We start from the raw sequence: 115,343 nt of genomic DNA on the forward strand, positions 1-115,343 counted from the left end.
AAGGAAATTGTAGAAGAATTGCATCAACGCATTAAATTACGCGTAGGAGGGAGTCCAACAGCTCAAGTTAGAGACAGTATGGATTTAGGGTTGTTTTCGTTGAATGAAAAGACAAGAGAGGTGCGTTTTGTGGGAACACATACGAGTGTTTGTCTGGTCAGAAACTCCAAGTTAACGAAATACAAAGGTTCCAAAGCAGATATTGGTTATAAGCCCAATATAGCAATAGAAGAACAAGTTTTTCAAGTAGCGATCAATGATATGTTGTATATGCATAGTGACGGTTACCCTGATCAGAAAGGAGGACCAAAAGGGAAGAAATTTTACTATCAACCCATTCGTAAAAAGTTTGAAGAAATCAGTTTGTTAAACATAATGGAGCAAGAGCAAATTATGAGTCAGACTTTTGAAGATTGGAAAGGAGCATTAGACCAGTTTGATGATGTTTGTATGGTTGGAGTAAGAATTAAATAGTGTTTTTTGTAACCTTATTCTGTTTTTATAGTTATTATGTTTAACTTAATTTATGATACGTTAGTTGATTAAAATATTAGGTTTGTCATAAAAAACATCTTTTGATAGAATTAAAAAACATAAAGAAGACCTATAGAACAGGTAAGATTGAATATACAGCGTTAAAGAATATTAACTTAACTGTTCATCAAAATGATTATTTGGCTTTAATGGGGACATCTGGTTCTGGAAAATCAACGCTAATGAATATCTTAGGAGCGTTAGATACTCCTACTTCTGGATCGTATACACTTAAGGGAAAATCTGTTGATCAATTAGACGATCAAGCATTATCGAAATATAGAAATAAAGAAATAGGTTTTGTTTTTCAAACATTTAATCTATTGCCGAAATTAAACGCGATAGAAAATGTTGCATTACCATTGTTGTATGCAGATGTATCCAAAAAAGAACGAGAAGAGCGGGCTAAAAAAATGTTAGGAAAAGTAGGATTATCTGAACATATGTACAATAAGCCTAATGAAATGAGTGGAGGGCAACGTCAGCGAGTTGCAATAGCTAGAGCCTTAATCAATGAGCCATCTATCATCTTGGCGGATGAACCTACAGGAAATTTGGATACTAAAACTTCAATAGAAGTTATGGAGTTTTTTAAAACGTTACATAAAGCTGGAAATACAATAATACTAGTTACCCATGAACTAGATATCGCTGAATATGCTGAGAAAACAATTGTATTGAAGGATGGAGAAATAATTGAAAAATGAAAAAAACAGGAATTATAATTGGAGGAGTAATTTTAGCTGCAATAGCTTATTTCTTTTTATTTAATGAGTCAGAACAAGAAGAATTGGATCCAATTAAAGCAACAGTACAAAGCGGTGAGTTTATTGTTTCTGTAGTAACAACAGGAGAATTAGAAGCTAAAAACTCAGTAGATATTTATGCTCCAGCTAGTTTGAGAAAAATGGGGGTTAATCAGATTAAAGTGTCAACAATGGTTGACGAGGGAACTATTTTAAAAGAAGGCGACTTTGTAGCTACACTAGATCCTTCTGAAATAGGAACGGAGATCAGGAAATTATATTCAGAATTATCCCAAAAAGAATCCGATTTAAAAGCCGCAAAATTAGATACGAGTTTAACGATGCGAAGTGAAAGAGAAACATTGTTAAATTTAAAGGTAGAATTAGAACAAAACCAGCTAGAGTTAGAGCAATCAAAATTCGAACCACCTGCTACTCAACGAAAAATAGAAATACAATTAGAAAAAACAGCCCGAAACTATAAACAAGCAAAAAGTAATATCGTTCTTAAAGAACAACAAGCAGTAGCAAAAGTTTTTAAAGTACAATCAGATGTCATGTTAATTCAAGATAAAATATCGAGAATGCAAGAGGTGATGGATGGCTTAACAATTAAAGCTCCTCAAAATGGGATGTTAGTTTATTATGAAAATTGGAATGGAAAAGTTAAGGCTGGAACAACCATTAATACATGGAATCCAGTTGTGGCTAGTATTCCTGATCTATCGGAAATGATTTCTAAAACTTATGTCAATGAGATAGACATTAGTAAAGTGTCAAAAAATCAGAAAGTAAAAATCAATATTGATGCATTCCCAGATCTCCCACTTGAAGGAGAAGTAATACAGGTCGCTAATATTGGTCAGCAAGAAAAAGATGGAGACGCAAAAGTATTTGAGGTAAAAGTTAGACTGACCAAAATGGATAGTGTATTAAAGCCTGCAATGACAACTACCAATGAAATCATGATTGAAAAATTTGAAGATGTTTTGTCTATTCCAATTGAGGGCGTGTATGCTACAGACAGTTTACTCTATGTATATAAAGCTATTAATGGAAAGGTTGAAAAACAGGAAATTAGAACAGGAGTATCCAATTCAACATCAATTATTATAGAAAATGGGGTAGAAGCTGGGGATGAAATTTATTTGATTCCGCCTAAAGATGCCGAAAATACATCTATTACTAGATTAACCAAATAATTACTCTATGCAACGTAATGTTCTGATAGCAATAGATTCTATAATGGCTAATAAATTAAGAGCTGTTTTAACCACATTAGGAATTATCTTTGGGGTTGCAGCTGTAATAGCGATGTTGGCAATAGGAAATGGAGCTCAACAAAAAATATTAGAACAGCTAAAAATTGTTGGAGCTAATAATGTTTTTATTAAGGCTAATTTTTCTTCAGATTTAACAGAGAGTGGGGAGGAAGAAAAGAAAACGTTTTCTCCTGGATTAACAATGAGCGATTTTAAGAACATTAAGGGGGTAGTACCATCAATTAAGCTGGCTACTCCTCAAGTGGCTTTTGATTGTTATGCCAATAGCTCTTCAAAAAGAGAAAAAACAAAATTGGTTGGGGTAAATGCAGACTACTTTCAATTATTTTCTTTAGAGCTTCAAAATGGAGCCTATTTTAGTGAATCACACAATTTGTTTTACAAAAAAGTATGTGTGTTGGGTGGTAAAATAAGTAAAAAGTTATTTCCAAATACTTCACCAATAGGGAAAGTTATACGAGTTAAAAACTTAAACTTAACGGTAATAGGAGTGTTACAAAACTTATCGGGAGTAAGTGATAATTTACAAGATATGGGAATTAACGATTACAATGCGGAAATCTATATCCCCATTCAAACCATGTTATTAAGGTATAAAGATAGAAGTTCAATTCAAGTAGTAGATCCCATGGAATGGGTGGATGAGGATGCTCCAAAAGTAATTAGAAATCCCAATCAATTGGATAAAATAACTATTCAGTTTTCAGACGCTAAAGAATTACAAAGTGGAGTATTGTTACTAGAACGGTTGTTGAATAGGCGTCATAATAATGCTACAGATTATAGTTTAGTTATTCCCGAGCAATTGTTGAAGCAACAAAAAGAAACCGATGATTTATTTAATTTGTTGTTGGGAGCCATAGCCAGTATTTCTTTATTAGTTGGAGGAATAGGAATTATGAATATTATGTTGGCTTCCGTCATGGAACGAATCAAAGAAATTGGATTAAGGATGGCTATAGGGGCAACCAAGAGAGATATTAAAGCACAATTTGTTTTTGAAGCCTTGTTTATTAGTTTAAGTGGTGGGATAGCAGGAATTTTATTAGGGGTGTTATTAAGTTATTTGATAGAGACCTTACTCTTGATGCCTGTCATGATTTCTAATTTTTCCATATTCATTTCATTTTTTATTTCAGTATTGGTCGGTATTATTTTTGGATATCTTCCTGCTAAAAAAGCTGCTGAACAAAATCCTGTTACATCATTAAGGTATGAATAAAATTAATTTTTTTTTAGTAGTAATATTTGGGGTAAATGGTTTAATAGCTCAGGATACTTATACATTGTCAGATATCATTAGGTTGGCTCATGGGCAATCAATAGCCATTAAACGAGTAGAGAATTCACTGGAAAACAAGTATTGGAGGTTCAACTCTTTTAAAAAGTCGTTTTTACCAAAAATTGAATTTGATGGAAGTTTACCGAATTTCAATATAGGGTTAACAGAGGTTATTCAACCAGATGGAACAGTTACATTTGAGCGAACAAGCCAAGTAAATACTAGAGCCAATGTGTCGATTAGTCAACCTTTGAGGTGGACAGGAGGAGATGTCTTTATTTCTTCCAACCTTTTGCGTTTGGATTGGTTAGGAGACTCTCCCTATACTTCATACCGTGCCAACCCTTTGTATATAGGGCTTTCACAACCTTTGTTAAAACATAATAGCTATAAATGGTCATCAAAGATAGAACCTTTGGTATACGAAGAAGCAAAACGATTGAGTGTAGAAGAGTCTGAAGATGTATCAAGAGAAGCAGCTCGTTTATTTTTTGATGTTTTAAGTAAGAAAGCACAATACGAAGTTGCTAAGCTAAACAAGAAAAATGGAGATACTTTGTATCAAATATCGAAAGGAAGATATAGTTTAGGTAAAATTGCTGAAAATGAATTGTTACAGATAGAGTTAACCTCATTAAATGCTGAAAAATCTCTAGCTCAATCCATGCTGGATGTACAGGTGAGCGAACAAGCTCTTAAAGCGTTTTTAAAGCTAGATAATAGCACTCAAATGCGTCTAGAAATAGATACTGTTTTGCCTTTAAGGAAAATAGACGTTAATCAAGCGGTAGCATTAGCAAAAGAGCATCGCTCAGAATATATTGCTTATGAAAGAAGAATAATGGAAAGTCAGCGTGATTTGGATAAAGCAAAGAAAGATAATTCGTTTAATGCTGATTTATTTCTAGCTTATGGAATTACCCAAACGGCTGCTTCTTTTGATGAAAGTTACCAAAATCCGTTGGATCAAGAACAAGTAAGTTTAGGTGTTAGAGTTCCGATATATAATTGGGGGCTTTCAAAATCAAACATTAAACAGCAACAAGCCAATTCTGAGTTGATAGAAAATCAAGTAGAGCAGGATCGAAAAAACTTCGAGCAAAATACCTTTATTATTGCCTCTCAGTTTAATATCATGTCACAACAAGTAGATATTTCGCAAAAGGCGATGGTAGTTGCCAAAAAAAGGTATGAAGTGGCCAAGCAACGTTATTTAATTGGTAAAAGTGATATTTTGACCTTTAATAATTCACTCCAAGAAAGAAACCAAGCAATAGATGCCTATTATCAAACCATTGCAATGTATTGGAACTCCTATTATAATATCAGAAAAATCACACATTACGACTTTGTCAATCAAAAAGTAATTGAAGCTAATGACTTTGATCCTAAGGGGTAGGAGATGATGGTTTTGTATAAAATTATTAGAGGGAAAGGAGGTCAGTTATTTTCAGTTGTAACCGAAAGGTCTATTAATAAGATTGAATTTCCTCTCGGCAATTTAACGGCAATTAATTATACACGTTGGTAACTACTGTTATTTATTCTTTTCTTTAATTCATTTATTGTTAGTGTGTTTATTTCTCGATGTAGCATTCTGTGACAATTAGAGCAAACCAATGCTAAATCTTTAAGAGAGGTAGTGGATTCTCCTTGTAGTTCTGATAAAGGAATTCTATGATGACATTCAATATAACCTTTTCCTAACTCTCCATAAGTTTTATAAAAATCAAATCCACAAACTTCACAATCAAGTTTTCCGTTTTCTTTGAAATATTTGTGCTTCTTTTTTTTATTAATTTTATAATCTCTTTCTATGTGTTTATGTAATTTATAAATGACTTTTCCTTCTTGAACTTTTATTTCTTCATTAAGATCTTCATCAATTTTATACAGTTTAATATTTAAGCTAGAGTTCTTAATAGTTTCTTTTATCTGATTTGCAGTCTTCTTTAATTCAGCTTGGTTATTATGATATTCATCAAAAACTGATTTGTCAAGCTTACTATATGATTGCATTCCTTTTCCCTCATAATTTGGGTCAATCGCCAAGAAATTACTCAACTTTAAACCAACTCCATTTGAATTTCTAAATTTATTTTTATCTGGAATATTCTCGTGAATTGGTAATTTATTTAAAACCTCAGAAAGTTCGATGATTTTAGGGTTTCTAGAATGAATTTGACCAGGTTCTAAATCAAAATATAAATCTAATGCTAAAATAATTTCATCTTTCTGCCATTTTGGGTTTTTCATAGTTTTTTTCTTTATAACATAAAAAATACCTTACAAACGTAATTTATTAAAAAACAAGGAACAATCTTTTTAATGTGGTTATTTACAGCAAAAAAAACTTAGATAGTTTATTATGGTAATTATCGACTGATAAACTATTACTCTATACAAAAACAATATCCAGTACAACCACTTTCCCCAAGTCTTCATTAATCATTTTAATGATTTTAGATTTACCCATAGAAAGTTCCTCTCTAATGACAGATGAGGTCAATTTGATATACATTCTTTTATTTTTTAAACGAATCTCTTGTGTATACTTAACAATAGGAGCTCCCATTATCTTTTTAAAAGAATTTACGGCTTCGTATTCATCATAGTTTTTAGTCAAACCGTAAGCCTTTAGGAGTTTGTTAACAACATCATCAATACGCTCTTCTTCAGAGTTTCTGTTGTTGGGTTTACGATTTTTATAATAAGCCATAAGTTATGAATACAGGATTAAATTTTTTCAACAGTACCGTTGGTTACTTTAAATACGTGGTGGTCAACATTTAAATTTTCTAATATCTCAGGAGTTTTCGTTAAGCTAGTATCAGTAATAAAGGTCTGTCCTAGCTGTTGGTTCGCAATCATTTGTAAGATATAATTCACTCTATTTTCATCCAATTTATCAAAGATATCATCCAGCAATAAAATAGGAGAGAAGCCTTTCTTTTCTTTGATGTATTCAAATTGTGCTAGTTTTAAAGCGATTAAAAAGGACTTTTGTTGACCTTGAGAAGCAAACTTCTTCAACGCATAATCTCCCATTATTCTAAAATCTAAATCATCCTTGTGAATTCCTTTAGAAGTATAAGTCAGTGCTCTATCTTTATTGATGTTTAATTTTAGAATGTCTTCAAAACGGTCGTTGTTTAAAGCAGAATTGTAGATTAAGTTGACCTCTTCATTACCTTTCGAAATATCAGCGTAGTAACGGTTAAAGACAGGGATGAATTCCGTTAAAAATTGCGTTCTATCCGCATGAATTTTATTCCCTTTTTCAACCAATTGCATATCAATAACATCAATGAGGTCTTGGTTAAACTGTTGCTGTTCAGCCATCTGTTTTAAAGTCGCATTACGTTGGGCTAACAATTTATTATAAGCGATTAAATACTCTAAGTAGGGTTTATTGAATTGAGAAATTAAACTGTCTAAAAACTTTCGCCTAGTCTCACTCCCCTCAAGTATTAAGTTACTATCGTATGGCGTGATCATAACCAATGGAAACTTTCCAATATGTTCGGCCAGTTTAGTATAATTCTTTTTATTAAACTTAAATTGCTTTTTTACTCCTTTTTTTACTCCACAATAGATGTTAGCAGGCTCATCATTTACATGATATTCACCTTGTATTACAAAAAAAGGTTCACCAAATTTTATGTTGTGGCTATCTATGGCATTAAAATAACTTTTCGTATAGGAGAGATAATAAATCGCATCCAACAGATTCGTCTTTCCTTCTCCATTATTACCCAAAAAACAATTCACAGAAGCATTTAATTCTATAGAAGCCTCAGTGCTATTTTTAAAATTGATAAGAGAAAGGTGGGTTAAAAACATTCCACGAAAATAAGGATTTAAAATAAAAGAACGTAACTAGAATAGCATGATTTTTTAGCGATGTTTATAAAAAAAATAGAGAATAGGATTGCTCTTTTCATAAAAAGATTATTTTTGCGTTTTGAAATTAAAAAAGAACAATGTCAGAACAAGAAATAGAATTTGAAGAAATTGAAGCGACGAGTGGAATTGACGGAGATATTATTACTCAAGGTCAAGACTTTTTAAAAGGACCTGGTAAGTTTGTGTTAATCGCAATAGCTGGTATTGCTGTTCTAATTGGAGGGTATTTCGCTTACAATAAATTTGTTGTAGCTCCTAAAGATGTTAAATCTGTAGAAGCAATGTATATGGCTGAGCATTACCTTTTAGATAAAGAAGATTATGCAACAGCAATTAATGGAGATGCCAACGGAGCTAAAGGATTAGAAGCTTTAGCGAAGTCGAGTTATGCAGGAGGTGAGATTGCGAAATATGATTTAGGTATTGCTTACTTAAATAATGGACAGTATCAAGAAGCGATTAAAGTATTGAAAGATGTTAATTTTAAAGATGATGTTCTGGGAACTGAAGCTTTAGGAATGATAGGAGATGCTTATTTAGAGTTAGATGATTTATCGAGTGCATTAGATTTTTATACTAAAGCTTATAAAAATAGAGAAAACATTTTAACAACACCAATGTATATGATGAAAGCAGCTCAGTGTATGGAATTGTTAAACAATTATACAGATGCAGCTGAAATCTACGAAAAACTAATCGCAGATTATCCATTTGCAAAGGAAAAAAATAATGCCGAGAAGTATTTGGCAATGGTCAAACAAGGAAAGTCAATTTATTCGATTACAAAGTAATAATTAGATGGCAACAGCAATAAAGAATTTATCACATTACGATATAAATTCAATCCCGAATGCAGCAAACATGCGATTCGGGATTGTTGTTTCGGAATGGAACGAAAAGATAACTAACGGGTTATTGGCGGGAGCATTAGCAGCATTAAAAGAAAATGGAGCTAAGGAAGAAAATATAATCGTACAATTTGTTCCTGGTTCATTTGAGTTACCTTTAGGGGCTCAGCACCTATTTGAAGCTAAAGATGTAGATGGCGTGGTTTGCTTAGGAAGTGTCGTACAAGGAGAAACTAAGCATTTTGATTTCGTTTGTCATGGAACTACTCAAGGTATAATGGACGTGAGTTTAAAATACGATCGACCAGTTATATTTGGGTTGTTAACAGATAATACAATGCAACAAGCTATTGATCGTTCTGGTGGTAAATATGGAAACAAAGGAATTGATTGCGCCATAGCATGTATTAAAATGATTGATGCTAAAAAGCAGTTAATCAAGTAATATTGTTGATTTTTTAGTTCGGTATTCTAATGAAAAAAGCTATTCTAATAGTAGACTGTGGGAGTGATAAAGTAAAAGCAATAGAAAACTGCTTAACAGAGTTAAATTACAATTTTGAAACGATCCCATTTACATTATTAAATGATATAGAGGTAGAGACCTATTTGGGAATTATTATTAGTGGTTCCCCGATATTGATTGCTGATGAAAACCCATTTTTAGATGACTTTAGTTTCTTAAAAGCATATCATAACCCTGTTTTGGGAATTTGTTTTGGTCATCAAATAATTGGAGCTGTATTTGGAGCTAAGGTTAATACTCAACAAGAAGTTAGAGTGGAGACAGAGATTGAAATAGTAAATTCGTCTGGATTGTTCAATTTTATTGAACAACCAATGGTAATGGCAGAAGATCATACTGAAGCTGTTGGAGTTCCCGAAAAATTTAATCTTTTAGCAAAATCTGAAAATTGCCAAAATGAAGCTATGCAACATAAAATGTTGCCTATTTTTGGCGTTCAATTTCACCCTGAAGTAAGTGGAAAACAAGGGATTCAATTATTGAATAATTTTTGTAAATTGACCAGAAATTAAAAATGGTACTCAATTATATTTGGATTTCGTTCTTTATCATTGCATTTATTGTTGCAGTTTATAAGACAATAAAGGGAGATGTAGAGATCTTTTCAACAATAATGAACAGTACGTTCGATCTTGCAGAAACATCCTTCGAAATATCAATTGGCTTAACAGGTGTATTGTGCCTTTGGTTAGGGATCATGAGTATTGGAGAAAAAGGTGGGGCTGTTCAGCTTTTAAGTAAACTAGTAGGTCCCTTTTTTAATCGCTTATTTCCTGAAGTTCCTCAAGATCATCCAGCTCGTGGAGCAATGTTGATGAATTTTTCGGCCAATATGTTAGGGTTAGATAATGCTGCAACTCCAATGGGGTTAAAAGCCATGACAGAGTTGCAAAAACTAAACCCTCAAAAAGAAACAGCTTCTAATGCTCAAATAATGTTTTTGGTGTTGAATACATCAGGTTTAACGTTGATTCCAATAACTGTAATGAATTACAGAGCTCAATTTGGAGCAGAAAATCCCGCTGATGTTTTTATTCCAATTCTAATAGCAACATTTTTTGCTTCTCTAGTAGGTTTAATTACTGTAGCGATTTATCAAAAAATCAATTTATTGGATAAGGTTATTTTGGCCTACCTAGGGGGGATGACTGCTTTTGTAGTAGGGATGATTTGGTATTTTTCAGGGTTATCTCCTGAACAGTTAAAAGTCCAATCATCATTAATCAGCAGTATTGTACTCTTCGTTATTATTATCAGTTTTATATTGATGGCATTACAAAAGAAAGTAAATGTCTATGATGCGTTTATTGAAGGGGCTAAAGAAGGTTTTGGAATTGCGATAAAGATAATTCCTTTTTTGGTAGCAATTTTAGTGTCAATAGGAGTGTTTAGAGCTTCAGGAGCTATGGATCTTTTTAATGATGGTGTAAAGTGGTTGTTTGCTCTTTTAATAGAAGATGTAAGGTTTGTTGATGCTTTACCAACCGCTTATATGAAACCGTTAAGCGGATCTGGAGCAAGAGGGATGATGCTAGAAGTGTTTAATAACCCTGCTTATGGAGTGGATAGTTTTGTAGGGAAATTAAGCTCTACATTCCAAGGGGCTACTGATACTACTTTTTATATTGTTGCGGTTTACTTTGGTTCAGTTAATATTAAAAATACCAGGTATGCTATTAAAGCTGGTTTATTAGCTGATTTTGCTGGGATTATAGCAGCCATCTATATCGGTTACCTTTTCTTTGGAAATTAAACTGTAAAAGTTTTCTAAAATAAAAAAGCAACATTGGAAACAATGTTGCTTTTTTATTAGTGATTCAGCTGGGGTTCGAACCCAGGACCCCATCCTTAAAAGGGATGTGCTCTACCAGCTGAGCTACTGAATCAATATTTTCCTATTTGAGTGCCCAAAGAGGGAGTCGAACCCTCACGTCCATAAGGACACATGACCCTCAATCATGCCTGTCTACCAATTCCAGCATTTGGGCGTCTTGGTAAACAAAAAAAAACTTCACATTTTTTCAGTGAAGCTTATGTGATTCAGCTGGGGTTCGAACCCAGGACCCCATCCTTAAAAGGGATGTGCTCTACCAGCTGAGCTACTGAATCTTGCTATCAATTTGTGATTGCGGTTGCAAATATAAAGACTTTTTTAAACTTGACAATGCTATTTTTATTTTTTTTATATTCTTTTTTATAAGTGGTTGAATATTAGTCTTTTGATGTTTGAAAAAAAAAGTAAAGAAATAAAGCAACCGAAAATAGGATACTTCGTCTGAAAGTTAACTGTGTGTTATGAACGTTTTATAAATATGTTAATAAAAATAAACATATTATTAGAATTAAAACACGCATATTATTATATTTGAGACAATTAACACACTAACTCCCAAAAATAAAACACTTATTCTCCCAAAATGAAACACTTATTTAAACTATATATTATAGGGATAATTTTATTAATGAATCAATCTCTATTTGCTTCACACGTTCCTGGAGGAAACCTAACTTATGAATGTTTAGGTAATAATCAGTTTAGAGTTACTTTGACTTTGTATGAAGATTGTGGTACAGCCTTTGCCTCATCTTCAGATGAAACGATTGACGTTACAAGTGATTGTGGACACAATTTAACAATGACGTTAACCAATACTGTATACCAACAAGAAATATCTCAATTATGCCCATCAAGTATGGGACAATCTGAGTGTAATGGAGGAAACTTACCTGGGATATATATGCACCAATGGTCTGGTATCATAACACTACCAGCACAATGTGACAATTGGAGGTTTGAGTTTGATGATTGCTGCCGAAATAGTTCTTCAAATTTGGTAGGAAGTAGTAGTGACTATTATTTTTATGCCGATTTAAATAATTTAGATTCACCCTGTAATTCTTCACCAACAATTACAGCACCTCCAATTCCATACTATTGTGTTAACCAACCAGTATGTTATAATTTGGGTATTGTAGAGGTGGATGGAGACTCATTAGTCTATTCTTTAGTAGAAGCATTGGATAATGCAACCACTCCTGTTCAATACCAAGGAGGATTTTCAGGAGCTCAACCTATTCAAGGAATTACAATTGATCCCAATACGGGGTTGATTAATTTTGTGCCTACAGCACAAGGAAACTACGTTGTTGTTATTCAAGTGGATGAGTATTTGAATGGTGTATTAGTTGGAACAATTATACAGGACTTTACCTTTGAAATCGCTAACTGCTCTAATCAAATCATTAGTTGTAATAATTCTAGTATCTCAAATGTAGTAGGGAGTGTGACGCAAACCGATCCAACTACTTTGGAAATGTGTGAAGGTGTTCCTTTTTCTTTTGATTTAACTTTTACAGATCCAGATATTAATGATTCGCTGTATATTGTTAGTAATATTAATTTGGTATTGCCAGGAGCAATTGTAAATTATTCATACCCTAACTCTCCCAATGCAAGTGTTATGAGTATGAACGTATCATGGACACCGCCACCTGGAAGTTCAAACTCGAATAATTCATTTACTGTTACGGTGAGAGATAATGCTTGCCCGGTTTCTGGACAGCAAACATTGGTTTATAATATTGATGTTATTGGTAGTACTTATGCCGGCCAAGATTTAACAATTTGTCAAGGAGATACTATTGGAATAACAGCATCCAATGGTTCTGTTTTTAATTGGTATGGTATCAGTGGAGAACCAATTAATGTTGGAACGAACTTTAGTTGTGATAACTGTGCCTCAACTTTAGTTAATCCTAGTATTACTTCTACTTATGAAGTTGTTAGTGACTTATCTGGGAATTGTGTCAATAGAGATACAATAACAGTCAATGTAGCTCCAAATTTTACTTATTCGATTAACCAAAGTTCAAATTCAAGTTGTTTAGGAGCTGAAATACAGTTGGAAGTTATTCCAGATGTTCCTAATAATTATACTTATGTATGGTCTCCTGATACTGACCTCGATAATCCGAATATCGCCAATCCACTTTTAACCCCATCTACTCCTGGTACTTTTCAATATGCCGTAGAAGTTGCTAGCCCTCTTGGATGTATAAAATATGATACTGTAGAAGTTAATGTTGTGTCAGAATATGCTCCAGACCTATCAGCTTCAACTTTAAATATGCCAGTTCTAGGATGTACAGATTCAGCTGTTTTTGAAATTGATTTAGGAGGGGGAATTCCTGCTATGTGTGGACCAAGTGCAAACGCCAATTGTTCAGGAGGTTCAATACAAACATTAGGCACAGCAACTGGGCAAAATACTTCAACAGGTTGGCCTGCTCCTTTTGGTAATTATTATAGAAATTCAAAACACCAGTTTTTATATACAGCAGCAGAGTTACAAGCTATGGGCTTTACAGGAGGGAAAATTAATAGAATTAGTTTTCTTGTTGATGATATGAATAATAGTACCTCTAATTATAATAGTTATTCTGTTAGAATGGGCTGTGTAGGAACAACATCTTTAACGACATGGGAAACCGGATTGACGCAAGTGTTTGGGCCTCAAAATATAACGATTTCGACTGGTTGGAATGATTTAGCTTTTTCTACCGCTTATGAATGGGATGGAATTTCGAATTTAGTGATAGAAGTTTGTTACAATAACTTAGCAACATCTTATACACAAAATGCAACAAGTCCTTATCAAACAACATCATTTAACTCTTGTATTTATTATAGAAGTGATGGTACTGCAGCTTGTCCATATACTGGTAACCCAACAACAAGCACCAGAAGACCATTGACTAAGTTTTCATATTGCCCAACTACCCCAGACCCTTCAGCATTTACATTTGATTGGTCGGTAAATGGAACGCCACAAAACATTAATCAATACAATACTCCATTGAGATTTTATGATCTTCCAACAACAGCTACAGATTATCAATTAATCGTAACTAATATTGCGGGAGGCTGTTCAGATACTGCTGAGTTTCATGTGGATTTCGAATGTTTATTGCCTTTACCATCAGTAGAAGTACCAACTTGTAATGGCTATAATGATGGAACAATCACAGTAGGAGCTTTTGGTAATGATGGACCTCCTTGGACCATTGAGTTATTAGATAACCTTGGTAACGTTATTTCAGCAGTTCCTAATGTAATGAATACAACTGTATTTAATAACATTACAGCTGGAGATTATATCGTAAGAGTAACCGATACCGTTGGACTGCAAGCCGATACCATTGTAAGAGTTGAAGAACCAACACCTGTTACATTGTCTGTAGCTAATGATACGATTATTTGTGAAGGAGGTACTGTTAATTTATATGGTGCTGTGACTGGAGGAAATGGAACCAATTCCTATGTTTATCATTGGAATGGAGGAGTAACGGGAACAACTGCTAATGAGACAGCTATGCCGCTTGTTAATACCACTTATGATGTTTATGTACTAGATTCGTTAAGTTGCTCTTCAGATACACTTTCTATCAATGTTAGTTTGTTCCCTCCAATTATTACGAATACAGAAGGAACAGATACGGTTTGTCCAGGTGATGTCGCTAATATTGAAGCTTCAGCAAACGGAGGACATGGAGGAGTTTATTTTTACGATTGGTATGATGTTAATGGAACACTGATTGGAAGTGGAGATAATATAGATGTTACACCAACAGATTCTGTGACCACTTATTACGTACAAGTTACAGATGATTGTGAAACACCAATGGAGTTAGATAGTGTCATTGTTTATTGGTACCCACTACCTAATGTTGATTTTGACGCTGATAAATATAATGGATGTTACCCAATATTAGTTAACTTTGATAATTTGACTCCAACTAATGAAGTAAGTACACTTGAATGGAGCTTTGGAGATGGAGCAACAGCTGCTAATAATACCAATCCTGTTCATGTATATACACTTCCTGGAGTTTTTGATGTAAACCTAACAGTAGTTAGCCCTGACGGATGTGTTAATGATACTACAAAAGTTGCCTTTATTGAAACATTTGATTATCCTGAAGCTCAGTTTAGTGCTTTCCCTAATCCTGCTAATATTTTTGAATCGACAGTAGAGTTTACCAATGAATCATCGAGTGATGCTGTAATGTTTGAATGGTTCTTTAGAGATACAACATTGCTAGATACCTCAATGCAAGAAAATCCTAGTTATCAATTTTCAACACAAGTACCAAATGTATATCCTGTTGAGTTAGTCGTGACGAATGAAAATGGATGTACAGATTCGACAGTATTAGAAATCATTGTTAATGGAGTTTATAGCTTTTATGTTCCTACAGCATTCTCGCCAAACGGAGATCAAATTAATGATCTTTTTCAACCACTAGGAGAGGGAGTAGAGCAAGCAGATTATACTATTCAGATATTTGATAGAGATGGACACATTATTTTTTCTGAAGCAGATATGAACGTTCCCTGGGATGGAAAGCACTTAGGTGAAGTTGTCAAAGAGGATGTTTATATCTGGAGAATTAATACTAAAGATAGGTTTACAGGAGAAGAACATGAATACTTTGGTTATGTAGCTCTCATTAAATAAAGTTAATTACAGTTAAATATATAACTATTTCAACCCTTATATCATTTGTTGGTATAAGGGTTGTTTTTTTTGAAATTGATAAAAAAAATATTGGATTGGTTGAATTGGCAACCAGTAGTAAAATATTCCGTCTAAATACTGATTGGGTGTTGTGTCGTAGTGCTATGGATTTTTAATTATAATACAAAATCTATCATGTATAAAACACTGATTACCCCTTGTCTTACTAAAGTTTATTTTTTTAGATTATTTCTTTTAGGTATATGCTTATTAAGCATACTAAATATGTTGGCCTCACATGTCCCTGGAGGTAACTTAACTTACCAATGTTTAGGAAACAATCAATTTAGTGTCACTTTAACGTTATATGAGGATTGTGGAGATGCCTTTGAACCCCTTCTAGGGACGGCTATTAACGTAAACAGTAGTTGTGGACATAATTTTACAATGTTGTTAAATAACACCGTTTACCAACAAGAAATCTCTCAACTATGTCCATCAAGTATAGGGCAGTCTGAGTGCAATGGCGGTGGTTTACCAGGAATATTTATGCATCAGTGGTCGGGGGTAATTACACTGCCAGCACAATGCAATAATTGGAGGTTTGAGTATGATAATTGCTGTAGAGATAACTCCTCAAATTTGGTAGGAAGTAGTAGTAATTATTATTTTTATGCAGACCTAAATAACTTGGATGCTCCATGTAATTCATCACCTACGATTACTGCACCTCCTATACCATATTATTGTGTTAACCAGCCAGTATGTTACAATTTGGGGATTGTAGAAACAGATGGAGATTCGTTGGTGTATTCACTAGTTGCGGCATTGGATAATGCTACTACACCATTACAATATCAAGGAGGCTTTTCAGGTAGCCAACCAATACAGGGCATAACAATTGACCCCAATTCAGGGTTAATTAATTTTGTACCAACAGTACAAGGGAATTATGTGGTCGTTATTCAAGTGGATGAATACCTAAATGGAGTATTAGTCGGAACAATCATACAGGACTTTACGTTTGAAATAGCGGCTTGTTCTAATCAAATTGTTAGTTGCAATAATGCAAATATTTCCAATGTTGTAGGAAGTGTAACTCAAATTAACTCCACTACATTGGAGATGTGCGAAGGGATCCCTTTTTCTTTTGATTTAACTTTTTCAGATCCTGATATCAATGATTCTGTATTTATTTCAACAAATATAGATTTGGTATTAAATGGAGCGGTAGTTACCTATTCCTACCCCAATGCTCCTGCTACCAATGTGATGAATATGAATGTCTCTTGGACACCTCCTGCTGGAAGTTCTAATTCTAATAATTCCTTTACTGTTACTGTTAGAGATAACGCCTGTCCTGTTTCAGGTCAACAAACATTGGTTTATAATATAAAAGTCATAGGAGGTACTTATGTTGGGCCAGATTTAACGATTTGTGAAGGAGACTCAGTTGAATTAATGGCTGTAAATGGTTCTGTTTTTAATTGGTATATGGTAAGCGGAGAACCCATCAGTGTTGGAACAAACTTTAGTTGTGATAATTGTGCTTCTCCGATCGTAAATATTGGTGCCACCTCTACCTATGAAGTTGTAAGCGATTTATCGGGAAATTGTGTTAATAGAGATACGATAACTATAAATGTAGCACCTAACTTTACCTATTCAATTCATCAAAGTTCAAGTTCAGGATGTCTTGGAACTGAAATACAATTGGAGGTAATTCCAGATACTCCCAATAATTACACCTATTTATGGTCTCCTGTTGTCAATTTAGATAACTCGAATATTGCTAATCCTATTTTTAGTCCGTCCGTCCCTGGAACTTTTCAGTATGGAGTTGAAATATCGAGTCCACAAGGTTGTGTCAAATATGATTCTATTGGAATTGTTATTGATGAGGAATGTTTAACACCATTAATATTAAATATACAGAGTCCTACTTGCAATGGGGGGAGCAATGGAGCATTGACCATTGGTGCTTTTGGAAATGATGGACCTCCTTGGACAATTGAGTTGCTAAATAACTTAAGTAATGTAATTTCAACAGTTCCTAATGTGATGGATTCAATTGTGTTTAATAACCTTTTAGCAGGTAACTATACGGTAAGAATTACAGATACAACAGGCTTTCAAGTTGATACCATTGTAAGCGTTACAGAACCAACTGTCGTATCATTGTCTCTAGCCAATGATACGACAATATGTGAGGGAGGTACAGTATATTTAAACGGAGACGCAACAGGAGGAAATGGTACCAATTCATACGTTTATCATTGGAGTGGAGTGACAGGTACATCAGCCAACGAAACAGCAATGCCGCTAGTTAATACTACTTACGATGTTTATGTACTAGATTCGTTAAATTGCTCTTCAGATACACTTTCAATTAATGTCAGCTTGTTCCCTCCAATTATTACGAGTACAGAAGGAACAGATACTGTTTGTCCAGGTGATGCCGCTAATATTGAAGCTTCAGCAAGTGGAGGACATGGAGGAGTTTATTTTTACGATTGGTATGCTATTAATGGTACACTGATAGGAAGTGGAGCTAATATAGCTGTTACACCTACAGATTCTGTGACTACTTATTACGTACAAGTTACAGATGATTGCGAAACACCAATGGAGTTAGATAGTGTCATTGTTTATTGGTACCCATTACCTAATGTTGATTTTGAAGCTGATAACAGGAATGGATGTTATCCAATATCAGTCAACTTTAGTAGTTTAACACCAGTCAATGAAGTCAGTACATTAGAGTGGAGCTTTGGAAATGGAATTACAGTAATAGGAGATAATAATCCTGCTAATACATATACATTTCCTGGAATTTATGATGTGAAACTAACAGTAGTTAGTCCCGATGGATGTGTCAATGATACAACTAAAGTAGCCTTTATTGAAGCGTTTGATTATCCAATCGCTGAGTTTCAAGCGTTTCCTAATCCTACCAATATTTTTGAGTCGACTGTAGCATTTACAAATGAATCTTCCAGCGATGCAGTAGAATTTGAATGGTTCTTTAGAGATACAACACTACTAGATACTTCAAGACAAGAAAATCCTAGTTATCAATTTTCGTCTGAAATACCAAATGTGTATCCAGTAGAGTTAGTAGTCACCAATGAAAATGGTTGTACAGATACAACGCTTTTAGAAGTTATTGTTAATGGCGTTTATAATTTTTATGCTCCTACAGCGTTTTCTCCTAATGGAGACCATACTAATGATGTTTTTCAGCCATTTGGAGAGGGAGTGGAACATGCAGATTATTCTATTCAAATATTTGATCGAGATGGACATCTTATTTTTTCTTCAAAAGAAATGAATATGCCTTGGGATGGAAAGTATTTAGGAAAAGTGGTAAAAGAAGATGTCTATGTTTGGAAGATTGTGACTAAAGATCGATATACAGGAAAAATGTATGAATATTATGGCCATGTAACATTGATTAAGTAAAAAAGTTAATAAAAGGTTAAAAAAAAGGAGGTTGCTATCATTAAGCCTCCTTTTTTCATTTTTGGAATGAATTATGGTATAACTGAGTTGAAAGTAAAACAGAATTAACCTTTTAGGTAGTGATGGCTATAATAGGTAAAAAAAAAATGCTATTTTTGGTCAGATACATAGAAGTATAAAACAAATTGTTATGGTGAAGAATATATTTACAATAGGACTATTTAGTAGTCTAGCTATCTTTGGAATAGCGCAAGAGGATGATAATAACTTGGTTGATAATCCAAGTTTTGAAGTTGCAGATAAGGTAAAGAAATTAAATAAGTTAAAGAAAATTGAAGTTGCTAATGGATGGAGTTCTCCAACTGCAATGAAAGCCGATTTATATTCAACACAAGCAAAAGAGGTGGCTACAATTCCTAATAATGGCCAAGGTAGAGAATTTCCAATGGGGGCTGAAGAAGGCAACTACGCTGGAATAGTAGCCTATAGTTATAATAATAAAGAACCAAGAACATATTTACAAACAGAATTGATAGGGCCTTTAAAGAAAGACGTTGAATATTGTGTTAAATATCATGTTAGTCTTTCCGATTTATCAAAATACGGGGTTAATAACTTAGGTATGTACATTGCTAAAGATCCTATTGAAATTGAAACAAAAGAAGATATCATTTTTCAAAAGGAAAAAGAGTTAGCAAGAGTTGTTATACCTCAAAATAATGAAGTAAAAATGGCTCGTTATGGTTTCGAACCGATCTGTGGGGTTTATAAGGCTTCAGGGAAAGAAAGATTTATTATTATAGGAAATTTTAAAAATAATAAAGATACCAAATATGAAAAGCTGAAAAAGAAAGCTGATATTAAAGGATCTCAGTTCCCAAAAGCTTATTATTATGTAGATCAAGTAGAAGTATTTGTATTAGAAAACCCTGAAGATTGTGATTGCTCTCAAAAGCAAAAAACAAATAATGGAGAGTCTGTGATTTATCATAAACAGTTTACAAGTGAAGATGCTTTTACTATTGAGCAGCAAATTAAATTTTCAACGATTTATTTCGATAACTTGAAAGCTGAAATAGATCCTATTATGATTACAGATCTAGATAATTTAGTAAAAGTTTTAAAAGAAAATTCAGCAGTTAAAATAGAGATTAATGCTCATGCTGATAAAACTGAAGTAGTTGCAGCATCTAAGGAGCCAGATAATGAAAAGTGGCAAAAGTTAGATGAAAAGAGAGCAGAAAAAATAAAAGCTTATTTAGTTGAAAAAGGGGTAGATGCAGGAAGATTAACCGTAAAAAATCATGGTTCTTTACGAGCAGCATCCGAAGGTGCAGGTGAAATAGATAAAGCAAAAAATAGAAGAGTAGAGTTTGTTATAATCAAATAAACGATATTCGATGAATTGAATACCAAAGCCAGATAATTTTATTGTCTGGCTTTTTTTATATTTGTAAAAGAATAAAATAACCCGAAATATATGTTTACAATAGATACTTCTATTACTAAAAACCCTCAATTACATCATTATTTATTGGGGGCTGTAGGACCTCGTCCAATTTGTTTTGCCAGTACAATAGATAAAAATGGAGTCGCAAACCTTGCGCCATTTAGCTTCTTTAATGTATTTAGCTCTAATCCGCCAATAGCTGTTTTTTCTCCGGCTAGAAGTGGTAGGACAGGGAAACAAAAAGATACATTTAATAATATCAAAGAAGTACCTGAAGTTGTGATTAACATCGTTAACCACGCTATCGTTCATCAAATGTCATTAGCAAGTTCACCCTATGCTCCTCATGAAGATGAGTTTGTAAAAAGTGGGCTAACTCCACTAAGGTCTGATTTGGTAAAACCTCTTCGAATTCAAGAATCTCCAGTTCAAATGGAATGTAAAGTCATTGAAGTAAAAGAGTTAGGAGAACAAGGAGGTGCTGGAAACCTTATTATTTGTGAAATTCTTAAAATTCATATTGATGAGGCTGTATTAGATGATAACAACATGATTGATCAACTAAAAATTGATTTAGTAGCAAGAATGGGAGGGAATTGGTATTGTAGAGCAGACAAAAATTCAATGTTTGAAATAGAAAAACCTATTATATCTAAAGGTATTGGTTTTGATCATATACCTGAGGATATTTTAAATAGTAAAATCTTAACAGGGAATGATTTAGGTATGTTAGGGGGAATTGAAATGCTTCCTAATGAAACAGAAGTTAATGACTATAAATTAATGGAATTAAGCGACTTATTCATGGAGTATGAAGATAACGCAACTCAATTAGAAGAAGAACTTCATAAAAAAGCGAAAGTACTTTTAGAGCAGCAAAATATCGAAGATGCTTGGAAAACGTTATTAACATTCAATAACTAGATATTCACAGTATGTCTTTATTCAGAATAAAAGGCTTACTTTTAGGGTTCGAAAAAAAATAAAAAGTTAAGATAAAAAATGGCAGAATTAAAGATTAACGGGAAAGTAAAAGTATTAATGGATGCTCAAACTTTTGACAGTGGGTTTACAAAGAGAGAGTTTGTGATCACAACTCAAGAGCAATATCCACAAGATGTAAAGTTAGAGTGTACACAGCAAAGAGTAAGTTTATTAGATAACTTAAAAGAGGGAGATAATGTTGATGTTTCTTTTAACATTAGAGGAAATGAGTATAACGGAAGATATTTTGTAAATCTTCAAGCTTGGAAAGTTGAAGCTGCTGGAAGTGCTCCAATTCCTGCACCACAACCTGTTACTCCTGATACAGCATTAGATGCTGCTGAAGATGATGGTGATTTACCATTTTAATTAAAAACATTTTCTAAAAAAGGCAAGATTTTAATCTTGCCTTTTTTTTTGTTTCGCTATTTATTGGTACAAAAAAATCCCATTGGAATTTCCAATGGGATTTTTTTAATCTAAAGATTTATTAATCTTTTAAACTGAAGCCTTAACAACTGGAGCTGCCGCCATGATTTCTTCATTAGCGTTATCTGCAAACTGCTCAAAGTTTTTGATAAATTGTTCAGCTAAATTATTCGCTTTAACATCGTAAGCATCTTTATCTTCCCATGTGTTTTTAGGACTTAAAACTTCATCTGGTACATTTGGACATGTTGTAGGCATTGCCAAACCAAATATTTCGTGGTTGGTGTAAGCAACATGGTCTAATTCACCTTCAAGAGCAGCTGTAATCATAGCTCTAGTGTATTTTAAACTCATACGTTTTCCTGTACCATAAGCACCACCTGTCCAACCAGTGTTAATTAGCCAAATGTTAACATTGTTTTCAGTCATTTTTTGACCTAACATTTCTGCATATTTAGTTGGGTGTAAAGGTAAGAAAGGAGCTCCAAAACAAGCAGAGAATGCCGTTACTGGTTCAGTAATTCCAGCTTCAGTTCCCGCAACTTTTGCAGTGTACCCCGAAATAAAGTGATACATTGCTTGCCCTTTTGTTAACTTAGAGATTGGAGGTAATACTCCAAAAGCATCAGCAGTTAAGAAGAAAATATTTTTAGGTGTAGTTCCTATGCTACCTTCTTGTATATTATCAATATGGTGAATTGGGTAGCTGACACGTGTATTTTCTGTTTTTGATTTATCGTGAAAATCAACAGTAGAAGTGTTTTCTAAAAAGTTGATATTCTCTAAAATAGCACCAAATTTAATGGCATCCCATATTTGAGGTTCTTTTTCAGCACTTAAATCAATACATTTAGCATAACACCCTCCTTCGAAGTTAAACACAGTACCATCTGCCCATCCGTGCTCATCATCTCCAATTAATTTACGGTTTGGATCAGCCGATAACGTTGTTTTTCCAGTACCTGATAACCCAAAGAATACAGCAGTATCACCGTCTTTACCTACGTTAGAAGAACAGTGCATTGACAATACATTTCTTTCGTGAGGTAAAATAAAGTTTAATACAGAGAAAATTCCTTTCTTAATCTCTCCAGTATATCCAGTACCTCCAATAACAATCATCTTTTTGGTAAAGTTAATGGCAGCAAAGTTGTGCTGGCGAGTTCCATCTGTTTCTGGGTTGGCATAAAAACCAGGGGCATTAATGATCGTCCATTCTGGATTGAAATCGTTTAACTCCTCTTGAGTTGGTCTTAAAAACATGTTTGAAGCAAACTGATTAGACCAAGGATATTCATTAATAACTCTGATGTTTAATTGGTGATTTTTATCAGCACAAGCATAAGCATCTCTAACAAAAATATCTCTATTTTGTAAATATGCAGTAGCTTTCGCCAATAGGTTGTCAAAGTGTTCAGGAGTCATTTTAATGTTGATATCTCCCCACCATACCGCATCTTCAGTTTTGCTGTCAGCAACAATAAAACGATCTTTAGGAGATCTTCCTGTGAATTCACCTGTGTCAATTGCTAAAGCTCCAGAGTCAGCTAAGGCTCCATGACCTCTTAAAATAGATTCTTCAACAAGTTCAGCAGGAGTTAAATTCCAAAATGCATTGGCTACATTACCCAACCCTAGCTCTGGTAAATTAGCTGTTGTTGGTTTTATTCCAAATTCATTCATTATAATTTTTTTTAGTTTTTAGAACACAAAAATACAATATCTCAACTTTTAAGTCATATTGTTTTGAAATACTTTTACACTTTTGTTGTGAATTATTAAAAATTAAGGATAAAAACTTCTTTTATAAAGCTTTAATAAGGCTTATTGGGTATTTGAGAATAAAGAATTTTATTGGAAAGGCTATAAAAACAAAAAACTTCAACATCTCAATGCTGAAGTTTTTTTGATGAATGGTTTGCTTAATTTCTCAATTTATAGTTTACAGGAATTGTATATTTTACTTTAACCGTTTTTCCTCTTTGTTTACCAGGTTTCCATTTTGGCATTTTCTTTATCACTCGAATAGCTTCTTTATCCAAATGTTTATTTTTTCCTTTTTCTAATTCTACATTAGTAACATTTCCATCTTCGTCAATGATAAAACTGATAAAGACTCTTCCTTGAACACCATTATCTCTACAAATGGATGGGTAGTGAACATTTTTTGAAATAAATTTCATCATGGCTTGAGGTCCTCCAATAAACTCTGGCTTTTCCTCAACAGCAGCAAAAGGAAGTGTTGGGTCTACAAGTACAATATCCTTATCATCACCTTCAAAGTCAGGTAATTCATTATCAATATCAAAACCAGTTTTTGGATTTGGGTTAGGGTTGGGGTCTGGCGTAGGATTAGGTTTGGGAGTAATAGGAGGGGTAGGTTCTGGTGTAACAACAACAGGTCCTTTTTTAGCCATGCGCTGACGGTTTGCAGATGAGCTACTTTTAGGTGCTGGTTTCACAACCATTACTTCATTAATAGGCTCAAATAAGTCCTCATCTCCTAAAGCACTAATAGGTTGTATTCGAACATCACTTTTTAACCATTCAAAAGATTCTAGTGTAATTCCAAAGGCGAAAATAAGCCCAACTAATAGTAACGTTGGACGTTTAGATTCCAAGTTTGCTGTTTTACTTTTTTTTAATTCCATAGCATTAATTTTTATTGATTTTTAATGCTTGAAATAGTGCAAGAATTAGCCCAAACCTTAACAGATTTTTAACAAGTGAATAAACGGTTAGTTTTGTTATTTAACGGTTTTTAACAAAAAATAACGGTAGGTTTTAGAAATAAAAGAGGAGTAAAAACAACGAATAATAGTTGTAAATCTTACGATAAATCTTTCTTGATGATGTCTGGACGCCTTTCTTTTGTCCTTTTTTCAGCTTGTTCCATTCGCCAGTTTTCCACTTTGTTAGGATCTCCACTCAATAAAATCTCAGGAACTTTATGTCCCTCATAATCTGCTGGACGAGTGTAGACAGGAGGGGCTAATAAATCGTCTTGGAAAGAATCCGTTAAGGCAGAAGTTTCATCATTTAAAACTCCAGGGATTAATCGAATAATACTATCAGCTAAAACCGCAGCAGCCAACTCTCCACCAGATAATACATAGTCGCCAATAGTTATTTCTTTAGTTATAAATAAGTCTCTAACACGTTGATCCACGCCCTTATAATGTCCGCAGAGAATAATAATGTTTTCTAAGGATGACATTTGATTACTAATGGTTTGAGTTAGTCGTTCTCCATCAGGAGTCATGTATATCACTTCATCATAAGTTCTTTCCGATTGCAGTTGTTTGATACAATCTGCTATCGGTTGAATAGTCATCACCATTCCAGCCCCACCTCCAAAGGCATAATCATCAATCTTACGATGTTTATTGGTGGTATAGTCCCTTAAATCATGAATTTTAACCGTAACCAATCCTTTGGTTTGAGCACGTTGTAAAATAGAATCCGCAAAAGGACTTTCTAAAAGCGATGGTACAGCAGAAATAATGTCTATTCTCATAATTGGCAAAGATAAACAACTTCTAATTATAAAATCATATCTGAATACTTAAGAATCGTTGAGTAGCCTCTTTCTTTAAAATAACTAATTGATGTATCATTTCCAGTAACAAGGATAAAATCACCTCCCCAAGCTCCTAATGATTTGATAACTCCATCTTTATAATCACTAAAAAGCTGCTCTGTAATAGTGGGAACTCCTAAAACTTTTGATAAAATTACTTCATGTTGTGTAATGAGCTCTTCAAACTCGGCAAGTGTTGGAGTAGTAATAATTTGATGGGTTATTAAGCTGATGTCTTTTACTGCCTTATTGATCGTTTTCGGATCTTTATTTTGAAGGTACTTTTTTATTTCGTTATAACTACTTTGCTTTTGATTAAGGTGAATAAAGTAAAGCTGTTCTTTATAGGGTGGTATAAAGTTAACAGTTGTAACTCGTGGATTTTGATTGTTAATCAAATAGGTTACTGGTAAATTGTTTTGAGCAGATGCAATATCATAACCGCTGCCATTAAAAACACTAAAGTGGAGTGTAAAAGGATTAATTGAAAACCATTGAGCAATGTTGTTAATTAATGTGGAACTACTTCCTAATCCCCAATTTTGAGGAAATTCTAATGTTGTTTTAACAATGTAATCAAAGTCAATTGATAGTTGAGTTGGATGAAGTTGTAATGCTGCATTTAGAATCCGGTTAAGATTTTGAGCTATAGCATTATCAGAATGAGTTGTTAGCTTTCCTTCACTGAGTTGAAATGTGCCTTTGAACCAAACTTCTTGTTCATTAGAATAGCTGGTCCATTCTATACCTCCATTACCTTTTTGGGTTTGAACAGAAAGAGATTGCCCAAATTGAGTAGGTAACGTCAGAACCAATGCATTATCGAGCGCTAAATATTCGCCCGTAAGCATTAATTTTCCATTGCTTCTATACGATTTTACTTCCACTCTTTTGATGTGCGATATACAGAACCTCTAAAGAAAGCTACTTTTTCATTGTTCTGATTCGTAATGGTTATACTATAAATACCTATTCTGTTGGTTAAGCTCAGTTCTTCAGCTTCAGCAATTAATGTGTCTCCCACATTGGTAGATTTAGTATGAGAGATCGAAGTTTCAACGGATAACGATTGCCTTCCATAAGAATTTGAGGCCAAAGCTAAACAAGTATCTCCTAGAGAATAGGTAATTCCTCCATGAGTAATTCCAAAGCCATTGAGCATTTCTTTTCGTACTTCCATTTGAATTTTACAATACCCTTCTCTAATCGCTAGTACTTCAATTCCTAACCAATCACTAAACCAATCTTCTTTTAAAAGGTTGTTGATAACGATTTCAGGTTTAGTAGCTTCTTTTTCCATGTTATAATGATAAATTAATGATTGACAGCAGCGCTTACAAAACTCAAAAATAAAGGATGGGGATTAATTACAGTACTTTTATATTCTGGGTGGAATTGAACGCCAACAAACCAAGGATGATTAGTGATTTCAACTATTTCAACTAAGTTGTTTTCAGGGTTAATCCCACTAGCTTTCATCCCATTTGACTCAAAGTCTTTTAGGTATTTATTGTTAAACTCAAAACGGTGACGATGTCTTTCTGATATTTCTGTTGTCTGGTAAACGTTAAAAGCCGTTGTATGTTCTTTAATTGTACAAGGGTAAGCTCCCAAGCGCATGGTACCTCCCATATCACTGATGTTCTTTTGTTCTTCCATCATCGCTATTACAGGATTTAATGCCGATTTTTTTATCTCAACGGTGTGGGCATCTTCCAGCTTAAGAACATTTCGAGCAAATTCTATCACAGCGCATTGCATTCCTAGACAAATACCTAAGAAAGGAATCTTATGCTCTCTAGCATATTTAACCGCTTGTATTTTCCCCTCAATACCTCTTGTTCCAAAACCAGGTGCTACAAGTATACCAGATAACCCTTTTAATTCATCTTCTATATTTTCAGCAGTTAAATCATCAGATGCAATCCATTTCAAATTAACTTTACATTCTTTAGCTGCTCCAGCATGAATAAAAGCTTCAGAAATTGATTTGTAAGAATCTTTTAACTCTACATACTTACCAACAAGTCCAATCTCAATTTCTTGTTTAGGGTTTTTATGGTGATGTAAAAACTCTTTCCATTTACTCAAGTCAGTTGTTGAATTAGGTGGCATTTTTAAATGCTTTAAAACAACCTCGTCTAATTTCTCTTCTTGCATTAAGAGTGGAACATCATAAATTGTATCAGCATCAATAGATTCTATTACAGAAGATAATTCAACGTTACAAAAACGAGCAATTTTGGTTCTAATATCTTTATTTAGTGCGTGTTCTGTTCTACAAACTAAAATGTCTGGTTGCACACCATATTCTAACAATGTTTTAACAGAGTGCTGAGTAGGTTTTGTTTTTAGCTCTTCAGAAGCTGCTAAATAAGGAATAAGCGTTAAATGGATAAATAAAACTTCTTCATGTTGTTCCCATTTTAATTGTCGAATAGCTTCTATAAATGGTAAAGATTCAATATCTCCAACAGTACCTCCAATTTCAGTGATGACAAAATCATAAGCCCCCTCGTTTCCAAGAATTTGGATATGTTCCTTTATCTCATTGGTAATGTGTGGGATCACCTGAACCGTTTTTCCTAAATATTCACCTTTACGCTCTTTAGAAATTACTGATTGATAGATACGACCAGTAGTAACATTGTTAGCTTGAGATGTAGGAACATTTAAAAAACGCTCGTAATGTCCTAAATCTAAATCAGTTTCTGCACCATCTTCAGTGACATAGCATTCACCATGCTCATAAGGGTTTAGAGTACCTGGATCAATATTTAAGTAAGGATCTAATTTTTGAATGGTAACAGAATAGCCTCTCGCTTGTAGAAGCTTAGCTAATGAAGCCGATATAATTCCTTTACCTAATGAAGATGCAACCCCTCCGGTTACAAAAATATACTTCGCTGATTTTGACATGCCCGTATTTTAAAAAGATATAATATATGTGTAATTCTAATACGGGTCGTAAAGTTAATCATAATAATTGGTTTTAAAGGAGGAAACACTTAAAAAGACTTATTAACAATTCAGAAAAAACTAAAGTATCTTTTTGAATCTCAAATCATTTCAATTATTTTTGTACTGTTGAGATGATTATATTTTTTAGAATATTACTGGTGTATGCAGGTATGGTAACTTTTTTACATGCTATTATTCCTCATAGCCATCATATTGATGAGCTTGCATCAGCTCATGAGCATGGTCATCATCATCATCATGAAAAAAGTTTATTCGATATTTTAGAGTTAGCCTTTCATAATAGCCAAAGTTTTGGCGCTACAGATTCATTCATTATCGATGAAAATTTTAATCAAGATCATTATACAATTCAAGAGCCATTGTTATTAAAATGGTTAAGAGAACAAGAGCTATTTGTTTATTATACAATAACTTATCTAGAAGTAGTTGGAAGTTCTTCTTATTCTGGGTTTATTGAAGAACTCCGGGGACCTCCAAATCATATTGTATAATTACTCCATTTTTTATAAGAGCATCAACTAGCTTATTAGTTGTGTAATTATACATACCATCACGTGTTATTTCTAGCGTTATATTCTATTTAGGGTGTTCTTTATAGGGATATAATGCCATTTTCTAGGATGAATATTTATTCAAATATTCCATCACTTATTTTATAGTTATTATGATAGATAAACTAATCGCTTTTTCCATAAGGAATAAGTTAATTATAGGAGTATTTATCTTGGGGTTAATAGGCTGGGGAAGTTATTCTTTAAAGCAAATACCCTTAGACGCTATTCCTGATATTACCAATAACCAAGTTATGGTAATTACACAAGCTCCCTCTTTAGCGACACAAGAGGTAGAGCAATTGATAACATCACCAATTGAAATTTCGTTTTCAAATTTGCCAGATGTTGTCGAAATAAGATCCGTCTCTCGTTTTGGTATTTCTGTGATTACAGTAGTATTTGAAGAGGATGTTGATACATATTTAGCAAGGCAACAAATAACAGAACAGCTAAAACTCATTGAAGAGACTATTCCCCAGCACTTTGGAACTCCTGAGTTGGCTCCTGTAACTACTGGGCTAGGAGAGGTATTCCAGTATATATTACACACCGAACCTTCTTATGATACCCTATACAATGCGATGGATTTGCGTACAATGAACGATTGGATTGTCAAAAGACAATTAGCAGGGACAAAAGGAGTGATTGAAGTAAATGGTTGGGGAGGCCAATTAAAGCAATATGAAGTGGCTGTATCTACAGCTAAATTGAAGAGTTTTGATTTGAGTATTCAAGACATTTATACAGCACTCAATCAAAATAATGAAAGCTCTGGTGGAGGATATATTGAAAAACAATACCATACCTATTTTATTCGAGCCAATGGAAGAGTTCAAACATTGGATGATATAGCTTCTATTGTCGTGGGATATAGAGAAAATGTTCCTATTCTAGTTAAAGATATTGGAGAAGTCAAGTATGGAAGTGCCCCAAGATTTGGAGCAATTTCATGGAATGGGAAAGGAGAAGTTGTGTCTGGACAAGCATTAATGTTAAAAGGCGAGAATTCTTATGCCGTAGTTAATGCAATAAAAGAGAAATTAGAGACCATACAAAATTCACTGCCTGAGGGAGTTGTTTTAGAGCCATTTATGGATCGTTCTGGATTGATAGAAAGAGCTATTGGAACAGTAACCAAGAATTTAATAGAAGGCGGCTTAATCGTGGTGTTTATTTTGGTGTTATTATTGGGGAATTTTAGAGGCGGATTAATTGTAGCCTCTGTGATTCCTTTAGCTCTATTGTTTGCTTTGGGCATGATGAATTTATTTGGTGTTTCTGCTAATTTAATGTCTTTGGGGGCAATTGATTTTGGATTAATTGTAGATGGAGCAGTTATTATTGTGGAAAGTATTGTTCATCGTTTAAATCAACGAGCAGAGAAAGAAGTATTTACCCAAGAGGAAATGAATGAGGAAGTAAGAAGTTCGGCAGTTAAAATAAGAACCTCAGCAGCTTTTGGTGAAGTCATTATTTTAATTGTATACATTCCTATCATGGCCTTGGTTGGAATTGAGGGAAAAACATTTATACCCATGGCGCAAACGGTAAGCTTTGCAATTTTAGGAGCATTAATATTGTCTTTGACTTATGTGCCGATGATGTGTGCATTGTTTTTAAGTAAAAGAAAATCGAAAAGGATCTCAGTAGCTGATCGAATCATTGCTGTTTTACAAAAGTTATATGAGCCTGTATTGAAAGTAGTGTTAAAGATTAAACTGATAGTTATAGCAGGGATTTTAGTCTTGTTTTTTGCAAGCGTGTATACATTTAATCACCTTGGAGGAGAATTTATTCCAACTTTAGAAGAGGGAGATTTTGCATTGCATCAAATTTTACCTCCTGGGAGTTCTCTATCTCAAAGTGTGGCTATATCAACAAAAATACAACGACAATTATTAAGCGATTTTCCGGAGATAGAGCATGTTGTAACGAAAATAGGAAGTGCAGAAGTGCCAACAGATCCCATGCCAATGGAAGTGGGAGATGTGATGGTGAAAATGAAACCTAAACAAGAATGGCAGTATCAAACGAAAGAAGAAATGTTTGAGGCTATGCGAAAATCGCTTGCTGTGATTCCAGGCGTTCAGTATGAATTTACACAACCTATTCAGATGCGATTTAATGAGTTGATTTCTGGGGCTAGAGAAGATATTGCAGTGAAGATATATGGTGAAGATTTAATAGAGCTTTCTGAAAAAGGCAAAAAAGCAGAAGAGCTAATTAAAAAAGTGTCTGGAGTTGCAGATGTAAAAGTTGAACAAGTAACAGGCCTTCCTCAGATATCTGTAGATTATAATCGGTCTAAAATAGCTCAATATGGAATAACCATTAATCAAGTGAATCAAATCATTGAAACAGCTTTTGCAGGTGGGATAGCAGGAGTTGTTTTTGAAGGAGAAAGAAGGTTTAATCTAGTGGTTCGTTTACAAGAAAAGGAGCGTAATAGTATTAATGATGTTCGAAATTTATTAATTCCAATTTCTGAAAAAGCCCAAATTCCTCTAAAGGAAATCGCAACAGTTGAATTTAAAAAGGCTCCAATGCAAATATCAAGAGAAAACTCTAAAAGAAGAATCACTGTTGGTGTAAATGCTAAAGTTCCAGATATTGAGGGAGTTGTAACAGCCATTGATGAGGTGTTGCAAGCAGAGTTAAAGTTAAAACCTGGTTATTATATAGAGTATGGCGGACAGTTTGAAAACTTACAAAAAGCATCAAGCCGATTAATGATTGCTGTTCCTATCGCTTTATTATTGATTTTTATTTTATTGTACTTTACATTTAGGTCAATAATCCAAGGGTTGTTAATCTTTACAGCTATACCACTTTCGGCCATAGGAGGAGTTTATGCTTTGTACATAAGAGAACTGCCTTTTAGTATTTCAGCTGGGATAGGTTTTATTGCTCTTTTTGGTGTAGCTGTTCTTAATGGAATAGTGTTAATAGGTTATTTTAATCAACTAAAATCAGAGGGGGTTGATGATGTTACCGAACGTATAATTGAAGGAACTAAAGTGAGGTTACGACCTGTATTGATGACTGCATTGGTTGCGGCGTTAGGGTTTTTACCAATGGCTGTATCGGTTAGTGCTGGTGCTGAGGTACAAAAACCTTTAGCAACAGTTGTAATTGGAGGGCTACTTAGTGCAACAGTATTGACGCTGTTTATCTTACCAATTCTGTATAGTTGGACAGAAAAACCTAGACCAAGTGTGTTTAATTATAAAAACATTACAGGAATATTAATATTATTGGTTGGTACAACGTACAGTCAAGAAAATGTTGTTGAGTTAGATCTCAATAAAGCAGTTAAGATAGCGAAAGAATATCATCCCATTTTAAAAGCTGAACAACTAAAAATAGAACAGCAAAAAGCTGTTAACCGAGCTAATTTTCAATTTGAAAAAACCTCAGTTGATTTTAATTATGGACAAATCAATAGTTCGTTAATGGATTATCAAATTGCTATAGCTCAAAGTTTTAAATTCCCATCTTTTTATCAACAAATTGGAGCATATAATAACGCAAGTTTAACAGTTGCTGAACAAAAGAAAGGATTAGTAGCAATTGACTTAGAATATAGAATAAGAAAATTATATATGGAGTTACTTGCTACAAAGGAGGGGATAAAAAATACTGAACAGTTGTTGACTTATTATGATGAATATTTGACCATCGCTCAAAAAAGATTGGAAGCAGGAGAAGGGACAGCGATAGAGCATTCCAGTGTAGCAATGGAAAAATTCAAGATGCAGGCTGCATTAAAAAACTTAAGAAAAAGTTACGATGGATTATTAAATCAGTTAAAATTAGATTTAGGGATTACTGCTACCATAGAATTAACTGAAAATAAGTTAGAGCAAATTAGACTGGATGCGCTTGATACTTTGGTTAAGAGTTTACCAGTAGTTCAGCTAGCAGAGCAAGAGGTGATGTTAAATAAGTTAGGAGTAAAAGTTGAACGCTCAGCTGCTCTTCCTGAACTTTCTTTAGGCTACTTTAATCAACAAATTGATGGAGTAGTCGGTTTAGAAGGGATTAGTGTAGGTTTAAAGATTCCGCTCATCTATCAAACAGGAAAAGGGAAAATTCAAGCAGCAAAACTTAGAGAGGAAATTTCTTTTCAAGAATTAAAAAATAAAGCGTTGTCATTAAATAAACTACTAACAAAAGAGTTCGCCATAGCAGAACAACAGTCCACTCTAATCAGTTTTTATGAAGAAGAAGGAATGCCAATAATAGTCAATTTGGTGAAAGCTAATAGAAAATTGCTCCAAGAAGGAGAAACGAATTATATCACTTACTTAAATGCTTTAAGGGAGCTTAATACTATTCAACAAGAACAGTTGAATTTAATAAAAACCTATAATGAGAGCATTTTAAATATACAGGTACTAACAGGTACTTTTTAAATCAAACGAGAAATGAAATATATACAGCTATTAATCACAACTGGAGTTTTACTTTCCAGTTGTTTAGAGAACAATACTTCCCCAAAAAATGACCATAATCATAACCATGAAAACCATGGACATCACGAAGAAAATAGCCTTGTAGAATTGACAGAAGAACAGTTGAAACTCATGCAAATTGAAGTTGGAGTTCCAGAGGAACGGTACATTTCAACTTCAATAAAATCAACTGGAGTATTGGAATTACCACCTCAAAATAAGGCCAGTTTAAGTGCAATAGCTGAGGGGAGAGTAAAATCAATACATGTTACAGAAGGTGTAGCTGTTAGAAAAGGAGAAGTCTTAGCTTTAGTCGAAAATACTACTTTTATAGTGTTACAACAAGAGTATTTAACACTCAAACAAAAAGGAGAAGTACTGAGGCAAGATGTAGAACGAAAGACTCAGTTACAAAAAGATAGCATTGTTGCCCTCAAAGTTTTACAAGAGGTTATTGGAGCGTATGAAAATAATCAAATAAAAATAAAAGCATTAATTGCGCAAATGGACTTATTAGGAATCAATAGAGAGAAGGTGGATGAAGGGAAAATAGTTAGTCATATTCCAATTAAAGCTCCAATCAATGGCTATGTTCGAGTTATTAAAATCAACATGAATGCATACGTTCATCCAGGAGATGTGTTGTTTGAAATAGTTGATAATGAGCATTTGCATATAGATTTAATGGTTTTTGAAAAGGATATACCTTTTATTAGAAAAGGACAGCGTGTTACATTTTCAATGGCTCAATTTCCTAATAAAATATATGAAGCATCTGTTTTTGCTGTGGGAAAAGCGCTGGAAGAAGAACAAAGGGCGATGCGAGTTCATGCAGAATTAATCGAAGAATATCATTCTTTATTACCAGGAATGTATGTAGATGCTACAATTCATTTTGGTAGCAAAAAGGAGTTAGCTATACCTACAGATGCTTTTGTAGAAGAGAATGGAATGTTCTATGTTTTTATCAAAAAGGGGAATCATCAAAAAGGGGTTTATACCTTTAATAAAGTAGCAATCTCCAAGGGGAAAACGTATGGAGGATATAGTGCTGTTAAGTTATCTGAAAAATTGAAAGTAGACTCAGAAATAGTCACCAAAGGAGCGTTTTATCTTCTTGCTGAACAGAATAAAGAAGCATTTGAACATTCTCATTAAACAAGTAAAATCAAGAATAATGCAACTAATTTTATATATTTGGCGTCAATCTACGAGAAAAGAATAAATAATTATGAAAAAGCTACTACTACTACTGCTACTTATACCTTTTAGTTTTATTACAAGTTGGGCCTCACATATTGTAGGAGGAGATATAAGTGTACAATGGCAATCCCAAAATAACTATACCATTACAGTTAGAGTGTATAGAGATTGTGAAAATGCTTTAGTTTCTATGCCTAGTGACGTTGAGGTTGGGATATATGAAATCGGAACGAATAATCAAATAGCTACCTATACAATCAATAGGACAACACTAAACAATAACTTAAGTTTTGGAGATGCTTGTTATACACCTACAGATATCTGTGTAGATGAGGGTATTTTTGTTTCAAATACTATAACAATTCCAGATTTTGCTGCAGGTTATTACCTTTCTACTCAACTCTATGCAAGAAATAGTATTATCGATAATATTGATAGTCCAGGTTCTACAGGAATGACATTTTTTGCCGAAATTCCAGACCCAGCCTTTGGGCAAAATTCTTCTCCAGATTTTGGAGCGTACCCTTCTGATGCTTATTTATGTGTAACTGGAGTCAAAGAGTTTTCATTTAACCTAACTGATGCAGATGGCGATTCATTAGTGTATTCATTGGTAGATCCTTTAGCTTCAATTGGGACATCTGATGGAACAAACGCAGGAAGTGGAGCTTATCCTTATTACTCATCTATTACTTGGGATACAGGATTCAGTTTAGCGAATATTTGCGGAGGTTCTCCAGCAATGTCAATTAATAGTCAAACAGGCGTGATTACTGCTGCACCAAATGTAATAGGTGTATATGTATTTGCGGTGAGAGTTGAAGAATATCGAAATGGCGTAAAAATTGGAGAGGTAAGAAGAGATGTTCAGTATGCTTCATTGGCATGTACATTAGATACGCCTCCTACAATAGATTTAGAAGATACAGTAGATGTATATGTCGCTTCTTCTATTTGTATAGATGTAATGTCTTCAGATTCTGATGGAACAGACACCATTTATTCGCAAGTTTTTTCTGATGATTTTGATGTAAATGGTACCTATGTAGCTCCAGATACATTGAATAACAATCTTTATTATTTAAATTATGGAGGGAATGATACCTTATGGATTAATCATTTAGATACCGTAAATAATGTATATGAGGGAATAGGAGAAATTCCTTTAAGATACTGTTGGACAGCATCCTGTTTGGATGTCGATTCTATTTATCACTTGAATATCTTGTCTTATTCTTTAGGTTGTTCAGGGTCTGATACTACAGAAAAAGATGTAGCAGTAAGAGTTGTATATAATCCGTTGCCTTTTGAACTGAATGTACCTAGTAACCTTTTTGTTTCCTATTCAAATGAATTATGTTTTGATGTGTTAACGCAAGATACTGCTGGGACAGGAGAAATACTTTCGCTTAAACCACTTTCTTCTAACTTTGATCACCTTGGTTCTTATGTTGCGCCTAGTCAATTAAACGGTCAAAGTTATTATGCTCCATTTATGGGACAAGATACCATGTGGATTAATAACCATAGTTACGATGGGAATGGAACGGTTTCGGCTATAGGAAATGTTCCAATTAAGTATTGTTGGACACCAAATTGTGATGATGTATTTCAAACGGAATTTGATATAGAATACCAAGCTTCAATTACACTGTGTGAAATACATAGTCAAAACAAAACAATGCATGTAACAGTAGAACCGCCTCAGGGAGAAGTAAAACCTGTAGCTAATGTGTTTACCCCAAATGGAGCAGATGGTAATGATTATTTTAAATTAGATGGAACGAGTGATCCTTGTTATGATGTGATGGATATTGAAATTTTTAATAGATGGGGTAAAAAAGTCTTTGAAAGTACTGATCCGCATTTTAAGTGGGATGGAAAGCATCATAAAACTGGATTAGATTGTGCTGAAGGGGTTTATTATGTGATTATTGATGGAACTTATGGAAGTCAATACGATTTACAAGGTAACAGAATTCCAAATGTTGTAAGAGATCAGTTTACAGTCTATTTAATGAGGTAAAATTAGATAAAAGAGAAAAGTGTATCTATATATAACTTTAGGATTATTCTTAGCTCTTTTAGCATTATTTTGCTATGCCATATTTAGAATTTTTTATGCTTATGCATTAAACTATTATATCAAGTGGAAATGTTCTAAATATAAAGTAAATACGTACGCTCCAATAAAAAACGAGAAATCAAATGTAAAGTTTTGGTTCAACAAGTCTTTTTATGATTATCAATACGTCTATTACCTTTCACCTTTTAAGCAAAACTTATGGGGTGTTTCAATACTAAAAAACAAGTCCTTTAATAGGTATCTTTCTATTGATCAATTTAATGTAATAGTGGTATTGGCTTCGTTTCATTTGGTTACTATAGACCAAAAGTTTACTGTTAAGGAATTGAAACATATCGATAACTTCTTTAGTACGTTTTTGAATAAGAATAAAAAGGATGACTTAATATGGTTATTAGGTTTGTACAAAAAGAATAATATTAACTTATCACGTGAAAAACGAGATAATTCAACTTTAAAAGCCTTGGTTAAAGGAGCGAATATTTATTTTACAACACAACATAAATATACTTTGCTTTATTATTTGTTTGAGCTTGCAGAAGCTGATAAAGCCATTGAGAATAAAGAATTGAAATTTATTTTTAGTTTAGGACAAAATATAGGGCTTTCAAAGCAAGACCTTAACTCGATTACTTCATTATACTTTAGTTCATATATACCGTTTCCCGAAGCTAAGAGCTCAACTCAAACAGAGAAAGAAAAAACAACTTATTCTAGTCATAAAACAGTATCCAATTATATTGCTCAATCAAAATTGCAAAATGCCTTGTCAATATTTAACTTAGAAGAGTCAGCTACTTTTGAGGAGATTAAAGCCAAATATAGAAAGATGGTTAAAAAACATCATCCAGATCGCGTAGCTCATTTAGGTGAAGAGCATGTTAAAAAAGCAACAGCGCTATTTAAACAAATCACTGTAGCATACCAATATCTTGAACAAGTGAAAGGTTAAAATTAAAGTATGATAGTATTATTATTGATCTTTTTACTAGGAGTAGGTTTTAGTCTTTATTTCAATACCGTTGAAGAATATATTAGGACAGAGTCAATCAAGAATAAAATCAATACTTATTCTCGACAAAGTTCAATAAAAGATACAAACGTTCAGTTTTGGTATAAGAAATCATTTACAAAAGAGTTTCATAAATACATTTATGATCTTTCTCCTTTTGAGAGTAGTCTTTGGCTAGTTTATATGACTAATCGTAAAGCATTCAATAGGTATTTATCTATAGACCAGTTTAATGTAGTTGTTGTTCTTTCATCATTACATTTAGTCATGTTGGATGGTGTTTTTGCTAAAAAAGAGTTGCACCATATTCATAAATTTTATAAAAGTTTTTTAGATCAAGAAAAACATAGTGATTTAATATGGCTGCTAGGACTGTATAAAAGAAATAAAATTAGTGTTGTTACCAGAGTAAAAGAGAATTGGGTAATTGAAACTTTAATAGAAGGAATTAATCGTTATTTTTTAACTCAACATAAATATACTTTAATTTATTATTTGTTTGAGTTAGCTGAGGCTGATAGTCAAATTTCTAAAAAAGAATTAGCATTTATATTTCGTTTGGCAAATGGTATAGGACTATCAAAACAAGAATTAAATACCATTACCTCTCTATATTATAGTAATTATATTCCTTATCCTGAAGCTGGTTTTGCTCAACAAAAAAGCGAAAAGAAACAAGCGAATAATCGCCAAAAATCAAAAGGTAAAACACAGCGTATTGTAAAACAAACAAAATTAGAGAATGCTCTGTCAATCTTTAATTTAGATGATTCTGCTACTTTAGATGAGATAAAAGTAGCGTACAGGAAAATGGTCAAAAAACATCATCCAGATCGAGTGGCTCATTTAGGAGAGGAGCATGTCATAAAAGCAACTGCTTTTTTTAAACGGATTACCGTTGCTTATGAGTATTTAGAACGTGCAAAAGGGTAGCGGGTAATACTAGTTAATACCATTGTCGTACCAGTTACGTCTTCTTTGTAGTTTTAAATCTTGTAACATGGCTGATTTAACATTAATCTGTATACTGTAGCTTTGTAAATTACCAAAAGGAACCCAATGAAAAGCCATTTCCCAACAGTGTAAATCTCGTCGAATATCAATAGATGAAAAGCTAAACTGTTTATTGGTTATATCATAATTAGTAAGGTAATCAATCATCCAGTTTTCAGTAATCTTTAATTGTCCATTTACTCCAATCGTTTGGATTAATTGGAAAGGATCTTCATCATTAAACAGTTTACGGTAATTAATCTTATAGTCTAGACTGATTATCCAAGGAATATTAAAGTCTAAATATTGCTCTTTATTGTTGTTTATTTGGTCTAATTCGGCTTGAGAACCAGCTGAACTTCGATAATCTCCTTTCTTAGAAGTTTTGCTTTTAAAAGATAAATTCAAGGCGAAATCAGCATTAGTGAAAGTCCCCAGATCTCCATTGATATTGGTTTGGAAGACCTTTGTTCGGTTGCCTTCAGCATCATAAGCATAAGGATCTAAAATAGCACTAAATCTTGTGTTTAAGTTCTTGTATAGTTTAGTTCTTCCAGTAAAACGAATGACATCTAAGTTCATAGAATCTTTTAAGAAGTCATAGCCAGAAGTAAGCGTGAGGTTATCCAGTATACTTGTCTTTTTATATGGAGTTTTGGTAGAATCGTCTTCTAAATCTTTTTGTTTTAATTCAAGGGCATTAATTAAACTAAATCCAATTCTTCCCGATTCTCCACTAACTGGAGTACCGTATATTCCAGTTTGATATAAGTTCGCTGAGTTGAGCGTTCCGTTACTGTCCGATTGGTATTGATATTCGTATGAACTGTTAGGTCGATAGGAAGCATTGATACTTGGGGTAATACTGTGTCGAACAACACTTTCTTTTTTTCCTCTAATAAAATCAGCAAATTTATAGAAACCATAAATTTTGGTAGTTAGACCAGCTGAGAAACTTTGTGTAAAAGGCATTCCAAAAGTCTCGATAGTATCTGTAATGATCGAGTCGTTAATAGCATCATATCGTTTTTGGGTTTGCTCAAAATAATTATATAGATTGAAGTTATAATTAGGAGTTAAACTTACTTTTTTATTAAACATTCGAATAGAAGTAGCCGCTTTAATGTTGTGTTTAGCTCCATATTCGATATTATTAATTAGATCAGTAGTAGAGAAATTCCCATTTTCATCCATACTAGCATAAGTTCTGTTTTTGAAATTGACACTATAGGTCGTTCCTATTTGTTCGTACCAATAATCACTTCCTGTATGTGTTTTGGTAAATAGTTTCCCGATAAAGAAACGATTCATGTTATAACTGGCCTCCGGAAGCCTAAAGTTGATGGTGTTATTGAGACTGTTTTGGTCATGACTTAAATTGAGGTTTAAATTACTGTTTATTTTTCCCTTAAAACTTCTTCCCCAAGCGATGTTGGAGTTAAAAGTATTGGTCAAGGCATTTTGAGCAGTAATGTTGTTGTAATCATTGATGAGCTGACGTTGAGAACCTATATTTACAGTCCCATTAAAAGTAGAGTTTGGAATAGATTTTGGGTCTTGGTAATGTGTCCATCTTACAAATAATTGGTTGGATTTACTAAATGAGTCAAAGCCTTTCTCTCCATTAACAACTTGTAGGAATCTAATATTTAAGTTTCCATTATACTTATACTTGTTCTTATACTCAGCATTAAAACTTGTTCCCCAACTTCCTTTGGAGTAAATGTCTCCAGTTAGCATCAAAGCTAATTTGTCAGCAAGAGGTGAGAATTTCCCATTTTTCTTTTTTTGGAATTTATAATAATATCCTCCACCAGTTAAATAGAAACCTCTATCAGGTGAATTTCCATAGGTTGGTATAATGATACCATTAGTCCCGTATTTTTGATTAGGGAAATAGGCAAATGGAAGTCCCAAAGGGGTTGGAATATCAGCAATAAATAAGTTGACAGGACCAGATATAATTTTATCGTCAGGTTTAATAATGGCCTTTCTCAGTTTAAAATAATAATGTGGATGATCTAAGTCGCATGTTGTGTATAGTGCGGTGTCGATATGAATATCTCCACTAGATTGTCTTTTGACCTTATTACCATGAATATACCCTTCTCCCTCTTGCATTTTTACCTGATAGGTAATTCCACGTTTAGTTTCAAAATTAAACCCCAAACTATCTGCTTTAGTTTTTACATCTCCATCTGTTAATTCTGGAACACCAATTTTCTTTCCTAAAGAGTCTCTACAAAGTCTAGCTGTAACCTGTTGGGTTTTAAAATCAAACGCTATAAAGCAAGCTTTCAACTCAAAAGAACCATATTTAATGTGCGCTTGATTATAGAGGTACGCTTTTTGATTAACCATGTCTAAGTCAATGGAGTCCTCTGCATCATAAAATAAAGGACTTTCAAGTTCACTTTGAACAGTGTCTGGACTCGTTTGACTGTAGGATAAATTAGAATAGCTTATTAACAATGATACGAGTATAACAATGTATTTAAACACCAGTTTTGGGCAAGTATTTCTGTTAAATTTGTTATTTACTATGTTAATGTAAGCGTTCAAGTGATATTAAAATATTTAGTTATGGTAACGAACACAATCAAATATTATGCGAAGAAACGGATTTTTTCTATTTTTTTAGCATTTGTGGCGCTTCTGTTTTCAAATATTCTTTCTGCTCAAACAGGGATGGGGATCAAAACGGTAGTTATAGACCCAGGTCATGGAGGTAAAGATCCTGGAGCAATAGGAACCAATAAAGTAAAAGAAAAAGATGTTGTTTTAGCTGTTTCTTTAAAGTTAGGAGCTTTAATTAAGAAAAATTACCCTGATGTTAAAGTCATCTATACCCGTTCTACAGATGATTTTATTGGGTTAGCTGAAAGGGCAACTGTAGCTAATAAAGCTAAAGCAGATTTGTTTATTTCTATCCATTCTAATGTTGCAGGAAATTCGTCAGCAAGAGGCTTCGAAGCTTGGGTGTTGGGATTACATAAATCTGAAGCGGCTTTAAATGTTGCTAAATTAGAAAATTCATCCATTTTGATGGAGGATGGACATAGTAGTAAATATGAAGCGTTTGATCCATCAGACCCAGATGCTTATATTGGTTTGTCGATGAGACAAAATGTGTTTTTAGATCAAAGTTTAATGTTTGCTGATCAGATTGTTAAAGATGCTGTAAATACCATTCACGTGAAGAGTAGAGGAGTTAAACAGGCTGGGTTTGTGGTGTTGTATCGTACAACAATGCCTGCAGTATTAATTGAGTTAGGTTTTTTGTCTAATGCAGAAGAAGAAAAGTTTTTAGGAAACAAAGAGGGGCAAACAAAATTGGCAACAACAATATTTAATTCGTTTTCAAAATACAAAGCAAGAAGAGATAAAGTTGACGGGATTATTAGTACCCCTAAAATTATAGAGGCACCTAAAGAAAAAGAAACAACTGAAGCAGAAACCAAGACTTCAGTGGGAGAAAACTCGATAAAATTTCGAGTGCAAATAGCTACTTCCCAAAATAAAGTTGAAACAAAGTCGTATAATTTTAAGGGGATGAATGATGTAGATATGTATATTAGCGGAAAGTTTTATAAATACATTGTTGGAAACTATGAAACTGTTGAAGAGGCAAAGACGCGTCTAAGCAGTGTAAAAGAAAAAGGGTATACTTCGGCATTTATTATTGCTTTTGAAAATGGAAAGCGTATAAGTGTAAAAGAAGCAATAGCAAAGACAAAATAAAAATGAAATTTAAAAAAGAAATAATAGTAGGAATTGTTGCTTCAGTTGGAGTTACAGCTTTAATAGTTGGTTTTTTCTTCCTAAAAGGTCAAAATTTATGGGAAAAGAATCAACGTTTCTATGCTGTTTATGAACGAGCGGAGGGGTTAGTAACAGGAAATTCAGTGGTGAAAAACGGGGTCCCAATTGGGGTGCTAACAAGTGTAGGGTTATATCCTAATGACCCATCAAGAGTATTAGTAGAATTTGATGTAACTAACGAATGGATTAAAATTCCTAGAGGTTCAATAGCACAATTAGAGCCAGGAATGCTAGGTAGCCCTCAAATCAATATTTTATTTTCTGAGGAGACAACTAATTTCCATGAAAGTGGAGATACTATTTTTGCCAAAGCTAAACCAGGAGTTTTTGAAGAAATAAAAGTCCAAGTATTAGAACGAATCGATCCTTCATTATCTAAAATTAATAATGTAATTGCAACAGCAGATTCTTCTTTAGAAGTTATGTCGGCAGTGTTAACTAGAAATACAGGAAACTTAGATCAAAGTTTTGAGGGGATCAAAAATGCGATAATCAATTTTGAGAAAGTGTCGAAGAATTTAGATACGCTGATAGCAGGTTTCTCGGGGGCAAGAAACCAAATTTTTGCGACTTTAGAAAATGTACGTTCTATAACAGGGAACTTAAAAGAAAGTAATGAGGAAATAACTAAGACGTTGGCAAATGTTAGTGTTATTACAGATAGTATTGCTGCTTTAGATTTAGCAGGTACCTTAAATAAAGCTCAGGAATCGTTGGACAATGTCAATGCGATTTTGTATGAGTTAGAAAATGGAGAAGGAAGTTTAACGATGTTGCTTAAAGATTCTACCTTATACAATAATGTCAATGTTATGGTAGAAGAAGCAGGTCGTTTAGTTGAAAATATACAAGAACATCCAAATAGATACTTGCAATTTGCTGTCTTTGGTTCAAAAGACAAAGGAGTTAATTTAAGTTCTAGAGATGAAAAACTATTACGTAAATATGTAAAAGATAGTCTAAGGGAATTGTATAAGAATTAATTAATTCTAATCAGGTTATAAAAAACAAAAAGCCGAAAAGAATATTCTTTTCGGCTTTTTTGTTGGAAGCTGTATTAGATTTAAAACCTTCCAGCACTTTCAATTAAAGATTGAATAATTTCTAAAGAATGCATTAAAGCGTTTTGTTCAGATTCAACAAGATTTAATTGACCTGTAGAAGTAAATAAGTTGCCTTTGTTTTTAACACCACTTACAATAAATGATTGGTAAGTGTTAGCTGCAACTTCAAGTGGTTGAAGCTCCGATTGGAATTCTTGAGGAATTTTGTCATACGTAGCTTTTGGTGTCCAATACGCAAACATATTATTCGTTTTCATTAATTTTAGGGCTTCTCCGTTTAATTGTTGTGATTTCGGTAAACCATTACCGTCATTGTCGATTAGTAATTGTTCGTCATTCGTAACAATCAGTAAATCGCCTTTTAGCATATAAAAGACATTTAAAGGTTTAGCAGCTCTATCCGAGTACCTTGATTTAGGTTCTTGTAGCTCATAGTAGTTTCCTTTCTTACGGATAACGTCAGTTTGGTTCATTAACTTAATAATTTTGTCTCTTAATGCTTTATTTCCAATAGTCGCAAGACTAACAAATTCCGGTAATGTTTCTTTTTTGGTTTTTGTAGTTTCCACTCTATTGTAGTTTTCATCATAATCGTATGAAGTGTATTCTACTTCAAATTCTTTAATGTCAGTCAATGCAAATACAAAATCCCCCTGAATTAAATCAAATAGTTCTTCCTCATCGAAAAAAGTAAAACCTATTTCAGCAGCAGTACCTATCCATTCTTCTCCCAAATCCATGTTAGAAAGAATATTAATGTAGGTGTCTTTGTATATTTCATAAGCAGGCTCAGGATTTGCAGCAAAACCAGCTATCCCAATTAAGTTTTTCCCATCAATATACTTGTACATGGCTTTATTGAACTTCTTCTTATTCATTTCCTTTATTTGGTTTAAATAATGAGCTCCAACATGTTGTGTAGAGGTAATTTCGATGTCGTTAGTGTTAAAGTTCAATGCACCATAAGTGAAATTGTCTTTAAATAAGCTTAAGAAATTATCTGTTTTTTCAGTTTTATATGCTTTGAAATAAAAGTCAGTGTTTCCCCCCATAGCATTAATAAAATAGGAGATGTCACCTTTTTCAATAAGTGATTTTTTGTAATTAGTATTGTACTTTAAAGAATGTTGCGGATTAGTATTAAAAATACTATTTAAAACACTTTCTATTTTGGCTTTTTTCTCAGCTTCTTTCTTTTTAGCTTCAGCTTCTAAACGGTCTTGGTAGGATTCGTAATAGTTATCTTCAGTTGTTGTTTCTTCATTATAAGAATAAGAACGGTATCGATAAGGTATTTTGTAATCAATAAAGGTAACGATATCATTGTTCCATGCTAACAAAATGTCTTCATCTTTATAATAATGATAATTATTATTTAGAGTAATGAGTTGCTCTTTTTGATCAGTAGGAATAATGTTATTAATCAGTTGATCAAACTTAGCTTGATCACTTTTTGAAAAAATAAGGGCAGAATGATTAATGCTATCATTCATTCCAAATGTAAAAAAGTAATCTTTATTAGTACTTAAACCATAAGCATGACCATTACTAACCAAGGCACCAAAAATATTCTCAATCGTTAATCGAGGAGTAGGTTTGTAATTGTATTCGTAGTTATAATCATAGCTATCGTATGCTTTTTCAGCAGATTCCACTTCTTCAGTGGCTACTTCTACTTCCTCTTCAATAATTTCAGCTTTTATTTGAGGTTCTGGTTGAGGAGGTGGTGGTGGAATGACCATATCATCAACTTCTTCACGTAGAATTTCAACTTCAGCATCAGAAACACTGGTGTTTTCATCAATTAGAGCTTGTTTATAGTCAGCGATTAATCGATCAAATTGGTTAGTGATCGAGTCATACATTGCTAGTTTACTTAAATCACTGCTCTTAGCCGTAATTGAAGCTCCATCAAAAGTCACTACTGCAAATTCGTTAGTAGGAATATGTTCCAATAAATTGGATTGAGCATTGGTTATAATTGACCCAGTTGCTAAAATTGAAGTCAAAAAAAATGAAGTCTTTTTCATTCGAGATAATTAGTTTGTTTATAGACCAAAAGTAACAGTTCTTTGATAAAATATTGAATTTCTATGAGTTAATTTATTAGCTAGCGAAAAACTTTAACAATTGTTAATAAAAATAGCACGGATAAGCTTAGTGATTTCAAATCGTAATTTTATATTTGTGAATCTTAATTAAGATAATGGCAGAAGATCAATTCATAGTATCAGCAAGGAAATATAGACCATCGACATGGGAAAGTGTTGTAGGGCAGTCGAATATTACGGATACACTTCAACATGCAATTGATACTGGTCATTTAGCTTCGGCTTATTTATTTTGTGGTCCTAGAGGAGTAGGAAAGACGACTTGCGCTAGAATCTTTGCAAAAACAATCAATCAACAAGAGGGAGGAGATTTAGAAGAAGACTTTTCATTTAATGTCTTTGAATTGGATGCGGCTTCAAATAACTCTGTTGATGATATTCGATCAATTACAGATCAGGTTAGAATACCACCGCAAACAGGTAAATACAAAGTCTATATCATTGATGAGGTTCACATGTTATCTCAAGCAGCTTTTAATGCTTTCTTAAAAACATTAGAAGAGCCGCCTCCACATGCGATATTTATTTTAGCTACTACAGAGAAGCATAAAATTATTCCTACGATATTATCACGTTGCCAAGTTTATGACTTTAATCGTATTACGATCAAAGACATTGCCAATCATTTGAGTTGGATTGCTGAGCAAGAAAATATCAAGGCAGAACCAGATGCACTGCATGTCATTGCTGAAAAGGCTGATGGGGCACTAAGAGATGCTCTTTCTATTTTTGATCAAATTGTAAGTTATTGTGACGACAATATAACCTATGATGCAGTAATTAAAAATTTGAATATTCTAGATTATGAATATTACTTTAAATTAACTGATGCTTTATTAGGTAATAAGATTCATGAAGCTTTATTAGTTTTCGATGAAATTCTAGACAATGGTTTTGATGGCCATAATTTTATTGTAGGTTTAGGTGGACATTTTAGAAATTTATTAGTTTGTAAAGATGCCATTACACTCAGACTATTAGAAGTTGGGGATAATATCAAGTTAAAGTATAAAGAACAGTCAGCAAGTGCATCAGCGCACTTTTTGGTGGATGCCTTAAAAATAACAGGAGATGCTGATGTTCATTTTAAAGCAGCTAAAAACAAACGACTTCATGTTGAATTGGCTATCATGAAATTAAGCTCTCTAACTGCCATAGAGGGTCAAAAAAAAAAGTAACCCACTAGACTTTGAAATTATTGCTCCTGATTTCTTAGGGATAGATACTCCAAAAGCACCTAACCCTCAAACAGTTCAACCCACACAAACTGGACAACCAGTGGCCAAAAAGGAAGTTGTGGTAGAACCTCCTAAGGAAGAAAAGAAGAACATTAAAGTTGCAGCATTTCAACAGTTTAAACGAAAGTCGAGCCTTTCAATTGGCGGTGCTATTAAGAAGAAGACTGAGGTTAAAGAAGAGCAGAAACAACAAGAAGATTTATCCAATAAACCAAGAAAAAGCTTTACAGTTGAGCAACTACACGCCAAGTGGAAATCGTATGCATATCGCGTTCAAAAAGAGCGAAGAGTTAGTATGTATGCTACGTTATCAAAACGACAACCTGAATTAAAAGAAAATTTTGAAGTTGTATTTACGATAGATAGTGCTGTACAGCAAATTGATTTGGATAATGAACGTCCAGATTTATTGGCTTTTTTAAGAAAAGAGTTGAATAATTACGGAGTTAGTCTAACCATCGAAATGACCGAAAAGGAAGCAACTTCTATGAAGTACTTATCTGGAAGAGATCGTTTCTTACAAATGGCTGAAAAAAATGATGCGCTCCATCAATTAAGGGAGAAATTAGGATTGGATATTGAATACTAATAGTCGTATTAAATGTCTGTTTGGATTCCAACTACTAAAATATCATCTGTTTGACGCTCTTCACCTTGCCATTTTTTGAGTTGATTGGTTAAGTAAGTCACTCGATCTTTTAGTAGGTGTTTTTCACAGTTTAAAAACATTGTCTTCATTCTTCGTTTAGTGAGTTTTTTGCCTTTCTCTCCCCCAAATTGATCCTGTAACCCATCACTCGTTAAATAAAATGAATCTCCTTTTTCAAAAGAAATATATTGAGTGGTAAATGGTAAAGGAGTAGAGGTTTTTCCAATAGTTTGTCGATCAGCTTTATACTCTAATAGAAGATGTTGATCATCATAAAATGCCTTTTCTAATTCAACTGAAGTCTTGCTATTCTTTGTTATTCTATAAATCGAATTATTGGCTCCACTATAAGCTAATGTGGTAGAACCAATTTTCATAGAACACAATGAAATATCCATGCCTTCACTATGATAGGCGTTTTCAGTTTCAAACAAACGTTGAACCCTCATTCTTACAAGGCCTAAGAGTTCGCCTAATTCGAGCGTCGGTTCTTGCTGAATGACTTCATCTAGGGCTTGATAACAAACAATACTTATCATAGCTCCTGAAACACCATGTCCAGTGCAATCAGCAACAGCAAAGAAGAGTTGGTCGTTGAGGCGTCTTGACCAAAAAAAGTCGCCAGAGAGAATATCTCTAGGTTGCATCAAGACACAACTATTGGGAACGTTTAATATAAACTGCTCTGTGGATTGCAATAAGGTGTTTTGAACCTTTTTAGCGTAAGTAATATTATCGGTTATTTCCTCCTTTTGCGATTGGATTTGAAGGGTTTGTTCATGAACCAAGTTTCTGTTATGGATTAATTCGTTCAGTCTATCATTATACAATTCAGCAATATAATTTCTCCAAGAAGAATATTGATCGAACCATTTTTTTGTTATTGTTGGAGGAACTAAAATAACGGTGCAGTCATCTTTTACTGTTCCGCTACCAACACTCAGTTGGTTGTTTTGTCCTGCAATTAAAGATAAAATACAACTTTGACCAGGACAAATATCATAGATATGTGTTTCTATTTGCTTATGATTCGTTTGAGTGACCTCAATGGTCCCCTCCATTAGCAAAGGAATGGCGGTAACAGGTGAGAATTCATGAATTAATACTGTTCCTTTCTTAAAATGTCGAACAGGAAAACTTTGCAGTTCTTTAAGTAATGGGGCTTCAAAAATATGTTCTAATTTTTTCATTTTTTTTAGGTTGAAAAACTTTATCTCGAGCGAAAGTAGTAAAAAACAACAAATGTTTAGAATTAGATTTGAAAACAAAAGTTTCATTTTAAAGCTTGCCGTATAGCTTGCAAAAGCTTACCAAATTTCTTATATTCGCGAGTCTAAAATTACGAGGAAAACATTGTACAATATGCATTGTACATTATACAAAAAAAAATGGAAAATATAGCACCTTATCAACCCCAAAATAAAGTAAGAATTGTTACCGCAGCTTCTTTATTTGATGGACACGATGCAGCAATAAATATCATGAGAAGAATTATTCAATCCACTGGATGTGAAGTCATTCATTTAGGACATGATAGAAGTGTAGAAGAAGTAGTTAATTGTGCCATTCAAGAAGATGTTCAAGCGATTGCAATGACTTCATACCAAGGGGGACATACCGAATACTTGAAGTATATGTATGATTTGTTAAAAGAGAAAGGAGCTCCGCACATCAAAATCTTCGCTGGAGGTGGAGGAACGATTTTACCTTCCGAAATCGAAGAGTTACAGGCTTATGGAATAGAACGTATTTACCATCCAGATGATGGAAGAGCAATGGGATTACAAGGTATGATCAACGATTTGGTAGAACGATCTGACTTTCCTGTGGGCGCTGAAATTACCAATGAAAAAGATTTAATGGCAGAAAAGAATAATTATGCCATTGCCCGTCTGATCAGTGCAGCTGAAAATTTTCCAGATGCTAATGAAAAGTTATTAGCTGATATTCACTCTGAAGCAGATAAAAATAATACGCCAATTTTGGGGATTACTGGGACTGGTGGTGCAGGTAAATCTTCTTTAGTTGACGAGTTAGTACGTCGATTTTTAATTGACTTTCCAGAAAAAAATATAGCGATTGTTTCGGTTGATCCTTCAAAAAGAAAAACAGGAGGAGCATTATTAGGAGATCGTATTCGTATGAATGCGATAAATAACGCTAGAGTTTATATGCGTTCGTTAGCAACACGTCAAAGTAATTTGGCTTTAAGTAAACATGTTTCTGAAGCATTAGTGATTTTAAAAGCAGCAAATTATGATCTAATCATATTAGAAACTTCTGGTATTGGACAATCTGATACAGAAATTATGGATCACTCAGATGTAAGCTTATATGTCATGACTCCAGAGTTTGGTGCTGCAACGCAATTGGAGAAAATTGATATGCTTGATTTTGCAGATTTAGTTGCGATTAATAAATTCGATAAACGAGGGGCATTGGATGCAATAAGAGATGTAAAAAAGCAATACATGCGTAACCATAATTTATGGGACGTAAATCAAGATGATTTGCCTGTTTTTGGAACAATAGCTTCGCAGTTCAATGATCCAGGTATGAATACGTTGTATAAATCTGTAATGGATAAAATTGCAGAAAAAGTAAACAATAAACTAACCTCTTCTTTTGAAATTACAAAAGAAATGTCTGAAAAGATATTTGTAATTCCACCTGCTAGGACTCGTTATTTATCCGAAATTTCAGAAAATAACCGAGCGTATGATAATGAAGCAAACAAACAAGCTGAAGTTGCTCAAAAATTATACGGTGTATACAAAACGATTGAAACTTTAGTTGAGGAAAAATTGACACTAGATAAATCTGGAATTGTAACAGAAGGGTTAACAGTTGGTGAAGATAACCAAACATTAGTTGATTTATTAATCAAAGAATTTGATCGCATTAAAATGGACTTAAACCCACACAATTGGGAAACCATTATCAATTGGGGAGAAGTTCAGAAAAAATATAAAGATCCTGTATTTAAGTTTAAAGTAAGAGATAAAGAACTGTCGATAAAAACACATTCAGAGTCATTGTCTCATTTGCAAATTCCAAAAATTGCATTACCAAAGTATTCAGCTTGGGGAGATTTGTTAAAATGGACTTTACAGGAGAATGTCCCAGGTCAGTTTCCTTACGCTGCAGGATTGTTTCCTTTTAAAAGAGAAGGGGAAGATCCTACAAGAATGTTTGCAGGAGAAGGAGGTCCTGAACGTACCAACAAACGTTTTCACTATGTGAGTTTGGGAATGCCAGCTAAACGTTTATCAACGGCGTTTGATTCGGTTACTTTATATGGAAATGATCCAGATTTAAGACCAGATATTTATGGTAAAATTGGGAATTCAGGGGTTTCTATTTGTTGCTTAGATGATGCCAAGAAACTGTATTCTGGTTTTGATTTGACTCATGCTTTGACTTCAGTATCCATGACGATTAATGGACCAGCTCCAATGTTGTTAGGGTTCTTTATGAATGCAGCAATTGATCAAAATTGTGAAAAATACATTAAAGAAAATGGATTAGAAGCTGAAGTAGAGGCAAAAATAGAAGCGATTTATAAAGCCAAAGGAACAAAACGACCAAGATATCAAGGAGATTTACCAGAAGGAAACGACGGATTAGGGCTAATGCTGCTAGGTGTTACTGGAGATAAGGTGTTACCTACTGAAGTGTACCAACAAATAAAAGCAGAAACTTTAACGAAAGTAAGAGGGACTGTTCAAGCAGATATTTTGAAAGAGGATCAAGCACAAAATACTTGTATTTTTTCTACTGAATTTGCTTTGCGTTTAATGGGAGATGTACAGGAATATTTTATCAATAATGGCGTAAGAAATTTTTATTCTGTTTCAATCTCAGGTTACCACATTGCCGAAGCTGGAGCAAATCCTATTACACAGTTAGCGTTAACATTAGCCAATGGATTTACTTATGTAGAGTATTACTTAAGTAGAGGTATGGATATCAATAAGTTTGGACCCAATTTATCGTTCTTCTTTTCGAATGGTATTGATCCTGAATATGCTGTAATTGGTAGGGTAGCACGTAAGATTTGGAGTAAAGCATTAAAGCATAAATATGGAGCTAGTGCAAGAGCTCAAATGCTAAAATATCATATTCAAACAAGTGGACGTTCGTTACACGCTCAAGAAATTGATTTTAATGATATTCGTACAACACTACAAGCGTTATATGCCATATACGATAACTGTAACTCACTGCATACGAATGCTTATGATGAAGCAATTACAACACCTACAGAGGAGTCAGTAAGAAGAGCAATGGCGATTCAGTTAATCATTAATAGAGAGTTAGGATTAGCTAAAAATGAAAACCCAATTCAAGGGGCGTTTATCATAGAAGAATTGACAGATTTAGTTGAAGAAGCAGTATTACAAGAGTTCGATAGAATCACGGAAAGAGGAGGCGTTTTAGGTGCAATGGAAACAATGTATCAACGTAGTAAAATTCAGGAAGAAAGCTTGTATTATGAAACATTGAAGCATACTGGTGAATTTCCTATTATTGGAGTAAATACGTTCTTAAGCTCTAAAGGATCGCCAACCATCTTACCTAAGGAAGTAATTCGTGCAACAGAAGAAGAAAAACAATATCAAATTGAGATGTTGAATGAATTGCATACCACACATGAGGAAGAAGTTACCAAGCAAATTGCAATTATACAAGAAGCAGCTATCCAAAACGAAAACGTATTTGAAAAGTTAATGGAGGCTTCAAAATATTGTTCTTTAGGTCAAATTACAAAAGCGTTGTTTGAAGTAGGAGGACAGTATAGAAGGAATATGTAAGATTTAAATTATGAGCGTTATATTTTTATAACGCTCATATAGATCCATAATATAAAAAATACTTGCAATGGGACTCTAAACCATAAATAAGATAAACCAGGACCATCAAGAGTTCCTTTTTGATAATCGATATGATGATAGGTTGCATAGATATTTACAGGTAACATTACAATGAAAAAGAGAACTAAGAAGTAAGTTGTAACAAGTTGATAATCTTTGGTGAGTAAACCTATTGCGAAAAGTATTTCGAAGATTCCTGTAGCATAAACAGCAAACGTTCGATAAGGGATAAATTTCGGTAGCATCATGGTCATACCTTTGGTGAAAATAAAATGACCAATAGCAGTAAAAAGAAGCATGCAAGACATGGCAATTCGCCCTGCTAAAGAAAAGTTATAGCTTTGTTGAACTAATCTTAAAATAAGTATTGCAATAAAAAAACTTGCAAGCAAAACAATTAAAGGTTTCATAAAGTTATTGTATTCAATGAACAACAAAGGTCAATAGAATATAACCAAAAACACTGAACCCAAGTTAATTAATCCTCATATACGCTTTCTAATTCTACTTAATGCTTGTGGAGTAACACCAATGTAGGAGGCAATATATTTTAATGGGATTTCACGAATTAAGTTAGGGCGTTGGGTGAATAAATTCAGGTAACGTTCCTCTGCTGTTTTAGTGAGTAAATCATGTTCTCTTTGAGACTTAATTAAAAACATTTTTTCGGCCATTTTTCTGCCGATACTATTTCCACATTCGGTTGTACGATATATCAATTGCAAATCTTTGTATGAAATTCTCCAAAGGATACTTTCCGATAAGGTTTCAATGGAGTAGGTGGAAGGTATTTGGGTTATCAATGAATCATAAGCAGTTGCAAATTCATTTTTAAAAACAAAACCAAAAGTAATTGCTAAATCTTCAGTAGGAATAAAGAAGCGAATAATTCCCTCAGCAACAAAGTAAAGGTACTTTTCAGTTTTACCTTTAGCAGTAATTGTCGTGTTCTTGGGAAGTTTTATTTTTTGTAGTTTAGAAGAGAACAATTCCCATTCATGGTTAGAAATAGGGTAAAGGGTTTCGATATATTGTTTTAACTCATCCAAATTTATTAGTGATTTATTGCTAAGGTATCAATAATCAATAAAAAAGCCTATTAGCAAAACTAATAGGCTTTTAACAAATTATTATTTTTTTTAGTGCTCATGACAGTGTACATCGTATTTGTTACCATCAGCGTCAGTATAACCATTTGCTTCTAGGTCTTCTAACTCGTCACCACATTTCTCTCCTAATTCAACTTCAGTTTCTGCTCCGTTTACCATTTTTTCGTAATGACACTCATGGCATTCTTTCTTTTTACAAGCGTTTAAACTTAATAAGAATACAGATGCTCCGATAATTAATGTTAACTTTTTCATTGTTTTTGGTTTTTATTTTATATTTATTTTTAAGCCGATATATATATTTCTACCGGGATTATTAATGCCTAGATATTTTAATTGGGATAGGTGATTAATATATGCTTCATTGAAAAGGTTTCTAACTCCAAAGTTTAGTTGAGATTGCCATTTAAAATTAAGATCAAGATGAACACCTATATGAACTAAATGATAGTCGATAGAAGCACTTTCGTTAAGTCCTATATTGTTTTGTGGTAAGAAATATTGATGTTGTAAACTAATGTTATTCAATGCGATCTTACCTTCTCTTTTTCCTTCATATTTAATTAAGGAATTAAGTTTAGGTTGCGGAATTAAAGGGAGGAATGCATCCTCACTTAATCTTCCTTCAGTATATGAGAAATTGGTTTCAAAGTGAATTTGATGAGCAAAATGTGGGTGATAGTGTACTCCCAGTTCTCCACCAAATAAAGTTGCTTTATTAGCCTGTTGGTATTCATAAACATTTTTGTTGTCTATCATACTGTCTAATGGCGAAATATAGATGTAGTTATTGATAAGGCTAAAATATGGGTTGATAATAATCGAAAGGTGCTCTTTGCTCAACTCCCAACTTAAATCAACTTGGTTGGCTTGTTCAGATTGTAAGTTGGTATTACCAAGTTCATATCGAAGTGCTGCATGATGAACTCCATTTGAGTATAGCTCAGAAGTATTAGGAGCTCTATAGCCACTCGATAAGTTGAGGCGGTAGACATTGCTTTTGTTTTCATAAGCAAAACCAGTAGAATAATTGATGCTATTAAATTGTTTTTGTGTACCGTTTTCTGTTCCTTTGAAATCGTTGTTTAGTTGTAGGTGTTTAAAATCATATCTTATACCTGCTTGAAATTCGAGCTTTTTAATAGAACGATTATATAAAGCAAATAATCCATTTTCAAATGAGGTTGCATCAGGAATAATTTGTTCACTAGCCCTTTCATTACTATTATCTTGTAGCATACCTTGAACACCTATGACGATTCCTGATTTTTCAGCAGGGATACTATATTGGATGTTATAATTGGTGGTATTAAGTAATAGGTTAATTGCTGGAAAAGTTACTTTTTCATCATATTCTTGAAGATGATTAATTACATGACCTACTTTCATGCTTAAGGTATTTTTATTGAAGTAAAATTTATTATCCAATAACAAATAGTGGTTATTAATAACTTGTGCAGGAATAGTTGTAGCTCTGCTTTGTGATGTCGATAAAAAGTCTTTTAATGTTGCATTAGCACTATGTGTATGACCTGGTATTCCCACTCTACCGCTTAGGTAGTTATATTTTAAATTAAGATTATAATTTTTCTTTTGATAACCAATAGCGGTTTTAAAATTATAATTACTAAATCTAGCATTTTTCACAAACTCACCCGATGGGATTTGATAATCAGCTTGAGAACTTTGACTACCAAAAATATTAACGCGTAAATTTTTAAGAGAAAATTTTGTCCCAACCTCAGAGTTAATCCCTAAATTATTCGATTCAAATGAACTTTTTATATAGCTTTCAGGTTTAATGCTATAATCTTGATCAGTAAAATAAATAATTCCGCCTAATGCATCAGAACCATACAATAAAGAAGCAGGGCCTTTAATGATTTCAACTCCTTTTATTCCAATATTTGTAATTCCTGTTCCGTGATCAGCTCCCCATTGTTGGTTTTCAATACGTAACCCATTTAATAAAGTAACAATTCTACTTCCAGAAAGTCCTCTAATGGTTGGTTTACTAATACCAGCTCCATTCCCAGTAGTCTCCACTCCTGGAATATTACTAATTTGTTCAACAATGTCAGAAGAAGGAATATAACTGAGTTGTTCCATTTTTCTGGCTTCTACATTGATAATATGCTGACGCTGTAATTGACTGTTGGGTACAGATACAATGACTTCTTCTAAATGGTAATGTAAGGCCTCAAGTTCAACTTTTGTAGTGTTTTTTGTTAGTGTAATTATTTCACTTTTGTAGCCTAAGGCTTTTACTTCGACTTCTTGAGGTAAAGTAATTGTAGAATCAATGGATACATCCCCATTTTCGTTAGCATACAAGGTCAGGCTCAGGTCTAGCATATAGATTGATGAGGAGGAGATCCCTGATTGAGATTCTTTGTCTACAATTGTACATACAGTAGTTTGTCCAAAAATTAGAAAGCTGCTGAATAAAGTAATTATAAAGGTAAATAATTTCATTAAAAATGAGTTATCTTTGAAACTTCGTTGCAAATATACGTAATTAAAATGCAACCTTGTTGCAAGTTATGGTAAAAAATTTATTAAAGTCAAAAAAGATAAGGGAAACAGCCTTTCGTTTAAAGGTCTTAGAAATTCTTCTAGTAGAGAAGAAGCCTTTGACAGTAGAAGAAATTGAGAAGCAATTAGGAAAGTTTGATCGAATAACACTTTACAGAACAATTAAAACTTTTGAGGATAAGGGAGTTATCCACGAAATAGTGATTGCTGGTGAACCCAAACGAATTGCTTTATGTGCTTCTTCTTGTAAAGATGGGGAACACCATCACCATTTAGAACATATTCATTTTTTTTGTGAGACTTGTAAAGAAACTTACTGTATTGATCATGTTGAAATTCCAGAAATTAATATACCTAATTACGTTATTAATTCATTTGACTTCCAAATGAAAGGAATGTGTGAGAAGTGTCTAAATAAGTAGAAGTATAACTTTTTTATATATTTGTAGTACACAACTTGTATGACACTAAGAATATTCCCTTTCTTTTTTCTATTAATTCTTTCCTTAAAGAGTTGGTCTCAGGTAATTAATGAGGAGATCAGACCTGCTGTCAATAGAGGGACAGAAGAATTTTTAAAGGATTATTTATCGATTAAATACCCTGGAAGAAAATTTACGGATTTTATTTATGTGGGTGTTAAACGGCAAGAATTGTATTTATTTAGAGGAGGAGAGCTCTTGAAAGTATACCCAGTATCTACTTCAAAACATGGTGCAGGTTCAGTCGAAGGTAGTGAAATGACTCCAGTGGGGTTACATAAAGTGCATGGTAAATTTGGAGAGGATATTCCTGAAAATGGCATTCTAAAACACAAACGTTTTACTGGTGAGTTGGCAGAAATAGAGTATAGGCCAATGCCCATCAATAAAGATATTATCACCACAAGAGTTATTACTATAGAGGGATTAGAAAGAGGAGTGAATAAAGGAGGTAAGTTAGATTCCTACGATCGACACATCTATATCCATGGTACAGCAGAAGAAGGGTTGATAGGGCAACCAGCTTCACATGGATGTGTTAGATTAAAGAATAAAGATGTAATGGATTTATTTGATTTGCTCTCCAAAGGTATGTATGTAATCATTCTGAATAATTGATTGTGGGGAAGGGATTGATCCAATGATTTAATGCCATAATGCTTGATTTAATTTTCTATTGGTATAAATAATTGGTTATTTCTTTTATTAACAGTTTATCAGCACATCATCTAATCAACCCATCATCTAATTAGCTCATTATCTAATTCTCATATTCTCTCATCATCAAAATTATCTAATAAACGTTAATTTAAATCACAATTTTGATTTTAATAAAGCTATGTTGTACATTTGCAGCAGTAAAAATAAGTTTTTAAAAACACAAAAATGACAAATACAGAAAAATTACCTTACAAAGTAAAAGACATTAGTCTTGCTGATTGGGGAAGAAAAGAAATTAAATTAGCAGAAGCTGAAATGCCAGGTTTAATGTCTCTTAGAGAGGAGTACGGAGAATCTAAGCCTTTAAAAGGAGCTAGAATTGCTGGATGTTTACACATGACAATTCAAACTGCTGTTTTAATCGAAACTTTAGTTGAGTTAGGAGCTGAGGTAACTTGGTCTTCTTGTAATATCTTCTCGACTCAAGATCAAGCTGCTGCTGCAATTGCTGCTGCTGGAATACCTGTATATGCTTGGAAAGGTATGACTGAGGAAGAGTTTAACTGGTGTATTGAGCAAACGTTATTTGCATTTGAAGGAGGAAAGCCTTTAAATATGATTTTAGATGATGGAGGTGATTTAACAAATATGGTTTTAGATGATTATCCTGAGTTGGTTGAAGCGATTAAAGGGTTATCTGAAGAAACAACAACTGGTGTGCATAGATTATATGAGCGAGTTAAAAACGGAACTTTAACTATGCCAGCTATTAATGTAAATGACTCAGTAACAAAATCGAAATTTGATAACAAATACGGATGTAAAGAGTCTTTAGTAGATTCAATTAGAAGAGCTACAGATGTTATGTTAGCTGGAAAAGTAGCTGTAGTTGCAGGTTATGGCGATGTAGGTAAAGGTTCTGCTGCTTCATTAGCAGGTGCTGGAGCAAGAGTTATTGTAACTGAAATTGATCCAATTTGTGCATTACAAGCTGCAATGGACGGTTTTGCTGTTAAGAAAATGGATAACGCTATTAAAGAGGCTGATATTGTTGTAACAACTACAGGAAACAAAGATATTATTGTTGGTAAGCACTTCGAAATGATGAAAGACAAAACTATCGTTTGTAATATTGGTCACTTCGATAATGAAATTGATGTTGCTTGGTTAGATAACAACCACGGTTCTACTAAAGTAACTGTTAAGCCACAGGTTGATATGTACAATATCAATGGAAATGATATTATTTTGTTAGCTGAAGGACGTTTAGTAAACTTAGGATGTGCTACAGGTCACCCTTCTTTTGTAATGAGTAACTCATTTACAAACCAAACTTTAGCTCAAATTGAACTTTGGAACAATAGTGAAAACTATGAAAACCAAGTTTATATGTTACCAAAGCATTTAGATGAGAAAGTAGCAAAATTACATTTAGCTAAGATTGGTGTTGAATTAGATGTATTATCTCAAGACCAAGCTGAGTATATTGGTGTTACTGTTGAAGGTCCATATAAACCAGAACACTATAGATATTAAGATTATCTTAAAACAAAATATAAAATCCCGTTAAGTAATACTTGACGGGATTTTTTTATGGGTAAATTAAACGAGATAATAAAAGAGCGAGAACTTTTGATCGTAGGGAGAAGGAATATAGTCAGTTCGACTTTCGACAGAAGTATTGAGAACTAGGTAGACTGTTGGAGTAGAATAAAGTGACGACAACCTTTTTATCTTATGTAGGATAATAATGCAAAGTATAATCCAAGTCTAAAAATCTTGAATCTCAAAATGATCTAATTCGCTATTTAAGATAAATAACCTATTTAATCTTGGCAATTTTAATCCCTAAGTAACCATAAGCCACGGTCATTATTGGACTTAAAATATTGAAGAAGCAGTAAAAGAAATACTCCCCTGTAGCAATGCCCAAAACACTAGATTGCGCCATTCCACAGGTGTTCCAAGGGACTAATACCGAAGTAACAGTTCCACTATCTTCAAGAGTTCTACTTAGGTTTTGAGGGGCTAAACCTCGATCTTTATAGGCTTTTGCAAACATTTTACCTGGGACAACTATTGCAAGGTATTGATCAGAAGTTGTAACATTAAAGCCAATGCAAGTTGCTGTAGTTGTTAAAATTAAAGACCCTTTTCCTGTTTTTTTCTTGGAAATCATAGCCTCGGTAATAACTTTTAAAAGTCCCAGTTTCTCCATCATTCCACCAAAGCTCATCGCACATACAATTAACCAAATAGTATAGAGCATTCCATACATCCCTTTAGTAGAGAAGAGTTCATTTACCATTTCGTTTTCTGTTATTACATTTGTTTCTATTGTCAATGCATTGACTACAGCTCTATAGGATGCTTCAATAAAAGAAGTATTTTCTAAATTAGAATTTTGTCCTAGATCTTGAATAATTTCAGGTTGAAAAATAATGGCAAATACACCACCTAAAATGGCGCCAGTAAGAATAGATGGAATAGCATCAATTTTCTTAATAATCATAAAAATAACAACAACTGGAACGATAAATAATGCAGGAGTAATATTAAACTTTCCTTCAATGGTTTTCAAGATACTGTCGATATCAGCTGTTGACGCCTCTGCGTCGAAGAAAAAGCCAATAATCAAAAATATAATTAAGGTTATAATTATAGATGGAACAGTAGTCCATAGCATATAACGAATATGCGTAATTAAGTCGGTCCCAGCAACAGCAGGAGCTAAATTAGTGGTGTCGCTCATTGGCGACATTTTATCACCGAAATAAGCACCTGAAATAATTGCACCAGCAGATAGTCCTGCTGGGATTTCTAGTGCAGTACCAATACCAAACATTGCAACACCAACAGTAGCTATAGTACTCCACGAACTACCAGTTGCTAAAGAAACAATAGCACTAATGATACAAGCAGCGACTAAAAAATAGGTAGGGTTTAAGATGTGTAAGCCATAATAAATTAGCGTAGGAACGATTCCACTAATTAACCATGTCCCAGCCAAAGCACCAATCAATAAAAGAATCATTATTGCTGGCATAGCTGTACCAATTGCTGCGCTCATACCTTCTAACATTTCTTTCCATTTATAGTTTAATCGATAACCTATTAAACCAGCTACAACAGTCGCAATAATCAACCCCATTTGATTTCCTCCCTCTAAATTTAAATAGACAGATAATGAAAGCAAGATAATTAAAACAACAATTGGAATAAGTGCTTCAATTAATATCGGTTTTCTTTTGTCTTTAGACATAATCATCGTGTTTTAATCATCAGATTGATTAAAGTTATAAATCTGAATAGTTTTGTTTTTTGAGCGCAAAAAATTGCCACACAATACTTTTGTTATATACTCCTACCAATTGACTGTACTTTTTTTGAGGTAAAGCCCTACGTTGTTTGTTGAGTTGAGGAATATGTTTGTAATAATGAAAGTGAGATTTAATAATGCTCCAAATGTTCTTAAATTCTCCCCCAAATAAAAATTTAATACCTGCAATCCCATCTAATACTAAACGAATAAAAATGACAAGAGGTAAGAAACCGTCATAGTTTTTGTGCAAAGTATACAGACTATTCCTAAAATTAAGATAAGTTTTGAAAGGACTCATATAATCGAGTGTTCCACCTCCAACATGATAAACAGTACTATTGGGTAGGTATAAAATCTTTTTCCCCGAATTCTTTATTCGCCAACAGAGGTCTATTTCTTCCATGTGTGCAAAATAGTTCGCATCAAAACCTCCTTGTTCTTTAAAAACGTTTGCTCGAATAAATAAACAAGCACCAGTGGCCCAAAATATTTCAGTAGGAGCATCAAATTGACCTTGATCTTGTTCTGTATAATTAAAAATTCTTCCTCTACAAAAAGGATAACCGTATTGGTCCATCATTCCTCCTGCAGCTCCCGCATGTTCAAAATGACTTTTATTATTGTATGCCAAAACTTTAGGTTGAGCAGCAGCAATGTCTTGATCTTGTTCAAGAGCATCAATTACAGGCATGATCCAATTATCAGTAACTTCGACATCAGAGTTTAAGAGAATAAAATAATCTGCTTCTAAAGATTTTAATCCCTCATTATACCCGCCAGCAAACCCATGATTTTCTTTATTAATAACCAGCTGAATTTTTGGAAAAAACTGCTTTAAGAAAGTTATGGAGTCATCAGTTGAAGCATTGTCAATAACAACAATTTCGGCTTCCTTACTCTTAGAAACAACGGTAGGTAAAAATTTCTCTAGCCATTGTTTACCATTATAGTTTAATATTGCAACAATTATTTTCAAGTCACCAAAAATAACATTTACACCCGAAATAGACTAAATAAATTGAAAAAAGCTCATGAATAGGTGATTTTATGGAAGTAACGAATCAAATTAGGAGGTAAGCTATGATTTCGTAAAACATTATTAAAGAATGTTTAAACGAAGATAAAAAAGGGCCTGTTTGTTGAAAACCTTAATAAAAATAGCCTTTTTGTTGGTATCTATTATTGAATTAGAGAAAGCTCTAAATTGAGAATTTCTATTTTTGTTACGAAGTAAAATTAAATATGGATTATATTAAAGTTAGTTTTGAACTTGCCCCTGTTTTACCTGCAAGAGAAATCTTATATGCAGAATTAGGTGAGTTACCTTTTGAATCTTTTGAAGAAACTGATAACGGCATAGAAGCCTATATCCCCGCTCCGAGTTTTAAGGAAGAAATGCTTAAGGATTTAATGATAGAGCGCCTTCCCAATCAGGGAGTTAAAATAGCTACAGAAACAATAGAACAACAAAATTGGAATGCTGTTTGGGAAAGTAATTTTGAACCAATTGTTGTCAATGATCGTTGTGTAATTAGAGCGCCTTTTCACGAGAAAACAGCGGTAGATTATGAGGTCATCATTTCCCCTCAAATGTCTTTTGGAACTGGACACCATGAGACTACTTTTTTGATTTCAAATGAGTTATTTCATTTAAACTTAAAGAATAAAAGTTTACTTGATATGGGATGCGGAACAGGTGTTTTAGCAATTATAGGACATTTATTAGGGGCGCATCCAATTGAGGCAATTGATATCGAAGAATGGGCTTATGAAAATACCAAAGAGAATAACACCTTAAATAAGGTGGAGGGGATGACAGTTTTACATGGAGATGCTGCATTATTAGAAAATAAGAATTTTGATGTGATTTTAGCAAATATTAATCGAAATATCTTACTCAATGATATGACTACTTATGCAAATTGTTTAAATAAAGGAGGAAAGATCTTGTTCAGTGGTTTCTATGAAACAGATGTCCCTACAATAAAGGCCTCGGCAGAAGAAAATGGTTTAATTTTTGAGAAAATAGAAGTAAAGAATAATTGGGCAATGGCGTTATTCACTAAATAAAATAGAACAACATGAAAATGAAGATCATTATAATACTAGCTTTAGTATTGTCAATTTTTACAAGTTATGGGCAAACTTTTAGCTCAGACTCTGTAAAGTTTTATAAGGAAGTTTCTTCTTATTTGAATAGTATTTCAAAAGTAAAATCTAAAGACTTTTTGAAAGAATTTGAAGACTCGTGGTATGGTGGGAATTTTACACCTTCTCAACGTACAGAAGTGTATGCTACTTCTAATCTTATTGTAGCTAAAAAGTTAAAGCCATTTCCAGATTTTTCAAATTATCTAGATGCTATTATGAATTTTGGACAATCAGGAAAGTCAATCGATGAATTTAAAAAATGGCATGAGACCTTAAATAAGGTACTAGAGGGTAGGAATAAGAAGAAAATGCAATCTTACATAAAAACAAGTAAAGAATTGTTTGAAAATAACACCATCTATAGCTCTTCTTCTACCGTATGGAGAGCTAGTAATAACAACTATCATTTTGTCTATGATAAGGATCCATATATTGTATTTGATGAGATGGATTTAAAATGTTATTCTAAAAGAGATAGTAGTGTATTATACAAAACTAAAGGAACTTTTTATCCCGTTACATCAAAATGGATAGGTGTTGGAGGTAAATTAACATGGGAAAGAGCTGCTTTGTCCAAAGACACTGTATATGCTTTATTGAATGACTATGAAATAGGGATGAAAAGTGCTGGTTTTACAGTTGATTCAGTAGATTTTTATAGCAACTATTTCGACAAACCTCTTAAGGGGAAATTATATGAAAAAGTTTTGGCCAATAGGGGAGCAGATAAAGTGGCGTATCCAAAGTTTGAATCCTACAGTAAACGTTTATTGATTAAAGATATATTTCCTTCGATTGATTATGATGGAGGGTTTACACTTACTGGACAAAACTTACAAGGTTTAGGAACAATAGATAACTTATCTCGACTTATTTTTTATAAAGATGGACAAGTATTTTGCAAGACAGAAGCATTGAGCTTTGTTATTAATGCTTCTGAGATTAGTTCAGAGAAAGCGAGTGTTAGTTTTTATATAGAAACGGATTCGATTACTCATCCAGGTTTAGAGTTTAAATACACTAATAAAGATCAAAAACTAACCTTAATTAGAGGAGGGCAAGGGTTAGGATTGTCTCCATTTTATAATAGTTATCATCAATTTGAAATGTTTTTCGAAGCTTTGTATTGGAAAGTTGGAGATCCTGTGATGAGTTTTGGAGCATTGTTCGGTAGTTCTGATAGCTCTGCCTATTTCAATTCATTCGACTATTTTGATAGAAATGTTTACGAAAGACTAACTGGAGGTGGGGTAAATCCTTTGGTGAAAATTAAACAATATGCTCAAAAAATAGCGTCTAAGGAACTGGATTTAGCTGGTTTGGCGACTTATATGGGAAAAACAAAACAGACAGCTGAGCTAGATTTATACAAATTAACGACAATGGGGTTCTTAACTTATGATAAAGAGCGAGAGCAAATATTCGTTAAAGATAAACTCTATCATTATATTGATGCTAGGAAGAAGAAATCAGATTACGATGCTGTAGTCATTGCTTCACAGGCAAGGACCAATGCAATCTTGAACCTTACGTCGAATGATTTGAAGATTAATGGAGTCAAAAAATTTACCTTAAGTCAAGCGCAATTTGTTAAAGTATATCCAGATAATAAAACTGTCACAGTAAAGAAGAATCGTGATATGGAATTTAGCGGGATTTTAAATGCTGGTAGAACAGAGTATTTTGGAAACCTCTATAAGTTCTCTTATGATGACTTCAAAGTGGATCTTTTGGAGTGTGACTCTATGCGTTTAAGGGTGTATAATAGAAGTAAGAACGGCCCACCACAGTTGAGGTTAGGATCAACAATAGAAGGGGTGAGAGGAGAAGTGTTACTTGATGACCCTAACAATAAATCAGGAATTGATACTTCAATTACCGATTATCCTAAAATTAATTGTACGAAAAAGACGTTTGTTTTTTATGACAGAAAGTCTATTCAAAAAGGAGCCTATAATAGAGATAAGTTTAAGTTTATATTAGAGCCATTTTCGATGGATAGTTTGGATAATTTCTCTAGAGTAGGAGTAGAATTTGATGGTGAGTTTATTTCTGCAGGAATCTTTCCAAAGTTTGATGAAACATTAAAAATTCAAAAAGATAACTCCTTAGGATTTGTAAGAAAAACACCTAAAGATGGTTATGGTATATATGGTGATAAAGCCAATTATGACAATGAAATAAGGTTAAGTAATAAAGGTTTACAAGGTAGTGGTGAAATTGATTTCTTGACTTCTCATGCAGAATCTAATGAAATTACTTTTTTACCTGATTCTTTAACAGCTGTAGCTCAAACTTATCATAATAAGCAACAAGCGTCTAATCCTGAAACTCCTTTGGTTAAAGGGACAGACTGTGGGATTACTTATATTCCTAAAAAGAAAGTGCTTTATGCCTATAGTATTGATAGTGATTTAGAGTTCTTAAAAGATGGTGAAGCAACACTAGAAGGACGTTTATCATTAACTCCTGAAGGTATGACAGGTAATGGTTTTATGTATTTTGGAAATGGAGTCATGTTCTCGTATAATTATAAATATAAACAACGAGTGATTGATGCAGATACCTCCGCATTTAAGATTCGATCTGAGCTGGAGGGAGAAATGGCTATCAAAACTGAGAATGTAAGAGGGCATGTTGATTTTGATGCTCGTAGAGCAGAGTTTAGCTCTAACTCAGGTAACTCGAATATCGAATTTCCAGAAACACAATATTTATGTTACATGGATAAGTTTATTTGGTTAATGGATGAAGATGGAATTGAGCTTGAGAAAAAGAAAAGACAAAACATCTCTATTGATAGTGATTTAGATATTACTGAGTCTAACTTCTATTCAACGAACCCTAAACAGGATTCATTAAACTTTGCCTCATCTAAGGCTAGATACGATATCAAAAAGAAAAAATTAGTTTGCTCAAATGTTGATTATATTACTGTTGCTGATGCAAGAATTTTCCCAGATAGTGGGGAAGTAGTGATCCGAAAGAAAGCAAAAATGGATCAATTAGAAAACGCAAAAATTTTGGCAAACTATGTTACTAAGTACCATAATATATCAGAAGCCAGTGTTGAAATTACTGCATTAAAAGCCTATAAAGCTTCAGGATATTATGATTATATAGATATCAATAAAAAAGTTCAGAAAATTTATATGGACAAAATTCAACCTGATACTACTTTCCAGACAACAGGTAAAGGAAAAATCAGTGATAAAGTGAAGTTCTTTATGAGTCCTCATTTTGAATTTAATGGAGAAGTTGAAATGTTAGCATCATTAAAACCTTTGAATTTTAATGGGGAAACCAGAATTAATCATGAATGTGCTATCGATCAAAACTGGATGAGCTTTGAGGCTCCAATTGACCCTGAAGATGTTATGATTCCAATTAAAGAAGAGATGACTGATAATAGTGGAAATAGTATTGGTGCTGGTTTGGTGATGAATAGTGATTCAATTGGGATATACTCTACATTCTTGTCTAATAAAGTAAAGAAATCACATGTTGATGTCATTACAGCTAGTGGATTTTTAAAATACGATGAAAAAGCTAAAGAGTATCAAATCTCAAATACAGAGAAGTTAAAAGAAAGAACACTTCCAGGAAACTTCATTGCATTGAATACAGAAAGTTGTGAGATGGAAGGAAGCGGTAAGTTTGATTTTGGTGTAAACTTAAGTCAATTTAGATTAACACCTGTAGGGCAAATTAATTATAACCCGCAGACTAAAAAAATTGATGTTAAGTCAGCAATAGCATTTGACTTTCCTTTTAATAGTGATGCTTTAGATAAAATGGCTAAACACATTGTTGAGTATCCAGATATAGAACCTGTTGATTTGAATAATGCAATGTATGAGCAATCATTAAGAGAAACAGTTGGCTTAGTAAAGTCTGACAAAGCAATCTCTGATTTAAGTATCCACGGAAAAATTAAGAAAATGCCAGATGAGTTGAACGTTCCAATGTATCTAGCAAATGTTGATTTTGCATGGGATCCTTCTCAAAATGCATACGTTTCTAGTGGCAAAATAGGTTTAGCAAACTTATTCAAAAAACAAGTGTTTAAACAGTTAGATGGAAAAGTGGTGATCCATAAAAGAAAAACTGGAGATGAAATTAGTATCTATTTACAATTAGATGAAAATAATTTCTATTACTTCAATTATAAACGTGGTTTAATGCAGGCATATTCGACAAATACTGATTTTAATACTGTTATTGAAGAAACGAAAAAAGATAAAACTAAATTCAAAGGGAAGAAAGATGAAGAAGATTATCAATATATGCTTTCTACCAAAACTAAAGCAATAGGTTTTAGAAGAAAGTTTCAGTAGGAATAAATGAGAGTTATTAATAAAAAAGAGCAGTTTGTATCACATTCTGCTCTTTTTTATTTGATGATAGTTTTGCGTACTTTTTACCGTTGATTATTGCATAAATCGATCTTTTTTAGAGTTAGGAATGTAAAAGTTATAAGCAGGTTTTCTCATTAATGGTTTAATTCCTAATTCAGCTCTTTAAACTGTTGAGTCAATTCTTTATTATTAGAATAGCATGATATGTTTAATCCGTTTTTAGGAGCAGAAATTATAGAATGATGAGCTAAAAAATAATCAAAAAACCAATGCTCTTCAATGAAGCCTAACACTGTTTTATTCTAAAAATATTCAAAAGAGAAGTAGGGCATTATTAGATTTTAATAAATTTAATAACCTCAGATTCATTATTCTCAAATGTTACTGTGATGTAATAGGTGCCAGCTTTCCAATTCTCAGTAAAGTTAATTGTAGCTAGGTTTTGACCTATTTCTATACTTTGATTAATTGATTGTACAGGTTGTCCTAAATAGTTGGTTACAGTTAATTTAGCTTGTTGTGCTACATTACTATTTATCAAAAGAGTTATTTGGTTGGTGAATGGGTTTGGGTAAGCATCAAGTACACTATTTCTAGGGGCTGAATATTGTATTCCAGCTGCTTTACTATAAGCCTCATAAAAATTAGGAATTCCATAACCGATTAAAGAATCAGGAGCAAGATATTGACTGGAGCTTTCTTCAATTAATTGTTTGAGATCCATGTTAGAATACTGAGGTAAACCTTGCCATAAACATGCAGCCATACCTGCTGTCATAGGGGCGCTAAAAGAAGTTCCGCTACCACGTTCTATATTGCTAGACCATGGTGAAATATAATAGGTATCCCAACCTACAGATGCAATATTGGGTTTTACATCTCCATCGGAAGATGGGCCAACGCTACTAAAACCTCCTCGGTTTCCATTTTCATTAACAGCAGCAATAGTCAACACACTATCAGCATCAGCAGGAGTAGAAATGTATTTCCAATCAGATTCACCATTGTTTCCTGCACTTGTTACCAATAGTATTCCTTTGCTAGCTGCAATATCAGATGCTATAGCTATTCTGGTTGTGTTTCCATCTAAATCAGCATACGTATGATTTTGGGTTGAATCGTCAAAACGTGTATAGCCTAGTGACGTGTTGATAATATCCACACCAGCAGAGTCTGCATATTCTGCTGCTGCAACCCAGTTGTCTTCTTCAACAATTAATTCGCTGTTAGCATCTTCAGTTCTGAGTAAATGAAAACTAGCTTGAGGGGCGCTACCATAATATTCTCCAGGAATATTTCCTGCTATAATAGATAAAACGGCAGCACCATGTTGATGATCTTCGTATACATTATCATCATGATCAACAAAATCTTTAATACTTAAAATTCGATGATCAGAAAATAGGTGCTCTAGCCCTCTCATGTTGTCAACATTTAAAAAGCCTGCATCAATAACAGCAATATGTATTCCTTGACCTTTAAAACCAAATTCATGGAGCCGTTGAGCTTGATGTAAATTCAATTGTTGATAGGTTGCTCCGTAGGGATAATGTTCCAAGTTATGACTAGATAGGTAAGCCTGTTTGTTGGTATTAAAAGGAAGTGCAACCTCCTCCTCGTATGTTATTGGGAGGTACTGAACATTTCTAATGTGTTCAATAAAGGAAATATTATTTAGAAGATTGATATGGTTAGAGTCATTGGTACTGATGGTAATAGCATTCAACCATTTTGATTGATTTTGCAAATAAAAATTTCCACTATTTAAAATGGAGTCAATATAAGTTTGATTGACAGGAAGATCATTGAATAGAATAGGAATGTTTTGTTTAGTACGTCTTAAAATAGCTCGTTCAGAAAGAAATTCTTCAGGGAAATTAATAGAGTAGGGACTATTGTTTTTGTCTGTGAATTGAACCCAAAATTTGATGGTGTCATTTTGGGCCATACTAAGAAGAGGTAGGTAGAAAACAAGAAGAAAAAGTAAAACTTTATTGACCATGATTGATGAGTTTCATTTCAAGTTCAGTTCCCTCATTAATGTCAGTAACATCAAAGAAATTAATCGATAAATCTTTATCAGACTTATAAATTAATCCGACATCTTTGGCATATACTTCTTTGGCTTTTTGGTACTCAATAGCATTTACATTGTCTTGTTGAACCACTATGACCGTAGAATCAAAGTTTATATTATTTATACTATAAGGGTTATGAATACTATCATATTTGTAAGACAATTCGGCTTCAGAATTATAGGCATTACCATTCCATATTTGTCCTCCTTTTACAGGAAAAATAAGTTTAGTGTATTTTACATTTTCTTCTGTTTGTTGGTAGGCTGAAGCTGTTTTTTTGCTAGTCCATACATCTTTAATTTCCCAATTTTCGGTTGTTGAAGTTCTCCAATAACGTTCCAATCGATAGGTGGTAGCATCTAGTTGTTCTGTAATGATTTCTTTAAGAAAATACTGAGTGGTATCATGCGCTCCTGTAGTGGAATGTGAGATTTCAGTCACTTTATATTCATTCCATTGCCCCAATTCTGTAGGAATATAGTTATAATGAAAGTTAATGGTAGCAGGAACATCTTTCTTCTTACAACCAATAAAGAGAAGTGCAATGAGGAGCGTTATGATAAATCTATATGTAAACATTAAAAATGTTGTCTAGTAAAGTTAACGAAAAAATATCAAAATATTGTGACTAAGTATACTCTTTTATCACTTGGGTAAATGATCTTCAAGGCTTATACCAACTGGCGTATTTGACATAATTATTTGCAACACGTTCAATTTCTCCCTCCAATAAGTGCTGTCCCACAGGTTTTATTTTTTTGGCTGGAATACCAGCATAGATATAGCCGGGTTCTGTAATCGTTCCTTGTGTTAAGATCGCTCCAGCTGCTACAATCACATGTTCGTTAACAATACAGCCGTCCATAACGATTGCTCCCATTCCTATGAGAACATTATCTTTAATCGTGCAGCCATGTACAATGGCTTTGTGTCCAATAGAAACATTATTTCCAATAGTTGTAGCAAATTTATTATAAGTACAATGGATAATAGCTCCATCTTGGACATTGACTTTATTTCCTAATTGGATAGTATTGACATCAGCTCTAACCACACTGTTGAACCAAAAACTACAATCGTCACCAGTTGTTAAGGCTCCAATTAGAGTCGCATTTTCTGCGATATAATTATTTTTTCCGAATAGGGGAGTATGATTTCTAACGGTCTTAATTAAGGGCATAAATCCGTTAGGTTTTATTTTTTCAATTGACCATCTACATACTTTTCTTCTCTGCTTTCAGAACCATCAGTATTGTAATATACCCATGTTCCTGTTTTTTGATAGTCGTACATGTTTTTACTGTAAACTAAATACCCTTTCATTTTAACCCCACCATTTTCATAGTATTCAGTTAAGGTATATGTTAATTTCTTTTTATGAGTAAGTTCCATTAATGAAGAAGGCTGCTCGTTACTATAATAAGAGCGTTTAGCAATATGATACATCAACCCTTTGTGATATTCTTCATAGTACTCCATTTTTCCATTAGGATGATAATCAATCCATAATTTAGGATACCCTTCCATATATTTAACTTGAGACTTTAAAGTTCCATCTTGATAATATAAGGTAAGTTTAGATCTAAAGTTGTCAATGTTAGCAAAGTCACGCTCTACAGCACCATTAGGGTAGAAGTTTTTATATATTTTCAATTGCCCCTCGATATAATACCCTCTGTGTAGCATTTGTCCACTAGTGTAAAAATCTTCAATCCATCCGTTTACAGCATAGCCTCTTTTCATCCTTACAGAGTCTCCTTTTAAAGCAATATTCAAAGGTTCGTAATAAGTAATTCCATAAACCTCATCAACTATAGCTTCAGTAAATTCAGGTTCTCTTACCATCTGTTTCTCCAAATTTTGTTGAGAGAATACGATATTAGAGGCTATTAATATAAATAACGTAGAAAGTAAAACTTTAATCATAAATCAGTTAATTAGCTAATAATTGTATATGCAATCGCTAATATACTAATTAAAGACTTTTATTAAAATAAACTTTATGCTTTTTATATAAAAAGCATAAAATAATTGATGTTGTTAGTGCCAATGATAGATAATTTGTACAACAAAATAGGTTAATTTTAAGAAGTGCTTTTCAATCTGTTTTACTTTTCGTTTATTAAAGGTGAAAAATAGAAGCTGTCTTTTTATTGTTTTAACTCGCTACAGGTGATGTTAAAAGGATTACCTTCTTATTGCAGTAGAGAGCTGAAAAGTAGTGTTTATATACCTAATGCTAGCGTGGCAAATCCTACCACTAAAGCAACAATAAAACCTGCTAATGTAATAATGATAGCATCTTTTTTGTTTTCAGCCAGAAGCGGGAAAATTCCATCTCCACTAGTAGCTATAGCTGCAGCAATTAAAGCAGCTATAGGAAAATCAGGAATGGTAATGTAGGTAACAGCAACTGCAATCATTCCCCCACAACCAGGAGTTGCTCCGATTAAAGCGGCGATGATAACGACTACAAATGTTGATGATTTCATCCAAGATTCGAAAGCTTCAGCTCCTACCAATACATCAATAATAAAGTTAAAAGTAATTAATCCTAGAAAGACATAGGTCACAACTAATGTAATGTCAACAACTGAATCAATTAAAGTAGTTTTAATGCTTTCATTACTTCCAAAATTACAACACTCTTTTAAGACAAGTTTATTCACTAAATAGTAAATAATGCTAATTACAGTAAGCGCTATTGTTGCTCCAACAGTTAAATCAGCTATGGCTTCAATTTCTCCACCCCATAAAGCCATGATCGATCCAGGAGCTAAGAAGATGGCTAAGGCTAAAATGATATAAAGACCAAATTGTTCAATGAATTTATGGGCTAACGTTGTATTTTCAGAGAAGTCACATTGCTCATTATTTTCTTCTTTTAGCGAGTAGTTATTGGCTACTCTAAATCCAAAGGCATCCACTACATAGCCTAAAACAACTCCAACAATAAATCCAACGATATTAACAATCATAAATGCAGTTAAGTTGGCAGCTACATTGGCTTCATCAGAAGCCCCTAATAAAACAAATGACCCCTCCCCAAGCGTTGTGATGAAAGTCGCAAAAAGTCCTCCAAACGAGAGTTTATTGTTTTTGTACATTGACGAAGCTACTATTGTACCTCCACAACCAGGGATTAGCCCCAGTAAACCTCCAATAATAGGCTGTGCCCATTTTGGCCCAATTTGAGCACTTTCTTTTATTTTTTTACCTGAATAATGTGTGATTAACGTTACTCCAATGATAGAGATAGAAACATAACCTCCAATAACCCCTGCGGCCTCAAGATTCTCTACAATAAATTCCCACAAATTAAAATCCATACTTTAATTTTCTAGCTATAATTCTATACGTTTTCTTTATTCTTATTTTGAATAAATCCAAATAGCGGCCAAAGTTGCAATTTAATTCTCTATTATGCAATACCTTTTTTAAGGTATCTGTACTTTGAATTAAGTTTCTAAAAACAAAAAGCAACCTTTTTTTGTTTAACCGTCTTTATTTTATGTTAAAAATTACTGCTATTAGTTAATAGATATTTCCAATTAATTAAGGAGTATTTTAATAGATTTACAGAGGTAGAAAATAAATGTATGAATCGGGGGATTAAAGCTTTGTTTATTGTGCTTTTGATGTTGCTCTATGGATATAGAGTTCAAGTGATGGCGCAATGTAGTATCCCGTCTCTAATTCCTAATCATAATTTTGAAAGCAAAGTGAGTTGCCCTACAGCATCAGGGCAAATTACTGCAGCTACTGCTTGGCAGGAAACCTCAAACTTTAGTGCTGAATACTATAATTGTGGGTTTACCAATATCGCATCTACGTACAATGCTCCTCCAACACCAAGTGCTGGAACAGGTTATATTGGTTTAGCCAATCAATCTACAGGTAATAAACAATATGCGAGTGCTTGTTTGTCTAGCGGTCTAATAGCTGGGCTATCTTATACTTATCAATTTGATATTGCTGCTGCAAATGGAAGTTCATCAAGTTTGTTTAATGGAGCAACAAGTGATCTATCCTATACGATGGTTCTTTACGGAAATACGGCTTGTCCTGTACCAGCTTATCCGTCTAATTCCTGTCCTAGTCCCGCTGACGGTTGGCAGGTCTTAACTACAGTAACTATTACTGTTTCTGCCAGTGAATGGACAACCCATAGTATAGAGTTTGTGCCTTCTGCTAATATTCAGAGTATAGCAATTGGGCCAGATTGTAATACCGCTTCCAATACTACTGGATTATGTAGTGGAGGTTTATGTTACAACTATTACTATTTGGATAATCTTATTTTGAATTTAACCAACCTTTATCCTACAGTCGAAGCTGGACAAGATTTGACGAATGACTGTACAACACCAACCAATACTTTAACTGCTAATGTTTCCGGAGGAACACCAAACTTTAATTACGAATGGGCGCCTACTACTGGATTAGACAATCCACTTAGTCAAACTCCTGTTGCTAATCCTACAGCAACAACAGATTATATTGTAACAATAAGTGACGCTAATGGATGTGAAGATAAAGATACGATTAGGGTGATTGTTGATAAAACCCCTCCTAATGCCAGTGCTGGTCCTGATAAAACAATTAATTGTACTAATCCTACCATTACATTAGCAGCATCTGGGGGAGGAACATACTCTTGGTCTCCTGCAATTGGCTTAAATAGCACAAGTATAGCCTCACCGTCTTCATCGGCTACAGCAACTACAAATTATACGGTAACAGTAATAGGAGATAACGGATGTGTGAATACTGATGAAGTTTTGGTTACAGTAGATAAAGATTTACCCAACGCACAGACTGGACCAGATATTACTACCAGTTGTAACGTGCCAGATGCCCAACTTTCAGCTTCTGGTGGAGGGACTTACAGTTGGTCTCCTAATATTGCGCTAACAAATTCAACTATCGCAAACCCAATAGCTCGACCAGCAACTACTACCACTTATACGGTGACGGTAACAGCTCCTAATGGTTGTGAATCTACAGCAAGTACAACCGTAACAATTAATACCCCTACACCTTTAGCTTTACCCGGAAATGATATTAAAAGATGTGGAGTCAATACTGTAACTTTTGCACCAGATTTGTCGACTCAATTGCCCATTGATACTTATTTATGGACAGCTGCCAATAATAATCCCTCAACAGTTTCATTTGTTGATGCTACTGATCCAAATACAGCAGTCAATAATTTGGTAGAAGGTACTTATCAATTTTATTATACAGTAGCTAATAATATTTGTCCAGCTGTTACCGATTCACTATTGGTCTTTATATACGACCCACCGTTTGCTGATGCAGGTCAGGATGATAGTTTGTGCCAGCTTTACAGTACAATACTCAATGCTAACATTCCTCAGGGAACTTCTTCGGGGACATGGTCGCTGCAGAGTAATTATCCCAATCCTAACCCCGGAGCTGTAGTTTTTTCAGATGTTAATAATCCTAATGCTACGGTTTCAGGATTAAGTGAAGGGGTTTATCATTTGATTTGGACAGTTCGTAATGGTGTCTGTCCCGCTGCGAGAGATACTGTCGAAATAAGTGTTTTTGATGAGCCAATTGCAGTAGCAGGAGTAAATGATAGTTTGTGTGGTTTATATAGTGTAAACTTAAACGCTTCCCCTGCTTTAGGTACTTCTACAGGAGTATGGACTGCGGCTCAAAATAACCCGAGTATGGCAATTTTTTCAAATGATATTTCTCCTTTTTCAACGATTTCTGGTTTAGTTGAGGGAACTTACACTTTTCAATGGACAGTTAGCAATGGGAGTTGTACTTCGGCTGTTGATACAGTATATATTAGTGTTTTTGATACTCCTGTCGCAGTAGCAGGAACTCCTTTAAGTATTTGCGGAGAAGATACCTTAAACCTTGACACTTTATTCTTTCTCAATGCTAATGATCCAGTTGGAACAGCCTCAGGAATTTGGTCTGTTTCTCAGTATTTTAATAACCCATCTATACCTGTTTTTATTGATGATACTAGCCATGTTACAGGAGTTACTAACCTGTTAGAAGGAGCTTATCGTTTGGTTTGGAAAGTAAGTAATGGTAATTGTACCCCAGCTTATGATTCTGTAGAAATTCTTGCGCTTGATAAACCTAGGGCAGTTGTTGGTGATGATCAAAGTTGGTGTGCAATTTATGCCACTGATCTGGAAGCAAGGACAGTGGTTGGGAATGCAGTAGGAGAGTGGTCAATCCCAACTAATTGGAATAATCCCTCTACAGTAACTATTGACGATGTATTGGATGCAAATAGTCAAGTTTCAGGATTAATAGAAGGAGTTTATAAATTGGTATGGACTGTCAGCAATGGAAATTGTGATCCTGCAACAGATACTTTAACAATTAATATTTATGACCAGCCAGTAGCAGATGCAGGTTCAGATATTGAATTATGTGCGATATACAATACCTCTTTAAATGCTGTAGATCCAATTGGAACCTCTTCTGGAGTTTGGTCGCAAGATATCAGTTATAATGGTAATACTTTAGTGAGTTTTGATGACGATACCTTGAACACAACGAATTCTCAAAATTATATTGAGGGAACATATCAATTGATTTGGACAGTAAGTAATGGTGTTTGTAATGTCGATAAAGATTCAGTTTTGGTGACTATTTATGATATGCCAATAGCTGATGCAGGCTTTGATCAATATAACTGTGATGTTGATACCGTTGAATTCAGCGGTCAAGGAAATGTAGGAACAGCTATTGGAGAGTGGATGTTGTCCCCTTTATATCCCTATCCAAGTATTCCAACATTTAGAGATCATAGTAATGGTAATACATTGGGAGATAACTTTATTGTAGGTGATTATATGGTTTTATGGGTAGTAGAAAATGGAGTATGTCCATCAGATACTGATACCGTTTTTATTCACAATATGGAGCGACCAGTTGCAATTGCAAATTATGAAGAGCAGCAATGTGACAATAAATGCTTTGAAGTGGTCAGTCTATCTACTGCACCAGAAGGAGATGGGGTCTTGATGCATTGGATAATTGATCAACAAGATTATTATGATAGTGTTCCCGAAATTTGTATAACTACAGCTGGAGAATACGAAGTGAAATTAGAGGTTACAGCTTCTAATGGCTGTGTGGATAGCCTAATTGATGCTCCTTTAATTATAGTGAATCCATCTCCTTTTGCTGACTTTGAGGTATTACATGAAACAGACTCAATATTAGAATTACAACGATTGGATATTGAAAATTTAGCATCTGCCGATGTAGAAAGTTATACTTATTCTATGGGAAATGGAGACACAATTGAAGAACCCGATTTTCTTTATTTTTATCATGATTTTGGTCGCTATAACGTCACCCAATGGGTAGAAAATCAATATGGATGTAGAGATTCTGTAGCAATTGAGCTTGATGTAAAACTAAGAAGATCTGTTTTCGTTCCTAATACATTTACGCCTAATAATGATGGTTTAAATGATATTTTTAAACCCGAAACTAGAGGGCTTTCAGAAGAATTTTATGAGTTTACAATTTATAATCGCTGGGGAACATTAATTTTTACTTCAACTTCTCCTTCGATTGGATGGGATGGAACTTATAAAGGAGAGACCGTAGAAGATGATGGCTATATTTGGAAGTTGAAATATGCTAAAGAAGATGGTATTGAAATACATCAAGAACAAGGACATGTAATGATTTATAAATATTCAAGAAGATAAATGAAAATCAATTGGATTATATATTGTTTGGTCGGGGCTTTGATATTAATTGGGGGAGAAGCTTATACACAATGTAATGCTGATGCAGGAAACGATACCGTTGTAGATTGTAATAATCCTTCAGTAGTCTTAAATGGTTCAGGAGGTGTACTTTATTCTTGGTCGCCAGCTAATGGTTTAGATGACCCTAATATTGCTAATCCAACGGCTTCACCCAATAATACTACGACCTATACATTAACTGTTACTGGTGGAAATGGTTGTACACAGACCTCTGATGTAACAGTTACTGTTGATGATGCTACCCCAACTGCCGATGCAGGAAATGATGCAACCACAGATTGTTTAAATCAACCTTCTGTAACGTTAAATACATCAGGAGGTGTAGGTTATCTGTGGAGTCCGGCTACTGGGTTAGATGATCCAACTTCTGCTACACCTGTAGCCAATCCGAATGTAACAACGACCTATACAGTGACGGTTTCGGGAGCAAATGGATGTACTGATACAGATGATGTTACAATAACTGTTAATAAAGATTTGCCTGCTGTAAATGCAGGAAATGATACTGTTATCGATTGTAATGTAACAGCGATAACCTTAAATGGTTCTGGTGCGGGTACTTATTCTTGGTCGCCAATTATAGGGTTATCTGATCCTAATATTTCCAATCCGGTGGCAACCCCTTCATCAACAACGATATATACCTTGTCTGTTACTGGAGCCAATGGGTGTGTGGCTACTGATGCCCTAACCTTAACAGTAGACAATCAACCCCCTTCTGTTAGTGCTGGAGCTGATGTTACAATTGACTGTAATACCCCGTCAACTACCCTAAATGCTCAAGGTGGGAATAGTTATGTTTGGAGTCCTTCAACAGGACTTAATGACGCTTCTATTGCAGCTCCTAATGCTATGCCAGCAGTGACCACAACATATACAGTTGAAGTAACAGCATCAAATGGATGTAACGCAAATGATCAAGTCATTGTAACAGTAGATAAAGATCCACCCCCAGCTAATGCGGGACCTGATTTTGGAACTACCTGCGCCTCATTAAATGCACAGCTTTCTGCTTCTGGCGGAATTGCCTATTCTTGGAGTCCTACTACAGCTTTGAGCAATCCTAATATTGCGAATCCATTGGCTGCTCCTCCAACTACAACAACATATACCGTAACGGTTACAGGAGCAAATGGGTGTACAGCTACAGATAATACCATTGTAACATTAAATGATATTACACCAACATCTAATGCAGGAATTGATCAAGAATTATGTGGCGTTTATTCAACAGTTTTGGCTCCTGATGTTTCTAATAACCTCAATACAGATTATTTTACTTGGGGAGCAGATCCGTTAAACCCTACGGCTGTAACATTTTCTAACTTAAATGACCCTAATGCGACTTTAGGAAATTTACAGGAAGGTATTTATACTATTTATTGGACGGTCTCTAATAATGTGTGTCCTCCAGTTCAAGATACTTTATTGGTGAAAGTATATGATCCTCCAATAGCAAATGCTGGTGTGGATGACAGTGTTTGTGCAGCAAATAATGTCAATCTAACAGCAAGTCCAGCCATTGGTTTATCTGAGGGGGAATGGAGTTTACAAAACGATTTTCCTAACCCTAATCCTACTGCAGTAGTTTTTGCTGACAGTTCTATTAATACGACTAATGTTTCAGGATTAGTAGAAGGAGTATATCATTTTATTTGGACAGTGAGTAATGGAAATTGCATAGCCGACAAAGATACTGTTGAAATATCGGTATTTAATCAACCGACTTCCAATGCAGGTGAGGATATCCATTTATGTCATTTATATACAGCTGATTTAGATGCTGTTCCTACAGTTGGTACCGCTCAAGGGTTCTGGTATTTAGATCCCGTGTTTATGAATCCTGGTGCTGTAGTATTCGCAGATAGTTCATTGCCATCTAGTAATTTGAGTGGATTACAAGAAGGTGTGTATCAAGTTATATGGGAAGCGTATAATGGAAATTGTCCTGTTGCCAGAGATTCGGTACAAATTCATGTGTATGATCAGCCTGTTTCAAATGCTGGGGCAGCGTTGAGTGTTTGTGGAGTAGATTCTTTAAATACAGATACCTTACTATTTTTGAATGCTGATTTTCCTGTGGGAACTTCTACAGGTGTTTGGTCATTAGATGCTAATTTTTCAAATCCGTCTCAAGCTATATTTATTGACAGTACTAGTCCAATATCAAGTATGACTAATTTGTTGGAGGGTGTTTATCAATTCGTATGGACTGTTGCCAATGGAACTTGCGTTGATGCAACTGATATTATTCAGGTTACTGCTTATGATAGTCCTTATGCTAATGGCGGAATAAACCAAGATTTATGTGGTCAATATGAGGTAGAAATGACTGCTTTTTCACCTATTGGAACTTCAACAGGGTTATGGAGTCCTGATTTGAATTTTAATAACCCTTCATTGATTAGTTTTGATAATCCAACAAATCCAAACTCCAATTCAACAGGTTATATTGAAGGAGAATATCAATTAATATGGACGGTTTCTAATAGTAATTGTGCTCCTAAAGATGACACCATTCGAATTGTTATTTATGATCCTCCAATAGCAGATGCAGGTAGTGATATAGAGGTTTGTGATACATCAGTGGTAGCTTTTCAGGCAGTTGATCCAATAGGTTGGGCATCAGGAGTATGGAGTGAAGATACGAATTTTGGAAATCTTACTGATATAATCTTATTAGATGATACTTTAAATACAACCCAAGGTTCAGGATATGTAGAAGGAACGTATCAATTTGTTTGGACTGTAACAAATGGAGTCTGTGCTGATGATAAAGATACAATGCAAGTTATCATGTATAATATGCCTGTTTCAGTGGCTGGTGAAGACCAGTATCTATGTGATGTAGATACCATTCAGTTTAGTGGAGGAGGAGATGTGGGGACAGCAATTGGATATTGGATGATAGATTCAATGTATACTTATTCTAGTGTACCATCGTTTAGAGATAGTAGCAATGCTAATACAATGGCAGATGATTTTATTGTCGGCGATTATCCTTTAATTTTTGTTGTAGAAAATGGTGTATGCCCAATAAGTTATGATACCGTTTTAATTGTTAATAAGCCCAAACCTGTAGCTGGGTGGGAATTCCCTACAGAAGTTTGTGATAATAAATGTTTTGATTTAATTAGTCTATCAACAGCTCCTACAGGGGAGACGATAACAGTTGAGTGGGAATTAGGAGATGCGTTTTATCAAGACAGTAATTCATTAGCTTGTTTATATGAAACAGGAGAAGAAGATATTAAGTTAGTTGTTACTGCATCAAATGGATGTCAAGATAGTTTAGAGGCTATAGATACCATTAGGGTAAATCCTTCACCTACAGCTAATTTTGACTTAAGTTTTTATGCAGATTCATTATTAGAGTTGCAACGTTTAGATGTTACCAATCTGGCCTCACAAGATGTTTTAAGTTTTCAATATGCTATGGGCAATGGAGATACTCTATATGATGAAGATTTTATCTACTTCTATGAAACGTATGGGCTTTATGAAATTACCCAATGGGTAGAAAATCAATATGGGTGTAGAGACTCTATTAGTCATGGACAACAAGTAGGAAAGCGACGTGCAATTTATGTGCCTAATTCTTTCACCCCCAATGGAGACGGAGTGAATGATTACTTTGGCCCAATATCTAGAGATTTGTCACCAGACTTTTATGAGTTTACCATTTCGAATCGTTTGGGTAAAGTATTCTATAGCAGCAATACTATTGATGAAAAATGGGATGGACGAATAGATGGGAAATTAGTTCAAGATGGAACATTTATTTGGTCTTTAACTTATTTATTTGAGGGAGAAATAGAAGTTCGAACTAAAGAAGGGCATGTCGTCATTTTAAAATAATTAGGGATATTTTTAATACTAAATTGTACCTTTTTTAGTTAAATAGGTATTATAACTATATGAAATATAGGGAAGGTTACCTTTTCTCATTTTACACATATATAGTTAAAACCTTAATATTATGAAAGTACTTTTATTCTTGATCATTTCAATTTCTTCCTTTCCTTTATGTGTAAATCTTCTAGATGTAAAAAATCAAACGGTTCATCACTTAATCCCTCAAAAAAAAGAAAAGCAATTAACCCAAGAAAAGGATTCGGTTACAATCGCACTCGATTTGTCTAACCAAAACCTTGAGTTTATTCCTAATGAATTATTGAATTATGTAGCTTTGGAAACTATTAATTTGAGTCAGAATCAGCAACTAAAAATTGAACAATCATTCTATCGTTTAGCTCAAATAAAAACATTGAGGGCCATGAATTTAAGTAGTTGTCAATTGGCATATATTCCATTTTCGATTAATGAAATTAGAGGACTAGAAGTCTTAGATTTAAGTAATAACTATTTATTCGAAATACCAGATATGATGCATAAAATGCAGCATTTAAAACATGTAGATTTAAGCCAAAATGATTTAAAAGAATTAGGTTATGCACCGAGTTTATGGAGAAATTTAGAGACCATTAATTTAAAAGGGAATCCTCGATTAGATATGGAAAATGCTTTTCGTGGACTATCATATTTAACTCAATTGAAAAGGGTTGAGGTCAGTAATTTACGTGAAATTCCAGAAAATACGATACGATTAGATGTAGAAGAACTTGTTTTTGAAGCATGCAGTTTTAAGGAAAGTACAGTGAAATTTCCAGAAAATAGTAAAATAAAGGCTGTTGTTTTTGATGATTGTAAAAAAACAAAATTTAATAAAGTGTTGCCTGCTATTGCTACGAATAAGAAATTAGAAGAATTAAAGTTAATTAATAACAATTTAAAACGCTTAGTAATAGATTCTATTCAGTTTCCTAACTTAAAGTTATTAGATCTAAGTGGAAATGCTATTGATCCAAAAGATTTAGAAAGGCTCAAAAAACAATTTCCAAATTGTAAAATAGAAGATGGAAGAGAGGAAAACAAAAGTGTAATTCCAGAAAAAAGGATTATAAGTCCTCCTATTCAACAAGCTTTGATAACTCCAAAAGAGTTTGAGGTAGTACCTAATCAACCACAAAGGTTAACAACTTCAAACTCTAGACTAACAATACCCCAAAATGCATTTTTAGATGAAGCTGGAAAGGTCATTACAACACCAGTTAAAATTGCTTACAAGGAAATTTTAAATCCAGTGGATCAAATTTTAAGTGGAATTCCAATGGAGTATGATAGTGCAGGTACTACCTATAACTTTGAATCGGCTGGAATGATAGAATTTAGAGCTGAATCTGAAGGAAAAGAAGTGTTTCCTAATCCTAATGCTTTAATCAATGTAGAATTAGACTCTAAATTTACAGATGCTAATTATAGTTTTTACTCAATTGATGATGAAACAGGAAAGTGGGATTATCTTCAACCAGCAATACAAAAAGAAGAAGTAACCAATGCTACGGCGCCCAAACTAAATAAGGAAATTAGCGCATTAAAGCCTGAACTAACACTCCCACAGTTAAGGCATCATATTGTTAAAAATCGGAGGGGAAGAAAAACCTATTACGTTAAAGTATATCAAAATTACATTGCAGGTGGATATTATGAAAGTCTTCAATTCTTGAATAAGTCAAAACTAATAGTTGATTATAAAAAAGCAAGAGTATTAAGAAGAACCCTAAAAAAGTACCATAAAGAAAATAGAAATTATTTAGGTGTTCATGATGGTGAATTAGTTCAGGAAAATCTTTGTTTTGGATATGATTTTACGATTAATAAAGAGCAAGATGTCTTTGATTTAACGATACACTATATAGACAGTTCGTTAACTGTTCCTTGTAGGTTGTCCTCTAAAAGCAATAAGAATTCGGAGCAAAAACAGTATTTAAAATTTTGGAAAAGGTATAACAAAATCATGAAAGAAGAGCGCGGAGAGCAAGCAACAAAACTCAAAAAATATACCTCAGAAATGAATACCTATGAAAGTAGGCTCCAAGTTTATCAAGATGAAATGCGTAATTACCGTGGAGCTTTAACTTATACCAAAACCTATACTGTAGGATTAACCGGATTTGGAATCTTTAATTGGGATCGATTACCAAGAGCTAGTATTAACATAACTCAAAAGAAGAAGCGAAATAGAGTAAAAGTAATGTTGAAAAATGTAGGAAAAGCACTGTTTGTTCCTGTAGTACTTTATATTTTAGATAAGAAAAACAACACTTATATAAAAGAGAGAGATGTGAATCATCTGACTTATGATGAGGGAAGAAAATATTCATTATTATTGATGGATGCTGAGGAAAATATCGTCATAGTAAATCATAAAGCATTTGCAGATGGCGTTAAAAATATGCAAGACTTTACAGTTGAATTTGAACCAGAATTTATTGCTAAAGATGATGTAAAAAGAGCAGACCTACTAAAAAAGCTGATGTGATGAAAAAAATGCTGCTCATCTTGTTGCTTCCTATAACAGTTTGGACGCAATCTCGAAGTTTTAAAACATTTTCAGAAACGTATGTCGCTAAAGAGAATAGCTATTTCACAGCTTATGATTGGCAATCTTTTTTTGAGTCAGGAGTAGCTCTAAATGAACTGGATATTGAAAATATAGATCAGGAATTATTGAGCGCAACCGTCTTTTTTACGTTTAATAAAATCAGGGCGAAGAAAAGAAGAGCTCCTTTAGTGATGAATGAAGCATTGTATCAAGCAGTACAAACTTATGGAAGTTATTACCGTTCAGGGAGTTTTAAGCATCGAGATGGTAATATCAGAAAGGCAAAAAAATGTGTGAAGTATGTAGCGATGGATAAAGGTTATCATGGAGCATTTCAAAAGGTATATATTAAACAAGCTCAAGCGATTAATAAGAAACGAAGAGCTGTTTATCATCATGATAAAAAAGCAGAGGATGGAACAGGTTATTATTATGGAGGAAAACCTAAAGCTAAAGATTCTTTAAGAGCGTTAAAACCAATATTACCATATACTTATGAGGAGTTTGCAGAAGAGGTGGTGAAAAGGTGGTTTAGAGGGAATAATGCCAAGTTCAGTAAGGGAAAAGCCTTTACTGAGGGGGCTTGTTATGTTTATATCCATTATAAAAATGTTAACAAACGATATCTTCCTTATGCTAGAGTATTATTTGTAGTAGGAGGAAGAAGAATGTTATTAATGCCTGAAGATTAATGAAAATTATTCCATCTCACTAAATTCAATTATCTTTATAAGCAGTAGCAAGCGATAAAACTTGCATGCATTAAGTCAATACGAATAATTATGATTACCTTAAAAGATAACCAAATTACGATTCAAAGAGTTGAAGGAGAAATTCCAGAAGTAAAAGCAGAGAATGAGAATGATTTATTCTTTGGTATAGGCTATTGTCATGCTTATGATAGAGGGATTCAGATGATGGTGATGAAAACATTGGGAGCTGGACGAGCTGCTGAATTGTTAAAAGGTAGTCCTGAAATGATAGAAATTGATCGTTTTTTTAGATCAACAGGATGGCAATATAATATCCAGTCAGAAGTAGAAAAATTTTCTGCTGAAGAACTTGAGAAACTACAAGCATATTGCGATGGCGCTAATGAATGTTTTCGAAAAAGAAAACCTTGGGAATTATCAATATTATTAGGGTTTAAAGACTTTGAATGGACGATTGGAGATATGGTGTTATTGAGTCGAATGATAGGTTATTTAACTTTAGCACAAGCTCAAGGTGAAATAGAACATTTGTTTATAGAATTAGTTCAAAAAGGAATATCCAAAGAATTATTAAATGAACTTTTTCCTGAGATTTTAGGTGATTATGATGAGGAGTTATTGAAGAAAATACAGTTGGTCGATAATATTATCCCAGAAGCAGTAAAACAGAGTAAAATAGTTGACCCTATGATGGCTTCCAATAATTGGGTAATTAGTGGAGAAAAATCTGCTTCAGGAGAACCGCTATTGGTGAATGACCCCCATTTAGAGATTAACCGATTACCGTCAGTTTGGTATGAAGTTCGACTCAACAATAAAGGAAACTATTCTCATGGAATGACAATGCCTGGAATTTGTGGATTGTTAATTGGTGCCAATGGTCATTTAGCCTGGGGAACCACTTATGCTTTTATGGATGCTATTGATTCTTGGGTAGAACAGTGTAAGGACGAATCCTATTTAAAAGATGGGGAGTGGATTCCGTTTAAGAAAAGGGAAGAGGTTATTAAAGTAAAAGGAAAAAAAGCTCAAAAAGTTACGTTCTACGAAAATGAACATGGGGTGCTCCAAGGAGAACCTACTAAAGAAGGGTATTATTTGTCATCGCGTTGGAGTGGTCAAGATGGTGGAGCGACTTCGATTAAGAATGGCTTATTGATGTTTTCAAGAGCTTCAGTGGAAGAAGGAATGGAATGTTTAGGGCAATTTGAAATGGCATTTAATTGGGTTTTGGCCGATAAAACAGGAAATATTGGTTATCAAATGTCAGGGTTACTTCCCAAGAGAAAAGCGGGAGTCTCAGATTTTGTACCATTAATTGGTTGGGATTCAACTTATGATTGGAAAGGCTATTATCCACATACAGATTTACCTAGCGAATTGAATCCAGAAAATGGAGTTATTGCTACAGCAAATGAAAAAATAACCACTTCAGGAAAGGTTCCAACACAAACGATAGCCATGGGAGATTATCGTTCCAAGAGAATCAAACAATTGCTGTCAGAAAAGGAAAAACTGGGGGTTGAAGACATGAAAGAAATGCATTATGATGTGTATTCGATTCAAGCTGAAAAGTTTATGCATACTATTCGCCCGTTGTTACCTGACACCCCTAGTGGGATTTGTTTAAGAGATTGGGATTTGTGTTATGATATAGATTCAGAGGGAGCGTTTTTATTCGAACAGGTTTACAGAAGTTTATACGCGGTTGTTTTTGGTCCAGTAATAGGAAAAACTACACAACAATTTTTACAAAATGAAACCGGAGTGTTTGTAGATTTTTATGAAAATTTTGATAAAGTTTTGCTCAAGGAATCTTCAGCATGGTTTGGAGAAAAGACAAAGCAAGCAATATATGAAGAAGCTATTCGGATAGGTCTAGAGGGAGAGGTCAAAAAATGGGGAGAAGTCAATCAGTTTTCGCTTAAAAATATTCTTTTAGGAGAAGCATTACCTCAGTTTTTAGGATTTAACAAAGGACCATTCGCTTTGCCTGGAGGAAGAGCGACGATATTGCAAGGGCAAGTATACAGAGCCAATAATAGAAATACCACCTTTGCTCCATCTTGTAGAATGATTGTTGATTTTGGAGAGGAAACGATCTATACCAATTATTCTGGAGGAGTCTCAGATAGAAGATTTTCAAAGAATTATAACAACGATTTTCAAAATTGGGACAACAAAATTTATCGTAAATACAGTTTAGCAAAACCAACTTAGTTAAGATAGATGATGGTAATCTTTGCTTCTATTTCATGAATTTCAATTATCTTTATAGCTTCTAAAAATTGAAACAGAAGAATAGAAGGGAATGTCGGATATAATAAAGTTATTGCCAGATAATGTAGCCAATCAAATTGCGGCGGGAGAAGTGGTACAAAGACCATCATCGGCTGTAAAAGAATTGTTAGAAAATGCAATAGATGCTGGTTCAACAAAAATTGATTTAATTATAAAAGATGCTGGTAAAACTTTAATCCAAGTAGTGGATAATGGAGGAGGCATGTCAGAAACAGATGCAAGAATGTGTTTTGAGCGTCATGCCACTTCAAAAATTACTTCTTCGGATGATTTATTTGCGTTGAGGACAAAAGGGTTTAGAGGAGAAGCGCTAGCTTCTATAGCAGCAATAGCACAAGTTGAACTACAGACTAAAACAGAAGAAAGTGATTTAGGAACACATATTGTAATCGAAGGAAGTACAGTAAAGAGTCAAGAGCCTGCGGCTTGTCCAACTGGAACAAAGTTTACGGTAAAGAATTTATTTTTTAATGTTCCTGCACGTCGAAATTTCTTGAAGTCCAACCCTGTTGAGACCAAACACATTGTCGATGAATTTGAACGTGTAGCTTTAACGCATCCTGATATTCATTTCACGATGCACCACAACGAAAATGAGGTGTTCAATTTACCTCCTACAACATTACGCCAACGTATAGTAAATGTGTTTGGTAAAAAAATGAATGAAAGAATTGTCCCTATTGAGCAGGAAACAACAGTGGTGAATATATCAGGGTATGTGATTAAACCCGAATATGCCAAAAGAACCAGGGGAGAGCAATTCTTTTTTGTAAATGATCGTTTTATCAAAAGCACGTATTTAAATCACGCAGTAAAGTCGGCTTATTCGAATTTAATAAGTAGTGAACAATACCCATCGTATTTTATCTATTTAGAGGTTTCACCTGATTTCATCGATATTAATATTCATCCAACTAAAACAGAAATTAAGTTTGAAGATGAACGAACGGTGTATGCCATTTTAAACTCAGCAATCAAAAACTCTCTAGGGAAATATAATATAGCCCCTACGTTGGACTTTGACCAAGAGACTTCATTCAATGTCGCGCCATTAAAAGAAGGGCAAGAAATTAAAATGCCTACCATTCAGGTTGATACGACTTATAACCCATTTGAAACATCTGATAAAAGTGAGACAAAAAGCACTTCAACATCTAGTTTTAAAATGCCAAAAGCGACAGCTTTTGAGCAAGATGAAGTCGATGCCAATCTAGATTTTTTAGCGTCGATTCAAGAAACGTCAACAAATGTTAAAAATGCTGACATTTTTACCGAATCTGAAACTGTGGAACAAAATTGGTCGGAAGAAACTACAGTTGAGACCAAGCAAAAGTTTTATCAACTGCACAACAAATATATTCTGACTCAAGTGCGTTCTGGGCTGTTAATGATCGATCAGCAAAGAGCTCACCAAAGAGTTTTATTTGAGCAGTTTTTAAATAAAATGGAGGAACGAAATATTGAAACTCAAAAATTGCTTTTTCCTCAACAAGTAGAATTAAATGCAAGTGATTTTGCATTGATTAGTGAATTGTTAGATGAATTAAATAATGTTGGGTTTGAAATTTCAGTTTTTGGACAAAATACATTGGTAATTAATGGTTTACCTGTAGGTGTTTCGGATAGTGAGGCTGAACGTTTAATTGAGCGTTTACTAGAAGAATTAAAACACAATACCAATAATACAGGAACCAATTATCAACAGAAAATGGCAATGATTATGGCCAATAGTTCGTGTATAAAAATGGGAAGAAGTATGGAACATGAAGAGATGGAGCACCTGTTTAATGAATTGTTTGCGTGTCAATCACCAAACTTTAGCCCATCTGGAAAACCAATCATTGTGAAGTTTGAAGAAGATGAACTCGACCAACGTTTTGAAAGAAAGAGATAATGTTAGATCAAATTTTTAGAAATATGACACCTGTCGTTAAGAACTTATTGATTCTTAACGTCTTGTTTTTTCTGGCACAGTTTGCCTTGCCAGCAGTAATGCATCAAATGGCGCTTTATCCAATTGGGACAGATAATTTTAGGCCTTGGCAGTTGGCAACGCATTTTTTTATGCACAGTACCAGTTCTTTTTTTCATATTTTATTTAACATGTTTGCTGTAGTGATGTTTGGTTCGCATTTAGAACGTGTATGGGGATCACAAAAGTTTTTATTCTACTATTTTTCTACAGCGTTAGGAGCGGCTTTATTGCATTCACTTGTAGTGTATTTAAGAATGGAAAGTTTGGCTGCTGAAATGAGTCCAGAGGCTGTAGACTACGTCGTTCAGAATGGTACTCAATTATGGGAGAGCCAGAGGAATTATTCTGATCCATCTATGGGGCAATTAAATGCAATGCGTAATGCTCCTGTTTTAGGTGCTTCAGGGGCTGTTTTTGGAATTTTGGTAGCATTTGGATATTTATTTCCAAATACTGAATTGATGTTGCTTTTTCCTCCAATTCCAATTAAGGCAAAATTTCTTGTTGTTGGTTATATTGCTTTAGAGTTGTATTTAGGATTTGCCAATAATCCGCAAGATAATATAGCTCACTTTGCACACCTAGGTGGAGCACTCATAGGTATTCTGCTAGTACTGTATTGGCAAAGAGATAAACGTAATTTTTATTAAGATGAGAGATGTTGTAGGAAATATAAAGGCTTTGTACAATAGAGGAGGGATGTTCTTAAAGTTGTTATATGTAAATGTGGCCATTTATGTTGTATTGAATATTTTTATAGGAGGATTGTTCCAGTTAGATCTTATTCATTGGTTTTCATTTGATTCCAACCTGTTGAGTAATATCAATAAACCGTGGAGCCTCTTTACCTATATGTTTATTCATGGAGGAACAAGACATATCTTGTTTAATATGTTGGTGCTCTTTTTTGTTGGGAGCATGTTTGAACATTACTTTGGCAAGAAAAAAGTTTTGAGTACCTATATTATAGGAGGATTGGCTGGAGCTGTCTTGTTTTTAATTACTCAAAATATATTTCCTTTATTGATTAATAGTGGACCCTCAACTTTATTAGGAGCCTCTGCTTCTGTAATGGCTATTTTTGTTGGTCTTGCTGCTTATAAACCTAATTTAGAAGTTGCGGTTTTTGGTGTATTTAATGTTAAACTGTACATCCTAGCTTTACTATATGTCGGGGTAGATTTATTGAGTGTAGGAAATTTAGACGGCGTGGCACACTTTGCGCATTTAGGTGGAGCAGCATGGGGATATTATATGGGAAGCCAGTTAAAAAATGGAAAAGATGTGAGTATGTGGTTTGATAAAGCCATTGGTAATTTATCAGGAATCTTTAAAAGAAAACCTAAGATGAAAGTTTCTTATTCCAATAATCCTAAGCCTCCTAGAGATGACTATGAGTACAATGCTAAAAAGCAATCAGATCAGCAAAAACTGGATGCTATTTTAGATAAAATAAAAGTTGGTGGATATGAAGCACTATCTAAAAAAGAGAAAGAGTTTTTAAATAATTTTTAAACTTGGAGTTGGTCAAAAAAATAGCTCATTATTTAATATACACTTTAAACATTATTGTTGTAATAGGGCTGTTGTCTGCTTATTTAGCAAGTTATGTATCTCCCAAAACAACGGTTCTCTTTGCCTACTTTGGCTTAGCATACCCTATATTTTTGATAGCGAATATCGGATTTGCTATTTATTGGGGGATTAACAGAAAGAAGAAAGCTTTACTCTCTCTTTTGGTCATTGCTTTAGGCTGGAATCAGTTTTTTCAGTTTTTTCAATTTCCTTTTGGTAGTCAAGATCTTTCGGAAGATTCAATTAAAGTGATGAGCTATAATGTTCGATTATTTGATTTGTATGATTGGACCAAAGAAAAGGATATTAAAAAGAAAATAATAGAGTTGGTAAAACAACAAAATCCAGATGTCGTATGTTTTCAGGAGTATTATATGAAAGGAGATGGGAAAGATTTAGCACAAAGTTTAAACTTGCCCTATATGAATCAATATTTTACTTCTCAAACAGTGAAGCAAGGGATAAATACAGGAATAGGGACAGCAATTTTTAGTCAATATCCAATTCTTAACCAAGGAGCCATCCTATTTGAAGGAGAAGCGGCTAATCATAGTACTTTTATCGATATTTTAAAAGGGCAAGATACCATCAGAATCTATAATGCTCATTTAGGTTCTATTCGTTTTGATTACGATGATTATACTTTTATAGCAGGAGAGCAACAAAAAGGATTGGAAGAAGATATAGCACCACTCAAAAAGGTCGCTATACGATTAGAAAAAGGGTTTCAAAAAAGAGTCGATCAAGTAGCTAAGTTAAAAGAACATGTAGAGACTTCTCCTTATCCTACCATTATCGCTTCTGATATGAATGACACGCCAATATCCTATACGTATCAACAATTTTCACAGGGATTAAAGGATTCATTTAATGAAAATGGAAGTTGGGTAGGAAGTACATATATAGGGAATATCCCTTTTTTAAGAATAGATTATCTATGGTATAATCAGTTGGTTGAAAACCATTCATTTTATACCATTAACAAAGTTTATTCAGATCATAGGCCTATTGTAGGTACATATTATATACCTACTAAATAGACCTTGATAGAAAGCGTATATCTTTTATTGATAATACTTAGCTGGAATTAGTCGTGTGGCATAGGCAAAAGAATCTTTGGTCCTTAAGTTTTTTTCTCTAAATCTAATAAAAGGTAAAATTCCATCAGACGGTAGCATATTGTTGGGTAATGGCGTATAGCTGTAGATGTAATTACTAGCAACCCTAATATCTGCGTCAGCTTCTTCTATACCAATTTCTTTTAATAATGTTGAATCTATAGTTAGATGAGGAGTACTTTGTGGCTGGTCTAAATCTTTATGAAGTTGTAACATCGTTTTGGAATACTTAGAGGGATCATGGATTGTTTGTTCTCTATAATCATTGAGTAATTTAGCTACTTTTTTCATTACCTCTATATTTCTAGCGTATTTTGGGTTTAACGAATAAACCAATAAATAAGAAGCAGGTGTAATTTCGTCTGTAATACTTTTCCAAAGTTGAGGGTCACATTGTACTACGGCTGTCAATAAAATTTCAGAAGATCTTATATTTTCTGCCCACTTAGATTTGCCAAATAATAATGGAGCTTTACCAACTGTATCTCTGATGATAGGACTATCTGGATTTTTACATTGTTCAAACCAAGGTTTTAATTTAGCTATTTTAGTAGGATTTGGTATAAATTTGGGGTCCAGTTCTGCATTCGTATAACGAAGTATATTAGCATTTTTTTCGAGTTCTTCAAGTTGTTGTTGTTTAGCAAGAAAACGTTGCTTAATCTCACTAACGTCAGTCCCTTGTGCTTCTAATTCAAGGATTTGTTCCCATGATAGGTTTTGCTCCCATTGTTGAGTTAGTTCTTGTATTCTATTCATTCCTGGAAATTTCATATATATGTTGTTTTTAGTTTAAGTTTATTAAAGCAGTATATAGTTGATTATACCGCCAAATGCGCCTAATAAGAAAATGAAGCCTATAAACCATCTGAATAATGTTCTACCAAACAAATTGTATGCAGCGCGTTGGTGATTGCTATTTGGATCAATAGCCCATTTTTTGTTTTTGATGACACCGATAAAAAAAGATAGAAATATTAGGCCTATAATTAAGTAACTATATTTTGGAGAAGAAAGAAGAAGCCTTTGTATGGATTCTAACATGTCACCGATATAATTCAAAAAATAATTCATAGTTTAATCAGGAAGAAGAGGGAAATTATTCTTCTCTTGGGCTTCATAAAATGTTTTCTTTGAAGCCAAAACTATGTGATTAAAAAGAATTAGAAAATAGTGAACCAATTTCCGATAGCTTTGAATAAATATGTGTATTTACTTTATGAAGTAAATGTAAGATTTGTACGTTATTTTTGATTCTGTATTTTTTTAGACAAAGAGGAATGAAACAAGCGCTTATCATCAACGTGAAAAGCTAATGTTGTGAAGTGCTTTTTAAGACCATATAACCCAACCAATGTTTGAGGAGATTTTAAATGAATGATGTAATTATAATTGGTAAGTTCACCTAAAGGAGAGAGTCTTCTTACTTGCTCATCAAAAACAATTGATTTTGAACTTTGCTCAAAGCTTTCGATTTGATCCAATGCAATTGTTGTTTCACTAAAAATACCATGTCTTAAATAAAGCTTTTCATCGGTAATAACGATAGGTCTTTTTCGCATAGAACGTAATATTCCAAATAATTGAAGAGCCGTGTAAATGCTTATAATCGTTAAAACCCAAGCAACAACACCATTCCATTTTTGAATGAGGTAGTGCAATATAGCAGTTTCTCCTAGTGCTAGAAAGATAAAGACTGCTAGGAGGGCTATCACGCTGCTATGTTTGTGGTAGGTAAATTCATTAGTTGCTAATTTTTGCTTTTTCCAATTGATAAAAGCATAGTAGATAACTGCTATTTCAGTAACTAAGAGCATCCCAATTCTTTTAGGGAGAATAGCTGCTGTTGAGGTTTTTAATGTCGTATAGAAATCTAGACTAATATCTTGATGATGAGCTTTATAAGCTTTTCTAATTTGTCTGATTTTATAGATGGTCAATGCTACAACTGAGATTTCTACAATAGGTACCACCCAATATTTAACCTGAAGTAATAAGTTCTGGTAGTCTTTGGGGATAATAAAGCTGGTAATTACAACGCCCAATATAAATAGCGGTACAACTGTAGTATTAGGAATTGCTTTTTTACGAATCAATAAAAAATAGAGGAGGGGAGCAGTGAATACTAAGTCCAATGTTATTCCTACAGCTAATTGTTCAGGATGTTTTAGAAAAAGAGTCGATTTAGCAAGTACAACCATGCCTGTAATGATCAACAATGGTAGTCCAAAAATATAGAGTAATTGGTAAGGATGAATGGTTTTATTCATAGCTAAAAGCGTTTAAATTACTTCAACTATAAAGATAACTAAATTCGACCTAATTTAACTTTAATTCTGTAGGAATTGCTTGTGCAGCTTCAATATTTAAAGCTAATTCTTCCAATACTTCAAATGAAGATAGATTTCCTGAGGGAAATGAAAAAACACCATTTTTATTTTCAATAGCAATAAAAACTTGTTGATGGTGGAATGATAAAATGATTGGACGTTTAAACTTTTCTTGAAGCAAAAGAATTCGTTCCATTAAAGCAATAGATAAAACATAACGTGCTTCTACTTGATCAGTGCTATACACTATAAATGCTGTTGAAAAACGAGGATCTTCTAATTGAACTTGCTGCTCTTCCTTAAAATTATGACTGAAATAACGATTAATTTGGGTAGGATATGCATTGGTTAAAATAACAGTATGGCCTTTGAGTTTTTTCTTAAAGCTTAACCAACAAAATAAGCCTCGAAAAGTATATTGTACAGCTTCAGCTGATTGGTTAGTCAATAGGTTTTTTAGAACATAGTCGTAAAAAATAACAATGAAGTTGAGAAAAGGAATTCGTAAGAGTAATGCTTTCAATTGATGTGTTGTCTTCTTTTCAACGATTCCAATATCTGCTATATTGATACTAAGCTCGTTATTAGAACTTCTAATTTGACCATAACTGTAGATAGGAGCTTTATCATTGATGTTAGAAAAGAGCTTACTCTTGATAATTTCTTTTTTAGGAACAAAAGTATTCAGAGAAAACTCAACATTTGGAAATAAAGATTGAACCATTTGAGTGATGGTTTTCGCTTCGATCTGTTTAAAATTGGCAAACCTGTTTGAAAAAATAGACGTAGAAAGGTAGAGTAGTACCATCAGCCCAATAAAAGGGTATAACTGTGCATAAGGATTATTGGCTGATGGTTGAAAAAGAGCAAAACGATACTCCTGGAGTAAAGGAATATAATGACTCAACATATTAAAAAGCATAAGCACCATCAATAAACCAGTAATCGCCCATACAAGCTTTTGAAAGCGCTGAGTGACTTTTCTTTGTTGATTTACTGCAGATAGGGCGTCTTTTGTTTGGTGGTATACGCTTTTTAATCGTTGCTTGTCCATAGTAGGTGTTATTTCCATTCAATAGTATTCCATGGACTTTCAGGGTTCGCTAATAGTTGTGCATATAAATCATACATTTCTTCTAGATAACCATCTTTTCTATCTCTGATATCTAAGGTAAAACCTAAAACGTAACTTTTGGCAAAGTCTTCCCATGAAGAAAAATGTTCTTTCGCTAATTGAGTTGCAAAATTTATCACTTTCCAAGCATCTTCCTCGCTAATAATTTCAGCAGTATAAGCTCTTCTAGCATGACCTACTAAAACACTTGCATCATATGCCGCAACTCCAACCTCAATTTCAGAATCAAAAGTGATTAGCCCTTTTTGCTTCAGTGTTCCCTGAGCTTTTCCTGTTCTTAGGAGGTTGAGGTAACGTTCAGCACGTTCGTTATTTCCGTATTTTTGTTGCATCAAAGTTGGCCAGTTTTCTTCAGGTTCGTTTTGAATCATTGCATATATAAAATCGAAATACCAGCGTCTTCCATCTTTCATAAAGTATTCGGTTAGTCCCCAGTATCCCTCAGGGGTATTGATTCCCCATCCTTCTAGATAATTTTTAGCGTGAATTCCTTTCTTAAAAAAAAGGGTATTGGTGTTCACTTTCCACCATTCGTTTGTTACAGCGTCTAAAGCCAAAGAGAAAAGTTGTTCATCAGTCAATGTGCTGTTTGGATCTTTTTTAAACTTAGCTTTTACTTGATCAGGTTCTACATAGCCTTCTTTTGCTTTGGAGAAAAACTTATAAGCATAAGCCACTATTCCAAAGGCAAAAATAACATATCCATACCAGGGTAAATTTTCGAACATTTGCATAATTAGTTGTGTTTTTAATTGGTTAATAATGATTTTATGTTGATTTCTTTTTGTTCAGTTTTAGGAATTTCTAACAATAGCTGAGTTTTATCTTTTCTTATTCCAGCAATGATAGAAGCAGGGAATTGTTGAATTTTATTATTGTAGGAAGTCACAGCTGCATTATAGGCTCTTCTAGCTGCAGAAATTTGTTCTTCTATATCTGTCAGCTCGTATTGAAGCTTTGAAAATTGTTGATCAGCTTTTAGTTCAGGATAATTTTCAACGTTAAGCGCCAGCCCACTTAATAGCTGAGTAAATTCATTAGATTTTTCAATTTTTTGATTAGGAGAAGTTTCAGGATGATCAATAGAGCTTCTAAGCTCAGTTATTTTTAAAAGTATTTCTTTTTCGTGTGCTAAATATTTATTGAGCATAGCAACTAGGTTAGGAATTAAATCAAAGCGTTTTTTTAGATAAACTTCAATACTTCCAAAGGCTTGAGCGGCTTGATTCTTTTTTGTGATTATTTGATTGTTGATCACAATAGCTGCAATAACAAGTATAATTACAATAATTCCAATAGTCATTTCCATAGTTTTTTTCTGTAAGATACTTTATTTATAGGTAATTTGATAATGTATTAAAATTAAATTTTCTTTAGTTCTTGTTTCTTAAGTATAATATTGGTTTTTCTCATTTTTAAAAGTTATCGATAGCTTCATTAAGGTGCTTCACTGCTATTTCATCGATTGTTCCGTCTTCTAAAATTTTATATTGGGTTTGTTTGACTTCTTTATGATTTCCCCAAAATATTTGGTTTACCATTAAGTGTTCTTCACTTATTTGTGATTGTGTGCAAGACATTCCTTCTGCGATTTCGTCGTATGCAACAATTTTGTAATCGATGATAGCTCCTTTTAAATTATAATTAATGAGTACTGATTCCATTTCATGTGTTCCTTTTATTGTGGTAACAACTAAAGAATGAAACTTTTTCGGATTTAAATCAACTTTATATTGAGCTATTGCTCTAAAATTGTTTTGATAAAAGTTAGGATATATTTTATCGAGCTGTAAGCTGTTTACATCAATTTCTTGATAATCATCGGGATCAATAAAGTCGTCAAAGTTGGTCGTTTCACTGTGAGGTAATTTTTGGAGTGGGGTAGTGGCTACTATTTGATCAAAAGGTTGAATACTATCTTTTTGAAGCGCTTCAGATGCTTTACAGTTTTTTTTATGTTCTAAATTAGTAACGCTTTGTTGCTTTGTAACTTCTTGATTGCAAGCGATAAAAAGCAAAATAGGGGCTAATATTAAAGGTGTTAAAAACTTCATTTTAAATGACATCTATTATTTTTTCTAAAGAATAATGTATTACTCCTACAATGGCTGCAATTGCTATTAGTAATCCTAATCTGATAAAAAAGGCATAGTATTGTAGCTTTCTTAAAAAAAGAAGATTAATGAAGGTAAAAATAGTAGCAATAATGCCTCCTATAATTAGTCCATAGTAAATTATAGCATAATTCAGCATGATAAAAAAGATGTACATAATTCCTGAGGGAGCTTCCTCTTGAGGAGTTAAAATTAAATACATATGAAGAAGTCCAAGCCATAAAGACAGCACTATCCAAAATAGGTGAGGTGTTATTTTTTTTATTGTTTTGATTTTGGAAAGAGTTGAATGGCCTTTTAAATCCTAAAAAATGCTACCAATATGATAGCATTTTTAGAAAATAAGAATGTTTAATTTAGGTTTTATTGTATCGCAATTTTTTTACTCACTATTCCCTTATTCAGGTTAATTTTAAAAATATAGATCCCCTTAGAAAATAGTGAAGTAGGGATAAGTTGGTGATTTCCTCTAGCAACAATTTCTCCAGAAAGGTTGTAGATAATATAGCTTTCAAAATCAACATCATCAGATGTATGAATATTGATGTGAGTATTGGTATTGACTAGCGTTATTGCATTATCTAAGTCTTTATCAGCAATGTTGCTAAACACAAAGTTGGTTGTTGTAACAAGGTTAAAGTTGGTCCATAATGCACCTGGGTCTGTGACATAAACTGCTTCAGTTCCTGTAGGAATGTATAGGTTTACTGAAGTTCTGTTGGGTCCGAAAGTATCACTTCCTGTATTTGAATTAATAGTTGGAGGAGTCATATTTACAGAAGAAACACTCGTTAATGGATTATTGTAAAAGGCTCTTGAACCTATGTTTGTAACTGTACTAGGAAAAATAATACTATCAATCTGGTTATCTTCAAATGCTGAATTACCAATAGACGTAATTCCATTGACCATATTTACTTCTGTAAGTGCATTGTTCCGAAAAGCATCTTCTCCAATACTGGTAATATGGCTAGGAATAGAAATGCTTGTTAAAAGGTTGTTTTTAAAGCAATCTTCATTTATGGTGGTGATACCACTTGGTATTATCAAGTTGGTTAATTGATTATTAGCAAAAGCATGAGAAGCAAGGTGAATAAGGCTAGGAGGAAAGTTTATATTAGTGATTTGATTATCCCCAAAAGCATAAATTCCTATGGTGTCTAAAGCATTGTGTAAGGTAACACTTGTTAATTGGTTTTCAGAAAAAGTATCTTCACCAATTTTTGTGATATGATTAGGAATGGTAATGCTAGTCAACTGATTCCCTGCAAAAATACCATTTGAAAGTGAAGTGACGCTATTAGGGAAAGTAATAGTCGTGATTTGATTCCCATAAAATGAATAAGCCCCAATGTTGGTTACACTATTAGGAAAACTAATACTTGTAATTAAATTATTACCAAATGCACCTTGTCCTATTTCGCTAACTCCATCAAGCAATGTTAAACTGATAATTTGATTATCTTTAAAGGCTCCTTCTCCAATTGAAGTAATTGTTCCTGGTATTGAAAGATTAATAAATGGATTTCCAACAAAACAATACTTTGGAATGTATCCATTAGGAAAATTCACATTGGATAAATTAGAGAACTGATTATTTCTAAATAAATAATCTCCCATTGAAATAACACTACTAGGCATATCAATAGAAGAAAAATCATTGTTATGAAAAGCGTAATCATCTATTGTTGTTACACTGTTGGGTATAATTATATTACTAATATTATTATTGGCAAAACTAGCTAAACCAATTTGAGTTATAGTGTTAGGTAGATTTACATTCGAAATGTTATTAGAGTTAAATGAGTGCGCTCCAATTTCTGTTAGTGTATAAGTAATATTTGTATTAGGATCAGTTACTGTTGCTTGCAGGTTGATTGTAGTCATACCTCCATTTATTTGATCATAATCAGTTGTTTTCACTGTATTAGTAGAAGTAACTGAGTAGGTAATGAAATTATCTACAAAAGTTTGACTATTAGCATTTAACACTAATATAATGCTTGTACAATTTAGTATAAGTTTTTTCATAATTATTGTTTTTTAATAAATTGCTTAGTGACTGTTTGATATGGTGTGTTAATTTTTACATAATAAATACCGCTATTTAAATCAGAAATATTGATGTTGTTATAGTTAGAGTTTTGTACTAGAACAATCTTTCCTATTAGGTCAATAATTTGGATCTCATTTATTGATGCATTTGTATGTATTCCTATAGTTGTTTTAGCTGGGTTAGGGTATATAGAGAACATGTTGTTATGGTGCTGTTCTGTAACACTAACACTTTGATTAGAAATTGTAATCGTAGCAGAACCTGTTACCCCAGAACCATCATTAGCAGTAGCGATAACATCTACAGTTCCATCAGCTATTGCAGTTAGCTGACCATTTGAATTGATAGAAGCAGATCCTGTTCCATTAACCACGCTCCAAGTGTAAGTGTTGTCATCTGCATTAGCAGGTAGCACAGTTGCGCTCATTTGTAATGTTCCTCCAAGAGTTGTAATAGCAGAAGCCCCTCCTTGTCCTATCACAGAGATAGAATTAACCAATATAGCGCAGTTTAAACTAAAGCTAGATGCAGGGTCAATGTTGGTCCAAGTTGCTGTAGCCGCTGCAACATCATCTACTTTTATACAGGTTAAATTTGGGTTTGAGGTAGCATCAAGAGAAGTTAAAGTACTGGTGCTAATGTTGCTCATATTAAATGCTGTCAAATTATTACCAGAACAGTTTAAACTATAAATAGATTGGTTATTACTTATGTCTAAAGCCGTTAAACTATTATTGGAACATTGGAAGACTGTTATACCAGTGTTTTGACTTAAATCAATAGTTGTTAAAGCATTATCAGAAATTACAAGAAGATTTAAATTTGAGTTTTGAGTAAGGTCTAATGACGTTAAGTTATTATTCAAACAAACAAAATTATTTAACAAGGTATTTTGTGAGACATCAATTGAGTTAATATTGTTGTTTTGACACTGAAGAGCTGTAAGTGCTGTATTCTGTGAGACGTTTAAAGAACTGATGTTATTATCGCCACAATATAAACCTTCTATAGCTACAAATGCTTCAATCCCTGTTAAATCAGTGATGTTTTGGTTTTGGCAACTGATATTTCCTGTAAATGAGTTTGCTTCATTGACTTGTATTTCTGTATCTCCATTGGAGTTAATAGCAGCGTTTCCAACTAAATAGGCTTTAAAGTTAGCATCAGGAATGTTGACGTTTTGAGCTATAACTCCAAGAGAAGATGAAGTGATGAGCAGTATATTAAGTATTGTATTTTTCATCGTTTTATTCTTTAATAAATTTTTGACTATAAGATCTATCATCAGAGATTAGTTTTAACAAATAAACTCCAGAACTAAGTGGTTGAATATCAATGGTTGAGTTTTTATTGGTAATTGTTCCGCTAAGTACAGTTTTACCATATAAATCTACTATGTGGAAGTCTTCATTACCTAAATGTTGTTGAATAGTAATTTTGTCTTTTGCAGGGTTAGGGTAAACCAGAGCTTCTTTTGGGATTATTTTTTCAATTTCAGAGGCAAAAACACCAGCTACTTTATACAGTTCTAAATCACTAGTTGAATCTTCAGCTGAGAAAAACAAATCGTTTCCTATTACTGTTAAATTCTCTGGTTCAGCATCCCAAAGCGGGTTAATAATCATTTGCGTAGTCGTGCTACCATCGTATTTCCAAAGTTGAAAGTCGTTTGTCCCATCATTAGCAGCAAAATAAAGATGATTTCCTAAAGCTGTTAATTCATAAGGATTAGAATTTCCAGAAGGGTTTATATCTTCGACCATTGAGGCAGTAGTACCATCATATTCCCATAGCTCATTTCCATTTACATCATCATTAGCTCTGAAATATAATTTATTATTAAAAACTGTTAATTCTTTAATGCTAGAATTTCCATTTGGATTGATGTCATGAACCATAGTTGCATTTGTTCCATTATATTTCCATAACTCAAATCCATAGGTATCTTCATAAGCTTTAAAATAGAGCTCAGAGTTATAAACAGTTAAATAGTTTGGATTAGAGCCATCAACACCTTGGTTTATATCAATAATTGAAGCTGTATTTCCATCATATTTCCAAAGTTCAGAACCATTCACTCCATCATTTGCTAGAAAATAAAGGTTAGTACCTAAAACTGTAAATTGTTGTGGAAGAGCATCTCCACTCCCTACATTTATATCTTGTACTAACGTTGCGTTGGTTCCGTCATATTTCCATAATTCTCTTCCGCTAACTCCATCATCTGCCATAAAATATAGTTCTGAATTAAATTCAACAAAATGTTGAGGCGATGAATGCCCAGCACCTGGATTAATATCAATTAAAGTAGCATTCGTTCCATTGTATTTCCACAATTCTCTTCCGCTAGTTCCATCAGTTGCTTGAAAAAATAAATCATTACCTAATGCAAATAAATTGGTAGGGATAGATGCATTAGAACCTGGATAAATGTCTATTAAAGTGGTATTTGTTCCATCATGGACCCATAGTTCTCTGCCATTAGTCCCATCTGTTGCTTGGAAGTACAACTTGTTTCCCATTACTGTTAGGTACTCAGGGTTAGAGTAATGAGTAGGATGTATATCTTGAACTAATGATGCTGAAGTTCCATCATATTTAAAAAGCTCTTTTCCGTAATTGTTATGGTTAGCATGAAAATACATTGCCGAATTATATGCTGTAAATTCTTGTGGACCAGAACCATTAGCACCTCCTGTTCCTGGATTAACATCAATTTTTACTTGTGCATTTACTCCAAATCCAATTGAAGTCAAAAAAGCGATATTTAGTATTTTAGTTTTCATAGTTAAAGCATTATTGATGTCTATTATTCTTTAATAAACTTTGTAGTAATGATTGAAGCATTAGCATGTACTTGCAAGAAATAAGTCCCATTTACTAAATCAGATAAATCAATTGTTTTGTTTTCTGTAGACAATGATTTTACTGTTTTTCCGGTTATGTCAAGAACAATAATTTTCTCGATCTTTTTTTCATAGTCAATTGTGATTGCTGAAGTTGCTGGATTAGGATATAAGAGTAGGGGAGCAGTATAGAAATTATTTTGAGCTATTTCGCTACTAATCAAAGTACAGCTTAGTTTTAAAGCATACATATGGCCAACACCTGTATTGGTAAGCAAGCTAGTTCCTGTTCCAGGGTCAAAGTCAGCGGTATCAAAATAAACTCCTGTACTATAGATATTACAAGCGTCATCTACTGTAATAGCATAGCCAATATCATCACCCAGTTCACCAATTTTTCCAGCCCATACATAGTCTCCTGTTGGATTTAGTTTTAAGATAAAAATATCAGAACTAGAAGCTGTTGCAGTGAGATTTACAGAACCAGTTCCTGGATCAAAATCAGCCGTTTCGTAAAAGTTTCCAGTAGTGTAGATATTTCCATCTCCGTCTAAGCTAATTGATGTTGAGTTTTCTAAACTCGTTCCTCCATAATTTTTTGCCCAAACAAAATTACCTGTAGCATCTAACTTTAGTATAAAAGCGTCTAGAATTCCACTAGAAACTAAATTGCTTGTGTTTGAACCTGGATCAAAATCTACAGTGTACTGAAATTGCCCTGTTACATAAGCATTTCCTGAATCATCTATTTCGATATCATTTCCTGAATCTTGGAAGCCTCCTCCAATACTTTTAACCCAAATGAAATTACCATTTGAATCAAACTTTAAGATATAGCAATCTCGCATTCCATTTGAAGTCAAATTTACTGTTGCAGCACTTGGATCAAAATCTACTGTAGTTCTAAAATATCCTGTTGTATAAACATTATTATTTGCATCTAAAGCTATAGCAAAAGACCGGTCATCACTATGAGTTCCTCCAACTTTTTTTACCCAATTTAAGTCTCCAGATGGAAGTAATTTAAGTACAAATCCATCATATCCTCCATCAGATGTTAAGTTATTGACCGAAGCTCCTGGATCAAAATCTACAGTATTAGAAAAGATTCCTGTAACATAAACAAATCGGTTAGCATCTACCGTGATATCATAACCCTCATCATTTTCTATGCCTCCAAATTGTTTGGCCCAACCAAAATCTCCTAGAGAATTTAGTTTTAAAGCAAAGATCTCTTTTGCACCATTGGCTATTAAATCTAAGGCGTCTGTCCCTGGATTAAAATCAACGGAATCGGAAAAGAAACCAGTAACATAAATATCACCTCCTTTATCAATATGAATTGCATTTGCTTGATCTAGTGCTGTTCCTCCAATTTGTTTGACCCAAACAAAATTACCCATGGCATCCAATTTCAATATATAAATATCAGAAGAGCCATTTGAGGTTAAATTGGAAACTCCCGTTCCAGGGTCAAAATCTACTGTACCATAGAACCCCCCTGTAACATAAACATTTCCAGCTGCATCATAGGTGATTGATTTTCCTACACTTGAACCAGCGCTAGGAACACCCTTTGCCCATTCATAATTTTGAGCAGTGGCGTTAATTAATGAAATAAGGAAAGTTAGTGTTGTGAGTAATGTTTTTTTCATGTATTATATTGTTTTGATTATTCTTAAAAAATTATTTAGGTTTTCCCCTTATAGCGCATTTTGAAAAAGAGAGGGTTGGATTTATTAGTAGTCCATGTTTATAAGCTCGCCATTTAGTTTATAGGAGTATGTAAATGTTGTTCCTCCATTTTCAGGTTGAAGCATAACTGTATACTCAGCATGGTTCATATCTCCATTATCTGGGAACTTGATAAAAGCGTTGTATAGTTGAGTGTTTTTTAATGCTTTATCTGCTTCTAATTGTTTTTTAGATTGTTCAACTAATTCCCCCAATTTAGTAAGGTTAATGTTGTCATTTAACTGAAACATAAAATCAGCAGCTTGAGTTCCTTCAGGAATTTCAATAGTAATGTCCGAATTTTGTTGCCAATTGTCTTGCGTTAAATTCCATTGCTCCATTTTTAAAGATTCGGGAGCTTTAGTAACTGTAACACCTATAATGTTTCCGATAGACGAATTATAAGTGATTGTTAAATTTGTAAAGAAGGCATCGTTTCCAAATTGTTCTTTTATTGCTTTTTCAATAGCCGTAAAACCTTCTGCATTTGCAGTTTGATTGCTTGTACTTCCTCCACAAGATAATAGGGTGATGAATAGAGCGAAGATAATTGATAAGTTAACTGTTCTCATGTCTGTTGTTTGATTTAGTCTTAATAATTAAACCAAATATAGTTGAGAACAGTAGGGAAGAAAATACGCAATCAATATCCGTCGATATTGAATCAATAACCGTAAAGTTTTGATAGAAATCTAACGATTCTCTTAGTTGTTAGCGTTAGATTTATTCAATAGTTTAGCTAAAAAAGCATCTTTTTTACGAGAGGAAACAGGAATAGTTTTCCCATTTTTTAAATAGATAGCACCAGATTTATCGTATTTGTCAATAAAATTTAAGTTAACGATAAACGATTGATGTGGTCTTGTAAAATTGGCTTTTAACAATTGGGGTTCAAACTCTTTTAATGTTTTAGAAACGACATATTTTTTATTGTTGCTACAATAAAATGTTGTATAACCTTTATCTGATTCACAATAGACTAATTCGTTGAGTTTCACAACCTGAAAACTATCGTGTAATGATAGAATGATTTTATCATCGGTATTGTTCCAAACTTGTTGAACTGTTTTGATTTGTTGTTGTTGCTGTGGTATAGAAAGTTCTCCAACCTTTTTTAAAGCGGTTGCTAACTCGTCAATATCAACAGGTTTGAGTAAGTAGTCTACTGCTCCAATTTTTAAAGCTTTTAAGGCATATTCTTCGTAAGCTGTGATAAAAATAACCTTAAAGTTAAGTTGTTCAGTTTGACTTAAAAAATCAAAGGCAGTACCGTCTGTAAGGTTGATGTCAAGAAATATTAAATCGGGTTTACAAGCATTGGCAACAACTACTGCTTCCTTTACCGATTCACATTCTCCAATTACTTCTACATTGGTTTCTATCAACGTCAATAAGTTTAATAACCCTTTTCGGATATAGGCTTTATCTTCTACTAATAATGCTTTCATTGGTTAACATCAATTTTATATGGTATGTTTAATGTTACAAGTGTACCTTGTTCATCATACTTTTTTCGATCTTCTATACGGATAGAACCTTTGTGTTTTGTATTTCTAGAAAGAAATTCCAAACGCTCAGTCGTAATAGCTGTGGATAACGATTTCTTATTTTGATTGCTACTGTTTTTTTGTGCATCAATTCCAATTCCATTATCTTTAATCGTGCAAGTTAAGGCTTTGTCAGTATAATTTAAAGCAATAGTTATCTCTTTTTCTCCATTATGGTTAACAAATCCATGTTCAATCGTATTCTCAATAAAAGGCTGGAGAAGCATAGGAGGGATGTAAAATCGTTCTTTATCGATTTTAGAATCTACTGTTATTGAATAATTATATGGGATGTCAACCTCTATATTTTGGAGGTTAATATAGTTTTCAATAGCGATTAATTCTTGGTTTAAAGAAACCATTTGCTCTCTCGAATTTTCTAAAGTAACACGAAGCAGTTTAGAAAATTTAGAAAGGTATGAAACTGCTTTTTTGTTTTCCTGATTTAAGATAATACCTTGTAAAACAGATAAAGCATTAAAAATAAAGTGAGGTGTCATTTGAGAACGCAATAAGCGTTGTTCTGTAATAATATTTTGAGTTTCAGATTTCACATTTCGAACTCTTAAATAAAAAATGATCATCCCAAGGATAATGGTGACTGATAAAAAGATAATAATTCCTAATAATAGGTTATGTTGTGTTTTTTTTAAGTCAGATGTAGTTGTTTTTACAGTTTCAGTTAGTTTGATTTCTTTATTTTTAGCTTTTTCTAGTTGGTTTTTATATTTGTATTCATATTCTAATTGCGTTATTTTTTGAATATTTTCTTTATTAAATAAGCTGTCATTTAGTATTTTGAATTGTTTGAAGTGTGTGACAGCGTTTTTCAAATCTCCTTGTTGTTCATAAACTTTTGAGAGAATTTCATTCACCAATACCTGTTCGGCAAGCATTTCTAAATCATCTACAATTTCTTTTCCTTTGAGCGCATGCTCCAATGAAGCATCGTAGTTTTTTAGTATGAGGTGAATATCTCCTAAATTGATCTGAGATAATCCAATATTTCGACGGTCATTAGCTGCTTCACTTAAGGCCAATGAAGCTTCAAAATGCTCTAGGGCCAATAAAGGTTGATTTAACCAAATTCTTACTTTTCCAATAGTATTATGACTAGCAATAAGTGCTTCATTATTTTGAACTTCTTGATTTAACTGAAGTGCTTGATTCAAAATCTTTATTCCTTTATCGTAGTTCTTTAATTCTACTAGAGCATTTCCAATACTGTTTAATACTTTAGCAGAATTGAGTTTGTCTTCTAATTCATTATAAATCTCGTAAGCTTTTTCAAAATATTCTAAAGCTTTTTGGTGTTGTTCCATTTCAGAATAAACAATACCTATGTTTTGACAGGTAGAAGCGATTTTCGACCTTTTGTTCCCTTTTTTATATTGGTCTAATATTTCATTGTATAGCTCAAGAGCTTCTGAATACCTTCCTTGTATAGAGTAGATAATAGCAATATTATTAAAGCATGTAGCTTTTCGTTTATCATCTCCTAATTGCTCGTCTACTTGTATTGACTTTTTGAAATAGGTTAAAGCATCATCTAATTCTCCTTTGGAATAATAGGTTACTCCTATGTTGTTTAACATGTCTCCTTGACTCCTTAGTTGATTACTTTTTTCTGCAATATGCATTGCTTCAGTAAAATAAATAACAGCAGTATCTGAAGCGTTTTGGTAGTTGGCAAGCATGCCTAAAGTATTGTATGCAGCAATAAGTCCTTTAGCATTATTGCGTCCAATTTTTTTGTACTGTTCAAGAGATAGGAGTGCAATTTTCTTGGCCTCATTAAACTCAGATTTAGAAAGGTGTATTTTACTTAAAATCAAGGTGTTTTTAGCCAACCCTTTTTTGTCGTTTATAGCTGTGGCTAATTGATGAGCTTCCTTACATTTTTGTTCCGCAATTGTGATATCATGCCTACGGTAATGGTGGGCAAGTGTATTGAGTAACTCCACTCTTATGGTATCTTCTTCTGGATGAAGAGCTAGTTTATGTTCTAAGCTATCTAGAATATCATTTTGTGCATAAATACTTGAATAAAAAAGAAATAAACACAAGGGGTAGATAATTGAGCCTCTAATTGTTGTCATGCTTTTCATTGCTGTTTGTTCAATAAAACCAAAAGTGTTATTTACACTTTGTTTTGAAGAGTTTTCTGCTATCAGTAACTTTATTATTGGGGAACTTCTATTCTATAGGGGATAATCAAGGTAACCTGTGTGCCCTGTTCATCGTACTTTTTTCGATCATCGATACGGATAGAACCTTTATGCTTGGTGTTTCTAGAAAGAAGTTCCAAACGTTCAGTTGTTATAGCTGTAGATAGCGATTTTTTATTTTGATTACTATTGATTTTTTGAGCTTCAATACCAATACCGTTATCTTTGATTGTACAAGTTAATACTTTGTTGGTATAATTTAAAATAATAGTTATTTCTTTTTCTCCTTTATGATTGATAAATCCATGTTCAATGGCATTTTCAATAAATGGTTGAATAAGCATAGGAGGGATGTAAAATTGGTCTTTATCAATGTTAGCATCTACCATTAATGAATAATTATAAGGAGTTTCTACTTCTATATTTTGGAGGCTAATGTAGTTTTCAATAGCGATTAACTCTTGGTTTAAAGCTACCATTTGGTCTCTCGAATTTTCTAAAGTAACACGAAGGAGTTTAGAAAATTTAGAAAGGTAAGAGACGGCTTTTTTATTTTCTTTATTTAAAATAATTCCTTGTAAAACAGATAAAGCATTAAAAATAAAGTGAGGTGTCATTTGAGAACGCAATAAGCGTTGTTCTGTAATAATGTTTTGAGTTTCAGACTTCACATTTCGAACTCTTAAATAGAAAATAATAATCCCAAGAATAATGGTCACTAATAAAAAGATAATAATACCTAACAATAGATTACCTTGTGTTTTTTCTAGATTGGAAGAAGTCACTTTAACGGTTTCGGTTAGCCTTAATTCATTGTTTTTAGCGTTTTCTAATTGATTCTTATATTTATATTCATACTCCAACTGCGTTATTTTTTGAATATTTTCTTTATTGAATAGACTATCATTTAGTGTTTTATAGAGTTGATGACTTTCTAACGCATTTTGATAGTCTCCTGTATGTTCATAGATAAAAGATAATAGTTCTTCAGCTTTTTTTTGAGGCTCTAGCATATTGAGTTCCAGTGCATATGCTTTACCTTCTAAAGCGTAAGGGAGTGCAGTCTGATATGCACTCTCTAAAATATATGATTCTGCAATTCCTAGTAGACTATAGGACAAAAGGCGTTTGTAATCGATCTCATTACCCGTATCCCTTGCTTCAATAAATTTTTCTCTAGCTATTAAAGGTTTTTTTAATATTAGATAGATCTCACCAATATTATATAAACTCATCGCTTTTTGGTCAATGTGGTTTATTTCCTCACTTATTTTTAGTGATTCATAATAGTATTGAAGTGACTTTTCATATTGATGTTTATTCATGTAGATATTCCCAAGAAGAATTGTAATATTATTCGTTAGACTTCTATTACCAATTTTTTTAGAATATTTTAAGGACTCTAAACTGTATTCTAACCCCTTATCATAATTGTCAGAAGCAGTGTAAGCATCACCTAAGTTGCTTAAGTTTTTAGCTATTCTAAGTGTGTCGTGTATCTTTTGATTGTATGCTAATGATTTGGTGTAATATGCTATGGCAAGGGGATAATTACCTTGGTATCTGTATACCGCTCCCAAAGAGGTATATACGCTAGATTTAGAAGCTTCTTTGTTAGATTTTTCGCATCTAAATAGCGCTTTTTTATAATTTTCTATAGCCTCATCATATCGACCTAAGTTTGTATATACGTTTCCTACATTTATTAGGGTGTTAATCAACTCTCTTTCGTTACTATTTTTTTCATAAATTAAAGAGGCTTTTTTATAATTTTCTAGTGCTTTTTCGTTTTCAGAAAGCGAATAATGTGTTATTCCAAAAGCAGAATATACAGCGGCGATTCCCTTTTCATCATTTATCGATTGATAATGTTCTAAAGATTTTTCGAATAATTTGATGCTTTCTGCTATGTTTGATCTTCTATTTTGCAGAATGCCTTCTAGATAGTTTAGTTTCGCTTTTCCAAGTGTATAGTCTAAACTATCACTTAAATGTCGTACTTCATCTAAATATGTTCTTGTTGCAGTTTCATCAATATTGAAAGAAGCAAACGCTAAACTGTATAGAACATTAACTCTACTCGTATCTTTTGAAACATACTTTTCTAAGACTCCTTTTAGACTGTCAATTTCGTTGGATTGAGAGAATGATTGAATAGGAGCTATTAAATAAGCTATAAAAAAGAGTTTTAAAAGTATGTTTATAAAGGGTCTCATAAAGTAAACTAGGTTAGCAAGATGTAAAAGTAAACTTTTCTACAGCTATTTCATTACCATTATCTTTTTCAAATTTAACAACTTCTTTTAGAATGTTTTTAAAGTAAAAGAATTTATAAATAGTATGAACGTCAATATATTTATGAATTCTTCCTTTTTTATCGTATTGAAAATCAATGTCCGCCATGTATCCCGAACCAACTCCTTCAAAACTTATTATTTTATTTTCCCACAAAGTATATTTTTCAATATTCAAGCATTGAGATCCATTCGAATCACAGCCTCTAAATCGTTTTATTATAAGCAAAGAGTCTATGATATTTGAATCAATCCTATTCCAATTATCAAGACTTTTATCTAAATGATTAATGTAAGAATTTTTTAAATAATAAAGATGATTAGAGTTCACTAGGGCAAGAAAATTTTCTGTTGAATCTATAGACTGTATTGTGGTTACATTTTTACAAGAATACTTATTGTAATGCTCTTTTTCATCACTGTCAGTACATGCAATCAAAAAGCAAAAAAATAAAGCGTATAATAATCGTATAATCAAAACTCCAACAGTGTCTTTATTTTATCTTCTTCAATTTTGAACTGAGCCATTTTAATTTCATAGTATGACATTTCAGTGTGAATAATAGCTTCAATTTCTTTAGCGTTGATTTTTTTCTCTCCAGCCATTAAGTTTGTTTTTTCAAATGTTTTTTTAAGTGAGCCTAATAACTTTTCTTTCTCTTTACCCTGAAAATGAAAATTAGCAGCTCTTAAAAGTTCTCCATAAAATTTCTCTAAAACAGAATAAGACCTAAAAATACTTAACGTTTGGTTTTCTGTTAATTGATATTTTTCTTTAATAGGTTGTACAGCTATATTTTTTTTCGAAAAGTTAGATTTAACGGGATCAGTAAAACTTTGAATGTCTAGTATGATATGTTCTTCGTTTTCTGAAAATTTTAAGTGTGTACTACGCAATTGTTTAAATTCATTCTGTTGTTTAGCAAGGGCTTGTTCTTCTTCTGTTTCTCCTGGGTATGCATCTAATTCTTTTGCTGTACTTGGTATCAACTTTCCTTGCTCCATTTTACCGACACCTTGTCCCTTAACAGCAAACAATAATGGTTTCTTTAAGAGTAGAGATTGATACAGTAGTTTACTTAATTCAAAACGTTCAGTTTCATCAATATAAAAATCTTTTAGTTGGTATTTGTCTGTATCAAATACATCATTAAAACTCAATTCAAAAGGGTGGGGGATAATGTCCTCTGGAATTCCTCTAGTAACGTTAGATAGTAATTGTATTTCATCTACACGGTCGCTCATTGCGTCTGGACCTATTGTGATTAGTCGAATAGAAAAATCTTCAATTTTTAAATCAGCTGGAATTTTAAAGTTTTGCGTATAACTGTTAAAGGTACAACCATCGGCAAAAGTATAGATATAACCAAATTGAGTGTAAGGTAAACGTTTTCCATCAATGAACCCTTTTAACTCAAATAAACGATCTCGAAAACGCTGTAAACGCTCTTCTTCTTCTCTTAAGTTGGCTTCTGCATTTGCCAATATTTTTTCAATTTGAGCTTGTCGACTAATTAAGTTGGCTAACTTGTTTTGTAGACGTTTAATTTCTCCTTTAGTGTTTTTCGTCATATCTCTACCATTCTCTCTAGTGACGATCTTATTTTTTTTCTTTAGTTTATGATTTTTTTGTGACCCAGATTTTAATTCAAATTCTGTTTCTTTAATTTTCATAAGGTTAAGCGCTTTAGCTTCTTTTGCCTCTTCAAGTTTAAACCTTAATCCTGTTTTACCATTAATCAATTCATCTAGATCGGGAATACTTTTGTTTTCTAGTTTATATATAATACTGTGAACTGTACTTCCAGATCCGAATGTTGTATCAGGAGTTAACTCTTTGTTGATTTTGGATGCATAGAGTAAATAAACAGAGTCTTTATTACGAATAACAACTGTTGTTTGGAGGCGTTTATTAAACCCCCACATACTTAAATGAATATTGGTTAGGTCTTTTTTTATCGCATTAAAATCGTTAGCAACAGATTGTTTAGGAGTTAGTGCTTGGTGATTTCCCTTATGAGTTTTAAAGTCAGTCTCATACGTAAATAAACCAATACCTTTAGGTTTCCCAATTTTGTTTCTCCCTTCAGAAATTAACTCTCTTTCGTTCAGTAAACCAGATGTTGAACTCCCATCACCAACTGCTTGTAGATAACTATAAAATTCTTCTTTTCCTCCAATTTTACGATAGTATTCTTCTCCTTTCTCTTGGATATAGAGTTGAGTAGCTTTATAAATTGCATCCATAATTTGCTGCTGTTCTACAAGCTTAAAGTTTTCTAGTTCCTTTAATTGATTCGCACGTTCAAAGAAAGAAAGATTAGGATCCAATAATTCAATAACTTTAGAGGTGGGTTCATCTTTTTCATTTCGATACCTCGTTGCTTTACGTGGCAGTTCGGCCGTTAACTTTTCTATAAAATGAAGATAAACTTTATTAGAGATGCCTTCTACCTTTATTTCATCTTTTCGTTTTAACTCCCTATATAAAGATTGTAATGCAAGTTTGGAGGCTAATTCTGCTAAAAGCCCCTTTTCGACTGTTGAAAATTCGTATGAATTGATTTCTAGAAGAGAGGGTTCATAGATGATGTGTTGTTCAATAGAGTCAAAATCTACAATGGAGTCTAAACGTTTGTTGGTTTTAAACTTAAAATAGACAGTATCTCCTTTGTAGAGAAATAAGTCCCCAATTGTTCGCTTGAGTGTGGGGCTTTTCTCGGCAACATGATATAGATATGCTCTCTCTTCTGAAGAAAGCATTACATTTTGTCCCCAAAAGGAACTAAAGAGTGAAATCGAAAAAAGCAAAAGTATAAATAAGCGCATATTTAGTTAAATCTACACGCTAGTATAACATAAATTATGCTAAAAGTTACCGATATAGTTGAAAAGTCGACTACTTGTTTAACAAAATGTGTTATATATATAGCCGAGTTAAGGCTAATTGCTTTAATTTGGAGTTAATCCAATGTGTATATTGAGCTAGTTAAGGAAAATCAATTAGCATTCCTGTTCAAGAGCCATATAAGCTACTAGATCATCAAGCATATCAATAAAAGTAAAGAATTGGTAATGACGCTAAAACTAAACATGCTCACACACCATTGAGCTGGACTTTGTGCAATAAATGTAGCATTTGATGCCATTGTAACGAGTGTACAAATAGTTAAAATAATCATAGCGTTATGCATCAGTGCTAACATCGCTGCAACAGAGCCGTAACAGCTTTGAAAAGTGATCATTAGCGTCATTGCTCCAAAGCGATTTTCTTCAAAATAGTTGACAAGTTTTTCTATATAATTTTTTTCTTTTTTTATCATGTTAAGGAGTAGGTTTTAATTGCTTTTTTTAGATGAATAGCGCTGTTATTTATAATAAATGATGTAGGAATCTCATTGGTAACATTTTTTGAAATTGATCATCTATCTTGATTAGTTTTTAATGCAACGTACGGAAAAACCTGTTGCACGATTGTAGGTGTCAATCCCAGCTGAAGTATTATAAATAGATAGACATCGACTACTTAAACCAGTGATTGTACTCGACCAATAGTAACCAATATTTCCAATGTAATTAATCGCTCCATTGCTAGGGTCGCGATAACCTGCTGTTGTGAATTTTAATGGAGAACCAAATGCACCTACACTGTTATTCCCGCCAGACCAACTTAAGCGCTCTTCATTTAATTCCGTAGCTGTGGGGAGGCGATAACCTTTTGGGCAAGGGTTGTTGATACCATTGACTCCCTGCCATAAATTATTATTTTGAGGAACTCTCCAATCAAATGGAGTAGTTGTCTCGATTACAAAGTCTCCATGACTAGGATTGCTCGTACTTGAATTGGTGTTTGTTGAAGAGCTATTCCGACAATGATGACCATCTGAATCTCTACCCCACTGATACAAGTCACCATAAGCTAATTCATCAGTTCTGGTGATCGCAATTCTACTTGCACCTAAATTACGATCCATCCATGTCCTCCCAGTTGTAGGATTCATTACATCACTAACTTCGGTAGGTATTCCCAATGCACAACGTAATTCTATAAATGAAACACTGTGTAAGTTTCCGGAATTATCAGCAACTACATGCTTACGGTCAGTTGCTAAGCTGTATTGTGGTAGATTTTCTATTTTAGTATGACCATCATTTTGAATTGAAATTCCGGTATTGCCGCCATTTCCTACTAACTTATTGGTTGTTAAATTAATATTCTGTGTTGCAGTATGATTTCCTAAGTTGTCTTGTAATGGACTTAAATTGACGGTTTCACTGCTTCCTCTTTCTATGCCTATCGTTAATGTAGTGCCATTTAGACTGCTCCCATTAATATTTTGATTATCTGTCCCAGCATCATCATCAACCCAAGTGTATTCCCCACTTCCATTGGTCGATAAAACTTGTCCGTTGTTTCCGCCTGTAGGTAACTCTATTTCATTACTAGGATCAGCGTCTGCATCATTAACATTGTCAGTAAGCGTTACATTATTTCCATTACTAATGGTTAATGTATTTCCAGTAAGCGAAAGCGTTTGGGCGTCGGTATTATCCAAGTAAGGTGTTAAATCAATGTTACTGGCATTACTATTATTGGTGATAGATAAAATATTGGTAGCTGTATTCAACGATAAGTCTTGAATCTCGTTGGTGATATCACCGTCTACTTCTGTAACTGTTAAAGGATTGGCAGTTGTTCCATCTCCAGAAATATTTGTCCCATTACTATTGACGACAGCTGTTCCCCAATTGTCAGCACCAGATGGCGCAGCTTGAGGAATCCAGTTGGTTCCATTCCAAGTTAAAACTTCACCATTGTTAGCAGTAGCTGGTAATTCAATTTCATTGTTGGGATCATTGTCATTATCAGTCACTGTCAATGGATTTCCGACAGTACCATCACCAGAGATATTTGCTCCAGCAGTTTGTACGACTTGTGTCCCCCAGTTATCACCCGTGCCACTTCCCACTTGAACCCATTGTAAATTAGGCCCGTCCCAATAGAAAAAAGTTGTTAAGTCTTTATCATAAACTAACATTCCATCTTCGGCATTGGTTAACGCAGTACCTAAAGTATTTCGAGCTGTAGTTGTTAACCTAGAGATTAAAACGCCTTTATCGGTAGATTCAATATCCAAAATAGCTTGAGGATTAGGATGGGATGTTCCTATTCCTACATTGTTTTGAGCAATAAAATTAAGTGGGATAATTAAAATAGTTCCTAAGAGAGCGGTTAAAATACGTAGCATAATGTTTGGCTTTATTGATAAAAAACTTTATGGAAATATTACCTGAATCATTAAAGTTTATTTATTATGGTTGGTTATTCATTTAGAACGATAATTTAAGGCGAAAACTTTCAATTTGTATGGTATTTTAGGTCAACAAACAATAAGGCTAGTTAAACGACGATATAATACTTTAACCAGTATCAAAGAATTTAGCGATTGATGTGAAAGTCTTTATACAAAAGCACAAAAAAAAACAGCTATAACAATTAATTATAGCTGTTTTTTTATCCTATTGAATGGGTGAATTAACGCCAGCATAGTACTCTTACTTGAGCTGAGTTAGAAAGTTGAGTGTTTTGTTCTCCACCCCATCCGTCGTTAATACTAATTATCCTACCGTGAGAGTTTCCGTTATTTCGATCAGGAGCCCATAATCTTACTGTAGAAGTGTTATAAGCATATAATACACCCCCATAATGATTGTCATCATCATCGTCACCTTGAGCAACGCCAGAGGCCTCAAAAATATAGCCATTATTATTCCCACTTGTAGCTCTTACCAGTACGAGTACTTTAGATGGGTAAGCTCCTAAACCATGGGTTCTTTGCTGAAATGAAGCTGTACCTGCTTGGGAGTTCATCGTAAACCAACCACTATCATAGTCAGCTGTAGCCCAAGAAGCAGCACTACT

The 115,343-nt window shown here is 33.5% G+C and carries 81 protein-coding genes and 3 tRNA genes (1 of these 84 running past the window's edge); 39 read left to right on the forward strand and 45 right to left on the reverse strand.

Annotated elements, in window-relative coordinates:
- The 5 genes from N4A35_11470 to N4A35_11490 all read left to right on the forward strand — a co-directional run.
- The coding region (locus tag N4A35_11470; GenBank protein MCT4582031.1) for a serine/threonine-protein phosphatase at window positions 1-474 on the forward strand (474 nt) is incomplete at its 5' end.
- A 101-nt stretch (window positions 475-575) separates the two neighbouring features.
- Window positions 576-1,241 carry an ABC transporter ATP-binding protein gene (locus N4A35_11475; protein ID MCT4582032.1) on the forward strand — a complete coding sequence of 222 codons (666 nt, stop codon included), beginning with the start codon at window positions 576-578 and terminating at the stop codon, window positions 1,239-1,241.
- On the forward strand, window positions 1,238-2,482 hold the full coding sequence (locus tag N4A35_11480; GenBank protein ID MCT4582033.1) for an HlyD family efflux transporter periplasmic adaptor subunit: 1,245 nt from the start codon (window positions 1,238-1,240) through the stop codon (window positions 2,480-2,482). The genes N4A35_11475 and N4A35_11480 overlap by 4 nt, the downstream gene beginning before the upstream one ends.
- Before the next feature lie 7 nt (window positions 2,483-2,489).
- Complete coding sequence (locus N4A35_11485) at window positions 2,490-3,785, forward strand: ABC transporter permease (GenBank protein ID MCT4582034.1); 1,296 nt, start codon at window positions 2,490-2,492, stop codon at window positions 3,783-3,785.
- Entirely contained in the window at window positions 3,778-5,244 is a 1,467-nt protein-coding gene (locus tag N4A35_11490) for a TolC family protein (protein ID MCT4582035.1), read from the forward strand. Before N4A35_11485 ends, N4A35_11490 begins: the two co-directional genes overlap by 8 nt.
- A gap of 116 nt (window positions 5,245-5,360) precedes the next feature.
- Here the strand turns inward: N4A35_11490 and N4A35_11495 are convergent, their stop codons facing one another.
- The 3 genes from N4A35_11495 to recF form a co-directional block, all read right to left on the reverse strand.
- Window positions 5,361-6,101, reverse strand: a complete 741-nt coding sequence (locus N4A35_11495; GenBank protein MCT4582036.1) for an HNH endonuclease — start codon at window positions 6,099-6,101, stop codon at window positions 5,361-5,363.
- A 142-nt stretch (window positions 6,102-6,243) separates the two neighbouring features.
- Window positions 6,244-6,564: a DUF721 domain-containing protein gene (locus N4A35_11500; GenBank protein ID MCT4582037.1), complete on the reverse strand. Its 321-nt coding sequence runs from the start codon at window positions 6,562-6,564 to the stop codon at window positions 6,244-6,246.
- Window positions 6,565-6,581: 17 nt separating this feature from the next.
- Complete coding sequence (gene recF / locus N4A35_11505; GenBank protein ID MCT4582038.1) at window positions 6,582-7,688, reverse strand: DNA replication and repair protein RecF; 1,107 nt, start codon at window positions 7,686-7,688, stop codon at window positions 6,582-6,584.
- A 140-nt stretch (window positions 7,689-7,828) separates the two neighbouring features.
- Here recF and N4A35_11510 point away from each other — a divergent pair, with 140 nt between their 5' ends.
- From N4A35_11510 to N4A35_11525, 4 genes are read left to right on the forward strand one after another with little or no spacing between them, the layout of a single operon-like run.
- Window positions 7,829-8,542, forward strand: coding sequence for a tetratricopeptide repeat protein (locus tag N4A35_11510; protein ID MCT4582039.1), 714 nt, complete (start codon window positions 7,829-7,831; stop codon window positions 8,540-8,542).
- 7 nt (window positions 8,543-8,549) lie between these two features.
- Entirely contained in the window at window positions 8,550-9,044 is a 495-nt protein-coding gene (gene ribH / locus N4A35_11515; GenBank protein MCT4582040.1) for a 6,7-dimethyl-8-ribityllumazine synthase, read from the forward strand.
- 29 nt (window positions 9,045-9,073) lie between these two features.
- On the forward strand, window positions 9,074-9,637 hold the full coding sequence (locus N4A35_11520) for a gamma-glutamyl-gamma-aminobutyrate hydrolase family protein (GenBank protein MCT4582041.1): 564 nt from the start codon (window positions 9,074-9,076) through the stop codon (window positions 9,635-9,637).
- Window positions 9,638-9,639: 2 nt separating this feature from the next.
- Window positions 9,640-10,878, forward strand: coding sequence for a spore maturation protein (locus N4A35_11525; protein MCT4582042.1), 1,239 nt, complete (start codon window positions 9,640-9,642; stop codon window positions 10,876-10,878).
- Between the two features lie 60 nt (window positions 10,879-10,938).
- Here N4A35_11525 and N4A35_11530 read toward each other — a convergent pair.
- From N4A35_11530 to N4A35_11540, 3 genes are all read right to left on the reverse strand, one after another.
- A tRNA-Lys gene (locus tag N4A35_11530) sits at window positions 10,939-11,011 on the reverse strand.
- Between the two features lie 18 nt (window positions 11,012-11,029).
- Window positions 11,030-11,113: transfer RNA gene (locus N4A35_11535), tRNA-Leu, on the reverse strand.
- A 48-nt stretch (window positions 11,114-11,161) separates the two neighbouring features.
- Window positions 11,162-11,234, reverse strand: a tRNA-Lys gene (locus tag N4A35_11540).
- A gap of 308 nt (window positions 11,235-11,542) precedes the next feature.
- Between N4A35_11540 and N4A35_11545 the strand changes: the two genes are divergently transcribed.
- The 5 genes from N4A35_11545 to N4A35_11565 all read left to right on the forward strand — a co-directional run bounded on the left by N4A35_11545 (window position 11,543) and on the right by N4A35_11565 (window position 21,908).
- Window positions 11,543-15,643 (forward strand): PKD domain-containing protein, encoded by a 4,101-nt coding sequence (locus N4A35_11545; protein MCT4582043.1) that lies wholly within the window; start codon window positions 11,543-11,545, stop codon window positions 15,641-15,643.
- A gap of 285 nt (window positions 15,644-15,928) precedes the next feature.
- Window positions 15,929-19,105, forward strand: a complete 3,177-nt coding sequence (locus N4A35_11550) for a PKD domain-containing protein (GenBank protein MCT4582044.1) — start codon at window positions 15,929-15,931, stop codon at window positions 19,103-19,105.
- A gap of 190 nt (window positions 19,106-19,295) precedes the next feature.
- Complete coding sequence (locus tag N4A35_11555) at window positions 19,296-20,495, forward strand: OmpA family protein (protein ID MCT4582045.1); 1,200 nt, start codon at window positions 19,296-19,298, stop codon at window positions 20,493-20,495.
- A 90-nt stretch (window positions 20,496-20,585) separates the two neighbouring features.
- Window positions 20,586-21,479, forward strand: coding sequence for a flavin reductase family protein (locus N4A35_11560; protein ID MCT4582046.1), 894 nt, complete (start codon window positions 20,586-20,588; stop codon window positions 21,477-21,479).
- A gap of 78 nt (window positions 21,480-21,557) precedes the next feature.
- Window positions 21,558-21,908 (forward strand): DUF3127 domain-containing protein, encoded by a 351-nt coding sequence (locus tag N4A35_11565; protein ID MCT4582047.1) that lies wholly within the window; start codon window positions 21,558-21,560, stop codon window positions 21,906-21,908.
- A 129-nt stretch (window positions 21,909-22,037) separates the two neighbouring features.
- On the opposite strand, the gene pckA is transcribed toward N4A35_11565, so the two are convergent.
- From pckA to N4A35_11595, 6 genes are all read right to left on the reverse strand, one after another.
- Window positions 22,038-23,651 (reverse strand): phosphoenolpyruvate carboxykinase (ATP), encoded by a 1,614-nt coding sequence (pckA, locus tag N4A35_11570; protein MCT4582048.1) that lies wholly within the window; start codon window positions 23,649-23,651, stop codon window positions 22,038-22,040.
- 239 nt (window positions 23,652-23,890) lie between these two features.
- Entirely contained in the window at window positions 23,891-24,619 is a 729-nt protein-coding gene (locus N4A35_11575; protein ID MCT4582049.1) for an energy transducer TonB, read from the reverse strand.
- 179 nt (window positions 24,620-24,798) lie between these two features.
- Window positions 24,799-25,485, reverse strand: a complete 687-nt coding sequence (trmD, locus tag N4A35_11580; GenBank protein ID MCT4582050.1) for a tRNA (guanosine(37)-N1)-methyltransferase TrmD — start codon at window positions 25,483-25,485, stop codon at window positions 24,799-24,801.
- A gap of 26 nt (window positions 25,486-25,511) precedes the next feature.
- Window positions 25,512-26,435 carry a GYDIA family GHMP kinase gene (locus tag N4A35_11585; GenBank protein MCT4582051.1) on the reverse strand — a complete coding sequence of 308 codons (924 nt, stop codon included), beginning with the start codon at window positions 26,433-26,435 and terminating at the stop codon, window positions 25,512-25,514.
- Window positions 26,426-26,848: a hotdog fold thioesterase gene (locus tag N4A35_11590; protein MCT4582052.1), complete on the reverse strand. Its 423-nt coding sequence runs from the start codon at window positions 26,846-26,848 to the stop codon at window positions 26,426-26,428. The genes N4A35_11585 and N4A35_11590 overlap by 10 nt, the downstream gene beginning before the upstream one ends.
- Window positions 26,849-26,862: 14 nt before the next feature.
- Window positions 26,863-28,467 carry a CTP synthase gene (locus tag N4A35_11595; protein MCT4582053.1) on the reverse strand — a complete coding sequence of 535 codons (1,605 nt, stop codon included), beginning with the start codon at window positions 28,465-28,467 and terminating at the stop codon, window positions 26,863-26,865.
- A 212-nt stretch (window positions 28,468-28,679) separates the two neighbouring features.
- On the opposite strand from N4A35_11595, the gene N4A35_11600 reads away from it, so the two are divergent.
- The 6 genes from N4A35_11600 (at window position 28,680) to N4A35_11625 (ending at window position 38,772) form a co-directional block, all read left to right on the forward strand.
- Complete coding sequence (locus N4A35_11600) at window positions 28,680-29,021, forward strand: hypothetical protein (protein MCT4582054.1); 342 nt, start codon at window positions 28,680-28,682, stop codon at window positions 29,019-29,021.
- A gap of 173 nt (window positions 29,022-29,194) precedes the next feature.
- Entirely contained in the window at window positions 29,195-33,499 is a 4,305-nt protein-coding gene (locus N4A35_11605; GenBank protein ID MCT4582055.1) for a CusA/CzcA family heavy metal efflux RND transporter, read from the forward strand.
- Window positions 33,500-33,511: 12 nt separating this feature from the next.
- Entirely contained in the window at window positions 33,512-34,696 is a 1,185-nt protein-coding gene (locus N4A35_11610; protein MCT4582056.1) for an efflux RND transporter periplasmic adaptor subunit, read from the forward strand.
- Window positions 34,697-34,769: 73 nt separating this feature from the next.
- Window positions 34,770-36,767, forward strand: a complete 1,998-nt coding sequence (locus tag N4A35_11615; protein MCT4582057.1) for a gliding motility-associated C-terminal domain-containing protein — start codon at window positions 34,770-34,772, stop codon at window positions 36,765-36,767.
- A 19-nt stretch (window positions 36,768-36,786) separates the two neighbouring features.
- On the forward strand, window positions 36,787-37,779 hold the full coding sequence (locus tag N4A35_11620; protein ID MCT4582058.1) for a DnaJ domain-containing protein: 993 nt from the start codon (window positions 36,787-36,789) through the stop codon (window positions 37,777-37,779).
- Window positions 37,780-37,788: 9 nt separating this feature from the next.
- A complete protein-coding gene (locus N4A35_11625; GenBank protein MCT4582059.1) occupies window positions 37,789-38,772 on the forward strand; it encodes a DnaJ domain-containing protein in 984 nt (327 codons plus the stop codon).
- Window positions 38,773-38,781: 9 nt separating this feature from the next.
- On the opposite strand, the gene N4A35_11630 is transcribed toward N4A35_11625, so the two are convergent.
- Window positions 38,782-41,304: a putative LPS assembly protein LptD gene (locus N4A35_11630; protein MCT4582060.1), complete on the reverse strand. Its 2,523-nt coding sequence runs from the start codon at window positions 41,302-41,304 to the stop codon at window positions 38,782-38,784.
- A 111-nt stretch (window positions 41,305-41,415) separates the two neighbouring features.
- Here N4A35_11630 and N4A35_11635 point away from each other — a divergent pair, with 111 nt between their 5' ends.
- Both N4A35_11635 and N4A35_11640 read left to right on the forward strand, forming a co-directional pair.
- Window positions 41,416-42,573: an N-acetylmuramoyl-L-alanine amidase gene (locus N4A35_11635; GenBank protein ID MCT4582061.1), complete on the forward strand. Its 1,158-nt coding sequence runs from the start codon at window positions 41,416-41,418 to the stop codon at window positions 42,571-42,573.
- A 2-nt stretch (window positions 42,574-42,575) separates the two neighbouring features.
- The gene (locus N4A35_11640) at window positions 42,576-43,637 is read left to right on the forward strand and encodes an MlaD family protein (protein ID MCT4582062.1); all 1,062 of its coding nucleotides are present in this window, start codon (window positions 42,576-42,578) and stop codon (window positions 43,635-43,637) included.
- Between the two features lie 80 nt (window positions 43,638-43,717).
- Here the strand turns inward: N4A35_11640 and N4A35_11645 are convergent, their stop codons facing one another.
- A complete protein-coding gene (locus N4A35_11645; GenBank protein ID MCT4582063.1) occupies window positions 43,718-45,748 on the reverse strand; it encodes a hypothetical protein in 2,031 nt (676 codons plus the stop codon).
- 176 nt (window positions 45,749-45,924) lie between these two features.
- Between N4A35_11645 and dnaX the strand changes: the two genes are divergently transcribed.
- Together dnaX and N4A35_11655 are read left to right on the forward strand one after the other, a co-directional pair.
- Window positions 45,925-47,007, forward strand: a complete 1,083-nt coding sequence (gene dnaX / locus N4A35_11650) for a DNA polymerase III subunit gamma/tau (protein MCT4582064.1) — start codon at window positions 45,925-45,927, stop codon at window positions 47,005-47,007.
- 100 nt (window positions 47,008-47,107) lie between these two features.
- Window positions 47,108-47,656: a hypothetical protein gene (locus tag N4A35_11655; GenBank protein ID MCT4582065.1), complete on the forward strand. Its 549-nt coding sequence runs from the start codon at window positions 47,108-47,110 to the stop codon at window positions 47,654-47,656.
- Window positions 47,657-47,664: 8 nt separating this feature from the next.
- Here N4A35_11655 and N4A35_11660 read toward each other — a convergent pair whose 3' ends face one another.
- Window positions 47,665-48,906 carry a SpoIIE family protein phosphatase gene (locus tag N4A35_11660; protein ID MCT4582066.1) on the reverse strand — a complete coding sequence of 414 codons (1,242 nt, stop codon included), beginning with the start codon at window positions 48,904-48,906 and terminating at the stop codon, window positions 47,665-47,667.
- Window positions 48,907-49,104: 198 nt separating this feature from the next.
- Between N4A35_11660 and N4A35_11665 the strand changes: the two genes are divergently transcribed.
- Complete coding sequence (locus N4A35_11665) at window positions 49,105-52,530, forward strand: methylmalonyl-CoA mutase family protein (GenBank protein ID MCT4582067.1); 3,426 nt, start codon at window positions 49,105-49,107, stop codon at window positions 52,528-52,530.
- A gap of 17 nt (window positions 52,531-52,547) precedes the next feature.
- On the opposite strand, the gene N4A35_11670 is transcribed toward N4A35_11665, so the two are convergent.
- The 4 genes from N4A35_11670 to N4A35_11685 all read right to left on the reverse strand — a co-directional run bounded on the left by N4A35_11670 (window position 52,548) and on the right by N4A35_11685 (window position 56,174).
- Window positions 52,548-53,000, reverse strand: coding sequence for a hypothetical protein (locus N4A35_11670; GenBank protein MCT4582068.1), 453 nt, complete (start codon window positions 52,998-53,000; stop codon window positions 52,548-52,550).
- Window positions 53,001-53,075: 75 nt separating this feature from the next.
- A complete protein-coding gene (locus tag N4A35_11675) occupies window positions 53,076-53,639 on the reverse strand; it encodes a Crp/Fnr family transcriptional regulator (GenBank protein MCT4582069.1) in 564 nt (187 codons plus the stop codon).
- A gap of 90 nt (window positions 53,640-53,729) precedes the next feature.
- Complete coding sequence (locus N4A35_11680) at window positions 53,730-53,954, reverse strand: hypothetical protein (GenBank protein MCT4582070.1); 225 nt, start codon at window positions 53,952-53,954, stop codon at window positions 53,730-53,732.
- Window positions 53,955-53,966: 12 nt separating this feature from the next.
- Window positions 53,967-56,174 (reverse strand): TonB-dependent receptor, encoded by a 2,208-nt coding sequence (locus N4A35_11685; GenBank protein ID MCT4582071.1) that lies wholly within the window; start codon window positions 56,172-56,174, stop codon window positions 53,967-53,969.
- A gap of 68 nt (window positions 56,175-56,242) precedes the next feature.
- Here N4A35_11685 and N4A35_11690 point away from each other — a divergent pair, with 68 nt between their 5' ends.
- The 3 genes from N4A35_11690 to ahcY all read left to right on the forward strand — a co-directional run bounded on the left by N4A35_11690 (window position 56,243) and on the right by ahcY (window position 58,912).
- A complete protein-coding gene (locus N4A35_11690; protein MCT4582072.1) occupies window positions 56,243-56,656 on the forward strand; it encodes a transcriptional repressor in 414 nt (137 codons plus the stop codon).
- 39 nt (window positions 56,657-56,695) lie between these two features.
- Window positions 56,696-57,334: a L,D-transpeptidase gene (locus tag N4A35_11695; protein ID MCT4582073.1), complete on the forward strand. Its 639-nt coding sequence runs from the start codon at window positions 56,696-56,698 to the stop codon at window positions 57,332-57,334.
- A gap of 267 nt (window positions 57,335-57,601) precedes the next feature.
- Window positions 57,602-58,912 (forward strand): adenosylhomocysteinase, encoded by a 1,311-nt coding sequence (ahcY, locus tag N4A35_11700; protein ID MCT4582074.1) that lies wholly within the window; start codon window positions 57,602-57,604, stop codon window positions 58,910-58,912.
- Window positions 58,913-59,198: 286 nt separating this feature from the next.
- Here ahcY and nhaC read toward each other — a convergent pair whose 3' ends face one another.
- Both nhaC and N4A35_11710 read right to left on the reverse strand, forming a co-directional pair.
- Complete coding sequence (nhaC, locus tag N4A35_11705; GenBank protein MCT4582075.1) at window positions 59,199-60,638, reverse strand: Na+/H+ antiporter NhaC; 1,440 nt, start codon at window positions 60,636-60,638, stop codon at window positions 59,199-59,201.
- A 34-nt stretch (window positions 60,639-60,672) separates the two neighbouring features.
- Window positions 60,673-61,674, reverse strand: a complete 1,002-nt coding sequence (locus tag N4A35_11710) for a glycosyltransferase family 2 protein (GenBank protein ID MCT4582076.1) — start codon at window positions 61,672-61,674, stop codon at window positions 60,673-60,675.
- A gap of 266 nt (window positions 61,675-61,940) precedes the next feature.
- On the opposite strand from N4A35_11710, the gene prmA reads away from it, so the two are divergent.
- Entirely contained in the window at window positions 61,941-62,768 is an 828-nt protein-coding gene (gene prmA / locus N4A35_11715) for a 50S ribosomal protein L11 methyltransferase (GenBank protein MCT4582077.1), read from the forward strand.
- A gap of 17 nt (window positions 62,769-62,785) precedes the next feature.
- Window positions 62,786-67,186: a hypothetical protein gene (locus N4A35_11720; protein ID MCT4582078.1), complete on the forward strand. Its 4,401-nt coding sequence runs from the start codon at window positions 62,786-62,788 to the stop codon at window positions 67,184-67,186.
- A 355-nt stretch (window positions 67,187-67,541) separates the two neighbouring features.
- On the opposite strand, the gene N4A35_11725 is transcribed toward N4A35_11720, so the two are convergent.
- The 5 genes from N4A35_11725 to N4A35_11745 all read right to left on the reverse strand — a co-directional run bounded on the left by N4A35_11725 (window position 67,542) and on the right by N4A35_11745 (window position 72,614).
- Window positions 67,542-69,209 carry a S8 family serine peptidase gene (locus N4A35_11725; GenBank protein ID MCT4582079.1) on the reverse strand — a complete coding sequence of 556 codons (1,668 nt, stop codon included), beginning with the start codon at window positions 69,207-69,209 and terminating at the stop codon, window positions 67,542-67,544.
- Entirely contained in the window at window positions 69,199-69,864 is a 666-nt protein-coding gene (locus tag N4A35_11730) for a hypothetical protein (protein ID MCT4582080.1), read from the reverse strand. Before N4A35_11730 ends, N4A35_11725 begins: the two co-directional genes overlap by 11 nt.
- 85 nt (window positions 69,865-69,949) lie before the next feature.
- The gene (locus N4A35_11735; protein MCT4582081.1) at window positions 69,950-70,465 is read right to left on the reverse strand and encodes a gamma carbonic anhydrase family protein; all 516 of its coding nucleotides are present in this window, start codon (window positions 70,463-70,465) and stop codon (window positions 69,950-69,952) included.
- 14 nt (window positions 70,466-70,479) lie between these two features.
- Window positions 70,480-71,211 carry a hypothetical protein gene (locus tag N4A35_11740; protein MCT4582082.1) on the reverse strand — a complete coding sequence of 244 codons (732 nt, stop codon included), beginning with the start codon at window positions 71,209-71,211 and terminating at the stop codon, window positions 70,480-70,482.
- Between the two features lie 299 nt (window positions 71,212-71,510).
- Window positions 71,511-72,614 (reverse strand): putative manganese transporter, encoded by a 1,104-nt coding sequence (locus N4A35_11745; GenBank protein MCT4582083.1) that lies wholly within the window; start codon window positions 72,612-72,614, stop codon window positions 71,511-71,513.
- Between the two features lie 270 nt (window positions 72,615-72,884).
- On the opposite strand from N4A35_11745, the gene N4A35_11750 reads away from it, so the two are divergent.
- The 9 genes from N4A35_11750 to N4A35_11790 all read left to right on the forward strand — a co-directional run bounded on the left by N4A35_11750 (window position 72,885) and on the right by N4A35_11790 (window position 91,118).
- Window positions 72,885-77,006, forward strand: coding sequence for a gliding motility-associated C-terminal domain-containing protein (locus N4A35_11750; protein ID MCT4582084.1), 4,122 nt, complete (start codon window positions 72,885-72,887; stop codon window positions 77,004-77,006).
- A complete protein-coding gene (locus N4A35_11755) occupies window positions 77,007-80,927 on the forward strand; it encodes a gliding motility-associated C-terminal domain-containing protein (protein ID MCT4582085.1) in 3,921 nt (1,306 codons plus the stop codon). It begins immediately after the preceding gene.
- Window positions 80,928-81,048: 121 nt separating this feature from the next.
- Complete coding sequence (locus N4A35_11760; protein ID MCT4582086.1) at window positions 81,049-83,451, forward strand: leucine-rich repeat domain-containing protein; 2,403 nt, start codon at window positions 81,049-81,051, stop codon at window positions 83,449-83,451.
- Window positions 83,451-84,206: a hypothetical protein gene (locus N4A35_11765; protein MCT4582087.1), complete on the forward strand. Its 756-nt coding sequence runs from the start codon at window positions 83,451-83,453 to the stop codon at window positions 84,204-84,206. The genes N4A35_11760 and N4A35_11765 overlap by 1 nt, the downstream gene beginning before the upstream one ends.
- A gap of 90 nt (window positions 84,207-84,296) precedes the next feature.
- Window positions 84,297-86,447 carry a penicillin acylase family protein gene (locus N4A35_11770; GenBank protein ID MCT4582088.1) on the forward strand — a complete coding sequence of 717 codons (2,151 nt, stop codon included), beginning with the start codon at window positions 84,297-84,299 and terminating at the stop codon, window positions 86,445-86,447.
- 91 nt (window positions 86,448-86,538) lie between these two features.
- On the forward strand, window positions 86,539-88,422 hold the full coding sequence (gene mutL, locus N4A35_11775; GenBank protein MCT4582089.1) for a DNA mismatch repair endonuclease MutL: 1,884 nt from the start codon (window positions 86,539-86,541) through the stop codon (window positions 88,420-88,422).
- Complete coding sequence (locus tag N4A35_11780; protein MCT4582090.1) at window positions 88,422-89,153, forward strand: rhomboid family intramembrane serine protease; 732 nt, start codon at window positions 88,422-88,424, stop codon at window positions 89,151-89,153. The genes mutL and N4A35_11780 overlap by 1 nt, the downstream gene beginning before the upstream one ends.
- A 1-nt stretch (window position 89,154) precedes the next feature.
- Window positions 89,155-90,018 carry a rhomboid family intramembrane serine protease gene (locus N4A35_11785; GenBank protein ID MCT4582091.1) on the forward strand — a complete coding sequence of 288 codons (864 nt, stop codon included), beginning with the start codon at window positions 89,155-89,157 and terminating at the stop codon, window positions 90,016-90,018.
- Between the two features lie 8 nt (window positions 90,019-90,026).
- On the forward strand, window positions 90,027-91,118 hold the full coding sequence (locus tag N4A35_11790) for an endonuclease/exonuclease/phosphatase family protein (GenBank protein ID MCT4582092.1): 1,092 nt from the start codon (window positions 90,027-90,029) through the stop codon (window positions 91,116-91,118).
- Between the two features lie 24 nt (window positions 91,119-91,142).
- On the opposite strand, the gene N4A35_11795 is transcribed toward N4A35_11790, so the two are convergent.
- The 19 genes from N4A35_11795 to N4A35_11885 form a co-directional block, all read right to left on the reverse strand.
- Window positions 91,143-91,970 carry a hypothetical protein gene (locus N4A35_11795; GenBank protein ID MCT4582093.1) on the reverse strand — a complete coding sequence of 276 codons (828 nt, stop codon included), beginning with the start codon at window positions 91,968-91,970 and terminating at the stop codon, window positions 91,143-91,145.
- 470 nt (window positions 91,971-92,440) lie between these two features.
- The gene (locus N4A35_11800) at window positions 92,441-93,466 is read right to left on the reverse strand and encodes a hypothetical protein (protein MCT4582094.1); all 1,026 of its coding nucleotides are present in this window, start codon (window positions 93,464-93,466) and stop codon (window positions 92,441-92,443) included.
- Between the two features lie 49 nt (window positions 93,467-93,515).
- The gene (locus N4A35_11805; protein ID MCT4582095.1) at window positions 93,516-94,580 is read right to left on the reverse strand and encodes a DUF3137 domain-containing protein; all 1,065 of its coding nucleotides are present in this window, start codon (window positions 94,578-94,580) and stop codon (window positions 93,516-93,518) included.
- Window positions 94,581-94,588: 8 nt separating this feature from the next.
- Window positions 94,589-95,395 carry a DUF1266 domain-containing protein gene (locus tag N4A35_11810; protein MCT4582096.1) on the reverse strand — a complete coding sequence of 269 codons (807 nt, stop codon included), beginning with the start codon at window positions 95,393-95,395 and terminating at the stop codon, window positions 94,589-94,591.
- A gap of 14 nt (window positions 95,396-95,409) precedes the next feature.
- Window positions 95,410-95,970, reverse strand: a complete 561-nt coding sequence (locus N4A35_11815; GenBank protein ID MCT4582097.1) for a LemA family protein — start codon at window positions 95,968-95,970, stop codon at window positions 95,410-95,412.
- Window positions 95,971-96,076: 106 nt separating this feature from the next.
- Window positions 96,077-96,715 (reverse strand): hypothetical protein, encoded by a 639-nt coding sequence (locus N4A35_11820; protein ID MCT4582098.1) that lies wholly within the window; start codon window positions 96,713-96,715, stop codon window positions 96,077-96,079.
- Window positions 96,716-97,138: 423 nt separating this feature from the next.
- Complete coding sequence (locus tag N4A35_11825) at window positions 97,139-98,806, reverse strand: leucine-rich repeat domain-containing protein (protein ID MCT4582099.1); 1,668 nt, start codon at window positions 98,804-98,806, stop codon at window positions 97,139-97,141.
- Between the two features lie 2 nt (window positions 98,807-98,808).
- On the reverse strand, window positions 98,809-100,074 hold the full coding sequence (locus tag N4A35_11830) for a T9SS type A sorting domain-containing protein (protein ID MCT4582100.1): 1,266 nt from the start codon (window positions 100,072-100,074) through the stop codon (window positions 98,809-98,811).
- Between the two features lie 4 nt (window positions 100,075-100,078).
- Entirely contained in the window at window positions 100,079-101,617 is a 1,539-nt protein-coding gene (locus tag N4A35_11835) for a T9SS type A sorting domain-containing protein (GenBank protein MCT4582101.1), read from the reverse strand.
- A gap of 23 nt (window positions 101,618-101,640) precedes the next feature.
- Window positions 101,641-103,332 carry an SBBP repeat-containing protein gene (locus N4A35_11840; protein ID MCT4582102.1) on the reverse strand — a complete coding sequence of 564 codons (1,692 nt, stop codon included), beginning with the start codon at window positions 103,330-103,332 and terminating at the stop codon, window positions 101,641-101,643.
- 84 nt (window positions 103,333-103,416) lie between these two features.
- Complete coding sequence (locus N4A35_11845) at window positions 103,417-103,983, reverse strand: hypothetical protein (protein ID MCT4582103.1); 567 nt, start codon at window positions 103,981-103,983, stop codon at window positions 103,417-103,419.
- Between the two features lie 132 nt (window positions 103,984-104,115).
- Window positions 104,116-104,859: a LytTR family DNA-binding domain-containing protein gene (locus N4A35_11850; protein ID MCT4582104.1), complete on the reverse strand. Its 744-nt coding sequence runs from the start codon at window positions 104,857-104,859 to the stop codon at window positions 104,116-104,118.
- Window positions 104,856-107,057 (reverse strand): tetratricopeptide repeat protein, encoded by a 2,202-nt coding sequence (locus N4A35_11855; protein MCT4582105.1) that lies wholly within the window; start codon window positions 107,055-107,057, stop codon window positions 104,856-104,858. Before N4A35_11855 ends, N4A35_11850 begins: the two co-directional genes overlap by 4 nt.
- Before the next feature lie 83 nt (window positions 107,058-107,140).
- Window positions 107,141-109,342, reverse strand: a complete 2,202-nt coding sequence (locus N4A35_11860; GenBank protein ID MCT4582106.1) for a tetratricopeptide repeat protein — start codon at window positions 109,340-109,342, stop codon at window positions 107,141-107,143.
- A 13-nt stretch (window positions 109,343-109,355) separates the two neighbouring features.
- Entirely contained in the window at window positions 109,356-109,859 is a 504-nt protein-coding gene (locus N4A35_11865) for a hypothetical protein (GenBank protein MCT4582107.1), read from the reverse strand.
- 35 nt (window positions 109,860-109,894) lie between these two features.
- A complete protein-coding gene (locus tag N4A35_11870; GenBank protein MCT4582108.1) occupies window positions 109,895-112,249 on the reverse strand; it encodes a hypothetical protein in 2,355 nt (784 codons plus the stop codon).
- A 206-nt stretch (window positions 112,250-112,455) separates the two neighbouring features.
- A complete protein-coding gene (locus N4A35_11875; protein ID MCT4582109.1) occupies window positions 112,456-112,743 on the reverse strand; it encodes a hypothetical protein in 288 nt (95 codons plus the stop codon).
- Window positions 112,744-112,854: 111 nt separating this feature from the next.
- A complete protein-coding gene (locus tag N4A35_11880; protein ID MCT4582110.1) occupies window positions 112,855-114,669 on the reverse strand; it encodes a fibrobacter succinogenes major paralogous domain-containing protein in 1,815 nt (604 codons plus the stop codon).
- Window positions 114,670-114,956: 287 nt separating this feature from the next.
- On the reverse strand, window positions 114,957-115,343 hold part of the coding region annotated (locus N4A35_11885; protein ID MCT4582111.1) for a hypothetical protein (this coding region is incomplete at its 5' end). 1,473 nt of the annotated region lie beyond the right edge of the window; 387 of 1,860 annotated nt are visible.

The sequence above is a fragment of the Flavobacteriales bacterium genome, from assembly GCA_025210295.1.
Lineage (GTDB): Bacteria > Bacteroidota > Bacteroidia > Flavobacteriales_D > Parvicellaceae > S010-51.

What these genes read in the sequence shown, in the direction of transcription:
- N4A35_11500 (MCT4582037.1), bottom strand. Translation starts at nt 6,564, where the DNA reads ATGGCTTATTATAAAAATCGTAAACCCAACAACAGAAACTCTGAAGAA.
- recF (MCT4582038.1), bottom strand. Translation starts at nt 7,688, where the DNA reads ATGTTTTTAACCCACCTTTCTCTTATCAATTTTAAAAATAGCACTGAG.
- mutL (MCT4582089.1), top strand. Translation starts at nt 86,539, where the DNA reads ATGTCGGATATAATAAAGTTATTGCCAGATAATGTAGCCAATCAAATT.
- N4A35_11690 (MCT4582072.1), top strand. Translation starts at nt 56,243, where the DNA reads ATGGTAAAAAATTTATTAAAGTCAAAAAAGATAAGGGAAACAGCCTTT.
- N4A35_11745 (MCT4582083.1), bottom strand. Translation starts at nt 72,614, where the DNA reads ATGGATTTTAATTTGTGGGAATTTATTGTAGAGAATCTTGAGGCCGCA.
- N4A35_11860 (MCT4582106.1), bottom strand. Translation starts at nt 109,342, where the DNA reads ATGAGACCCTTTATAAACATACTTTTAAAACTCTTTTTTATAGCTTAT.
- N4A35_11555 (MCT4582045.1), top strand. Translation starts at nt 19,296, where the DNA reads ATGGTGAAGAATATATTTACAATAGGACTATTTAGTAGTCTAGCTATC.
- N4A35_11480 (MCT4582033.1), top strand. Translation starts at nt 1,238, where the DNA reads ATGAAAAAAACAGGAATTATAATTGGAGGAGTAATTTTAGCTGCAATA.
- N4A35_11720 (MCT4582078.1), top strand. Translation starts at nt 62,786, where the DNA reads ATGAAGATCATTATAATACTAGCTTTAGTATTGTCAATTTTTACAAGT.
- N4A35_11785 (MCT4582091.1), top strand. Translation starts at nt 89,155, where the DNA reads ATGAGAGATGTTGTAGGAAATATAAAGGCTTTGTACAATAGAGGAGGG.
- N4A35_11880 (MCT4582110.1), bottom strand. Translation starts at nt 114,669, where the DNA reads ATGCTACGTATTTTAACCGCTCTCTTAGGAACTATTTTAATTATCCCA.
- N4A35_11695 (MCT4582073.1), top strand. Translation starts at nt 56,696, where the DNA reads ATGACACTAAGAATATTCCCTTTCTTTTTTCTATTAATTCTTTCCTTA.
- N4A35_11525 (MCT4582042.1), top strand. Translation starts at nt 9,640, where the DNA reads ATGGTACTCAATTATATTTGGATTTCGTTCTTTATCATTGCATTTATT.
- trmD (MCT4582050.1), bottom strand. Translation starts at nt 25,485, where the DNA reads ATGAGAATAGACATTATTTCTGCTGTACCATCGCTTTTAGAAAGTCCT.
- N4A35_11800 (MCT4582094.1), bottom strand. Translation starts at nt 93,466, where the DNA reads ATGAATAAAACCATTCATCCTTACCAATTACTCTATATTTTTGGACTA.
- N4A35_11550 (MCT4582044.1), top strand. Translation starts at nt 15,929, where the DNA reads ATGTTGGCCTCACATGTCCCTGGAGGTAACTTAACTTACCAATGTTTA.
- ribH (MCT4582040.1), top strand. Translation starts at nt 8,550, where the DNA reads ATGGCAACAGCAATAAAGAATTTATCACATTACGATATAAATTCAATC.
- N4A35_11845 (MCT4582103.1), bottom strand. Translation starts at nt 103,983, where the DNA reads ATGAGAACAGTTAACTTATCAATTATCTTCGCTCTATTCATCACCCTA.
- N4A35_11610 (MCT4582056.1), top strand. Translation starts at nt 33,512, where the DNA reads ATGAAATATATACAGCTATTAATCACAACTGGAGTTTTACTTTCCAGT.
- N4A35_11545 (MCT4582043.1), top strand. Translation starts at nt 11,543, where the DNA reads ATGAAACACTTATTTAAACTATATATTATAGGGATAATTTTATTAATG.
- N4A35_11770 (MCT4582088.1), top strand. Translation starts at nt 84,297, where the DNA reads ATGATTACCTTAAAAGATAACCAAATTACGATTCAAAGAGTTGAAGGA.
- N4A35_11485 (MCT4582034.1), top strand. Translation starts at nt 2,490, where the DNA reads ATGCAACGTAATGTTCTGATAGCAATAGATTCTATAATGGCTAATAAA.
- N4A35_11875 (MCT4582109.1), bottom strand. Translation starts at nt 112,743, where the DNA reads ATGATAAAAAAAGAAAAAAATTATATAGAAAAACTTGTCAACTATTTT.
- N4A35_11735 (MCT4582081.1), bottom strand. Translation starts at nt 70,465, where the DNA reads ATGCCCTTAATTAAGACCGTTAGAAATCATACTCCCCTATTCGGAAAA.
- N4A35_11590 (MCT4582052.1), bottom strand. Translation starts at nt 26,848, where the DNA reads ATGGAAAAAGAAGCTACTAAACCTGAAATCGTTATCAACAACCTTTTA.
- N4A35_11725 (MCT4582079.1), bottom strand. Translation starts at nt 69,209, where the DNA reads ATGGTCAATAAAGTTTTACTTTTTCTTCTTGTTTTCTACCTACCTCTT.
- N4A35_11575 (MCT4582049.1), bottom strand. Translation starts at nt 24,619, where the DNA reads ATGGAATTAAAAAAAAGTAAAACAGCAAACTTGGAATCTAAACGTCCA.
- N4A35_11820 (MCT4582098.1), bottom strand. Translation starts at nt 96,715, where the DNA reads ATGAAGTTTTTAACACCTTTAATATTAGCCCCTATTTTGCTTTTTATC.
- N4A35_11780 (MCT4582090.1), top strand. Translation starts at nt 88,422, where the DNA reads ATGTTAGATCAAATTTTTAGAAATATGACACCTGTCGTTAAGAACTTA.
- N4A35_11520 (MCT4582041.1), top strand. Translation starts at nt 9,074, where the DNA reads ATGAAAAAAGCTATTCTAATAGTAGACTGTGGGAGTGATAAAGTAAAA.
- N4A35_11855 (MCT4582105.1), bottom strand. Translation starts at nt 107,057, where the DNA reads ATGACAACAATTAGAGGCTCAATTATCTACCCCTTGTGTTTATTTCTT.
- N4A35_11635 (MCT4582061.1), top strand. Translation starts at nt 41,416, where the DNA reads ATGGTAACGAACACAATCAAATATTATGCGAAGAAACGGATTTTTTCT.
- ahcY (MCT4582074.1), top strand. Translation starts at nt 57,602, where the DNA reads ATGACAAATACAGAAAAATTACCTTACAAAGTAAAAGACATTAGTCTT.
- N4A35_11640 (MCT4582062.1), top strand. Translation starts at nt 42,576, where the DNA reads ATGAAATTTAAAAAAGAAATAATAGTAGGAATTGTTGCTTCAGTTGGA.
- N4A35_11595 (MCT4582053.1), bottom strand. Translation starts at nt 28,467, where the DNA reads ATGTCAAAATCAGCGAAGTATATTTTTGTAACCGGAGGGGTTGCATCT.
- N4A35_11750 (MCT4582084.1), top strand. Translation starts at nt 72,885, where the DNA reads ATGAATCGGGGGATTAAAGCTTTGTTTATTGTGCTTTTGATGTTGCTC.
- N4A35_11840 (MCT4582102.1), bottom strand. Translation starts at nt 103,332, where the DNA reads ATGAAAAAAACATTACTCACAACACTAACTTTCCTTATTTCATTAATT.
- N4A35_11815 (MCT4582097.1), bottom strand. Translation starts at nt 95,970, where the DNA reads ATGGAAATGACTATTGGAATTATTGTAATTATACTTGTTATTGCAGCT.
- N4A35_11560 (MCT4582046.1), top strand. Translation starts at nt 20,586, where the DNA reads ATGTTTACAATAGATACTTCTATTACTAAAAACCCTCAATTACATCAT.
- N4A35_11680 (MCT4582070.1), bottom strand. Translation starts at nt 53,954, where the DNA reads ATGAAAAAGTTAACATTAATTATCGGAGCATCTGTATTCTTATTAAGT.
- pckA (MCT4582048.1), bottom strand. Translation starts at nt 23,651, where the DNA reads ATGAATGAATTTGGAATAAAACCAACAACAGCTAATTTACCAGAGCTA.
- N4A35_11665 (MCT4582067.1), top strand. Translation starts at nt 49,105, where the DNA reads ATGGAAAATATAGCACCTTATCAACCCCAAAATAAAGTAAGAATTGTT.
- N4A35_11730 (MCT4582080.1), bottom strand. Translation starts at nt 69,864, where the DNA reads ATGTTTACATATAGATTTATCATAACGCTCCTCATTGCACTTCTCTTT.
- N4A35_11490 (MCT4582035.1), top strand. Translation starts at nt 3,778, where the DNA reads ATGAATAAAATTAATTTTTTTTTAGTAGTAATATTTGGGGTAAATGGT.
- N4A35_11625 (MCT4582059.1), top strand. Translation starts at nt 37,789, where the DNA reads ATGATAGTATTATTATTGATCTTTTTACTAGGAGTAGGTTTTAGTCTT.
- N4A35_11685 (MCT4582071.1), bottom strand. Translation starts at nt 56,174, where the DNA reads ATGAAATTATTTACCTTTATAATTACTTTATTCAGCAGCTTTCTAATT.
- N4A35_11835 (MCT4582101.1), bottom strand. Translation starts at nt 101,617, where the DNA reads ATGAAAACTAAAATACTAAATATCGCTTTTTTGACTTCAATTGGATTT.
- N4A35_11510 (MCT4582039.1), top strand. Translation starts at nt 7,829, where the DNA reads ATGTCAGAACAAGAAATAGAATTTGAAGAAATTGAAGCGACGAGTGGA.
- N4A35_11870 (MCT4582108.1), bottom strand. Translation starts at nt 112,249, where the DNA reads ATGCGCTTATTTATACTTTTGCTTTTTTCGATTTCACTCTTTAGTTCC.
- N4A35_11740 (MCT4582082.1), bottom strand. Translation starts at nt 71,211, where the DNA reads ATGATTAAAGTTTTACTTTCTACGTTATTTATATTAATAGCCTCTAAT.
- nhaC (MCT4582075.1), bottom strand. Translation starts at nt 60,638, where the DNA reads ATGTCTAAAGACAAAAGAAAACCGATATTAATTGAAGCACTTATTCCA.
- N4A35_11565 (MCT4582047.1), top strand. Translation starts at nt 21,558, where the DNA reads ATGGCAGAATTAAAGATTAACGGGAAAGTAAAAGTATTAATGGATGCT.
- prmA (MCT4582077.1), top strand. Translation starts at nt 61,941, where the DNA reads ATGGATTATATTAAAGTTAGTTTTGAACTTGCCCCTGTTTTACCTGCA.
- N4A35_11600 (MCT4582054.1), top strand. Translation starts at nt 28,680, where the DNA reads ATGGTAACTTTTTTACATGCTATTATTCCTCATAGCCATCATATTGAT.
- dnaX (MCT4582064.1), top strand. Translation starts at nt 45,925, where the DNA reads ATGGCAGAAGATCAATTCATAGTATCAGCAAGGAAATATAGACCATCG.
- N4A35_11795 (MCT4582093.1), bottom strand. Translation starts at nt 91,970, where the DNA reads ATGAAATTTCCAGGAATGAATAGAATACAAGAACTAACTCAACAATGG.
- N4A35_11495 (MCT4582036.1), bottom strand. Translation starts at nt 6,101, where the DNA reads ATGAAAAACCCAAAATGGCAGAAAGATGAAATTATTTTAGCATTAGAT.
- N4A35_11615 (MCT4582057.1), top strand. Translation starts at nt 34,770, where the DNA reads ATGAAAAAGCTACTACTACTACTGCTACTTATACCTTTTAGTTTTATT.
- N4A35_11805 (MCT4582095.1), bottom strand. Translation starts at nt 94,580, where the DNA reads ATGGACAAGCAACGATTAAAAAGCGTATACCACCAAACAAAAGACGCC.
- N4A35_11670 (MCT4582068.1), bottom strand. Translation starts at nt 53,000, where the DNA reads ATGAAACCTTTAATTGTTTTGCTTGCAAGTTTTTTTATTGCAATACTT.
- N4A35_11810 (MCT4582096.1), bottom strand. Translation starts at nt 95,395, where the DNA reads ATGCAAATGTTCGAAAATTTACCCTGGTATGGATATGTTATTTTTGCC.
- N4A35_11605 (MCT4582055.1), top strand. Translation starts at nt 29,195, where the DNA reads ATGATAGATAAACTAATCGCTTTTTCCATAAGGAATAAGTTAATTATA.
- N4A35_11830 (MCT4582100.1), bottom strand. Translation starts at nt 100,074, where the DNA reads ATGAAAAATACAATACTTAATATACTGCTCATCACTTCATCTTCTCTT.
- N4A35_11765 (MCT4582087.1), top strand. Translation starts at nt 83,451, where the DNA reads ATGAAAAAAATGCTGCTCATCTTGTTGCTTCCTATAACAGTTTGGACG.
- N4A35_11660 (MCT4582066.1), bottom strand. Translation starts at nt 48,906, where the DNA reads ATGAAAAAATTAGAACATATTTTTGAAGCCCCATTACTTAAAGAACTG.
- N4A35_11755 (MCT4582085.1), top strand. Translation starts at nt 77,007, where the DNA reads ATGAAAATCAATTGGATTATATATTGTTTGGTCGGGGCTTTGATATTA.
- N4A35_11645 (MCT4582063.1), bottom strand. Translation starts at nt 45,748, where the DNA reads ATGAAAAAGACTTCATTTTTTTTGACTTCAATTTTAGCAACTGGGTCA.
- N4A35_11760 (MCT4582086.1), top strand. Translation starts at nt 81,049, where the DNA reads ATGAAAGTACTTTTATTCTTGATCATTTCAATTTCTTCCTTTCCTTTA.
- N4A35_11850 (MCT4582104.1), bottom strand. Translation starts at nt 104,859, where the DNA reads ATGAAAGCATTATTAGTAGAAGATAAAGCCTATATCCGAAAAGGGTTA.
- N4A35_11825 (MCT4582099.1), bottom strand. Translation starts at nt 98,806, where the DNA reads ATGAAAAAACTTATACTAAATTGTACAAGCATTATATTAGTGTTAAAT.